General features: G+C 65.0%; 71 protein-coding genes and 1 pseudogene. 46 read left to right on the top strand and 26 right to left on the bottom strand.

Annotation, left to right across the window (positions count from 1 at the left end; translation table 11 throughout):
- Positions 1–106 precede the first annotated feature (106 nt).
- From ACNFCI_RS17965 to ACNFCI_RS17990, 6 genes are all read right to left on the bottom strand, one after another.
- Positions 107–1,678, bottom strand: a complete 1,572-nt coding sequence (locus ACNFCI_RS17965; RefSeq protein ID WP_324813411.1) for a FadD3 family acyl-CoA ligase — start codon at positions 1,676–1,678, stop codon at positions 107–109.
- Between the two features lie 66 nt (positions 1,679–1,744).
- On the bottom strand, positions 1,745–2,491 hold the full coding sequence (locus ACNFCI_RS17970; protein WP_084857932.1) for an SDR family NAD(P)-dependent oxidoreductase: 747 nt from the start codon (positions 2,489–2,491) through the stop codon (positions 1,745–1,747).
- 198 nt (positions 2,492–2,689) lie between these two features.
- A complete protein-coding gene (locus ACNFCI_RS17975; protein WP_368829752.1) occupies positions 2,690–3,775 on the bottom strand; it encodes a 2Fe-2S iron-sulfur cluster-binding protein in 1,086 nt (361 codons plus the stop codon).
- Between the two features lies 1 nt (position 3,776).
- Positions 3,777–4,532, bottom strand: coding sequence for a glucose 1-dehydrogenase (locus tag ACNFCI_RS17980; RefSeq protein ID WP_084857934.1), 756 nt, complete (start codon positions 4,530–4,532; stop codon positions 3,777–3,779).
- Positions 4,520–6,199 (bottom strand): FAD-binding protein, encoded by a 1,680-nt coding sequence (locus ACNFCI_RS17985; RefSeq protein WP_368829753.1) that lies wholly within the window; start codon positions 6,197–6,199, stop codon positions 4,520–4,522. Before ACNFCI_RS17985 ends, ACNFCI_RS17980 begins: the two co-directional genes overlap by 13 nt.
- Positions 6,200–6,208: 9 nt before the next feature.
- Positions 6,209–6,727: a flavin reductase family protein gene (locus ACNFCI_RS17990; RefSeq protein WP_224458923.1), complete on the bottom strand. Its 519-nt coding sequence runs from the start codon at positions 6,725–6,727 to the stop codon at positions 6,209–6,211.
- Between the two features lie 211 nt (positions 6,728–6,938).
- Here ACNFCI_RS17990 and ACNFCI_RS17995 point away from each other — a divergent pair, with 211 nt between their 5' ends.
- The 18 genes from ACNFCI_RS17995 (at position 6,939) to ACNFCI_RS18080 (ending at position 25,027) form a co-directional block, all read left to right on the top strand.
- Positions 6,939–8,120, top strand: coding sequence for a flavin-dependent monooxygenase (locus ACNFCI_RS17995; protein WP_368829754.1), 1,182 nt, complete (start codon positions 6,939–6,941; stop codon positions 8,118–8,120).
- A gap of 124 nt (positions 8,121–8,244) precedes the next feature.
- The gene (locus tag ACNFCI_RS18000; protein ID WP_084857938.1) at positions 8,245–9,369 is read left to right on the top strand and encodes an LLM class flavin-dependent oxidoreductase; all 1,125 of its coding nucleotides are present in this window, start codon (positions 8,245–8,247) and stop codon (positions 9,367–9,369) included.
- Positions 9,370–9,587: 218 nt separating this feature from the next.
- On the top strand, positions 9,588–10,484 hold the full coding sequence (locus ACNFCI_RS18005) for a VOC family protein (RefSeq protein ID WP_368829755.1): 897 nt from the start codon (positions 9,588–9,590) through the stop codon (positions 10,482–10,484).
- Between the two features lie 11 nt (positions 10,485–10,495).
- Positions 10,496–11,377 carry a CoA transferase subunit A gene (locus tag ACNFCI_RS18010; protein WP_224458926.1) on the top strand — a complete coding sequence of 294 codons (882 nt, stop codon included), beginning with the start codon at positions 10,496–10,498 and terminating at the stop codon, positions 11,375–11,377.
- A gap of 12 nt (positions 11,378–11,389) precedes the next feature.
- Positions 11,390–12,193 carry a CoA-transferase subunit beta gene (locus ACNFCI_RS18015; RefSeq protein ID WP_084857941.1) on the top strand — a complete coding sequence of 268 codons (804 nt, stop codon included), beginning with the start codon at positions 11,390–11,392 and terminating at the stop codon, positions 12,191–12,193.
- 38 nt (positions 12,194–12,231) lie between these two features.
- Positions 12,232–13,104 carry an enoyl-CoA hydratase gene (locus ACNFCI_RS18020; protein WP_084857942.1) on the top strand — a complete coding sequence of 291 codons (873 nt, stop codon included), beginning with the start codon at positions 12,232–12,234 and terminating at the stop codon, positions 13,102–13,104.
- 2 nt (positions 13,105–13,106) lie between these two features.
- Entirely contained in the window at positions 13,107–14,174 is a 1,068-nt protein-coding gene (locus ACNFCI_RS18025) for an NAD(P)H-dependent flavin oxidoreductase (protein ID WP_368829756.1), read from the top strand.
- Positions 14,175–14,186: 12 nt separating this feature from the next.
- Positions 14,187–14,942, top strand: a complete 756-nt coding sequence (locus ACNFCI_RS18030) for an enoyl-CoA hydratase family protein (RefSeq protein ID WP_084857943.1) — start codon at positions 14,187–14,189, stop codon at positions 14,940–14,942.
- 10 nt (positions 14,943–14,952) lie between these two features.
- Positions 14,953–16,119: an acyl-CoA dehydrogenase family protein gene (locus tag ACNFCI_RS18035; RefSeq protein ID WP_084857944.1), complete on the top strand. Its 1,167-nt coding sequence runs from the start codon at positions 14,953–14,955 to the stop codon at positions 16,117–16,119.
- 10 nt (positions 16,120–16,129) lie between these two features.
- Entirely contained in the window at positions 16,130–17,185 is a 1,056-nt protein-coding gene (locus ACNFCI_RS18040; protein WP_368829758.1) for an acyl-CoA dehydrogenase family protein, read from the top strand.
- 140 nt (positions 17,186–17,325) lie between these two features.
- On the top strand, positions 17,326–18,474 hold the full coding sequence (locus ACNFCI_RS18045) for an acetyl-CoA C-acetyltransferase (RefSeq protein WP_368829759.1): 1,149 nt from the start codon (positions 17,326–17,328) through the stop codon (positions 18,472–18,474).
- 17 nt (positions 18,475–18,491) lie between these two features.
- Complete coding sequence (locus tag ACNFCI_RS18050) at positions 18,492–19,367, top strand: SDR family oxidoreductase (protein ID WP_368829760.1); 876 nt, start codon at positions 18,492–18,494, stop codon at positions 19,365–19,367.
- A 431-nt stretch (positions 19,368–19,798) separates the two neighbouring features.
- Positions 19,799–20,971, top strand: coding sequence for an acyl-CoA dehydrogenase family protein (locus ACNFCI_RS18055; protein ID WP_416768091.1), 1,173 nt, complete (start codon positions 19,799–19,801; stop codon positions 20,969–20,971).
- Positions 20,968–22,158 carry an acyl-CoA dehydrogenase family protein gene (locus tag ACNFCI_RS18060; protein ID WP_368829761.1) on the top strand — a complete coding sequence of 397 codons (1,191 nt, stop codon included), beginning with the start codon at positions 20,968–20,970 and terminating at the stop codon, positions 22,156–22,158. The genes ACNFCI_RS18055 and ACNFCI_RS18060 overlap by 4 nt, the downstream gene beginning before the upstream one ends.
- Before the next feature lie 15 nt (positions 22,159–22,173).
- A complete protein-coding gene (locus ACNFCI_RS18065) occupies positions 22,174–22,956 on the top strand; it encodes an SDR family oxidoreductase (protein ID WP_084857950.1) in 783 nt (260 codons plus the stop codon).
- 2 nt (positions 22,957–22,958) lie between these two features.
- The gene (locus tag ACNFCI_RS18070; protein WP_084857951.1) at positions 22,959–23,417 is read left to right on the top strand and encodes a MaoC family dehydratase; all 459 of its coding nucleotides are present in this window, start codon (positions 22,959–22,961) and stop codon (positions 23,415–23,417) included.
- Between the two features lie 19 nt (positions 23,418–23,436).
- Positions 23,437–24,639 carry an acetyl-CoA C-acyltransferase gene (locus tag ACNFCI_RS18075; protein WP_368829762.1) on the top strand — a complete coding sequence of 401 codons (1,203 nt, stop codon included), beginning with the start codon at positions 23,437–23,439 and terminating at the stop codon, positions 24,637–24,639.
- A 7-nt stretch (positions 24,640–24,646) separates the two neighbouring features.
- Positions 24,647–25,027 (top strand): steroid Delta-isomerase, encoded by a 381-nt coding sequence (locus ACNFCI_RS18080; RefSeq protein ID WP_416768095.1) that lies wholly within the window; start codon positions 24,647–24,649, stop codon positions 25,025–25,027.
- A 76-nt stretch (positions 25,028–25,103) separates the two neighbouring features.
- Here ACNFCI_RS18080 and ACNFCI_RS18085 read toward each other — a convergent pair whose 3' ends face one another.
- Complete coding sequence (locus ACNFCI_RS18085; RefSeq protein WP_084857953.1) at positions 25,104–25,877, bottom strand: SDR family oxidoreductase; 774 nt, start codon at positions 25,875–25,877, stop codon at positions 25,104–25,106.
- A 166-nt stretch (positions 25,878–26,043) separates the two neighbouring features.
- Between ACNFCI_RS18085 and ACNFCI_RS18090 the strand changes: the two genes are divergently transcribed.
- The 6 genes from ACNFCI_RS18090 (at position 26,044) to ACNFCI_RS18115 (ending at position 31,057) form a co-directional block, all read left to right on the top strand.
- Positions 26,044–26,871, top strand: coding sequence for an alpha/beta fold hydrolase (locus ACNFCI_RS18090; RefSeq protein WP_368829763.1), 828 nt, complete (start codon positions 26,044–26,046; stop codon positions 26,869–26,871).
- Positions 26,868–27,659, top strand: a complete 792-nt coding sequence (locus ACNFCI_RS18095; RefSeq protein ID WP_368829764.1) for a fumarylacetoacetate hydrolase family protein — start codon at positions 26,868–26,870, stop codon at positions 27,657–27,659. The genes ACNFCI_RS18090 and ACNFCI_RS18095 overlap by 4 nt, the downstream gene beginning before the upstream one ends.
- A gap of 16 nt (positions 27,660–27,675) precedes the next feature.
- Complete coding sequence (locus ACNFCI_RS18100) at positions 27,676–28,584, top strand: acetaldehyde dehydrogenase (acetylating) (protein ID WP_084857956.1); 909 nt, start codon at positions 27,676–27,678, stop codon at positions 28,582–28,584.
- 11 nt (positions 28,585–28,595) lie between these two features.
- Entirely contained in the window at positions 28,596–29,630 is a 1,035-nt protein-coding gene (gene dmpG, locus ACNFCI_RS18105; RefSeq protein ID WP_368829765.1) for a 4-hydroxy-2-oxovalerate aldolase, read from the top strand.
- Between the two features lie 342 nt (positions 29,631–29,972).
- Positions 29,973–30,578, top strand: coding sequence for an SCO family protein (locus ACNFCI_RS18110; protein ID WP_084857958.1), 606 nt, complete (start codon positions 29,973–29,975; stop codon positions 30,576–30,578).
- A 5-nt stretch (positions 30,579–30,583) separates the two neighbouring features.
- Positions 30,584–31,057, top strand: a complete 474-nt coding sequence (locus tag ACNFCI_RS18115; protein WP_324813414.1) for a copper chaperone PCu(A)C — start codon at positions 30,584–30,586, stop codon at positions 31,055–31,057.
- Between the two features lie 129 nt (positions 31,058–31,186).
- On the opposite strand, the gene ACNFCI_RS18120 is transcribed toward ACNFCI_RS18115, so the two are convergent.
- Entirely contained in the window at positions 31,187–31,414 is a 228-nt protein-coding gene (locus tag ACNFCI_RS18120) for a hypothetical protein (RefSeq protein ID WP_043206911.1), read from the bottom strand.
- 626 nt (positions 31,415–32,040) lie between these two features.
- Between ACNFCI_RS18120 and ACNFCI_RS18125 the strand changes: the two genes are divergently transcribed.
- Positions 32,041–33,255: an MFS transporter gene (locus ACNFCI_RS18125; RefSeq protein ID WP_368829766.1), complete on the top strand. Its 1,215-nt coding sequence runs from the start codon at positions 32,041–32,043 to the stop codon at positions 33,253–33,255.
- Positions 33,256–33,313: 58 nt separating this feature from the next.
- Here the strand turns inward: ACNFCI_RS18125 and ACNFCI_RS18130 are convergent, their stop codons facing one another.
- The 7 genes from ACNFCI_RS18130 to ACNFCI_RS18160 form a co-directional block, all read right to left on the bottom strand.
- On the bottom strand, positions 33,314–34,147 hold the full coding sequence (locus tag ACNFCI_RS18130; protein ID WP_084857959.1) for an AraC family transcriptional regulator: 834 nt from the start codon (positions 34,145–34,147) through the stop codon (positions 33,314–33,316).
- Positions 34,144–34,458 carry an AzlD domain-containing protein gene (locus tag ACNFCI_RS18135; RefSeq protein ID WP_084857960.1) on the bottom strand — a complete coding sequence of 105 codons (315 nt, stop codon included), beginning with the start codon at positions 34,456–34,458 and terminating at the stop codon, positions 34,144–34,146. Before ACNFCI_RS18135 ends, ACNFCI_RS18130 begins: the two co-directional genes overlap by 4 nt.
- A complete protein-coding gene (locus tag ACNFCI_RS18140) occupies positions 34,455–35,156 on the bottom strand; it encodes an AzlC family ABC transporter permease (RefSeq protein ID WP_084857961.1) in 702 nt (233 codons plus the stop codon). The genes ACNFCI_RS18135 and ACNFCI_RS18140 overlap by 4 nt, the downstream gene beginning before the upstream one ends.
- A gap of 89 nt (positions 35,157–35,245) precedes the next feature.
- Entirely contained in the window at positions 35,246–35,941 is a 696-nt protein-coding gene (locus ACNFCI_RS18145) for a hypothetical protein (protein WP_084857962.1), read from the bottom strand.
- A 159-nt stretch (positions 35,942–36,100) separates the two neighbouring features.
- Complete coding sequence (locus ACNFCI_RS18150) at positions 36,101–37,195, bottom strand: hypothetical protein (protein ID WP_084857963.1); 1,095 nt, start codon at positions 37,193–37,195, stop codon at positions 36,101–36,103.
- Positions 37,196–37,235: 40 nt separating this feature from the next.
- A complete protein-coding gene (locus ACNFCI_RS18155; RefSeq protein ID WP_084857964.1) occupies positions 37,236–37,868 on the bottom strand; it encodes a LysE family translocator in 633 nt (210 codons plus the stop codon).
- 2 nt (positions 37,869–37,870) lie between these two features.
- Positions 37,871–38,647 carry a YqcI/YcgG family protein gene (locus ACNFCI_RS18160; protein WP_324813343.1) on the bottom strand — a complete coding sequence of 259 codons (777 nt, stop codon included), beginning with the start codon at positions 38,645–38,647 and terminating at the stop codon, positions 37,871–37,873.
- Positions 38,648–38,803: 156 nt separating this feature from the next.
- Between ACNFCI_RS18160 and ACNFCI_RS18165 the strand changes: the two genes are divergently transcribed.
- The 9 genes and pseudogenes from ACNFCI_RS18165 (at position 38,804) to ACNFCI_RS18205 (ending at position 57,266) form a co-directional block, all read left to right on the top strand.
- A complete protein-coding gene (locus tag ACNFCI_RS18165; RefSeq protein ID WP_084857966.1) occupies positions 38,804–39,724 on the top strand; it encodes a LysR substrate-binding domain-containing protein in 921 nt (306 codons plus the stop codon).
- Between the two features lie 101 nt (positions 39,725–39,825).
- The gene (locus ACNFCI_RS18170) at positions 39,826–42,186 is read left to right on the top strand and encodes a DNA polymerase II (protein ID WP_084857967.1); all 2,361 of its coding nucleotides are present in this window, start codon (positions 39,826–39,828) and stop codon (positions 42,184–42,186) included.
- A gap of 78 nt (positions 42,187–42,264) precedes the next feature.
- The gene (locus ACNFCI_RS18175; protein WP_368829767.1) at positions 42,265–46,809 is read left to right on the top strand and encodes an NEL-type E3 ubiquitin ligase domain-containing protein; all 4,545 of its coding nucleotides are present in this window, start codon (positions 42,265–42,267) and stop codon (positions 46,807–46,809) included.
- A gap of 85 nt (positions 46,810–46,894) precedes the next feature.
- Positions 46,895–51,484: an NEL-type E3 ubiquitin ligase domain-containing protein gene (locus ACNFCI_RS18180; protein WP_368829768.1), complete on the top strand. Its 4,590-nt coding sequence runs from the start codon at positions 46,895–46,897 to the stop codon at positions 51,482–51,484.
- A 285-nt stretch (positions 51,485–51,769) separates the two neighbouring features.
- Positions 51,770–52,321: a DUF4174 domain-containing protein gene (locus ACNFCI_RS18185; protein ID WP_084857970.1), complete on the top strand. Its 552-nt coding sequence runs from the start codon at positions 51,770–51,772 to the stop codon at positions 52,319–52,321.
- 166 nt (positions 52,322–52,487) lie between these two features.
- Positions 52,488–52,757, top strand: a pseudogene (locus ACNFCI_RS18190) (hypothetical protein); the annotation flags it as partial.
- Between the two features lie 147 nt (positions 52,758–52,904).
- Positions 52,905–53,738, top strand: coding sequence for a DUF692 domain-containing protein (locus tag ACNFCI_RS18195; protein WP_324816745.1), 834 nt, complete (start codon positions 52,905–52,907; stop codon positions 53,736–53,738).
- Positions 53,731–54,441: a DUF2063 domain-containing protein gene (locus ACNFCI_RS18200; protein ID WP_368829769.1), complete on the top strand. Its 711-nt coding sequence runs from the start codon at positions 53,731–53,733 to the stop codon at positions 54,439–54,441. Before ACNFCI_RS18195 ends, ACNFCI_RS18200 begins: the two co-directional genes overlap by 8 nt.
- A gap of 203 nt (positions 54,442–54,644) precedes the next feature.
- On the top strand, positions 54,645–57,266 hold the full coding sequence (locus tag ACNFCI_RS18205) for an EAL domain-containing protein (protein WP_368829770.1): 2,622 nt from the start codon (positions 54,645–54,647) through the stop codon (positions 57,264–57,266).
- Here the strand turns inward: ACNFCI_RS18205 and ACNFCI_RS18210 are convergent.
- A complete protein-coding gene (locus ACNFCI_RS18210; protein ID WP_084857974.1) occupies positions 57,246–58,061 on the bottom strand; it encodes a protein phosphatase 2C domain-containing protein in 816 nt (271 codons plus the stop codon). The two genes, ACNFCI_RS18205 and ACNFCI_RS18210, sit on opposite strands and share 21 nt — an antisense overlap.
- A 125-nt stretch (positions 58,062–58,186) precedes the next feature.
- Here ACNFCI_RS18210 and ACNFCI_RS18215 point away from each other — a divergent pair, with 125 nt between their 5' ends.
- From ACNFCI_RS18215 to ACNFCI_RS18225, 3 genes are all read left to right on the top strand, one after another.
- Complete coding sequence (locus ACNFCI_RS18215) at positions 58,187–58,672, top strand: VOC family protein (RefSeq protein ID WP_084857975.1); 486 nt, start codon at positions 58,187–58,189, stop codon at positions 58,670–58,672.
- 159 nt (positions 58,673–58,831) lie between these two features.
- Positions 58,832–59,254 carry a general stress protein gene (locus tag ACNFCI_RS18220; RefSeq protein ID WP_084857976.1) on the top strand — a complete coding sequence of 141 codons (423 nt, stop codon included), beginning with the start codon at positions 58,832–58,834 and terminating at the stop codon, positions 59,252–59,254.
- Between the two features lie 59 nt (positions 59,255–59,313).
- Positions 59,314–60,189 (top strand): manganese catalase family protein, encoded by an 876-nt coding sequence (locus tag ACNFCI_RS18225; protein WP_416768092.1) that lies wholly within the window; start codon positions 59,314–59,316, stop codon positions 60,187–60,189.
- 74 nt (positions 60,190–60,263) lie between these two features.
- Here the strand turns inward: ACNFCI_RS18225 and ACNFCI_RS18230 are convergent, their stop codons facing one another.
- On the bottom strand, positions 60,264–60,773 hold the full coding sequence (locus tag ACNFCI_RS18230; RefSeq protein WP_084857978.1) for a ferritin-like domain-containing protein: 510 nt from the start codon (positions 60,771–60,773) through the stop codon (positions 60,264–60,266).
- 186 nt (positions 60,774–60,959) lie between these two features.
- On the opposite strand from ACNFCI_RS18230, the gene ACNFCI_RS18235 reads away from it, so the two are divergent.
- Entirely contained in the window at positions 60,960–61,424 is a 465-nt protein-coding gene (locus tag ACNFCI_RS18235) for a hemerythrin domain-containing protein (protein WP_084857979.1), read from the top strand.
- 68 nt (positions 61,425–61,492) lie between these two features.
- Entirely contained in the window at positions 61,493–61,711 is a 219-nt protein-coding gene (locus tag ACNFCI_RS18240; protein WP_084857980.1) for a hypothetical protein, read from the top strand.
- A gap of 164 nt (positions 61,712–61,875) precedes the next feature.
- Here the strand turns inward: ACNFCI_RS18240 and ACNFCI_RS18245 are convergent, their stop codons facing one another.
- Positions 61,876–62,931 (bottom strand): peptidase M42, encoded by a 1,056-nt coding sequence (locus ACNFCI_RS18245; RefSeq protein WP_084857981.1) that lies wholly within the window; start codon positions 62,929–62,931, stop codon positions 61,876–61,878.
- 317 nt (positions 62,932–63,248) lie between these two features.
- Here ACNFCI_RS18245 and mqo point away from each other — a divergent pair, with 317 nt between their 5' ends.
- Positions 63,249–64,832, top strand: a complete 1,584-nt coding sequence (gene mqo / locus ACNFCI_RS18250; protein WP_368829772.1) for a malate dehydrogenase (quinone) — start codon at positions 63,249–63,251, stop codon at positions 64,830–64,832.
- 98 nt (positions 64,833–64,930) lie between these two features.
- Here the strand turns inward: mqo and ACNFCI_RS18255 are convergent, their stop codons facing one another.
- Entirely contained in the window at positions 64,931–65,842 is a 912-nt protein-coding gene (locus ACNFCI_RS18255) for a LysR family transcriptional regulator (RefSeq protein WP_084857983.1), read from the bottom strand.
- Positions 65,843–65,953: 111 nt separating this feature from the next.
- Here ACNFCI_RS18255 and ACNFCI_RS18260 point away from each other — a divergent pair, with 111 nt between their 5' ends.
- Together ACNFCI_RS18260 and ACNFCI_RS18265 are read left to right on the top strand one after the other, a co-directional pair.
- The gene (locus tag ACNFCI_RS18260; RefSeq protein WP_084857984.1) at positions 65,954–66,799 is read left to right on the top strand and encodes a type 1 glutamine amidotransferase domain-containing protein; all 846 of its coding nucleotides are present in this window, start codon (positions 65,954–65,956) and stop codon (positions 66,797–66,799) included.
- 148 nt (positions 66,800–66,947) lie between these two features.
- The gene (locus ACNFCI_RS18265; RefSeq protein WP_368829773.1) at positions 66,948–67,994 is read left to right on the top strand and encodes a class I SAM-dependent methyltransferase; all 1,047 of its coding nucleotides are present in this window, start codon (positions 66,948–66,950) and stop codon (positions 67,992–67,994) included.
- A gap of 123 nt (positions 67,995–68,117) precedes the next feature.
- Here ACNFCI_RS18265 and ACNFCI_RS18270 read toward each other — a convergent pair whose 3' ends face one another.
- Both ACNFCI_RS18270 and nspC read right to left on the bottom strand, forming a co-directional pair.
- Positions 68,118–69,362, bottom strand: coding sequence for a saccharopine dehydrogenase family protein (locus tag ACNFCI_RS18270; RefSeq protein ID WP_084857986.1), 1,245 nt, complete (start codon positions 69,360–69,362; stop codon positions 68,118–68,120).
- 33 nt (positions 69,363–69,395) lie between these two features.
- Complete coding sequence (gene nspC, locus ACNFCI_RS18275; RefSeq protein ID WP_368829774.1) at positions 69,396–70,493, bottom strand: carboxynorspermidine decarboxylase; 1,098 nt, start codon at positions 70,491–70,493, stop codon at positions 69,396–69,398.
- A 416-nt stretch (positions 70,494–70,909) separates the two neighbouring features.
- Here nspC and ACNFCI_RS18280 point away from each other — a divergent pair, with 416 nt between their 5' ends.
- A complete protein-coding gene (locus tag ACNFCI_RS18280; protein ID WP_084857988.1) occupies positions 70,910–71,080 on the top strand; it encodes a KGG domain-containing protein in 171 nt (56 codons plus the stop codon).
- A gap of 191 nt (positions 71,081–71,271) precedes the next feature.
- Here ACNFCI_RS18280 and ACNFCI_RS18285 read toward each other — a convergent pair whose 3' ends face one another.
- From ACNFCI_RS18285 to ACNFCI_RS18305, 5 genes are all read right to left on the bottom strand, one after another.
- Complete coding sequence (locus tag ACNFCI_RS18285; protein ID WP_368829775.1) at positions 71,272–72,975, bottom strand: amidase; 1,704 nt, start codon at positions 72,973–72,975, stop codon at positions 71,272–71,274.
- A gap of 179 nt (positions 72,976–73,154) precedes the next feature.
- Positions 73,155–73,991 (bottom strand): glutathione-dependent disulfide-bond oxidoreductase, encoded by an 837-nt coding sequence (yghU, locus tag ACNFCI_RS18290; RefSeq protein ID WP_368829776.1) that lies wholly within the window; start codon positions 73,989–73,991, stop codon positions 73,155–73,157.
- 270 nt (positions 73,992–74,261) lie between these two features.
- Complete coding sequence (locus tag ACNFCI_RS18295) at positions 74,262–75,464, bottom strand: NAD(P)/FAD-dependent oxidoreductase (protein WP_084857991.1); 1,203 nt, start codon at positions 75,462–75,464, stop codon at positions 74,262–74,264.
- A gap of 92 nt (positions 75,465–75,556) precedes the next feature.
- Positions 75,557–76,612, bottom strand: a complete 1,056-nt coding sequence (locus tag ACNFCI_RS18300; protein ID WP_416768093.1) for a GlxA family transcriptional regulator — start codon at positions 76,610–76,612, stop codon at positions 75,557–75,559.
- Positions 76,613–76,864: 252 nt separating this feature from the next.
- Positions 76,865–77,182 (bottom strand): DUF2388 domain-containing protein, encoded by a 318-nt coding sequence (locus tag ACNFCI_RS18305; RefSeq protein ID WP_084857992.1) that lies wholly within the window; start codon positions 77,180–77,182, stop codon positions 76,865–76,867.
- Between the two features lie 407 nt (positions 77,183–77,589).
- On the opposite strand from ACNFCI_RS18305, the gene ACNFCI_RS18310 reads away from it, so the two are divergent.
- The 3 genes from ACNFCI_RS18310 to ACNFCI_RS18320 all read left to right on the top strand — a co-directional run.
- The gene (locus ACNFCI_RS18310; RefSeq protein ID WP_368829777.1) at positions 77,590–81,966 is read left to right on the top strand and encodes a SpvB/TcaC N-terminal domain-containing protein; all 4,377 of its coding nucleotides are present in this window, start codon (positions 77,590–77,592) and stop codon (positions 81,964–81,966) included.
- A complete protein-coding gene (locus tag ACNFCI_RS18315; RefSeq protein WP_368829778.1) occupies positions 81,966–87,080 on the top strand; it encodes a SpvB/TcaC N-terminal domain-containing protein in 5,115 nt (1,704 codons plus the stop codon). The genes ACNFCI_RS18310 and ACNFCI_RS18315 overlap by 1 nt, the downstream gene beginning before the upstream one ends.
- A partial coding sequence (locus ACNFCI_RS18320) for a hypothetical protein (protein WP_416768094.1) occupies positions 87,077–87,597 on the top strand: 521 nt, incomplete at its 3' end. The genes ACNFCI_RS18315 and ACNFCI_RS18320, both read left to right, overlap by 4 nt.

Consider the following 87,597-nt stretch of genomic DNA (forward strand, 5'->3'; position numbering starts at 1 on the left):
GGCGGGGGGGGGGCGGGGCCCGCGGTGGCGCCCCCCCGGCCCCCCCATCCCGGTTCGCGGGGGGCGCGTGGGGGCGCGCCGTGCCCCCGCGAAGCGCCCCAGCCATTCACGCCAGTTCGCGCAACACCTGCTTGGCCACCTTCCCGGTGGCATTGAGCGGCATGCGGTCGAGCACTCGAACCCGCCGCGGTACCTTGTAGTTGGCCATCTGCTCACGGCACCAGGCCAGGAATACCGCCTCGTCGATACGCTGCCCCGGCACCGGCAACAGAAACGCCATGGCCACTTCGCCCAGGCGCTCGTCGGCAATCCCGATCACCGCCGCCTGGGCCACGCCCGGGTAGCGCACCAGCGTCTGCTCGATCTCCGCGGGGTACACGTTGAACCCACCGGTGATGAACATGTCCTTCAAGCGATCGGTGATGCGCAGGTAGCCGCCTTCATCGAGCACGCCCACGTCCCCGGTATGCAACCACCCCTGGGCGTCGATCGCCTCGGCGGTGGCCTTCGGGTCGTCCAGGTAGCCGCGCATCAGGTTGTAGCCGCGTACCAGCACTTCGCCCGGCTGGTTGGCCGGCACTGGCTGCCCCTGCGAGTCGACGCAGCGCACTTCCACGTCCGGCATGGCTCGCCCGCAGGTGGTGGCCACTCGCTCGGCGCTGTCGCCGGCACGGCAGATGGTGACGAAGCCACAGGCCTCGGTCAGGCCATAGGCGGTGACGATGGTGGCGAAGCCCAGCTCGCTGCCCATGCGCCGGATCATCTCCACCGGGATCGATGCCGCGCCGGTCACGGCGATACGCAGGGAGCCCAGGTCATAGTCGCCGCGCCGGGGGTGGGCCAGCAGCGACTGGTACAAGGTAGGCGGGCCGGGCAGCACGTTGATGCGTTCGCGCTGGATGCAGTCGAGCAGGGCCTGGGTGTCGAACACCTGCTGCGGCAGGAGGGTGCACCCGCGCATCAGCGCTGCCACCCAGCCGGCCTTGTAGCCAAAGGAATGGAAGAACGGGTTGACGATCAGGTAGCGGTCCCCGGCCTGCAGCCCGACGATCGCGCTCCAGTCGCGCACCACCTGCAGGTTCTGGCCATGGCTGCTCATCACGCCCTTGGGCTTGCCCGAGGTGCCGGAGGTGAACAGCAGGTCCGACAGGGTATCGCCGTTCACCTGCTGTTCACGCTCGGCCAGCTGGGCCTCGCTCACCAGCTCCGCGAGGGCGAGGAAGTCGTCCCAGGCCAGGCCGTCGGCCACCTCGCCCTGGGGGCGCAGGTGGATCACCTGACGCAGCGCTGGCAGCGCCTGGTCGGCGAGCGAGGCCGGGTAGTCGGTGTCGAGGAAGCGGCTGATGCAGAACAGTACGCACGTGCCGCTGTCACGCAGCACCTGGGCCGCCTCGGCGCCTTTCATGCGGGTATTGAGCGGCACCAGGGTAGCGCCGACACTGTGTAGGGCACCGGTGGCGACGATCCATTCCCAAAGGTTGGGCGCCCACACCGCCACCCGCGCCGCCACCGGCACGTCCAGGGCCAGCAGGGCGCGCGCCGCCTGGCGGCGCAGCTGGTCCAGGCGCTGGTAGCTGATGGGCGGGCCGGCGTCTTCGATGGCCGGGCGCTCGCCATAGGCCTGGGCGGCCAGGGCGAACAGTTGCGGGAAGGTCTGGGCGTTTTCCACGGACGGCATGTGGCCTCCTCAGGCAGAGGATCGATGAACGAAGGGGAGAGCCGGGCACCGGCCCGGCCGAGTGGATCAGGCGCTGGGCGGGGCGAAGCGGCGGCCGGCGGAGAAGCCGCCATCCACGGCGATCATCTGCCCGCTGACGAACGATGCTTCGTCCGAGGCCAGGAACAGTGCGACATTGGCCACTTCCTCAGGCTGGCCGGAGCGGCTGAGCATGTGCTGCGAGGCGAAGAAGTCATGGAATGCCTGCTGTTCGCGCACCATGCTGGTCATCGGCGTTTCGATCAGGCCGGGGCACAGGCCGTTGACGCGGATGTTGGCGTGGCCATAATCGATGGCCATGCTGCGGGTCAGCTGGTTGATGCCGCCCTTGGAGACGTTGTAGGCGACGTTGCCGTCGCAGCCCTGCAGGCCGAAGATCGAGCCGATATTGATGATCGAGCCGCTGCGTTGGGCCTGCATCTGCCCCAGCACATGCTTGCTGGTGAGCATGCTGCCGGTCAGGTTGATGTCCAGCACCCGCTGCCAGTCGGCGGTGCTGGCGCTGGTGACGCTGCCCTGGCTGGCGACGCCGGCGGCATTGACCAACACGTCGAGGCGGCCGAAGCGCTGGATGACTTCGCTCATCACCTGCTGTACCTGCTCTTCGTTACGGACATCCAGGGTCATGAACAGGCCGGGGAAGTCCGCTGGCGGCTGGCCGACATCCAGCCCGACCACCTGGGCGCCTTCGGCGCTGAAACGACGCACGCAGGCCAGGCCGATGCCCGACGCACCGCCGGTGACCACCGCGACCTTGTTTTGCAAACGAGCCATATTCGAGCCTCTGTCTTTTATTGTTGTGGAGCTGTTGCTGTGGCGAGTCTACCTGTAATGCAGGACAGGCAGGATCGTCTGTAGGGACTAGGCCCGGCCGCACTGGTCCAATCGTGGGACAAGCCCCACAGTTTCAACGCGCCCTCTGTAGGCGCGGGCTTGCCCCGCGATTGGGCTGCAAAGCAGCCCCGCTCGACCTCAAGCCGGAAACTTCAACCGCACCCGCGCCCCTTGCGGATGCCCCTGGCACGCCAAGGTCCACCCGGCCTCCAACTCCGCCTTGCTGAGCACATCGTTACGCGAAAGTTGCGTCCGGCCTTCCTCCACGGTGCACATGCAGGCGCCGCAGAACCCTTCCTCGCACGAGAATGGCACATCCAGCCCGGCCGCCTTGCAGCTTTGCAGCAGCGTGTCCCCTGGGCGTGGCACGATCTCGTGGGTCGCGCCATCGAGCTCCACCACCAGCAGCTCGCACCCTGCACCCTCGACCTGTACCGGCACGGCTTCCTGGCTGTCCGGGTCGGGCGGTGAGACGAAGCGCTCCACATGGATGGCGTCACGCGCTTCGCCCAAGGCCAGCAGGGTACCTTCCACGGTATCCATGAATGGCCCCGGCCCGCAGATGAAGTAGTCCGCGCCGCGCCAGTGGCGTACCAGCTGGCGCACCTGGGCGGCATCGACGAAGCCCTGCACCGAGTCCAGCACATGCACCACCTGCAACTGTTCCGGGTGCGCCTTGGCAAGCGCGCGCAGCTCGTCGCGGAAGATCACCGAGGCTTCGTCGCGGTTGGCATACACCAGCAGCACCGGGCGCTGCCCGCTGTGCAGCACGGCCTTGAGCAAGGAGAACACCGGCGTGATGCCGGAGCCTCCGCCGAACAGCACCAGAGGCCGGCTGGCGTCGGTGGCCTGACGCTGGTCGATGCAGAAGTGTCCGGCCGGCGGCAGCACTTCGAGCCAGTCGCCGACTTGCACGTGCTGGTTCATCCAGTTGGACACCCGGCCACCCTCGACCCGCTTGATGGTCACCTTGGGCCGGGTGTCGGTCCAGGGCGAGCTGGACATCGAGTAGCAGCGGGTCAGACGCTTGCCGTCCACCGTCACCCGAAAGCTCAGGAACTGCCCCGGTTTGTAGGCGAAGCGCCCACGCAGCGCCTCAGGTACGTCGAACACCAGCGAGCGTGCGTCGGCGGTCTCGTCGATCACCGCGCACACCTGCAGGCGCAAGTCGCTGGCAGGGGATGCGCTGGCCTGGGCCTGGTCTGCAGCAGCCTGGATGTTCATGTCAGATGCCACTGATCAGTTGCGCGTTGTCCACCCGCAGCTCCGCGCCGTTGACGAAACGGGACTCGTCGCTGGCCAGGAACAGCACCACATTGGCGATGTCGCGCGGGGCGCACATACGGTTCATCGGGTCTTGGTCGAGCAACGCCTGGGGAATCGGCTGGCCGCCGGCCAGGGCCTGGGTCATCGGCGTGTTGACGCCATCGGGGTGCACGCTGTTGCAGCGGATGCGGTAGCCCTGCTGCTTGCAGTGCAAGGCGATGGAGCGGGTCATGGCCGCTACCGCGCCCTTGGAGGCAGAGTAGGCGCAGAACATCGGCATGGCGCCCAGGGCGGCGACCGACGACATGTTGATGATCGAGCCGCCACCGGTCTTCTTCATGGCCTCGATGGCGTATTTGCACCCGAGGAAGTAGCCCTCGCCGTTGACCTTCTGCACCTTCTGCCACAGCTCCAGGCTGGTGTCTTCGATGGTGCCGGTGGCCAGGATGGCGGCGTTGTTGACCAACACATCGAGGCGGCCGAAATGCGCCAGGGTGGTGGCGATCACCTGCTGCCAATCGCTTTCGCTGGCGATGTCGTGGCGAATGAACAGCGCGTTCTCGCCGATCTCGGCAGCGGCCTGGCGACCGGCGTGCTCGTTCAGGTCGGTGAGCACCACCCGGGCGCCCTCGCTGGCCAGCAGCAGGGCATCTTCGCGACCGATGCCGCTGGCGGCGCCGGTGACCAGGCAGACTTTGCCTTCTACACGTTGCATGGTTGTTCTCCTTGTGAGGCTCGGTGGCCGGCGGCCAGGCCGGCCACGTGGGCCGCGGCGCGCCGGCCGGAAAAGACGCAATCGGCCAGGGACAGGCCGGAAACGTAGAGGTTGGAAGCCACGCCCACGGCGCAGCGGCCGGCCGCGTACAGGCCCTCGATGGCTTGGTCTTGCGGGTCGAGTACCTGGCCGCTCTGCTCGCACACCCGCAACCCGCCCAGGGTCAGGGTCGGGCAGGGGTACAGGCGGCTGTCGTAGGACAGGTCCAGGCAGTACCAGGGGCCTTGGCCCAGATCATGGAGCATGGCCGGTGACTTGCCGTGCGGGTCGGCGATTTCGCCGCGCGCGGCGCGGTTGTAGGCGTCAACGCTGCGGCGCAGGGCCTCGACCGGCAGCCGGCAGCGCTGGGCCAGCTGTTCGAGGGTATTGCCACGGCGGCAGTTGAACAGCAGGTTGAGCAGTACCGGCAGACGCTGGAACGACCACACCTTGCCTGGGCCGACCTGCTGCAGCGCCTGGTTGCGCAAGCTGCGGTCGAGGATCAGCAAGGCACGGCCGTCCTGTTCCTCGACCATGGCGTGGCCCAGGGTGGCGCCGTACAGCTCTTCGTTGCAGTAGCGCTCGCCCCGGGCATTGACGATCAGCCCGCGAGCCCAGGCCAGCGGCGGGTTGATGAAGCGCCAGGCACTGACCTTGTCCATGCGTCCCAGGCTGCCGCCGGCGCTGCGGCCCAGCTCGATGCCGCTGCCGTCGCAGCCACTGCTGCCCAGGGGCAGGCCGTCGAGGTAGCGCGGCGCATGCTCGCCGAGCAGTTGGCGGTTGAACACGAAGCCGCCGCTGGCCAGCAGCACGCCGTGGTCGGCACGCACCAGCAGGGGCAGGGCGTGTCGCTGTTCGATGCGGTGCATGCCTGCTCGCAACCGCGCGGACACCGCCGGGGCGTACATGTGTACCGCCGCGGCCCAGCGCGTCAGGCGGGCATGCAGGCGTGCGACGCGGCTGCCTGCTGGCAGTTGCCAGGCTTCGACGCCCAGCACCTGGCCTTTTCGGTCGACCACCAGGCGCCGCACCTGGCACTGGGTACGTACGCGTACGCCGCGGCGCCGCGCGCTGTCGGCCAAGGCACGGAACAGGGCCGAGCCGGACATGCCGGTGCCCTTGGTCCGATGGCCGCGGGGGGCCGGGGCGGCCTCTACGGCGTAGGCCGGTACTGCCTCGTTGCCTGAGTAGTACAGGTAGTAGCTGTCGCTGGGGTAGGAGGTCTTGTGCGGCGCCATGCTGCCTTCGAACACTGCGCCCTGGCGCTCCAGCCAGGCCAACTGCTCCAGGCTGCCATCGCAGAACGTACGCAGGGTCTGTTCGCTCACCGCATCGCCGACTTCCCTGAGCAGGTAGTCGAACATTGCCTCGCTGCTGTCCGGGTAACCGGCCTGCAGCTGTTGCGGTGTGCCACCGCCGGCATACACCACGCCGCCGCTCAGGGCAGTGGCGCCACCGCCGGCGAAGCGCTCCAGGGCCAGCACCGAAAGGCCACGGCTGGCGGCCTCGATGGCAGCGCTGGCCCCGGCCCCGCCGAAGCCCACCACCACCAGGTCGGCGCGTTGCTGCCATTGCAACTGCTCGGCGTTGTCGACGCGAAGCGGTGCCTGCACCGCCTGCTCGCTCATGCTTGCGCCTCAGCTGGCACTGGCCGCGAGGGGCACAGGCTTGGCGGTGGTGGTGTAGTGCCCGTCCAGGTACACCAGCGGGGTGATGGTCGGCGTGGTGTGGATGCGCAGGATGCGGCCGATGAAGACGGTGTGGGTGCCGTAGGCGAACTGGCCGTCCTGGCGGCAGAGGATCGACGACTGGGCGTCGGCCAGGTAAGGGATGCCTTCGTCACTGGTCAGCCACTGGCCTTGGCCGAAGCGGGCTTCACCCTTGATGCTGCCGCTGCACAGGTGCGCCAGGTGCTGCTGCTCCAGGCCCAGGATGTTCACGCAGAAGCTCGCGCCGGCGGCCAGCGCCGCGTGGGGCGATGCGCTCTGGTTGACGCAGATCAGCAGTGACGGCGGCTCGGTGCTCAGCGAGTCCACCGCGGTGGCGGCCATGGCGAAACGCTGGCTGCCGTCGCTGGTGCTGATGATGGTCACCGACTTGGCCAGGCGGCGCATGGCCTGGAGCATGTCGGCTTTCAAATTATTGTTGTCGTTCATCGCACGCCCTCGGTTTGGCTGTTTCAGTGCGATGGATTCTTGCAAGGGGGGCAAGCCCCAACATCGTCCAACGGGACTAGTCGATGCAGGCCGCGCATGGTCCGTTTGAGGGATGCCGCGCCCGATTCACCTTGTTGCAATGCCCACGGTGGAGGCACAGCGCCTCTCTCGCACGCCCCGGGGAACGGGGCGACCAGAGGAGAACAAGAAGATGAATCAAGACCTCATGCGTCAACAGTTGCGCCAGCGCGCCCGTGAGCTGGTGCCCGTGCTGCGCGAGCGCGCCGAACAGGCCGCGCAGATGGGCCGCTTGCCGGAGGAGACCATCGCCGACTTCCACGAGGCGGGCTTCTTCCGCATCCTCCAGCCGGCCCGTTGGCAGGGGTTGGAGCTCGAACCGAAGGACTTCTTCGAGGTGCAGATGATCCTCGCCGAAGGCTGCATGTCGTCGGCCTGGGTACTGGGCGTGGTGGCCATCCACAACTGGCAGCTGGCGCTGTTCGACGACCGCGCCGCGCAGGATGTCTGGGGGCAGGACACCAGCGTGTTGATCTCCTCTTCCTATATGCCGGTGGGCAAGGTCGAGCGGGTGGAGGGCGGTTTCCGCCTGAGTGGGCGCTGGGGGTTCTCCTCGGGCAGCAAGCATTGCCAATGGGCCTTCCTCGGCGCCATGGTGCCGCCGGCTGAGCCGGGCGGTGCGCCAGACTACCGCACCTTCCTGGTGCCGCGTGCCGACTACCAGATTATCGACAACTGGAACGTGATGGGCCTGGAGGCCACCGGCTCCCATGACGTGCTGGTCGAAGACGCCTTCGTGCCTGAGTACCGCACCCACCGCGCCGTCGATGGCTTCATGCAGGACAGCCCGGGCAATGCGGTCAACACCTCGCCGCTTTATCGCCTGCCGTTCGGGCAGATCTTCGTGCGCGCGGTGTCTTCGTCGGCCATCGGCGCCCTGCAGGGGGCGGTGGACCACTTCATCGCCCACAACAAGGCGCGGGTGGCGGTCAATGATGGCCGCAAGGTGCTCCAGGACCCGGCCGCGCAAAGCGCCCTGGCCAACGCCATGGTCTGTGTCGACGAATGCCGCACCGTGCTGCTGCGCAATTTCGAGCTGATGCTCGACAACGCCCGCAGCGGCACGCCGCTGGACATGCAACTGCGGGTGAAGATGCGCTACGACTCGGCCCTGGTGGCCGACCGCTGCGCCAAGGTAGTGGCTGAGCTGATGTTCAACAGTGGCGCCTCGACCATCTTCCGTAGCCACCCGATCAACCGGGCGTTCCGCGACATCCATACCGGTCGTGCCCACGTGGCCAACAGCCCGGCCAAGTATGCCTGGAACCTCGGTGGCGTGAGCATGGGCCAGGACACCACGGACTTCTTCCTCTAGGCCGCAGCCTGCTCACCGAAACCGGCTAGTCCGTTTTAGGGATTCGAGCCCACCTGCGATGCCTGAGGATGTGACCAAGGCCGGCGCGTGCCGGCCAACGTCCACAGAACAACAAGGAACGCACATGAAATTCTCGCTGATTTACGAAGCCCAGACGATCGATGCCAGCCGCGAGGGTGACCGCAAGATTTTCGATGACACCGTCGAGCAGGCGGTGCTGGCCGACAAGCTGGGCTTCGACACCTTCTGGTGCGTGGAGCACACCGCGTTGACCAATTACTCGCACATGTCTGCCCCGGAAACCATGCTGGCCTTCGTCGCCGGCAAGACCGAGCGCATCGGCATCGGCCATGGTGTGGTGTGCCTGCCACCGGCGATGAACCACCCGGTCAAGGTGGCCGAGCGCATCGCCACTCTCGACCTGCTGTCCAAGGGCCGCGTGCATTTCGGCGTGGGCAAGGGCGGCACCCAGCAGGAGGCCGGCACATTCGGCTACGACCTGGCGACCCTGCAGCCGCAGATCGACGAAGCCATGTACCTGATTCCGAAGATGTTCGTGCAGGACGAGATCGAGCACCACGGCGACTTCGTCAAGATCCCCAAGCGACCGATCCACCCCAAGCCGTACCAGGACCCGCACCCGCCGATGTACCTGGCCTGCACCAACACCGATTCGTTGAAGAACGCTGGCGGGCGTGGCATGGGCGCGCTGGTGTTGGGCTTCGGTGGCCCTGAAGAGATTGCCAAGAAGGTCGAGGTGTATCACCAGGCCTTCGACAACCGTGATGCCCGCAACCAGGTGGGCTTCCGCCCCAACCGCCACATCGCCGCGCTGTGCCCGGCCATCGTGCTGGACGACAACGAAACCGCGCGCCGCATCGGCATCCGTGGCCAGCGCTATTTCATGGAGTCGCTGGGCTACTGGTACGGCGGTGGTGAGCGCCCTGACCCGGAGAAGTGGAAGGACGACACCTACGTCGACGGCAACGGGCAGGCGGTGATCAAGTCGCGCTTCGCCTCCGAGGAAGTGCGCGTCGATTTCTCCGACCCGACCATGGCGATGATGAACCCCAACCACGCCTACGGCACCGTCGAGGATTGCATCGGTTACGTGCAGCGCCTGATCGATGCCGGCGCCGACGAGATCCTGTTCATCTGCCAGATGGGCACCGTGCCGCAGTGGGCCCAGCTGGAGACCCTGCGCAACATCGGCGAGAAGGTCATTCCGCATTTCCGCAACAAGCAATAACCCCCAGGGGCGCTTTGCGCCCCAATCGCGGGACAAGCCCGCTCCTACAGGGACCTGCGTCACCCCTGTGGGAGCGGGCTTGTCCCGCGATTGGGCTGCATGGCAACCCCTTGGCCGGTAGTCCTATTGGACGATGACGCTCCACCGCCAACTGGCTTGAATACGACCATCCAAGAGCCCCAGCGGCTCGTGACAAGAACAACATGAGGAGATCGTGCATGGATATCCGTGGCCTGGGTTACGTCACCGTACGTTCCACCGACCTCGCGCAGTGGCGCCACTACGCCAGCCAGGTGCTGGGCATGATGGTGGTCGAGGACGAAAGCGGCGAACGCCTGTTCCTGAAGATGGACGAGCGCCCGTACCGCATCCTGGTGCAGCACAGCGCCCAGGACGGTTTCGGCGCCTGCGGCTGGGAAGTGGCCGGTCAGGCCGCTTTCGACCAGGCCGTGGCCGAACTGCACGCTGCTGGTGTGGCCGTGGAGCAGGGCAGCGCCGAGCAGGCCGCGCTGCGCCAGGTGCAGGCGCTGGCCCTGTTCGCCGACCCCGATGGCAATCGCCACGAGCTGTACTGGGGCCCGCGCCAGGACTTCGCCCGCTTCGTGTCCCCGGTGGGTGTGCGCAGCTTCGTCAGCGATGCCCTGGGCATGGGCCATGTGGTGCTGCCGGCACCGACCTTCGACCGTTGCCGCGACTTCTACGAACAGGTGATGGGCTTCGGCCTGTCGGACCTGATGAAAGTGCGTTTCACCCCGGATCCTGCCGAGCCGGAAAAGCGCATCCACTTCATGCACTGCAATAACGGCCGCCACCATTCGCTGGCGATCTTCGAATGCCCGGTGCCCAGTGGCTGCGTGCACATGATGGTCGAGGTCGATGGCCTGGACGAAGTCGGCCGCGCCCTGGACCGCATGCACGCCAATGGCGTGAAGCTCTCGGCCACCCTGGGCCAGCACACCAATGACCAGATGATTTCCTTCTACATGAAGACCCCCTCCGGGTTCGACCTGGAGTACGGCTGCGACGGCCTGGTGGTGGACTGGAGCCGCCACACCCCGTTCGAGAGCACGGTGGTCAGCCAATGGGGCCACGACTTCAGTGTCGGCCGCCAGTGAGGACAGTACCCATGGATAAACAGATGACCACGGCCCAGATGGTCGCCCAGCTGCGCGACGGCATGACCATCGGTATCGGCGGCTGGGGCCCGCGCCGCAAGCCCATGGCGCTGGTGCGCGAGATCCTGCGCTCGGACCTCAAGGACCTCACCGTCGTCGCCTACGGTGGTGCCGATGTCGGCCTGCTGTGCGCTGCCGGCAAGGTGAAGAAACTGATCTTCGCCTTCGTCTCCCTCGACTTCATCCCCCTCGAGCCGTACTTCCGCAAGGCACGCCAGGACGGGGCCATCGAGGTCATGGAAATCGATGAAGGCATGCTGCTGCTGGGCCTGCGCGCCGCCGCCATGAACGTGCCGTTCATCCCCACCGCGGTGGGCCTGGGCACCGACGTGCTGCGCCATAACCCGGAGATCAAGCTGATCGCCTCGCCCTACGCCGATGGTCGTGACTGGGTCGCGATGCCTGCGCTCAAGCTCGACGCTGCCCTGGTGCACGTCGACCGCGCCGATGCACGTGGCATCTGCCAGATCGCCGGCCCTGACCACTACATGGACGACCTGTTCGTGCGGGCCGCGGCACACACTTTCGTCACCTGCGACGAGCTGGTCGACAGCGCGTGGTTCCACGCCGACCCGGCCCGTGCCCACCAGGTGTTCTGGGAGCGCAACCTGACCACCGCCGTGGCCAATGTGCCCGGCGGCGCGCACCCCTCTTCCTGCGCGCCGCTGTATGGCTTCGATGTGCCGCACTTCAAGGCCTACGTGGCCTCGGCGCAGAGCGAAGAGGGCTGGCAGGCCTATGTCGAGCAGTACGTGGCCTGTTCCCACACCCAGTACCTGGAGCGTTGCGGGGGCCTCGAGGCCATCCGTCGACTGCCCCTGCCGGTTTTCTAAGCGAGGAACGCCATGACCCCTGCAACCTCCTACAGCCTCGCCGAATTGATGATCTGCGCCGCCGCTCAGGCCTGGCGCGACGACGGCGAAGTCCTGGCCACCGGTATCGGCGTGATCCCACGCCTGGCCGCCTCCCTGAGCATGCTCGACAACAACCCGCAGCTGATGATGACCGACTCGGAAGCCTACATGGTCGCCGAGCCGGTGCCGGTCGGCCCGCGCAACGGCTATGAGCCCAAGCGCGACAGTTGGATGGGCTTCTCGCGCATCTTCGACAACGTCTGGAGCGGCAAGCGCCACGCCATGATCGGCCCGATCCAGGTCGACCGCTTCGGCCAGGCCAACATTTCCTGCATCGGCGGCGACTACCACAAGCCCAAGGCGCAGATGCTCGGCGTGCGTGGCCTGCCGGGCAACTCCATCAGCCATGCCAACTCGTTCTACGTACCCAGCCACAACCGCCGGGTATTCGTCGAGGGCGAGTGCGACGTGGTCGCCTCGGTGGGCTACAACCCCGCGCGCCTGGCCCGTGGCTGGTCGCTGGACGACATCGACATCCGCCTGATCGTCACCGACCTGTGCGTGCTCGACTTCCTCGGGCCGCAACACCAGGTGCGGGTGCGCTCCTTGCACCCGGGCGTGAGCCTGGACGAGGTGCGCGACAACACAGGCTTTGCCCTGCACGTGCCCGAGCATTGCCCGGTGACCCCGGCGCCCACCGAGGCGCAGTTGCAGCTGATCCAGCAGCTGGACCCGCACAACCTGCGCGCCAGCCAGCTCAAGGACAACCCACCGGGCCAGCGCCAGGCGCGCTGACAGCCCGTACCCGCCAACCGCCTTGCCGGAGTGCAGTAATGAGCGAGCAAAACAACAAAGAGGCCGATGAGGTGGTGCTGTACGAAGTGCGTGGCGCGGTGGCCCTGGTCACCATGAACCGCCCCGAGTACCACAACGCCCAGAACTCGCGGATGACCTACGCCCTGGACGCCGCCTTCGCCCGCGCCTGCGCCGATGACCAGGTCAAGGTCATCGTCCTGTGCGGCGCTGGCAAGCACTTTTCCGCCGGCCATGACATCGGTACGCCCGGGCGCGACGTGGACCAGAGCTTCGAGCGCGTGAGCCTGTGGTACGACCATGTCGGCAAGCCGGGCGGCGAGTTCCTCTACGCCCGCGAGCAGGAGGTGTACCTGGGCATGTGTCGGCGCTGGCGGGACATCCCCAAGCCGACCATCGCCATGGTCCAGGGCGCCTGCATCGCCGGGGGCCTGATGCTGGCGTGGGTGTGCGACCTGATCGTGGCCAGCGACGATGCCTACTTCCGCGACCCGGTGGTGCGCATGGGGATTCCGGGCGTGGAGTATTTCGCCCACGTGCATGAGCTCAACCCACGTATCGCCAAGGAATTCCTGTTCCTCGGCGCGCCGATGCCGGCGGCGCGTGCCTACCAGATGGGCATGCTCAACCGCGTGGTGCCGCGCGAGCAGTTGGAGGTGCAAACCCTGGAGCTGGCCGCGCAGATCGCCCAGATGCCGCGCCTGGGCCTGCAGTTGAGCAAGCAGGCGGTCAACAACGCCGAAGACCTGATGGGCAAGCGCGCCACCATGGACATGGTGTTCGGCCTGCACCACTTCGCCCATGCCCACAATGAACTGGTGTCGGGCGACCGCCTGGGCGGTTACGACGCCAAGGCCATGGCCAGCTCCCAGCGCGACCAGGGGAGGGCATGAGCATGGCCGTGTCGCTCGAGACCCGCCTGACCGCCTTGCTCGGGTGCCGCTACCCGATCGTCCAGACCGCCATGGGCTGGGTCGCCGACCCGCGCCTGGTGGCGGCCACCTGCAATGCCGGCGGCTTTGGCTTCCTCGCCGGGGCGACCATCGAACCGCAGCAGATGGAGGCCGCGATCCTCGAAACCAGGCGCCTGACCGACCGCCCGTTCGGGGTCAACTTCCACATGTACCAGGCCAACGCCGAACAGATCGTCGAGCTGGTGGTGCGCCACCAGGTGCGCGCGGTCAGCTACAGCCGCTCGCCGGGCAAGCAGATGATCGCTCGGCTCAAGGACGCCGGCGTGGTCTGCATGCCCACCGTGGGCGCCCTCAAGCACGCGCAGAAGGCCGTGGAGATGGGCGCCGACGTGGTGACCGTGCAGGGCGGCGAGGGCGGCGGCCATACCGGCGCCGTGCCCACCGCCATGCTGCTGGGCCAGGTGCTCGATGCCGTCGAGGTGCCGGTGGTGGCCGCCGGTGGTTTCAAGGATGGCCGCGGGCTGGTATCGGCCCTGGCCCAGGGTGCCGACGGCATCGCCATGGGCACGCGCTTTCTAATGACCGCCGACAGTCCGGTGCCCCAGGCCACCCTGGCGCGCTACCTGGCGGTCAAGGACCCGGCGGCGGTGATCGTCAGCCGGGCCATCGATGGCCTGCCGCAACGCATGATCCGCAACGAGCTGCTCGATGAGCTCGAGTCCGGCAGCGGCCTGCGCCGCTGGCTGCTGGCCGTGCGCAGCGGGCTGGCCTACCGCCGCCACACCGGCCTTGGCCTGGGCCAGTTGCTCGGCAGCGCCCTGAAGATGCGCCGCGACGGTGGGCTCAGCGCCGCCCAGAGCCTGATGGCCGCCAACGCGCCGATGGTCATCCAGAAGGCCATGGTCGAAGGCCGCCCGGCCGAGGGCGTGCTGCCGGCCGGCCAAGTGGCCGCGGGCATCGACAGCCTGCCGGGGTGCGCCGAACTGATCGCGCAGATCGTCCAGGACGCCGAGCAGCGCCTGGGCGCGCTGTGCTGCCGAATTTCGTAAGGGGGAAACCGAATGCAACCATTCAGTGTCAGCATTGACAACGGCATCGCCGAGATGGTCTTCGACCATCCCCCGGTCAATGCCTTCAACAGCCGGGGCTGGGCCGACATCGCCAGCACCCTCCAGGCGCTGGGCGAAGACGAGCAGGTGCGGGTCATCGTCATTCGCGCCGAAGGCCGTGGCTTCTGCGCTGGGGTCGACATCAAGGAACTGGCTGCCGACGGTAATCTGATCGTCGCGGTCAACAAGGGCAACTACGACACCTTCAAGGCCGTGCACCGCAACAAGGTGCCGGTGATCGTCGCCGTGCATGGCTTTGTCCTGGGGGGCGGCATCGGTATCTGCGGCGCCGCCGACATCGTCGTCGCCGCCGACTGTGCCCGCTTCGGCGTGCCCGAGGTGGACCGCGGCGCCATGGGCGGCGGTGCCCACCTGCAGCGCCTGTTCCCGGTGCAGAAGGTGCGCCATATGTACTTCACCGGCGAGATGATCGATGCCGCCGAGGCCTACCGCCTGGGCGCAGTCGAACGCGTGGTACCGCGCGAGCAATTGCGCGAGACCGCGCTGGGCATCGCCGCATCCATCGCCGCCAAGAGCCCGGCGATGATCCGCCTGGCCAAGGAAGCGCTCAACGGCATCGAGGACGGCAACCTGGAAGACAAGTACCGCTGGGAGCAAGGCTTCACCCTGGAAGCCTACCGTACCCAGGACTCCCAGGAAGCCCGCGACTCGTTCGTCGAGAAGCGCAACGCCAATTTCAACGGTTGAGGGAGCGAACATGGACCTAACCTACACACCGGCCCAGCAGGCCTTGCGCGCCGAGGTGCGGGCCTGGCTGCAGGCCAACGTGCCGGCCCAACCACTGCCCTCGTTCGACACCGAGGAGGGGTTCGCCGCTCACCGCGCCTGGGAAGCACGCCTGAACGAAGGGCGCTGGGGCATGGTCACCTGGCCGACCCGCCTGGGCGGGCGTGGTTGCGACCTGATCGAATGGCTGATCTTCGAAGAAGAGTACTACCGCGCCAACGCCCCGGCGCGGGTCAACCAGAACGGCATCTTCCTGCTCGGGCCCACCCTGATGGAATACGGTACCGAGGAGCAGAAAGCGCGCTTCCTGCCCCGCATGGCCACCGGCCAGGATATCTGGGCCCAGGGATGGTCCGAGCCCGGCGCCGGCTCCGACATGGCGGCGATCCGTTCGCGGGCCGAGCGTGACGGTGACCATTACGTGATCAATGGCCAGAAGACCTGGTCCACTCGCGCGGTCTGGGCCGACTGGGTGTTCGGCATCTTCCGCACCGACCCTGGCTCCCAGCGTCACCACGGCCTGACCTTCATCCTGGTGCCGCTGGACAGCCCTGGCATCACCGTGCGGCCGATCCCCCAGCTCAATGGCTTGCCGGGCTTCGCCGAAATCTTCTTCGACGATGTACGTGTGCCGGTGGAGAACGTGCTGGGCGGCGAGGGCATGGGCTGGCACGTGGCGATGTCCACGGCCGGCTTCGAACGTGGCCTGATGCTGCGCTCGCCGGCGCGCTTCCAGGAAACTGCCCGGCGCCTGGTGCAGCTGTACCAGGCCAACCGCGAGAGCGCCGACCGCGACCCGGCCATCGGCGAAGCGGTGATGCGTGCCTGGCTGGATGCCGAAGCCTACACCCAGCAGACCTACATGACCGCCTCGCAGCTGGTCAAGGGTGGGCGTATCGGGCCTGAGTCCTCGACCAACAAGATCTTCTGGTCCGAGCTTGACCTGCGCATGCACGAAACCGCCATGAGCATCCTTGGCCTACGCGGCGAGCTATTGCCCGAGGCCCCGGCCGCAGGCGACGTCGGCCATTGGCTGGACGGCTTCCTGTTCGCCCAGGCCGGGCCGATCTATGCCGGCACCAACGAGATCCAGCGCAACATCATCGCCGAACGCATGCTCGGCATGCCGCGTGCCTGAGGGAGAGACCATGGACTTCAGTTTCAACAGCGACCAGTTGCTCTTCCAGGACAATGTGCGCAGTTTCTTGATCAACGAAGTGACCCCTGAACGTATCCGCGAACTGTGGCTGACCGACAGCGGCCGCTGCGACCAGCTCTGGGCGCAGTTGGTGGAGCTGGGCCTGACCGGCCTGACCGTACCGGAACAGTATGGCGGCATGGGCCTGGGGGCCCTGGACTTCGTCTTGCTGGCCCAGGAATGCGGCTACGCTGGGCTGCCCGAGCCGCTGGTGGAGACCATGCTGGTGGCGGTGCCGCTGCTGGCCGAGCTGGGCGAGGCCCACGAGGGACTCAAGCACGACTGGCTGGGGCGTGTGGCCGAAGGGCAGGCACGCCTGGCGGTGTGCGAGCCGGGCAACCCGCTGGTCAGCGACGCCCACGTCGCCGACCTGCTGCTGCTCAGCCACGGCGATGAACTGCATGCAGTACCCCGCGAGGACGTCGACCTGGTACGCAACCCGTCGGTCGACCCCAGCCGCCAGCTGTTCCAGGTGGTCTGGACGCCGGGTGCGGCCACCTGCGTGGCCCGTGGCGAGGCGGCGGCGCGGCTGCTGGCGCGGGCTTTCGAGCGCGGTGCGCTGGGCTGTGCGGCGCAGCTGCTGGGCCTGGCCAAGCGCATGGTGGACCTGGCGGTGGACTACAGCTTCGAGCGCAAGCAGTTCGGCAAGCCGATCGGTTCGTTCCAGGCGGTCAAGCACTTGATGGCCAATGTCGCGGTGCGCATCGAGTTCGCCAAGGGCCCGCTTTACCGCGCAGCCCACGCCGTGGCCAACGACGAGCCGGGGCAGGCGCTGGCCGTTTCCCATGCACGCCTGGCGACCTCGGAGGCTGCGCTGCTCGCTGCGCGCAACGCCATCCAGACCCACGGTGCGATGGGCTACACCTGGGAGGTCGACCTGCAGCTGTTCATGAAGCGCGCCTGGGCGCTGGACAAGACCTGGGGCGACCACGCCCTGCACAAGGCGCGGATCCGCGAGGCGCTGTTCGATCGCGAACAGGCCATCGGTGCCGGCACCACCTTCTGACGCATGGCCTGTGTGGGAGCGGGCTTGTCCCGCGATCGAGGGCGAAGCCCTCGCGCAGGGCAGGCTTGGCCCTGTCGCGGGACAAGCCGCTCCCACAGGGTCTGCGTCGATTCAACACGATGTGTTTTGTGAGGTAGAAGATGCCTGAAGCTTATATCGTCGATGCCCTGCGCACACCTACCGGGCGGCGCAAGGGCGGCCTGGCGCACGTTCATGCAGCGGACCTGGGCGGCCATGTGCTGCGCGCCCTGGTCGAGCGCAACTCGATTCCTGACCACGACTACGATGACGTGATCTTCGGCTGCGTCGACACCATCGGCCCGTTGGCCGGGGACATCGCCCGCACCGCCTGGCTGGCGACCGGGCTCAGCCAGGCGGTGCCGGGCACCACCATCGACCGCCAGTGCGGTTCCTCCCAGCAAGCGGTGCATTTCGCCGCCCAGGCGGTGATGAGCGGCACTCAGGATGTGGTGGTCGCCGGTGGCGTGCAGACCATGACCCAGATTCCCATCTCGTCGGCTATGACCGCCGCCGAACCGCTGGGCTTCAGTGACCCGTTCACCGGCTCCGAGGGCTGGGTGCGTCGCTACGGCGCGACCCCGCCGACCCAGTTTCGCGCCGCGCAGATGATCGCCGAGCATTGGCAGCTCAGCCGCCAGGCGCTGGAGGCCTACTCGCTGGAGTCCCATCGCCGGGCCCTGCGTGCCATCGAACAAGGGTATTTCAAGCGCGAGATCGTGCCTCTGGCCGGCGTCGAGCATGACGAAACCCCACGCCACACCAACCTGGAGAAAATGGCCGAACTGGAAAGCCTGTTCGGCTGCGACCGGGTCACTGCTGGCGTATCGAGCCAGACCTGCGACGCCGCCAGTGCCGTGCTGATCGTCTCCGAGGCCGCGCTCAAGCGCTACAACCTCACGCCCCGGGCACGCATCCACCACATGAGCGTGCGTGCCGACGACCCGGTCTGGATGCTCACTGCGCCCATCCCGGCTACCGCCTACGCCCTCAAGCGTGCCGGCATGCGCCTGGACGACATCGACCGGGTGGAGATCAACGAGGCCTTCGCCTCGGTGGCCATGGCCTGGCTCCGCGAGACCGGCTACCCCCATGCCCAGACCAACGTCAACGGCGGCGCCATCGCCCTGGGCCACCCGTTGGGAGCCACCGGTACCCGGCTGATGTGCAGCTTGCTCCATGAGCTGGAGCGCAGTGGCGGCCGCTATGGCCTGCAGACCATGTGCGAAGGCGGCGGCCAGGCCAACGTGACCATCATCGAGCGCCTGTAAGCGCAGGAGAAATACCCATGAGCAGTTGCAACAACCGAGTCGTGGTCATCACTGGCTCCGGTGGCGGCCTGGGCCGTGCCTACGCCCTGGCTTTCGCCGCCGAGGGCGCCAAGGTGGTGGTCAACGACATCAACCGTGACGCCGCAGCAGCGGTGGTCGCGCAGATCCGCGAGCAGGGTGGCCAGGCCATCGCCAACAGCAACGACATCACCCACTACGAGGATGCCGGGCGCATCGTCGCGGCGGCGCTGGAGGCGTTCGGCGGCCTCGACGTGGTGGTGAACAACGCCGGGATCTGCCGTGACCGCATGTTCGCCAGCCTCACCGAAGCGGACTGGGACGCGGTGGTGGCGGTGCACCTCAAAGGTCACTTCTGCCTCTCCAGCCACGCCGTGCGCCATTGGCGCGAGCAGGCCAAGAACGGCATGCAAGTCGATGCGCGGATCATCAACACCAGCTCCGGCGCAGGCCTGCAGGGCTCGATCGGGCAGTCCAACTATGCCGCGGCCAAGGGCGGCATCGCGTCGCTGACCTTGGTCCAGGCCGCCGAGCTCGCCCGCTATGGCATCACCGTCAATGCGCTGGCCCCGGCCGCGCGCACCGGCATGACCGAGGGCGTGTTCGGCGAGGTGATGAAGAAGCCGGAGGAGGGCTTCGACTACTTTGCCCCGGAGAACGTCGCGCCGGTGGTGGTATGGCTGGGTTCCAGCGACTCGGCAGGCGTCACCGGGCAGATGTTCGAAGTCGAAGGGGGCAAGCTGTCCATCGCCGACGGTTGGCGCCGTGGGCCACAGGTCGACAACCAAGGCCGCTGGGCCGTCACCGAGGTGGGCGCGGCCGTCGGCGAGCTGTTGGCGCGCGCCGTGCCGGCGCAGAAAGTCTACGGCACCTGAATCGCTTTTTTCGCCAGCAGGGCGAGCCGCACCACATGCCAGGGTGGTGCGGTTTTTTTTCGCGCGGGATTTGATGAGGGTACGGTTTGAGCCTTGTGAGAGGGCGAAAATCGAGCGCCGCCCGCGCGGCGCATCGCGAGCTGTGCTCGCTCCTACGTTTGTTTCGGACCAATTATTCCTGGGGGATTTTCGCGCGGACGCTTTGGCGGCTGACGCAAGATCGTGTCGTACCGACCAGGCGGTCGCGCGCGCCTGTCACAGGCGTTACTGGCCGTAAACAAACGTAGGAGCGAGCGCAGCTCGCGATGCGCCGCGCGGGCGGCGCTGTCGTATTGCTTTCACAAATTTAGTAGTCCAATTGGCCGATTCCCGCCGCCGCGCATCTGGCCACACTCGCAGGTACCCCCGCCAGACGAGTAGAAGACGCCGCGATGGACTTTGCATTCAGCGACGAGCAGGAAATGATCCGCGCATCGGCCGAGGGCTTTCTCGCCGATGTTTCCGACTGTGCCGCCGTGCGCGCGGCGATGGTCAGCGAACGCGGTTACGACACCGACCTCTGGCAGCGCCTGTGCAGCGAGATGTACTGGCCTGCCATCCATATTCCCGAAGCCTATGGCGGCTTGGGCCTGGGATTCGTCGAGCTGGCCATCCTGCTCGAGCAGATGGGCCGGCGCTTGCTGTGCTCACCCTTCTTCGCCACCGCCTGCCTGGCCACGCCGGCGCTGCTGCTGGCCGGCAGCGAAGCGCAGAAACAGCGCTGGCTGCCCGCCATTGCCGAGGGCCGGGTGCGTGGCACCCTGGGCTTTGGTGACGGCGGTGCCTGGACCGTCCACGGCATCAGCGTCACGGCCACGCCCGAAGGTGACGGCTATGTCCTGGATGGCGAATATGCGCAAGTGATCGATGGCTACAGCGCTGACCTGCTGGTGGTCGCGGCGCGCCTGGCCGGCAGCTCGGGTGAGCAGGGCATCGGCCTGTTCCTGGTCGAAGCCGGGCAGGCGGGCCTGGCACGCCAGTGGCAGCCGACCATGGATCAGACCCGCCGCCTGGGCCGTATACGCTTCACGCGCCTGTACGTGGCTCCGGACGCGGTGCTAGGCGAGGCCGGCAACGCCTGGCCGCGGTTGCAGGACGTGTTGCGCCTGGCCTGCGTGGGCCTGGCCGTCGAGCAGGTGGGTGGGGCCCAGCAGGCGCTGGACCTGAGCGTGGCCTACCTGCAGGAGCGCCAGCAGTTCGGCCGCCCCCTGGCCAGTTTCCAGGCCCTCAAGCACCGCGCCGCCGACATGATGCTGCAGGTCGAGTGCGCGCGCTCGGCCTGCTACTACGCCGCCTGCGTCGCCCAGGAAGCGCTGGATCCTGCCGGTGATGCACATGTGGCGGCCGAGCTGCCACTGGCCGCGGCCCTGGCCAAGTCGCAGTGCTCCCAGGCGTACTTCCACTGCGCGGCGGAGTCGATCCAGCTGCACGGCGGTGTGGGCTTCACCTGGGAGTACGACCCGCATCTGTACTTCAAGCGTGCCCGGGCCAGCGAGAGCTACCTCGGTGCACCGGCCTGGCATCTGCAGCAGGTCGCCAATGTGATTATCGGGGAGCAGCCATGAAGATCCGTTTCAGTGAGCAGGACGAGCGTTTCCGCCAGGAGATCGCCGACTGGATGGCCGCCAACCTGCAGGGCGAGTTCGAGGCCCTGCGTTTTCGTGGCGGCCCGGGCGACGAACACATGTTCCCCGAAGAGCGCAAGGCCTGGGAGCGCAAGCTCGCCGAAGGTGGCTGGACGTGCGTGGGCTGGGCGCCGGAGCATGGTGGGCGTGGCCTGTCGATCAGCCAGCAGGTGATCTTCCACGAAGAGTACGCCCGCGCAGGCGGCCCGGGGCGCATGGGCCATATCGGCGAAGGCCTGGCCGGCCCGACCATCGCCGCCTTCGGCAGCCAGGAGCAGAAACGCCGCTTCCTGCCTGGCATCGTCCAGGGCACCACGTTCTGGTGCCAGGGCTATTCCGAGCCCGGCGCAGGCTCCGACCTGGCCGCGGTGAAGACTCGTGCGGCCCAGGACGTCAACGGCGACTGGCGGATCAACGGGCAGAAGGTCTGGACCTCCCTGGCCCATGAGTCGGACTGGTGCTTCGTGCTGGCCCGTACCGAGCCGGGCAGTGTCGGCCACCATGGCCTGTCGTTCCTGCTGGTGCCGATGGACCAGCCGGGTATCAGCGTGCGGCCGATCGAACAGATGACCGGTACCTCGGAGTTCAACGAAGTGTTCTTCGACGACGCGCGCACCGAGGCTGCCAATATCGTCGGCCAACCGGGCGAGGGCTGGAAGATCGCCATGGCCCTGCTGGGCTTCGAGCGCGGGGTGTCCACCCTCGGCCAGCAGATGCAGTTCCAGAACGAACTCGACGAAATCATCGCCATTGCCCGGCGCAACGGTGCCGACCGCGACCCGCACCTGCGCCAGCGCCTGGCCGAGGCGTGGTGCGGCTTGCGCATCCTGCGCTACAACTCGCTGCGCATGCTCTCCGGGCCCCAGGACGGCTCGCTGCGCCGCGAGGCGACCATCTACAAGCTGGGCTGGTCGAGCTGGCACGCCAACCTCGGCAAGCTGGCCATGGACGTGCTCGGCCCCCAGGCCGAGCTGCTCGAGGCCGCCCCCTACCAGCTGAGCCGCCTGCAGTCGCTGTACCTGTTCAGCCGCGCCGACACCCTGTACGGCGGCAGCAACGAGATCCAGCGCAACATCATTGCCGAGCGCGCCCTGGGTATGCCCCGGGAACCGCGGCCACGTCCCTGATCGAGGAGTTCTTGCATGTCCGTTCCACACTATGTTCCCGGCCACGGCCTGCTGCGTGGCAAATCGGTGCTGATCACCGCCGCCGCTGGCTCCGGTATCGGCTTCTCCGCGGCGCTGCGTGCGGCCGAGGAGGGCTGCCGGGCCCTGATGATCAGCGACATCCATGAAGGCCGGCTGGGCGAGGCGGTGGCACGCATCCGCGAAGCCACCGGGCTGCTGGCCGTGTACGGACAGTTGTGCAACGTCACCGACGAAACCCAGGTGCGTGAGCTGGTCGACGCCGCCGAGCGCGAGTTGGGCGGCGTCGACGTGCTGATCAACAATGCCGGCCTGGGCGGCTCGCGCGCCCTGGTGGACATGCCCGATGAAGAATGGCAGCGGGTCATCGACGTGACCCTCACCGGCACCATGCGCATGACCCGCGCCATGCTCCCACACATGATCGAGCGCCATGCCGGGATCATCGTCAACAACGCCTCGGTGCTCGGCTGGCGCGCGCAGAAGCAGCAGGCCCACTACGCTGCGGCCAAGGCCGGGGTCATGGCCCTGACCCGCTGCGCCGCGGTGGAGGCGGCCGAGCATGGCATCCGCATCAATGCGGTGAGCCCGAGCATCGCCATGCACGATTTCCTGGCCCGCTCCGCGCCCCAGGCGGTGCTCGATCAGCTGGCGGCCAACGAGGCCTTCGGCCGTGCAGCCGAAGTCTGGGAGGTAGCCAATGTGATGATGTTCCTGGCCAGTGACTACAGCTCGTACATGACCGGCGAAGTGCTGTCGGTTTCCAGCCAGAGGGCCTGAGCATGACCCGAGTATTCGAGGCGCCCCAGGCGCTGCACGAGGCGGTGGGGCAGGCGCTGGGCGAGAGTGACTGGCTGTTGGTGGACCAGGCGCGCATCGACCTGTTCGCCGAAGCCAGTGGTGATCACCAGTGGATCCACGTCGACCCGCAGCGCGCTGCCCAGGGGCCGTTCGGCGCCTGTATCGCCCACGGTTACCTGAGCCTGGCCCTGGTCAACCTGTTCCTGCCGCAGATCATCGAGGTGCGAGGCATCGCCATGGGAGTCAATTATGGCTGCGAGCGCGTGCGCTTCCCCTCGGTGGTGCGGGTGGGCTCGCGGGTACGTGGCAGCGCCGTGCTGCTGTCGACCGAGGCGGTCGGCGACGGCGTGCAGGCAGTGATTCGCGTCAGCGTCGAGATCGAAGGCCAGGAGCGTCCTGGCTGCGTGGTCGACACCATCAGCCGTTACTACCCGGCCTAGGCCGTCCAAGGAGTTGAGCATGAACGAAGCAGTGATCGTGTCCACGGCGCGTACGCCGATCGGCAAAGCCTTCCGTGGCGCCTTCAACGACACCGAGGCACCGACCCTTGGCGGCCATGTGGTAGCCGAGGCGGTGCGCCGCGCCGGCATCGCGCCGGAGGAAGTGGACGATGTGATCATCGGCGCCGCCGCCCAGCAGGGCACCCAGGCCTACAACCTCGGGCGCCTGTGCGCTACGGCGGCCGGCCTGCCGGCACAGGTGTCCGGCATGGCCGTGGAGCGCCAGTGCGCCTCGGGCCTGATGAGTATCGCCATCGCCGCCAAAGGCATCGTCTGCAACGAGCTCGACATCGCCGTGGCCGGCGGCCTGGAGTCGATCTCGCTGGTGCAGAACAAGCACAAGAACACCTACCGCAACCAGTCCGCCCTAGTGCTCGAGCGTGACCCGACGGCCTACATCCCGATGATCGAGACCGCCGAGATCGTCGCCCAGCGCTACGGCATCAGCCGTCAGGAGCAGGACGCCTACAGCCTGCAGAGCCAGCTGCGCACGGCGCGCGCTCAGCAGGCCGGGCTGTTCGACCTGGAGCTGGCGCCACTGGCCACCCAGAAGCTGCTGGTGGACAAGGCCACCGGCGAAAGCCACCATGAAGCCGTGACCCTGCGCCAGGACGAATGCAACCGCGCCGATACCAGCGCCGCCAGCCTGGCGGCCCTGGAGCCGGTGTGGGCGGGAGGACAGTGGACCGGGCCAGGGCGGTTCATCACCGCCGGCAACGCCTCGCAACTGTCCGATGGCGCCTCGGCCTCGGTGCTCATGAGCGCCCGCCTGGCCGAACAACGCGGCCTGCAACCGCTGGGTATCTATCGCGGCCTGGCGGTGGCGGGCTGCAACGCCGACGAAATGGGCATCGGGCCGGTGTATGCGATTCCCAAGCTGCTCAAGCGCCATGGGCTGAAGGTCGATGACATTGGTCTGTGGGAGCTCAACGAAGCGTTCGCCTGCCAGGTGCTGTACTGCCGTGACACCCTGGGCATCGACAACGACCGCCTCAACGTCAACGGTGGCGCGATCGCCATCGGTCACCCGTTCGGCATGTCCGGGGCGCGGATGGTCGGCCATGCGCTGATCGAGGGCAGGCGCCGGGCCGTGCGTTATGTGGTGGTGAGCATGTGCATCGGCGGTGGCATGGGCGCCGCTGCATTGTTCGAGGTGGCCTGAGATGGGCTTGCCGACAGCACAGCAGGTCCAGGCCATCATGCAGCGTTATGTCGAGCGGGTGGATGCCGGTGATATCGATGGCACCCTCCAGCTCTATGCCGAAAATGCCACCGTCGAGGACCCGGTGGGCCAGGCGCCGTTGCAGGGCATCGACCAGATCGCCGAGTTCTACCGCCAAGGGTTGGGTCAGATGAAGGTCAGCGCGACCCTCACCGGGCCGGTACGTGCCAGCCATAGCGGCTGTGGCGCCATGCCGTTTCGGGTCGACATGCAGTGGCAAGGGCAAGACTGCTCGTTGCATGTGATCGACGTGATGACGTTCGACGAACAAGGGCTTATCAGCAGCATGAAGGCCTATTGGAGCGAGGTGAACGTGGTGCCCCGCTGAGTCTTCGATCCCGGCCAGCCATGTGATATGCGGCGGCCGGGCGCAGACGAAGACATGCCCGGGGTTCTTTCGTCGGTTATTGCTCTTTTGCCGCATCGAGGAACGCTGGGCGCTCCCCGCCACCATGCACCGCCACATCCGCGCCACTGACATAGCGGGCCAGGGGCGAGGCCAGGTACAGGCAGGTGTCGCCGATGTCGTCCGGCTCGGCCAGGCGCCCCAGGGGCACCGTGGCGGCCACCTGGGCCTGCTGCTGGGCATCACCATAATGCAGTTCGGCCTGCTCGGTAAGGATCAAGCCGGCAGTGATGGCATTGACCCGCACCTTGGGCGCCCACTCCACCGCCAGCGAGCGGGTCAGGTTGAGCAGGCCTGCCTTGGCTGCGCCATAGGCGGCGGTGCCAGGTGAGGGGCGGGTGGCGCTGACGCTGCAGATGTTGATGATGCTGCCGCCCTCGGCCTGTTCCTGCATCACCCGGTTGGCCAGCTGGCTCAGGTTCAGCGGCGCCAGCAGGTTAAGCCGCACGATCGACTCGCTGAAGCGCGGCGAGGCGCTGGCGGCTTCGGCGAATGGTGCGCCACCGGCGTTGTTGACCAACACATCGAGACGGCCGAAGTACTTCAGGATGCCACCTACCAGGTGCTCCAGTTGCTCCAGGTCACGCACGTCGCATTGCATGAACACGGCCTGGCGGCCTCCACCGCTGGGCAGACGCTCTGGTGCCTGGCGGCCACAGATGACCACCTGCGCGCCGCATTCGAGAAAGCGTCGGGTAATCCCACGGCCCACGCCCTTGGCACCGCCGGTGACCAGGACGACCTTGCCGCGAAAATCCAATGGGTCTTGCATGGGGATGCCTTTCGTTTGTCAGAAGTGTCCCTCGATGCTAGGCGGCAGCTGCCCTCGGGCATACGTCCAAAGGGACTAGAAAAAGACCCTGTAGTCCTGTCGGACGATGCCGCCAGGCGTGGCGGCTCTGAAAATCCCGGTACAACAACAAGCCGGGAGGTTCCCCATGGGCGCAGCAGCGCAAGGGCACAAGGTCAGGTTGCCGGGTGGCCTGCAATTGCACTATCAAGATGTCGGCTCGGGCGAGGCGGTGGTGTTCATCCATGGCAGCGGCCCGGGTGCCAGCGGGCATAGCAACTTCAAGCACAACTACCCGGTATTCGCCGAGGCCGGCTACCGCGCCATCGTGCCTGACCTGCCAGGCTATGGTGCCTCGGACAAACCCGAAACCGCCTATACCCTGGATTTCTTCGTCGAGGCTTTGCTGGGCCTGCTCGATGCCCTGGATATCCAGCGCTGCACGCTGGTTGGCAACTCCCTGGGTGGGGCCATCGCCATCGCCATCGCCCTGCGTCAGCCGCAACGGGTGGCGCGCCTGGTGTTGATGGCCCCCGGTGGCCTGATGGACAAGGCGCAGTACTACCTGCAGATGGAAGGCATCCAGCGCATGGCCACGGCCTTCGCCAGCGGTGAGCTACGCGATGCCGCTGGCATGAAGCGCCTGCTGGGCCTGCAATTGTTCGACCCGTCGTTGATCGACGACGAGACGGTGGCCGAGCGGGTCGCAGTGGTGACGCAGCAGCCCCCTTGCGTGCTCTCCACCATGGAGGTGCCGAACATGGCCGAGCGTCTGCCGGAGCTGGCCTGCCCGATCCTGGGGTTCTGGGGCATGGACGACAAGTTCTGCCCCGTCTCCGGTGCCAACACCTTGATGCAGGCCTGCCGGCACATCCGCTTCGTGCTGCTCAGCGAATGCGGCCACTGGGTGATGGTCGAGCACCGTGACCTGTTCAACCGTGACTGCCTGGCATTTCTCGAGGAGGGCCGCCCATGAGCCTGCAACTGCGCCGCCAGCACGGCGACGAACTGTACCAGGCCCTGTGCGAAGGGCAGACGCTGGCACCGCTGACCGAGCGTTGGCCACAGATCACCATCGAGGATGCCTACCACATCTCGTTGCATTGCATCGAGCGACGGGTCGCCGCCGGTGACCGTATCGTCGGCAAGAAGATCGGCGTCACCTCGGTGGCCGTGCAGCGCATGCTTGACGTGCACCAGCCGGACTTCGGCTTCATCACCCGCGCCATGGCCTTCGATAACGGTGCCGAGATCTCGTTGGCCGAGAACCGCCTGATCCAGCCGCGCGCCGAGGGCGAGATCGCCTTCGTGCTCAAGCATGACCTGGTCGGCCCGGGCGTCACCGAGGCCGACGTGCTGGCGGCCACCGACTTCATCACGCCGTGCTTCGAGATCGTCGATTCGCGCATCGATGACTGGCGTATCCGTATCCAGGACACCGTCGCCGACAACGCCTCCTGTGGTGTGTTCGTGCTTGGCCAGGAACGGGTCGACCCACGCCAGCTGGACCTGCCGGCGCTGCACATGCGTGTGTTCAAGAACGATGAACCGCTGAGCGAAGGGTTGGGCGCGGCGGTGCAGGGCAACCCGTTGACCGCGGTCGCCTGGCTGGCCAACACCCTCGGCGCCTTCGGCATCCCCTTCAAGGCCGGCGAGGTGATCCTCTCCGGTTCGCTGGTGCCGCTGGAGCCCGTGCGGGCAGGCGACCGCTTTTCCCTGACCATCGATGGCCTGGGCAGTGCCCAGGTGTCCTTCCGAGCCTGATCGAGGAGCAAGGCCCATGAGCCAGAAACTGAAAGCGGCCATTATCGGCCCGGGGAACATCGGCACCGACTTGCTGATGAAAATGTGCCGCTCGGCGTGGATCGAGCCGGTCTGGATGGTAGGCGTGGACCCGGAGTCCGAGGGCCTGAAGCGGGCCCGGGCGATGGGTGTGAAGACCACTGCCGAAGGCCTAGACGGCCTGTTGCCCCATGTGCTGGACGACGATATCCGCATCGCCTTCGATGCTACCTCCGCCTATGTGCATGCGCATAACAGCCGTAAGCTCAACGAGCTTGGGGTGATCATGGTCGACCTGACGCCGGCGGCCATCGGCCCGTTCTGCGTGCCGCCGGTCAACCTCAAGGAGCATGCCGCCAAGCTTGCGATGAACGTCAACATGGTCACCTGCGGCGGGCAGGCCACCATCCCCATGGTCGCGGCGGTGTCGCGTGTGCAGCCTGTGGCCTATGGCGAGATCGTCGCCACCGTGTCGTCGAGCTCCGTGGGCCCCGGTACCCGGCAGAACATCGACGAGTTCACCCGCACCACCGCAGGTGCCGTGGAAAGCATCGGTGGTGCCCGCCGCGGCAAGGCGATCATCGTCATCAACCCGGCCGAGCCGCCGTTGATGATGCGCGACACCATCCACTGCCTGACCGACGACACCCCCGACCAGGACGCCATCCGCGCCTCGGTGCTGGCCATGGTCGAGGAAGTGCAGCGCTACGTGCCTGGCTACACGCTGGTCAACGGCCCGGTGTTCGATGGCAACAAGGTGTCGATCTTCGTCGAGGTGCAAGGCCTGGGCGACTTCCTGCCCAAGTCGGCCGGCAACCTGGACATCATGACCGCCGCCGGCCTGCGCACCGCCGAGATGTTCGCCGAAGAAGCCCACAAGGGCACCCTGCAACTGCCGGCCCGCTGAGGAGAGTGGCGATGAACCTTCAAGGTAAGAATGTGCTGCTGCACGACATGAGCCTGCGCGACGGCATGCACGCCAAGCGTCACCAGATCAGCCTGCAGCAGATGGTGGACGTGGCCACCGGGCTGGATGCCGCGGGCGTGCCGCTGATCGAGATCACCCATGGCGACGGCCTGGGTGGTGCCTCGTTGAACTACGGCTTCCCTGCCCACAGCGACGAACAGTACTTCAGTGCCGTGATTCCCAAGCTCAAGCACGCCAAGGTTTCGGCGCTGCTGCTGCCGGGCATCGGCACCCTCGACCATCTGAAGATGGCCCATGAGCACGGCGTCTCGACCATTCGCGTCGCGACTCACTGCACTGAGGCCGACGTATCCGGCCAGCATATCGGCATGGCTGCCAAGATGGGCCTGGATACCGTGGGCTTCCTGATGATGGCGCACATGGTCAGCGCCGAGAAGCTGCTGGAGCAGGCGCGCCTGATGCAGAGCTATGGCGCCAACTGCATCTACTGCACCGACTCGGCCGGCTACATGTTGCCCGACGAGGTGAGCGAGAAGATCGCCGTGCTGCGCGATGGCCTGGAGGCGGCTACCGAGGTTGGCTTCCACGGCCATCACAACCTGGGCATGGCGATCGCCAACTCCCTGGCCGCCATCGAAGCCGGCGCGGTGCGTATCGACGGCTCGGTGGCCGGGCTCGGTGCCGGTGCCGGCAATACGCCGTTGGAGGTGTTCGTCGCCGTGCTCAAGCGCATGGGCGTTGAGAGCGGGATAGACCTGTACCGCATCATGGACGTGGCCGAGGACCTGGTGGTGCCGATGATGGACCAGCCGATCCGCCTGGACCGTGATGCCCTGACCCTGGGCTACGCCGGGGTGTACAGCTCGTTCCTGCTGTTCGCCAAGCGTGCCGAGGCCAAGTACGGAATCCCGGCCCGCGACCTGCTGGTGGAGTTGGGCCGTCGCGGCACGGTCGGCGGGCAGGAGGACATGATCGAGGACCTGGCCCTGACCTTGTCCCGCGGTAACAAGGGTACTGCCGGGTAGTTGGGGGAGCTGGCGTAGCTGTGGGAGCGGGCTTGTCCCGCGATTGGGCCGGGCCTGCCATCGCAGTGGGATGACAAGGCCTTCGCCCTCGATCGCGGGGCAAGCCCGTGCCCACAGTGGCTGCTCCAATCACGCAAGCAGGATATGTGCCGTGCCATGCGGTAGAGCAATAAAGTGTTACGAGATCAACCCCTGCGACAACAAGACGCAGCCCGGAATTCAATGGCTTGCGTGGGGTTGGACCTCTGTCGGCTGGATGCCCAGGGGGTGTCATGCCAGAATGCCTCGGTTTTCAGCTGGCCCATCCCAGGGGCCGGCACCTTCCCTGTAAAGGATGGTTCCATGACTGATTTACTGACCCGGCGTGCTGTCGTCGCCGGGATGGGCGTGCTGGGGCTTGGCCTGCTGGCCGGTTGCAACCCGGCCCGGGGGCTCGAATTCAAGTACGGCAAGAACATGAGCAACGAAATCCTCGGCCGTAAGTTCCGGCTCAAGGATACCCAAGGCAACGAACGTACCCTGTCGAGCTTCTATGGCTCGATGCCAATGATCTTCTTCGGGTTCACCCAGTGCCCGGCCGTTTGCCCGACCACCCTGGCACGTGCGGTGCAGATCAAGAAGCTGATGGGCCGTGACGCCGGTTTCCTGCAAGTGGTGTTCATCACCCTCGACCCCGAGCGCGACACCCCCGAGGTGCTCGACGCCTACGTCAAGGCCTTCGACCCTTCGTTCACGGCGCTCACCGGCACCCCTGAGGAGATCGCCGAGGTGGCCAGGGAGTTCAAGGTGTTCTATGAAAAGGTCCCGGCCGGCGATACCTACACCATCTCCCATTCGTCCACCAGCTATGTCTACGATTCGCGCGGCACCCTGCGCCTGAGCCTGGGCCATTCCCTCAATGCCAAGGAATGCGCCGAAGACCTGCTCACCCTGATGGAGATCTGCTAATGGCAATTTCGATGCAACTCAAGCACGGCCTGGCCGCCTTGGCGCTGATGGGCCTGGCCCTGCCGGCCCTGGCCCAGACCACCGTGAGCGACGCCTGGGTACGCGCCAGTGTGCCGCACCAGCAATCGACCGGGGCCTTCATGACCCTGACCGCCGATACCGACAGCAAACTGGTGAGCGTGGCCTCGCCCGTGGCCAAGACCGTGCAGGTGCACGAAATGACCATGAACGGCGACGTGATGGGCATGCGTGAAGTGAAGGCCGTCGAGCTGCCGGCCGGCAAAGCCGTAAGCCTGGACCCGAACGGCTATCACGTGATGCTCATGGGCCTGGCCAAGCAGGTCAAGGAAGGCGAACAGGTACCGCTGACCCTGGTCGTCGAAGATGCCAAGGGCGCCAGGCAGACCCTCGAGGTGCAGGCCCCTGTACGCCCGCTGGCCGCCGAAGCGGGGCATGACCACGGGCACATGCAACACTGATCGTTCAAATTCCGCTGGGTTTCCCGGCATGACGCAAGGCCGCCCCTGCAAGCACCCGATGGATGCTGCATGGGCGGCCTTGTATCGTTACTGGGGCGCGTAATGGCCCCACGTCACCTCGACTGGCGCTCAGCTACGAAACCTGGGTAACGGCCGCTCGATGGTCAACGACGTCAAGGTCTTGCGCACCTGGGCATCTTCGGCTTCCAGGGCCTTGAGGCTTGCGCGGATCTTGCCAGCAGCGGGCACATCGCCCTGCCGGTCGATCCAGTCGGCAATCTCCTTGCAAGCACTGCTCAAACAGGCTTGGCGCTGGTTCATCAGCGTCAGGAGGGTGGTGAGCTCTCTATCGGACATGGCAGGATCCTCCGTTCAGCCCACTCAGTTTAGCAGGGGTAGGGGGGAATGCCTGTCAGTTAAGGCTCCATCGCCGGCAAGCAGCCCCAAATGCAGCCGATAAGGCTTAACTGACTGACGTCAGGGTAGGGGGGCTGCCTGCGAGCTGCGCCAAGTGGCGCCTCGGCTGGTTTGGCAGGCTCGGCGCTGCAGAACTGCACAATTATTCTCTAGGAACGCTTGTCCCGCGATTGGGCCTGCCCTGCCTGCGCGCTTGGAGGCAAGGGCGTTGCCCTTGATCGGGGGCAAGTCCGCTCGGAAGCCGAACTGGTCATAGGTTTCGACACAACAATATTGTTCAGTGGGGTGATCGATCGCTTATCGGTAGGTTGTTTAATAAAACGGCCCAAGGAGTCGTATGCTCCTGGTTTGTGGTGTTTAAGTTTTTTGTGGTGTGTAGGAAGTTTCTCGCAGTTGCTGTTTTGTGGTTTTTCTGAAATAAGCTTTGTTACAAGTGGTAGGTTGTTTTTTATCAGGCTTCACGTTTATCGTGAACTTTTCAATACGGCATAATCGTCGCTTCGGCACTTTTCGTAAGAAGCCTAGAAGATGAATTGATGTATTTGGCGGGATGGGGTAGAAAGGAAGTGCATGCATTGAACTTAAACGCGGGTGCTCGATCGCTGGTCATCAGTCATGCCATTTCCAAGTGTGGTGAGTTTGCCTTCGAGGCAGCCTTTGCCGTGGCTGTAGTATCGATGGCTGATATGGATTTATTGTTAATTGGCGTCGCATATTTCTTTCGGTATTTACCTAGCGCAACCTTTTCGCCAGTGGGCGGCTGGCTGGCAGACAATGGCAATCGGAAGCGGACTTTGATTCAGGTGGAGCTGGCCAAGAGTCTTGTGGCATTTGGTTTTTTTGTATTGTTCAACTCTTCCGAACCGGCATTGGCTGTGGTGACGGTAATGGCGATGTTCATGACGGCGCTGGACTGCTTGCATGCACCAACGTTTCGTGCGTATTTTCCAGATATCGTTGACCGTGGAGACTTGGCGTCGGTAAACAGTGGTGTGCAGGTTGTCGAAGACATATCATCGATCGTCGGGCCGCTGGTATTTTCTTTCATTACATTGATGTATGCCAGCGAAGCGAGCTTTCTATTCTTCGCGTTTTGCCTGCTACTTTCTGCGATAAGTCTCGTTACCCTTGTCCCAAGCAAAACGCGGGGCACCGAGACATTTGACGGCCTGGCGCTTGTGCGCGAGGCAGCGGGAAGCGTCAGGCAAATGCGTACGGGCAATGTCCCGCTGTTTGCTGTGATTTGTTGCACCACGCTGTGCGCGATGTTCGCCACTTCGGTAATTCGCTTCATCCTACCCGCGTCTGTGCTCGATCATTTTGCTTCGGAAGCAGCGGTAGGCTACGTGTTTTCACTTCTGGCAACGGGCACCGTCCTGGGTGGGATGCTCTATACCAAGCTTAACCCGCGCACTACGGCGCGTTTGGTATTGCGCTATTGGGCGCTGTATGGCGCACTGTTCTTTGCGGCCGCCGTGGCCTTAGAGTTCAGCAGCATATTGTTCCTATTGATTCTGTTCGGTGTTGGTTTCATTGGCGCCTTCGTGGATATTGCCATCGTGACAAACATTCAATGTCTATCGAGCGAGCAGCAGGTGGGGCGAAATTTTTCGTTGTATTACTTCACTGCTGTGATTGGCGATGCTTTTTCCGGGCTTGTTGCCAGCATTGTCTATCTATGGGTCGGCCCGGCCACGTTCATCTGGATGACGTTCATGCTGTTGGTTGCGCCCCTGCGCTGGAATATGAAAAGAGGCCTCGATGAACGTCGTACAGAGTGAGTTTATTGATGCGGACGGTATACAACTGGAAATGCCATGGTGAGCATGTTATTCCCGCCTACACAAAGCGACACGCCTGCCGATAAGCCCCCGGCGTCACGCCATAGGCCTGCTTGAACTGACGGCTCAGGTGGCTCTGGTCGGCAAAGCCCAAGGCAAAGGCCACTTCCGAGGCGGGCAGGCCGCTCTTGAGGCATTCGCGGGCGCGGGCCAGGCGACGTTGCTTGAGCCAGGCGTGGGGAGGCAGGCCGGTGGCCTGGCGGAATACCCGGGCGAAGTGGAAGGGCGAAAGGTTCACGGCTGCTGCCAGGGCCTCCAGCGAGGGTGGGTCGGCCAGCTGGCTTTCCAGCAGCTCACGGGCCCGTGCCACCGCCAGGGGTTCGTTGCCCGGCGTGGGAGGCTGGGCGCAGTGGCCGTGGCGCTGCACCAGGGCCAGTACGGCCTGGCGCCAGGCGGTCTGTTGCTCCAAGGCGCTGGCACCGTTTTCGGAGCGTTGGTGCAACTGGCTGAACAGGGTGGCCAGCGTTGGGTCCTGGATGACGCTGGCCTTGAAGTGCGGCATACCATGCCGACCCAGCTCCAGTTCCTCCAGCACACCGGTGACCCGTTCATGCTCGGGGTAGAAGCCGCGGTAGCGCCAGCCCGCCTCGTGGGCGGTGGCTCCGGTGTGCAGCTCGTCCGGGTTGATCAGCACCATGCTGCCCACCGGCGCCAGGTGCTCGCTGCCGCGATGCCAGAAGCGCTGGGCGCCGGACTCGATCACGGTGAACACGTAGCCTTCGTGTACATGCGGGGCGAAACGTTGCTGGAAATACCGCGCGTGCAGCATTTCCACATCGCCCAGCGCCGGGGCCTGCCAGAGGTGGGTCTGTTCGCGCAGGGGCGTGTTCATGCCAGCCAACTGCGCAGGAGGAAGAAGATCGCCATGCTGGCCAGCATGCTCAGCAATACGCTGCGGGTCAACAACACCAGAGCGATCGCCACCAGCGACCCCAGCAGGTACGGGTTGGCCAGGCTCAGGTCGAGCTGGTGGCCGGGCAGGAAGATGATCGGCCCACAGATGGCCGTCAGCATGCCTGGCACGGCGAAGCCCAGGAACTGCCGGGCATTGGAGCTCAGGCGCAAGGGCAGGCGCGGTTCGAGGAAGGCGTAGCGGTTGAGAAATACCACCAGGCCCATGGCGAAGATCAGCAACCAGGTCATGGGCGGCCTGCTCCGAGCTTCTGGCAGGCGAAGCCGGCGCTCATGCCCAGCAGGCCCGCGACCACCAGGGCAGTTTCCCAGTGCCAGTAGCTGAACAGCACCGAACAGAACAGTGACACGGCCACGCACACCACGGTGGGCAGGTTGCGTACCAGGGGCGCGATCAGTGCGACGAAGGTGGCGACGATGGAAAAATCCAGGCCCAGCTGATCCAGATGCGGGATGTTCTGGCCAAGCAGGATGCCGGCGAGCGTGAACAGGTTCCAGGCCACATAGAACGTCAGCCCGACCCCCAAGGCATACCAACGGTTGAACTGTTGTTGGTCATAGCGGCTGGTCAGGGCGAAGAACTCATCGGTCAACAAAAAGCCCAGCCCCAGGCGCCAGCGCAGCGGCTGGTTGGAAAGCACCGGGCGCATGGACAGGCCATAGAGCAGGTGTTGGGAGGTCAGCAGCAAGGTGGTGAGCAGGATCGAGAACAGGTTCGCACCGCCCTTGAGCATGCCGATCGCCACCAATTGCGCGGCGCCGGCGAAGACGATGGCAGACAGCCCTTGGCCCTCCCAGGCGCTGAGGTTGGCTTCGATGGCCATGGAGCCGGCCAGCAGGCCCCAGGGGGCGACGGCCAGGGACAGCGGTAGGATGGCAAGGGCGCCGTGGAGAAAGGCTTGACGGGCTACGGGTGGGTTGCAGGGCATGATGGTGACTATGAATCGACAGGGATAACCAGCATGCCAGAGGACGAGAGGGGAGGCTTGAACGTTCTTGCTACCCCTGGGCCATTCGATCAGCGATGGCTGGTCAGGCGCTGTTGGGCAGCCGCACAACCGTTGATCTCGACGGCCTTTTGCAACAACAGCTGCCGACGCTGCGGGTCAAGCTCGCCGAGCAGGCGGTACACCTCGGCCTGGTAGTCACGCTGACGCCCCCATTGCATCTCCAGGCCTTGCGGCTGGCTGCGGTTGCAAGCCAGGCGAACGGCAGGCTGCGGGTAGTAGGGCGCATACAGGGTGGCCATACCGGGGATCGCCTCCAGTGCCTGGCGGTACGCAGGGCTGGCATTGTACGGCGGGCACCAGGTGGCGATTGCCGGGGCTGGCGGGGCGAAGCCCTGTTGCAGGCTGGCCTCCAGCAGAGGACAGGCGGCGTCCGGGATCTGCGTGGCGGGCAGGTAAGTCATGTAGTACAAGGCCAGGCGGTACTGGGCTACCGGGTGGCCAAGTGCCACTGATTTTTTCAGCAAGGCGACAGCCGTGGGCAGGGTACGGGCCAGGGCCTGGCCTTGGCGGCTGAGCTCCGGGTCGCCGCCTATGGCAGTGCGCAGCGGGCTGGGGGCATCGTCCTGGCTGTCGGCCTGTTCGAGCAGGGGCAGGGCCTGGCGATAGAGCAGGTCGGCGTGTGGGTCGATCTGCACGTCCAGTGCCTGGGCACTTTGCGCAAGCGCGGCCAGGAGCAATGGCGACAAGAAGACAGCACGATTCACGGGCGGGTCTCGCAGGCAGGTCGGCCAAGGCTGGCGACCAGGTACAGCGGGGCAGCTTCGATGGTCATGGCGTTACACACGTGCCTCAAGCGAATCAGGAGCGACAACGTCGTATTCTAGCCACCCCGAAGGGCAGTCTGAAAGAGCATTCCTGCTTTGTCAGACGAGCTTGATGGTCGTCGCCTTGCGATTGGCCTGTTTTTCCTGGGCCAGCCCGAGTTTCGCGGTGATCACCTTGGCCAGGGCATTGTTGCCCAGATCGTTGAAATGCAGGCGATCGACGAACAGCGCTTCGCTGAACACCGGGGAACTACTCAGCATGCAGTTCATGTCGTAGCAGGGCACGGATTCGGCCTGGGCCTTGATCCGACGGAAGAAAGCCATGTGCAGTTCGCTGTCGAACACGTCGGCCAGCAGCCGGTCGAAATTGGTCGGCTGTCGTTGCAGGGTATCGAGCATGCCTTGCTCGGCGGCGGGCAGGCTGTCGCGGCACCAGGGTAATAAAGGCTGCAGAATGAAGGTGAGGGTTGCATGGCCATCAGCCAGCAGGCGATCCCATTGCCGTAGGGTGCGGCCGATGGTCTCGGCCGCACGGGCCAGGCGCTTGTCGGGGGCAGACAGCGTCCAATTGGGTGGGGAAGGGTGGCGGCGAGGGGCCAGGGCCTGGCCCAGGCGCTGCCAGAGCGATGAGCTGCGAGGCGCTTCGGTGTGCTGCACGCCTTCGTTGAAACTGTTGAGCAGGCCCAGGTAGGACAATGCCTGTTCCTGGCCCTGTTCGCAGGCGAAGACTTCGTCCAAAGCCTCATGGGCCAGGGTATTCAGGCCGCTGAGCACCACCACATGGCCGATTTCGCCAAACCGATGCTGGTGAGTAAGAAACATCAACAGCTCCTGGGTAGCATTCAGCCCGCAGCCGGCCAGGCTCAGCCAGACCTCGCCGGTGAGTGCCGACAGGTAGGAGGCCACCGTGTGTTCGTCGGAACTGGCGCCGATGCCCAGTGTGGTGGAACCGCCCACCAACAAGTTGACCCGCTTCGTGCCATGGTGCTCGGCCACCGAAAAGCGCTTTTCGCCGCAGTGGCTGTAGCGCATGCCCAGGCTGTCGGTATTGATGGTGCCGGAGCGATAGCCGCGTTCATGCATGTACAGCGTGTGGGGCGCGCGGCGGCTGCCCAGCAACAGGAAGCGCTGGTAGTCCTGTTGCAGGGGAAGAGGGCTGCCCTGGACGTTCGTGGCGTGGTCGATCGGTCTCATGGGCGCTCCTTTGGCACTCCAGGCTCGGCAACGGCGCGGCTCAGATGGCGGCCAGTTCCTTGATGTTGTAGGCAAGGCCGGCAATGGCGATCAGCAGCAACGCAACGCCGGAGGCCAGGGTGATCAGGCGGTTGCTGCGCTGCGAGGCGATCTTGCCGATGGCGAAGATGTACAGGCTGAGCACGGCGAAATCGATGAGGATCCACAGCAGCGACAACACCACCATGCTCTTGCCGAAGGACTCGGTGATCTGGATGAACTGCGGGAAGAAGGAAATGAAGAAGATGATGTCCTTGGGGTTGGAAATACCCACCATGAAGCCCTGCAGCAAACCACCTCGCCCCGGTTGTTCGGGCGTATCCGCCGCTGTTTGCGCAGCGGGCGCCTGCAGCGCTTCGCGCAAGGTGGCGACGGCGATGTAGCCGATGAACAGGCACCCCAGCAGGCTCAGGCCGCTGAGCCAGGCCTTGTCGACTGCGGCGCTGGTCATGATGATCCAGGCGGCGGCACCGATGAGTACCAGGGAGGCCCAGTTGGTGCCCAGCGCGGTGAACAGGGCCTTGCGCGGGCCGGAGGCGGCTGCGGTGTTGACGACCAGCGCCACGACCGGGCCGGGCGTGGCGATCAGCAGCAGGACGGTGAGGGCATAGGTGGCGGCGAGTGCGGTATTCACGTTCAGTTCTCGATCAGGGTATCGGCTGTTGCATGGGCATGGAACGGGCAGCGCGCAGGGTTCAGCGAGCCGGGTTCCTGAAGCTGGTATTGACGCCATTCGAAGTTGTCGCCCTGGCCGAAGAAGCCCAGGGTATCCGGGACGATGCCATCGTTGTAGTGGCGTACCCGGTCGCGGATCCGCGAGCGAATGCGCCGCCCGCTTTCGGTGGCGGCGCTGGCCACCTCGTCGAAGCTTTCCCGGGGGTTGATGACGAAGGCGATGTGGTCGCCCAGGTTGCGGCTTTTCATCTGCCGGTGCGCAGGGAAGTTCATGTTGATGAACAACGGCATGTCGGCGAAGCAGAACGACCAGTTGGGGTCATGGGGATCCTGGGGTACCCCGGCGGGCCAGGGCAGCGGGTCGAGACGGTGCACATCCTGCAGCACCTGCCACGCCAGGGACTGTTGCTCGGCCAAGGTGCTGCTGGCGTCAGTTTCGAGGAATGCCAGCAGTGGCATGCCGATGCGCTGTTTGAGCGGGATCGGCTCGAGCATACGGACATAGCCGGCCAGCCCTCGGGCGATGTCGGTGGCCCATTCGCCGGCCCGGGCGAAGACCACATGGCAAGTCGCGGTTGCTACCGCCTTGCGTCCGAACAGGCAAGGAAAATCGGGAGCGGCGAGGAAGGTACGAAATTGTTCGATGGCGGTATGCGTCCAATGTGGGTGATTCTGGATATGTTCGGCGGCCAGCTCTAGCGCATCCAGGCGATAGCAGTTTCCATAACCCGTAAACATGTATTCCCCAGGTATTTCAATGAAATTGACCGCGAGTTCTACGCGGTTTCCTATGAATATTTATTGTTTAAGAGCATTTTCGAAGAACCCACCAAGGTTGTAAAACGGGTGGTGCTATGACCTACTATTAGTCTCACTCATACTTTGGATGGCTCGATGTCGGAACGGATCCCCGCACTTCATGCCCTGCGCGCTTTCGAGGTCGCCTCACGCTACGGCTCCTTCACCCGGGCGGCCGAGGAGCTGTCCTTGACCCAGGGTGCTGTCAGTCATCACGTCAAGACCCTTGAAGCCCTGTTCGGTTGTGACCTGTTCGAACGTCGCGGCCCCAAGCTGCGCCTCACCGAGCACGGTCGATTGCTGGCCCAGGAGCTCAAGGTCGGCTTCAAGATCATCGAGAATGCCTGTTCATTGCTGCGCCAGGACCGCTACGGCCTGCGCCTGAAGGCACCTTCTACATTGACGGTTCGCTGGCTGCTCCGGGCGCTGGACGGTTTCAAGAAGGTCGACAACAGCTGTAGCGTGCAGTTGTCGAGCGTGTGGATGGACATCGACACGGTGGATTTCTATTCCGAGCCCTACGACTGTGCCATCCTGCTGGGCAATGGCCGTTTCCCGGCCGATGTCGAGGGGCTCAAGCTGTTCGATGAGTGGTTGATTCCGGTGTGCCACCCCGATTACCTGCAGGATCAAGTGTCGGATCTCTCTGTGCTCGAGCGCTGCGAACTGCTGCATCCCTCGCCGGACCGTCGCGACTGGCGCCGCTGGCTGGCACGGATGGACGCGCTGGAAATCAGCATCGACCAGGGCCAGGTGTTCGATACGCTCGACCAGGGCATTTCCGCAGCCCAGCAAGGCCTGGGCATCTCGGTGGTCGACCTGGTGCTGGCCAGTGCCGACCTGGCCGCCGGCCGCCTGGTGACACCCTTCAAGCATGCCGTGGCCACAGGCGACGGTTACTACATGACCTGGCTCAAGGCCAGCCCCAAGGCACGCCAGATGCAGCGTCTGCGTGATTTCCTGCTTGGCCAGGTACCGCCGTTGGCCTACAAGGACATCGACTACCTCTATGGGTGATGCCCGCCCCCGCAACGAGGCCCATGGGGTCGAACAGGCCATCCCCATACAGCGGTAGAATGCACCTTCACTCAACGAAAAAACGATTCGAGGTCGACGCGGTGGAGTTGCAGCAGGGCTTTGTCCTCACCCGACACTGGCACGATACGCCCGAGGGCACCTGCGTGGAGTTCTGGCTCGCCACCGACCAAGGGCCGCGCCAGCTGCGCTTGGCGCCGCAGGTCTCGGTGGCCTTCATCCCGGCAGAGCAGGCTGCGCGTGCACAGGCACTGGTGGGCGCCGAGCCGGGTGTCGAGTTGCGCCCGCTGGGCCTGCGCGATTTCGAGCAGCGCCCCGTGCTGGGCCTGTATTGCCGCCAGCACCGTCAGCTGATCCAGCTCGAACAGCGCTTGCGGGCTGCGGGCATCGACGTCTTCGAAGCGGACATCCGGCCCCCGGAGCGCTACCTGATGGAGCGGTTCATCACCGCCCCGGTGCAGTTCAGCGGCCAGGCCGATGCCCAGGGCGTGCTCTGCAATGCCCAGCTCAAACCCTTGCCGGACTACCGCCCCACGTTGCGTCTGGTGTCGCTGGACATCGAAACCAGCGAGCGCGGCGAGCTCTACAGCATCGCCCTTGAAGGCTGCGGCCAGCGCCAGGTCTACATGCTAGGGCCGGCCAATGGCGATGCCGGCGCAGTGGATTTCGACCTGCAGTACTGCGACGACCGCGCCCAGTTGCTCGAATGCCTCAACCGCTGGCTGGCCCGCTATGACCCCGATGCAATCATCGGCTGGAGCCTGGTGCAGTTCGACCTGCGCCTGCTGCACGAGCTCGCCACGCAACTGAAGGTGCCGCTGGCATTGGGGCGTAACGGCGCGCCACTGGCCCTGCGCGCCCACGGCAGCCGCAGCCATGTATTCGCCGATGCCCCGGGCCGCTTGCTGATCGACGGCATCGAGGCGCTGCGCTCGGCCACCTGGAGCTTCCCCTCGTTCAGCCTGGAAAGCGTCGCCCAAACGTTGCTGGGCGAGGGCAAGGCCATCGACACGCCCTACCAGCGCATGGACGAAATCAACCGCATGTTCGCCGAGGACAAGCCGGCCCTGGCCCGCTACAACCTCAAGGACTGCGAACTGGTGACGCGGATCTTCGCCCATACGAAGCTGCTGGAATTCCTCCTCGAGCGTTCGACTGTCACGGGCCTTGCAGTGGACCGCAGCGGGGGATCGGTAGCCGCGTTCTGCCACCTGTACATCCCGCCGATGCACCGCTTGGGGTACGTCGCGCCCAACCTGGGCAGCAGGCCCGACGAAGCCAGCCCCGGTGGCTTCGTCATGGACTCGCGCCCAGGCCTGTACGACTCGGTACTGGTGCTCGACTACAAGAGCCTGTATCCCTCGATCATCCGCACCTTCCTGATCGACCCGGTGGGGCTGGTGGAAGGGCTGGGCCAACCGGATGATGCCCATTCGGTCGAAGGTTTTCGCGGTGCCCGGTTCTCCCGTACCCGGCACGGCCTGCCGGCGATCGTCGAGCGGGTCTGGCAGGGGAGGGAGGCGGCCAAGCGCGCGGGCAACGTGCCCTTGGCCCAGGCCCTGAAAATCATCATGAACGCCTTCTACGGCGTGCTTGGCTCCAGTGGCTGCCGTTTCTTCGACCCGCGCCTGGCCTCGTCGATCACGATGCGTGGGCATCAGATCATGCGCCAGACCCGGCAGTTGATCGAAGCCCAGGGCTACGACGTGATCTATGGCGATACCGACTCCACCTTCGTCTGGCTCAAGGGGGCCCATGACGAGGCATCGGCGGCACGCATCGGCCACGCGCTGGTCGCCCAGGTCAACCAGTGGTGGCGCGAGCACCTGGAGGCCAGCCTGGGCCTGCACAGTGCGCTGGAATTGCAGTTCGAAACCCATTACCGACGCTTCTTGATGCCCACCATCCGCGGTACGGAAGAAGGCAGCAAGAAACGCTATGCCGGCCTGGTGCAGCGCGCCGATGGGCACGAAGACGTGGTCTACAAGGGCCTGGAGTCGGTGCGCACCGACTGGTCGCCCCTGGCCCGGGAATTCCAGCAGCAGCTGTATGGGCGGATCTTCCGTGGCCAGCCCTACCGCGACTACGTGCGCGACTATGTGCGGCGTACCCTGGCCGGGGAGCAGGATGCGCTGCTGGTGTACCGCAAGCGCCTACGCAGGCCTTTGCGCGACTACCAGCGCAATGTGCCGCCCCACGTACGTGCTGCGCGGCTGGCCGATGAATACAACCTGCGCCTGGGCCGGCCGTTGCAATACCAGAATGGTGGCTGGATCAGCTACGTGATGACCACCTCCGGCCCGGAGCCGTTGGAAAACCGGCAGTCGCCGATCGACCATGAGCACTACCTGTCACGTCAGTTGCAGCCCGTGGCCGATGCCATCCTGCCGTTCGTGGGCGATGAATTCAACGCCCTGACCGATCGCCAGTTGTTGCTCTTCTGAACCTGGTGGTAGCTATCTAGGGGCTACCTGTCTCCTTGAGCTCATAGCCTCATGGCTTTGCTCCCGGGAGACATGACTATGGACAGCAGCGACAACGTTGCCGACACCGATGCGAAGCTGACCCGACTCGAACAGGCCATTCAGGACAGTCTCATCGGGCAATGCTTGCCAGGCTGGATTCGCCAGGCCACGGCCGGACAATTGACCGCCCTCGGCCAGGCGTTGGGCGAAAGCCTGCGGCTGCGCCATCAGGTCGATAGGATGCTCAAACGGATCGAGCCGCTGGACCGGTTCGTCCTGTCGCGCCTGGAAACCGCATTGCACCAGCGCTACCGGGCGAAGTTCGACGTCAGGCAGTGGAGGTTCATCCGGGGTATCGCCCAACCGGTGATCAATACGCAGCCTGTGGGTGCTCACTTGACGACATGGGACTACAAGGACATGCCGTTGTTGGAGGCGGCGCTTCGCAACTTCACCCAGGACGAGGCCCTGCCAGGTACCCAGGCTCCAGGCAACCGCTTGGCCCACCCCCGCGCTGGCAAGCTGAAGCCTCCTTCGGCGATCGAGTTTGCCGGTTTGTGCCGTGAACTGGACCTCGGAGCTGAGTACCAACGGCATCTCGCGCAGGTGCTGGCAGCGCAGGCAGCCGATGCCGAGGGCGACGGCGCCTGGCTGCTGGCGCAATCGTCGCGCCAGGACATGCTGGTCGAAGCCTACCAGGCCAGGCTCCAGGGGCATGTGACGGAGCAGGAGCTGGAGTTAATCGTCGGGCTCTGCCGACATGGTAAGCCTGGGCTTTTGCAGGGGCATCGAGTGGTCGCCAAGCAACTGAGCCTGCTGGGGTGCCCGCTGGAGCGGATCCTGGTGCTGGATGTGATCGAGCAGGGCGTGATTCGCGACACCACCCGGCGCGTCCTGCTGAATGTCCCGGAAGACCCGAACGGCGCCTGGACTGCTTTTCCAAGCCTGCGTCATGCCGCCAACGAATTGGGCCGGCGCCTGCGCACGACGGACTACCAGGCGTTCTTCGCCCGTTTCGTGCGCCAGCGCCATAGCCAGGCCTTCTACGCAACCGTGACTCCCGGCTACCGAGACCTGCCGGTCTGGGCCAACCTGGACCTGCAGGAGCACATGAGCGCCTACCCGTTGCCGTTGTTCGACAACCTGGCACGCTTGGGCATCGAGAAGATCAAGGACGACGCAGCCGTGATCGCCACGCCGGTGGCGCAGCTGGACCTGGCCCTGCAGCGAGCGCACGACGAGCGATTGATCGTCGGCGGGTGGTTCCTGGTCGGGCTGGCTGGGCTGTTCGTGCCCGCGCTGGGGGCGCTGTTGCTGGCCAGCACGGCCTGGGAGTTGCTGGAGGACGTTGTCCTGGGGGTCGAAGCCTGGCGTGAAGGTGATGACGCCCTGGCGCTGGACCACATCATGAACGTGGCCAAGGACGTGGTGTTGATCGGCGCCACCACTGCAGCACTGGGCGCGGCCAGTCGGGCCTGGGCGCGGTCGAGCAGGGTCGACAGCCTGGTTCCGGCGTACTTGGAGAACGGTACCGTCAAGTTCTGGGACCATGACCTTGCACCGTTTCGCAGCCCACCGCCGCCGCCAGACGCTGCCCGTGACCCACAGGGGGTGTACCGCCTCGGGGAGTGGGCCTGGGTTGAGATGGATGGGTACTACTATTCGGTGCAGCGTACCGTCGAGGGTCAATGGTGCCTGCGCCCTCGCCAGGGCCATGCGCCCTTGTTGGCGCACAACGGCGCCGGGGCCTGGCGCCTGAGTTCGGAGCAGCCTGCCCTATGGTCGGATGCGCATGGCCTGTTCCGCCGTTTCGGCGGTCGGTTCCGTGAGCTGGACGACGAGCAGATCGACCAGCTGATGCTCATCCACGCGATCGATGGCGACTACCTGCGCGGCTTGCATGTCAGGGGGTTGGCCCCGGACGCCGAGTTGGCGGACAGTGTCCTGCGTGTGCGCCTGGACCTGCGTATTCGCGTGGTGATCGGCCAACTGCGCTCCGGTGAGCCGGTGTCGGACCAGGGCGTGTTGCAGCATGCCAGGCAGCTTCCTGGTGCGAACGGCTTGTCGGACCAGGCACTTGCTGAGCGGGCGTGGGACGATCGTAGGCTATTGCTTGAGCGCCTGTACGACAGTGCCCAAGACAGCGATACCGCCGATACCCGTGCGTTGCGCAAGGTATTCCCCAGCTTGCACCGACGCGCCGCACAGGCTGTGATCGAGCAAGCTTGTGCTGTGGATCGTGAGCGGCTGCTGAACAGTGGACGCGTCTCCTTGCGCCTGTCTGAAGCCGCACGGGCTCGCATGCTACGGGTGCGGGCGGTGCGGGTGTTCGAAGCCTTCCACCTCGATACGCCCCAGAATGCCGACCTGGCCCGAGTGGTGTTGGGCATGCTCGAACATTTGCCCGGCGCCGCCAAGGGGATACGCTGGCGGCTGTTCGAAAGCTATTCGAACGGGCCTTTGCTGTTCAGCGTGCCGCAGGGCGAGACTGCCTTCGACCTGGTTCATGTGCATGGCAGGTTCATCCTGCTCGATGCCCAAGGGCAGGTGCAAGGTGAAACCGGCGAGCTGTTCGAGGTGATGGCCCAGGCGTATCGGGTCGACCAACGCGATGCCATGGGCATCCATGATCCGTTCGATCACAACCTGCGGGTACTGTTGGCGCGCCAGGCCCTCCAACGGCGCGAACAAACCCTGCGCCTGCTGGGCGTGTCGCGCTCGAGCATCGAGATGCGTGCCCCCTTGCGTCAGGTTGATGGGCGCCTTGGCTACCCGTTGGGGGGAAGGCGGCCTCGCCATGTTGGCCAAGGGCTGGTGCCCTGGACCTTGCAGATGGAACTGCGGCGGGTCTACCCCGGTTACACCGAAGAGCAGATCACCACCTGGGCGCTGGACCTGCAACGGGCGGGAAGGGACCTGGTGGTCGAACTTGGGGCGCTGCGCGAGCAGTTGCGAACCTTGCAGCGATCCCTGGCGGAGTGGGTGGACACCGCCAGGGACCGCCGCACCCGGTCGGACCGGCGAGCCATCATGGCGCAGTTGCTGGCGTGCTGGCAGCGGATCGGCGATGGCCTGCCAATGGCCGTGCAGGCCACCGAGGCCAGGCTGGTACTGAACAACCGCCAACCCGGCCACCTGCCGGAGCTGCCCGAGCGCAGTTTCTCCCACGTGATCGAGCTGTCGATCATCGGCATGGGCCTGGAGCGTGTACCGGCGGGTTTCCTGCAGGCTTTCCCACGTCTGGGCATCCTGCAGATCGCCAACAACCAGCTCAACCGCCTGCCGCCGCGGCTGGGGCAGATGCCGCAACTGCGAGAGCTGGACCTGTACGGCAACCAGATCGCGCTCGATGCCGGGCAGGCCGCGGAGTTGTCACGGTGTACCTACCTTGAATGCATCAACCTGTCGTATAACCCGCTGGGCCGTACGTTCTCGTTGGTGGGCTTCGAGCGGCTGCACAGGCTGTTGATGCGCCATACCCAGATCACCCAGTTGCCGCCCGGGTTGCTCGAATGCCAGGCCCTGGAGCATGCCGACCTGAGCGATAACCGCATCGTCCAGTTGCCCCAGGCGCTCTACCAGGCGCCGCTCTGGCTACGCCATCGGCTGCGGCTGGCCGGCAACCCCCTGGCCCAGGCCGATGCCGTGGCCCTGAGGGAACAGGCCCAAGACCTCGAACAGCAAAACATCCATGCACGGCGCTGGCGCGATGCGGCCCCGCCGCGGCATCGGGACGAACTGCTCCAGACATGGTGCGTGATCGATGCAATGGAGGGGTCGCAAGGCGTCATGGAACTGCTGCGACGGCTGTTGGACACGCAGGCGTTTCGAACCCAGCCACAGCAGTTGGCCATACGGGTGTCCAACCTCTTGCGTGGCCTGCGGGACGACGCCGCATTGCGTGAAGAGCTGTTCGCCCACGCCGACGATGCCCTGACCTGCCAGGACAGCGTGCTCTGGCGCTTTATCAACCTGGAGGTGCGGGTGATGGCCGCGCGCACACGTGCACAGACGCCACCGGCCCGTCAACAGGACGCCCTGCTGCGCCTGGGGCGCCAGTTGTGGCGGATGGACCAGGTCACGACACGGGTCAATCATTACATACATGCTCTCGACGCGGCGCGTACGCCAGCCGATCCCATCGAGGTGGAGCTGGGCTATTACCTTGCCCTGCGGGGGCCTTTGGACCTGCCGGTGCACGACAGCGAAATGGAATACCCATGGAGCTCACGTATCGATCCCTCGCAGGTCGAGCGAATCCGCAGCGCGGTACTGGCAGGCGAAGAGCACCAGGTCCTGACCGATTGGATGGTGGACCAGACGTTCTGGCAGGAACACCTGGCGCAAGCGCACCAGGAGGCGTTCAGCACGCTCAACGCGCCTCATCATGAACGCCTGGAGCGCTTGATCGCCCGTCTGGAGGCGGCCCAGGCCCGCGAGGACGTGTCACCCACTGACCGGCAGGCCCTGGTGGAGCAGATCGAGGCGAAGATCCGTCGTGCGCACCAGCTCCAGAAGGCAGATGAGCGCTACCTGATGCGTCGCTTGACCAGCGAAGCGCTGGAGGCGGCTTGCGAGCACACTGCAATCGACGTTCGGTGATACATGTGAGGCATAGTTATCTAGTGCCCAGGGCGCGCTTGCGCTGCCTACGCTGGCGTCTCCATTTCACAGAGACGAATGCACCATGGACGCGCGTGAGCCAGATCGCCCCTCGACTGACAAGAACCATGACCAGGCGCATCAGGACGGGATCATCGCCAAGCGATTGCCCGCCTGGTTGCGCTTGGCCCCGGCCGATCAACTCGAGGTGCTCAAGGATGCGATGACACTGAACCTGTACCACCAGGAGCGTGCGCAGGCACGGCTTGGGCAGCTTCAACACATCGACGCCTTCGCCGTGAGCAAGCTGGAGACGGCCTTGAAGGTCAAGTTCAACGCCGATTACCCGGCCCGCCAGTGGCAGTTTCGCTTGGGCTATTGGGAGCCGGTGATCGGCAGCCAGCCCGTAGGCAGCCACCTGAGCGAGGCGCGTTATGAGCGGGTGTCCCTGGTCGAGGCAGCGCTACGCAACTTCACCGAGGCCGAGGCCAAACCCGTGGAGGCCCCTGCGCAAGGCGGTGTATTGGCCAGGCTCCAACAGGCCTTGGCGAATCTGTTCAGCAGCGATGGCAAGACCGATTTGCAGGCGCCGGGCAACGGCCTGGTCGACCCGGCAGGCAAGGCCCAGGCCACGCCGACGCCCCAGGCATTCGCAGCCCTGTGCCGTGACCTGGACCTGGGCGGCCAGTATCAGCGGCACCTCGATGAGGTATTGCAGCCAAGCAAGGAGGAGCCCGTGGCTGCCGCCACGCTGCTGGCTCGTGCGCAGCGCTACGCCATGCTGGTCGATGCCTGTGTGGCCCATATGCAAGGCGTGTTGTCCGATACCGAATACCAGTTTCTGGTCGCTCTGTGCCTGTTGCGCAGGCCCAGGCAGCTCGATGGCAAACCGTTCAAGGCCCGCCGCCTGCATCTGTTGGGCATTGACCTGGAACAGATCGTGGTGATCGAAGTGTTCGATCGAGGGGCTGTCTATAACACTGTCAACCGGGTGCTGGTGTATATCCCCGCAGACCCGCAGGGTGCCTGGGGCTCGTACAAAGACCTGCGCCATTTCGCCAATGCCCTGGGCAAACGCCTGCGCACGCCGACCTACCAGCGCGCCTTTGCCCGCTTCGTGCGCCGACGCGATAGCCATGATTTCTTCCACGCCGTCATCACGGGCTACCGCGGCGTGTCGGACCTGGCCAACATCGATCTGGGCGAACGTCTGCGGGACTACCCTGCGGAGCTGTTCGCCAGCCTCGGGCAGGGCCGGGTTGAGCAGCTCAAGGATGATGCCAGCCTGATCGCGGTGCCGACCGCGCAGCTCGATCGCGAGATCCAGCGCAAGCATGAGCTGCGGCTGAAGGCCGAAGGCTGGGCGCTGTTGACCCTCGCAGGCTTGTTCGTACCGGGCATCGGCATTGGATTGCTGGCCGCCAGTACCTGGGCACTGCTGGGGGAGGCCTATCATGGCATCGAAGCCTGGCGCCAAGGCGAAAGCAGCGATGCCCTCGACCATTTGCTGAATGTCGCCACCGACCTTGCTGTGCTCGGTGCCTCCGCGGCTGGTGTGGGCCTGGCACAGCGGGCCTGGTCGCGCTCGACCTTGGTAGACAGCATGCTGCCGGCGCTGCTCGAGGACGGCTCGGTGAAGCTGTGGAAAGAAGATGTTTCGTCGTTTAGCAGTGCCTCGCCACCGCCGACAGCGCTGGGTGACGCTGCCGGCATCCAGCGCCTGGAGGGGCAATCCTGGGTCCAGATGCAAGGCCAGTACTTTCCAGTCGTGCAGCGTGTCGACGACGGCCAGTGGCAGCTTCTGCCACAGGAAGGCCACGGCCCCTTGTTGCGCGATAACGGTGCGGGCGCCTGGCGGCTCTGGACGGAGCAGCCGGTTCAATGGGCGGGTAGCCATTACCTGTTCCGACGCCTGGGCGGGCGCTTCGCCGAACTGGACGATGAGCAGATCGACCAGGTCTTGAGTTTCCATGGCCTGGGGGAGGACGAGCTGCGTGCTTGGCATGTGTACGGCCAGGTACCGGAAGCGGAGGTCGTGGACAGCGTGGAGCGTATCCAGCTGGACCAGCGCATCCGTACCTTGATCGGGCAATTGCGTGCTGGCCAACCCGTGACGGATATGCCGTTGCTGCAGCAGGCCAGGCGACTGCCGGGAGCTGGCGATATCGACGATCTGGCATTGGCGCAACGGGTCGCCGACCAGCGCCGGGCGCTGCTGCAGCAGTTCCAGGATACGCTTCACGCGCCCGACAGCGTGCAGGTCGCGGCCTTGCGCCGAATGTTCCCCAGGCTGCACCCGCGCAGCGCACAGGCGTTACTGGATACGGCGAGCGCCGCTGACCGTCAGCGTCTGGAGGACAGCTCACGGGTGCCGTTGCACCTGGCCGAGGCAGCCAGGCGCCGCGTCCTGCGCATCCGTGTGGCACGGGCCTGTGAGGCTTTGTACCTAGATGTCCCACAGGATTCGGACCTGGCGCGCGTGGTTCTGGGCATGCTCGAACATCTTCCCGGTGGTACCGAGGGCATACGCTGGCGCTTGTTCGAACAGCGTGTGAATGGGCCCTTGCTGGCGCAAATGGAAGAGGGCGCCACAGCATTGGACCTGGTTCATGTCGATGGCCGGTTTTGCCGTTTCGACGCCGATGGCATGGCTGAGGGCGAGCCTGGCGAGTTGTTCGACGTGCTCGCCGCGGCCTATACACCGGCACAGCGCGCTGCCATGACAATCAATGAACCGATGGCCCATAACCTGCGGGTGATGATCGGCCGCCTGGCTGTATCCCGACGCGAAGAGCTGGCGCAACTGCTGGGCGACAATGGCCCTCGAGGCTGGTTCCAGCCTCCGCAGCGCCTGGCCGACGGTCGCATCGGCTACCCGCTCAGCGGGCGCGGGCCAAGGACGCAATCGTTGCGGGCCAGGCTGCGTAACCTGTACCCCAGCTACAACGATGCCCAGCTCACGCTCTGGCTGAACCAGCAGGCCGAACAGCCAGGTGGCATCGATACCGTCCTGACGCGGCTGGAGGCGGAATATCGCGTGCTGATTCGCGATTTGAACACATGGATTAGTAGTGCCCGAGATGACACAGAGGCGGAACAACGCCATTTCTTCGGCAAAGGGTTGCTCGATTGCTGGCAGCGCAGGTTGCCTGACCAACCGGACGAGCCGGAATTGATCGAGCATTATTGGTGGAGCCAGTCTGGTGCCGAGCCTCGCATATTGCCGGCATTGCCGGAGCAGGTGCGTTTGAGCCATGTCACCGCACTGTCCTTGCGAGGCATGTCCCTCGAAGCCGTGCCGGATGAGTTCCTGCAAGCTTTTCCCAACGTGAGATTGCTTGAGCTTTCGAGCAACAACCTGACCCGGCTACCCCTGCACCTGACCCAACTGCCGAATCTGAAATTCCTGGATCTCTACGGCAACCAGATCGCCTTGGACCCAGGGCAATCCACGATCCTGGCCAATTGTGAGTCGTTGGTTTACCTGAACCTTTCGCATAACCCGCTGGGGCGCACATTCTCGGTTCATGCGATGCCCGACCTGGTCGAGCTGCACCTGCGCAATACCAACCTGCGGGAGCTTCCGTACGGCGTTCTGGAGTGCCCGCAACTACGCACGCTCGATTTGTCCAACAACCAGATCACTACATTGCCGACCACTTTTTTCGACGCTCGCGTGTGGCGAGAAGGTGAGGTTCGCTTCAATGGCAACCCTTTCACCGAGGCGCAAACGCAGCGTTTCCGGGCCGCGTTGCAAGCCCCCAGGGCGCCTCAGGTGGCGCCGAATGATCCGGTCCCCGCACGCACGCGCTGGCTCGATGTCGTGGACAGTCAGGACCGCGATGAGCTGGCCAGCTTGTGGGCCTTGCTGGAAGCCGAGCCGCGGGCCGAGCCGTTTTTCCAGGTGCTCCAGGCGATGCTCGGGACTGCCGAGTTCCGCAGCCCGGTAGGCGCATCGAGCCTGGCGAGGCGGTTGCTCGACATGTTGGCCGGCATGTATGAGCATCCGGCCTTGCGTGATCTTCTGTTCAGTGCGGCTTCGGATTTCACCTGCGTGGACAGCGTTGCGTTGTGTTTCAGCGACCTTGAAGTGCGCCGGCTCGTCTGGCAGGCCGAACGCAGCGCGACCGGCCCTCAGCGGGGTATCGCCTTGCTCCGTCTCGGCAGGCAGTTATCGCGGCTGGATGCGCTCGACAGTTTTGCCAGGCAGGACCTAACGGAACGCCTGGCCGCAGGACAGGAACCGGACGAGATCGAGGTCGTGCTGGCCTACCGTCTGGCGTTGCGCATTGACCTGGACCTACCCATTCAGACCCATAGCATGCAGTTCGGCGAACTGGCCCAGGTAGGGCAGACGCAGATCGCTCGGGCGCGCGCCTGGGTGCTGGACGGGGAGCGTGAGCAAGACAGGCTTCGGGATTCGCTGGTTGCCCGCGATTTCTGGCGTACGTACCTGCGCAGCGCTCACGCCGAGGCATTCGCCGAGCTCGATGCCACCTACAGCCAGCGAATCGAACATTTGATGGCCGATCATCAAGTACCGGAGGCCGAGCGGTTGGCCAGGATCGCTGATCTCGGCGAGGCGCAACGCTTGGCCGAGAACGACAAGATCAAGGCGCTGACACGCCAAGCCCTGGAAACGGTGTTCGATGAGGCCTCCGTCCCTGTGCGATAGCGCTCTCGAGGCCGTTGTGGTGTCCGCTTTTCCCTTTGCACTGTGCAATGAGCCCAACAACGCCCGCTGGTACCGGGCGTTGTAGCACGCGTCATCGGGGTGGCTTTGGGCTATGCTCAGGTGGGAAGGGCCAGTTCCTCAGGTGCCATCGGCCCGTTCTGGAGGAAGCATGGAAACGACCAGTTACCTTTCGCCCGAGCCTGTATTCCATCAGCTGGTTTAGGCTCGCAGGTCGGATCTTTCTCCATGATCAGTAGTCTTTATCGAGAAAATAAGGAGATGCGCATGCTCGTCCGGTCACTCACCCTCGCCATCTTGCTCGCCATCGCTGGCCCGCTGTTCGCTGCCGACAGCGATGCGCCGCTGGCCAAGGAGCTGGGCAAGGCCAGGCCGTTGGTCATCATCGCGCCCAGTAGCGCCGACCCGACCCTGCGAGGGTTGACCGAGGCCCTCAAGGACCCGGCCACCCAAGCCGGGTTCAAGGAACGCAGCTTGGTCCTGTACAGCGTCGCCAACATGATGGGCAAACGCGAGGACAAGCACCTCGAGCAACAAACCACCATGGCCTTGATCCGCGAGCTCAAGCTCGGCGCCAGCAAAGGCACCAAGGTGATCCTGGTGGGCAAGGACGGTGAACGGCATGTGCTCAAGGACGACGACAGCGGTGAGAAACTGGACCCGCAAGTGATCTTCAAGGCCGTGGACGAGCTGCCAGCCAGTGAAAAGGCGGTGACTGCGCCGGAGCCTGTGGCGACCTCCAGCGAGGCCAAGCCCAAGGACAGCAAACCTGCCAAGCCCGCCAAGCCGGCGGCCCCACCGAAGCCGTTGGAGGATTGACGGCCGCCTGGCCTGGGTCCGCACGCCCAGGCCAGGTTTATGTATCGCACTGTATCAATCTCTCTGTTCGACCGATTCCCATACAAAACCCCGCCGTCACCGATACACCCTCGATACACCACCGCGATGAAATGGCTCCACTTCCCAACCACAGTGGAGCAACACCATGAAACAGTCGAAAAACACCCTTGGCCTGCTTGGCGCTGCCCTGATCGGTGGCATGGTCCTTGGCAACACCGCATTCGCAGCCGAACCCCTGACACAGGGCTACCAACTGGCCGCGGCCAAGGCAGCGGGCGAGGGCAAGTGTGGCGAAGGCAAATGCGGCGCCAGCGAAAAAGCCGGTAAGGGCGAAGGCAAGTGCGGTGAGGGCAAATGCGGCGGTGGCGCAAAAGCCACCAAGGCCGAAGGCAAGTGCGGCGAAGGCAAGTGTGGCGGCGATGGCAAGGTCCATGGTTGACCGACCAACGCTTGATTGAGTTGCAGCAAGGCTTGTGCGCATTGGCGAGAAGCCTTGCTGCCGGCCCACGGACAGGTCGAGACCTGTTCGTTCGGGCCGCACACGACCAGGAGCCTCGAACTTATGAGCGACACTTCTTTACAGGCCGGGCTGGGCCTGCGCCGTGGTCTGCTACCCCAATTACTGGCGATGGAGCAGGGGGCGGTCGATTTTCTCGAATGCGCGCCGGAAAACTGGATCGGCGTCGGCGGCGCCTATGGTCAGGGCCTGGACCGCCTGGCCGAACGCTTTGCCATCGCCTGTCATGGCCTGTCGTTGTCCCTGGGCGGCAGCCTGCCGCTGGACCAGGATTTTCTGGCGCGCACGAAGCAGTTTCTCGAGCGTTACCAGGTGCGCCTGTACAGCGAGCACCTGAGCTACTGCAGCGACGATGGGCATCTTTACGACCTGATGCCGATTCCGTTCACCGATGAGGCTGTGCACCATGTCTCGGCACGCATTCGCCAGGCCCAGGACGTTCTGCAGCGGCGTATCGCCGTGGAGAACATCAGCTATTACGCCGCTCCCTATCAGGCCATGAGCGAGCTGGAGTTCATCCGTGCGGTGCTCGAAGAGGCCGATTGCGACCTGCTGCTGGATGTCAACAATGTCTATGTGAATGCCTGCAACCATGGCTACGACGCCACGCAGTTCCTCGGTGGCCTGCCCCCCGAACGGGTGGTGGGCATGCACGTGGCCGGCCACTACGATGAAGCGCCGGACCTGAAGGTCGATACCCATGGCGCACCGGTGAAGGATGCCGTGTGGTTGTTGTTCGCCCTGGCCGTCCAGCGCTTCGGTGTGCAGCCGACGGTGCTCGAGCGCGATTTCAACTACCCGCCGCTGGCTGAGCTGCTCGCCGAAACGGCGCGCATCCGCGCCCTGCAAGACGCCGTCAGGAGCGTTCACCATGGATGAAACCTTGCGCGCCCAACAACTGACCTTCGCCCGCCATCTGCGCGACCCTCACGCCAACCCGCCGCCGGGCATCGAGCAACGGCGCCTGCAGGTCTACCGGGAGCTGTTCTACAACACCGTGGAGGGATTATTGGCCGGCAGTTTCCCGGTCATGCGTGAAACGTTGGGCGAGGCGCGTTGGCATGCCAGGGTGCGTGGCTTCTATGCCAACTACCGCAGCCACACGCCGCTGTTCACCGAGGTCGCTGAAACCTTCATCGACTACCTGCAGGGCATCGAAGCCGATACGCCCTGGCAGCTGGAGCTGGCGCACTATGAGTGGATCGAAGCGCAGCTGTACCTGAGTGACGCCCGGGATGCGCCGCACAACCCCGAGGGCGATCTGCTCGACGAGGTCCCGTTGCTGTCATGCGTGGCCCGCGTGTTGGCCTACCGCTGGCCCGTGGAACAGATAGGCCCTGATTACCAACCCGATGAGCCGCCACAGGTACCTACCTTGTTGCTGGTGTATCGGGATGCTGCGTTCAAGGTCCGGTTCGCGCGCTTGACGCCCATGGCCTACCAGCTATTGATGGGGCTTGCCGGAACCGGCCGCGAGCGCCTGCAAGCGCTGGGGGACGCAGAGCTCCAACGTCAAGGGCTGGCATTGCTGGAGCGGCTACGAAAGCAAGGCGTGATCGTGGGCACTTGCACAGCGGCATGAGCACCGGCTGGAAATGGGTGCGCAAGCGAGTCACGGAACATCCCTGGACAGCGTGGTGGCAGGGCTATTCTGTACAAAACAAGCAGTCGCTTCTACGGTCGATTGGACATGCCCCGCGATAGCCGGTCGTCAGTTGCATCGATTTGTTGCCTTGGCGCTCCGGTCAATCGTGGTAACCCCCCTCAGGTTGCGACGGTGAATGAATGGATGTGAACCCTGGCAAGGAAATGTCAACCCGCAGCCATGTGGTACGGCAACTGATCCTGGTGTTTTCCGGTGTCTTGCTGCTGGCTCTGGTGCTTGGCCTGGTCTCCCTTTATCGTCTCGCCGAGACCTTGGACCGGCGGGAGGTGGAACGAAGCCGGTTCTATGCAGTATCGGCCCTGACCCAGTTGCAAAAGAATGAGAGGAGCTTCCTGCTGACCCATGCCCACTGGCAGGCAGCCTACGACCATATGGCCGGGCCGGTCGACAGCCATTGGGCCTATGACGAGGACAACATCGGGGCCACGCTCTATACCGTCGATGGTTACGCCGGCGTCTATGTCCTGGATGACGACGGTACCCACTATGCCCTTGTCGATGGGCAACTGAGCGATGAAGACCTGGCGCGTCACAGCGACAATGCCGGGCGCGTTCTGCAGATGGCCCGCGCTGCCGACCAGACCGAGCAGGCCGCCTCGGGCTACCTGGTGTACCGTGGCCAGCCGGCGGTGTTCGCAGCCGCGGTGATCCGCCCGCCATCCCTGGCCCATTACCTGTCGCGCCCCACTGCGGTGCTGGTGTTCATCCGCGTGCTTTCGCCGGCTGTGCTCGAGTCGCTTGGTCGGTCGGTGGGGTTGTCCAGCTTTGCCCTCAGCGAGGTGGCCGACGAACGGCCTGGGCGCGGGTTTCTGCCGCTGGCGGGAAGCGGGCATGCATTGACCTGGGCAATTCCACAACCGGGTACCGAGCTGATCCATACAGTGATCCCACCTTTGGCCATTGCCTTGCTGCTGATCGCCCTGGCCGTGGCGCTGTTCGCCCGTCATGCGATCCGCGCCAGTGCCGGTATCGATCACAGTCACCGTCAGCTGGCCGCGTCCAAAGCGGCTCTTGAAACCAGCGAGGAGCGCTTCAAAGCGGTGGCTGAAGCGGCCTCGGACTGGATCTGGGAAACCGACGCACAACTACGCCTGACCTACCTTTCGGCCCGCTTCGCCGAACTCACCGGGCATGCCGTGCAGGCCTGGTTGCAGCGCCCGATCACCGAGCTGTTGTCCTGCGATACCAGCCATGTCGAGACGTGGCTGCATGGCCTGGCCGCCACCAGTGCGTCTGGCAGCTTGCGCTGCCAGTACAAGGATCACCTGGGCGAGCAGCGGATCTGCCGGATCGCCGCACGCGCCATCGTCGACCACGGCGTGTGCTCGGGTTTCAGGGGCACCTGCAGTGACATCACCGACGAAGTGGCCGCCCATGCGCAGATCCAGCACCTGTCGTTACACGATGCGCTCACCGGCCTGCCCAATCGCAACAAGCTGTTCCGCTTCCTCGAACAGGCCGGTCAGGGCCCGGAGACGCCCCAGGTGGCGCTGTTGATGCTCGACTTGGACAATTTCAAGCCGATCAACGACAGCCTTGGCCACCCAGCGGGCGATGCCGTGCTGATCGAGGTGGCCGCACGCCTCGGCCAGGTCACCCGCGACAGCGACCTGGTGGCGCGGCTGGGCGGCGATGAGTTCATTGTCGTGCTGGCCCGCCCGGGTGACCGTGACGACATGGACCGCTTCTGCCTGCGCGTGATCGAGGCGCTCAAACGGCCCATGCAAGTGGAAGGGCAGGCCGTGCAGATTGGGGTCAGCCTCGGCGTGGTGCTGTCGGCAGAATACCCCGGCACGCCGAGCGACCTGATCCGCTACGCCGACGTGGCCTTGTACAGCGCCAAGCAGGCCGGCAAGAATACCTGGCGCTACTTCTCGGCGCAGATGAACGCCGCGCTGATGGACAAGCGCATGCTCGAGGGCGAGTTGCGCGAGGGCATCCCGCGTGGGGAGCTGGTGCTGCATTTCCAGCCGCGCTTCAAGGTCGATGGCGCCACGGTGGCCTCGGTCGAGGCCTTGGTGCGCTGGCAGCACCCCCGGCTCGGGCTGTTGCGCCCGGACCGTTTCATTGCCCTGGCCGAGGAATCGGACCTGATCGTGCTGCTGGGCAACTGGGTATTGCGCGAAGCCTGTGCCAGGGCCCGGGATTGGCCGCAGCCGGTCATGGTCTCGGTGAACATGTCGCCGGCGCAGTTCAGCCGCAGCGACGTGGTTCGTGATGTCGGCGATGCGCTGCGGGCCACTGGTCTGCCGGCTCACCGGCTGGAGCTGGAGATCACCGAGAACGTCATGCTCAATGACGTCGAAGGTGCCCTGCACACCATGAACGCGCTCAAGGAACTGGGCGTGCGGCTGAACATGGATGATTTCGGTACCGGCTATTCGTCCCTCGGCTACCTGCGCACCTACCCATTCGACAGCATCAAGATCGACAAGCGTTTCGTACAGTCGCTGGGCAAGAGTGGCAGTGACCGGAGTGTGGTCCAGGCGATCATCAACCTGGGCAATGCCATGGGCATGACCGTGACCGCAGAAGGTGTCGAGACCGCCGAACAGTTGGCCCTGCTCAGCGATGACCAATGCCACGAGGTGCAGGGCTTTTTGCTCAGCAAACCGGTGGAAAACGAGGTGCTGGTGCGCATGATGGCCGAGCCCGCTCCCACAAGGCCCGCAGGTAGGCGCGGGCTTGCCGGCGATGGGGCACGACGTGGCCGTACAGGCTCAGCCCACTCGCAGCCATAGCGCCGAGGCATCGTCACTCATCTTGAAGCGCGGGTAGCGTAGGCAGGCAGCGTCGTCGTGCTCGATGCGCCTGAGTACCTGGGCGAGGGCGTCCAGGCCTTGGTCGAGCAACCGGGCCATGAACGTGTCGGGGGTACAGGCATCATAGGTGTCGAACAAGGCTGCGAAACCGTCGCTCATCAATACCAGGTCGTCGCCCCGGGCCACCGGGGCACGGGTATAGCGCGTGCCTGCCTTGGCCAGCAGCGCATCGACGCCGAGCACGGCCTTGGGCCGTTCACGGGCGATGCGCCGGTCCGCGATCACGGCCGGTGTGCGCACGCCATGGGCGCCGGTACCGGGCCCAAGGGCCCGAGCCTCGGCACGCTCGGCTTCACGATCCGGCTCGGGGGTCAGGAATGCGATGCCGCTGGCACTGCGGTGGAGCACCACGCAGTCGGCCAGGTGGGCACACACCAGCTCGTCGCCTTCCAGCGCCACGGCCGCGAAGGCGGCGCGGGGCAGCTCCCAGCCGGCGATCGGCTCGCGCTGACGGTCACGCGCATAGGCCCGGGCCAGGTCGTCGAACACCTGCTCGCACACCGACTGCAAGGGGCCCGTCGCCATGGCGAAGGCGCGCTGGGCCGATGCGGCGAGCCAGGCCGCGCCGCCGCGCTCGCCCAGCAGGCCTGGAGGACCAAGGTCGGTCGCTCCGTCGATGACCCAGGCGTGGCGGTCGGCGCAGCCGATACGATCATCGTTGGGCACGTCGGCTTTGCCGGCCAGGCTCAGGCTTTGAATCAGATCGAAATGCATGGTCCCTCGAACGTTTCGTGGTAGGGGAAAGTTTGTACGACCCGGACCACCGGCCCGAGGTTCGCTCGCCAGCCCAGGTCGAGGGGCTAGACTGCATCTGTCCAACATGATGGTGGAGAACGTCCATGAGCGCCAAGAACACGATCTGCCTCTGGTTCGATGACGATGCACTGGAGGCAGCGACTTTTTATGCAAGCACCTTTCCCGACAGCGCGGTCGGTGCTGTGCACCACGCGCCGGGGGACTACCCGTCAGGCAAGGCAGGCGATGTGATTACCGTGGAGTTCACGGTCGCCGGTGTCCCCTGTGTCGGGCTAAATGGAGGAAAGACCTTCACTCACAGCGAAGCCTTTTCCTTCCAGATCTGCACCGAGGACCAGGCCGAGACCGACCGCCTGTGGAGCGCAATCGTCGACAACGGTGGCCAGGAAAGTGTCTGCGGCTGGTGCAAGGACAAGTGGGGCATCTCCTGGCAGATCTCCCCACGCGTGCTGCTAGAAGCCATGGACAACCCCGACCGGGCGGCGGCCAGGCGGGCCTTCGAGGCCATGATGCAGATGGGCAAGATCGACGTGGCCCGGATCGAGGCGGCACTCAAGGGCACGGCATAGCCGACAGCGAACGGAGTATTGGCACGCAAGAAATCACCGGCTCCAGTGTTTAAGGCATTTCGTCAGCCAGTCGGTAAATCGACTGAGCGCAGCCAGGGGTACCTCGCGTCGTACATGAACACAGACTCAGCTGTGTGAAACTGACATGAGGTGAAAATCATGGCTAGCAATCAAGACGACCGTAAGAACCAAGGTGGCAGCGCACAGAACAACCCAGGCAATTTCGCCAATGATCGGGAGAAGGCGTCCGAAGCTGGCCGCAAGGGCGGCCAGGCTTCCGGTGGCAACTTCGCCAACGATCCGGAACGCGCAGCCGAAGCCGGCCACAAGGGGGGGCAGGTGTCTGGCGGTAACTTCAAGAACGATCCTGAGCGTGCCGCCGAGGCGGGCCACAAGGGTGGCCAGGTATCCGGTGGCAATTTCAAGAACGACCCCGAACGGGCCTCCGAGGCCGGTCGCAAAGGGGGGCAGGCTTCCGGTGGCAATTTCGCCAATGACCGTGAGCGTGCCTCCGAGGCCGGCCGTGTCGGTGGTCAGCACAGCCATGGCGGTGGTCGCAAGAGCGACGATGACAACCGCTGACCTGTGTTGAACCTTGCCAGGGCGCACCCGCGCCCTGGCTGCCTGACGAGGGATTGCCCATGTTCATGCACAACAAGCGACTGCAATATACGGTGCGCGTGGCGCAGCCCAACCCTGGCCTGGCTAACCTGCTGCTCGAGCAGTTTGGTGGCCCGCAGGGGGAACTGGCTGCTGCCATGCGTTATTTCACTCAGGCCGTCAGTGAGGATGACCCAGGGCGCAAGGACATGCTGTTCGACATCGCTACCGAGGAACTGAGCCACCTGGAGGTGATCGGTTCGATCGTGGTGATGCTCAACAAAGGGGCCAAGGGGCGCCTGGCCGAAGGCATCGAGCAGGAGGGTGAGCTGTACCGATCGCTGACCGGTGCCGGCAATGACTCCCATGTCACCAGCCTGTTGTATGGCGCCGGCGCGCCCCTGGTCAATTCCGGTGGCGTGCCCTGGAGCGCGGCCTACATCGACACCATTGGCGAGCCGACCGCGGACCTGCGTTCGAACATCGCCGCCGAGGCACGCGCCAAGATCGTCTACGAGCGGCTGATCAACCTGACCGACGACCCCGGTATCAAGGACGCGCTGGGCTTTCTGATGAGCCGTGAAATTGCTCACCAGCGCTCGTTCGAAAAGGCCTTGCACGCCATCCAACCCAACTTCCCGCAGGGCAAGTTGCCCGGTGATCCTGAGTTCAACAGAACCTTCTTCAATCTGTCCCAGGGGGGCGAAGTCCGGGGTGCCTGGAATGAAGGCCAGGACTGGATCTATGTCGATGAGCCGCAACCGGCGGTCGACGGTGGCGATGGCAGCGCCTCGGTGCAGCTCGACGAAGAATCGGCGCAGGCACTTGCGGCGCTCAAAGCCAGGACGGCTTGCGACCCTACGGCCCAGCCGCTGACTGCGGCGGAGCTTGGTCGGGTCAACGGCGATGACGACTAAGCGGCTTTCTTCAACCATGGACGCAACGCATCCGGGGCCGCATCGCGGCCCCGGATGCTGAGCGCTCGATCAATTCAACGCTTGGCCTCGGCATCCGGATCGGCCGAGCGTTCGAGAAACGCGCGGGTCACTTCCGGCAGGTGTTCCTTCAGCCATTCGGCCATGGCGATTTCTTCCTGGATGATCGACCGGCAGGCTTGCGCCGTGGCCGTGTCGCCCACCCTCTCAGCGGCCTCGATCAATACGGTGTACGAGGCGATCTCCAGGTTCTCGAACACATAGCCTGCCATCGCACCCTTGACCACCTCGTCGGTCATGGCCATGCCGCCTACCGCCTGGCCGAAGGCCATGAGCTTGCCGGCCAGGTCCTTCAGGGTGGAAGTGCTGCCTCCGAGGCGCTCGATACATTCCACCAGCAACCGCTGCTGGCCCTGGGTTTCCTCGATGTGCTTGACGATCCTGGCCTTGAGCGTGGGGTAGTGCTCCAGTCGCTCGGCCTGGGCCTTGAGCATGCTTTCGGCTTGCTGCTCCATGGCATGAGCGTCGCGTAGCCAATCGAGCAGGTTGTCTGTGGGCGTAGTCATACGGTACCTCCTTTTCCTGGGTTGGTAAGCGTGGGAGGACAGCGGCTCGAGCGAGGTCGATGCAACCGACAGGCGGGCCCGGATCGGCCGTTCGCACGGTCAATGGTCAAGCGGATTGAACCCCCCTTCATGGGCATGACTCCACCTAAGGCAAACCGTGTTTTCGAGCAACTGACGAGGTGCTGAATGAACGCAATCGAACTGTTGACCCATGACCATGAAACCGTGAAGAAGCTGCTCGCCGACCTGTCGACGACCACCGAGCGCGCGGTGAAGAAGCGCAGTGAGCTGCTGGCGCGGCTGGAGCAGGAGCTGCAGATCCATACCACCATCGAAGAAGAGATCTTCTATCCCGCCCTCAGGAAAGTCGGCGGCAAGGAAGACGAGAAAATGTACTACGAGGCCAAGGAAGAGCACCGCACCGTCGATTCGCTGGTGCTGCCCGACCTGCTGCAGACCCAGCCCGACACGGTGGAGTTCGCCGGCCGGGTCAAGGTCCTCAAGGAACTGCTCGAGCACCACATCGAGGAAGAAGAGAGCGAGATGTTCCCGCGGGCGCAGGAACTGTTCGACGAGGCCGCCCTCGATGAGCTTGGCCAGGCCATGCAGGCACAGAAAAAACTGCTCAAGGGCGAGCGCCGCGCCGCCTGACCCTGTATCCACGGTCGGCATCGCCCGGCCGTGGACTCCCTGCCGTGAACCTGCCGAGGTAACCGACCATGGCCCAGCACCTGTTTCTGATCAGCTACATCCTCGACAACCAGCCGGGCACCTGCGAAATGCGCAGCGATGACGAAACCGTCAGCGACGAGCAGGCGCGTAGCTACCTGCAAGGATTGCATCGGGCGGAGGCGTCGTCGTTCACCGACGTCCAGGTCCAGCGCATGGAGCACGACCATGAACCGGACACCTCGCCTGCGCATTACCAGCAACCCTGAACCCTTGCCGGGGCCGCTTTGCGGCCCATCGCGGGACAAGCCCGCTCCCACAGGGACCTCGCTCACCCATGGGCAACGGTAATCTTGTGGGAGCGGGCTTGCCCGCGATCAAGGGCGAAGCCCTTGCCATGCAATCACGTTTTCAACCATGGCACAGACGAAGATCACCTGTTCGGCTCCAGCAGGTATTCGACCAGGGTCGCCGCGCAAGCTTCGATACCTTCGTCGAGCACGATCTCGACGCCATGGGTGTTTTCCGTTGGGATCGCCAGGCAACCTGCCCGTGCCGCCACGCCCGAGCTCATCACCGCGCTGGCATCGGAGGCGAAGTCCACCAGCAGCGCAGCCTGGGCCTGGTAGCCGGCGCGCCGGGCGGCGCGCATCAGCGCACGGACCACCGACGGGGTGTAATAGCCTTTCTGGTCGCCCGTATTGACGATCGGATCCGCGCACAGGCGCGTGCCGTACTCCTCCAGCACCGGGCCGACTTCCAGGGCGATGGTGGTATCGCCCGGCAATCGCGACGCGGCGTACATGGCGCCGGCATTGGACTCTTCCTCGAAGGTGGTGCATACGAACCAGACATCCTGCGCCAGCGCGTCACGGCGGCTGCGCAGGATACGCGCAGCCGCGATGGCCGCAGCCAGCGGTGCTCGGTCGTCGAGAAAGTGCGCGGCCACGGCATCCGGCAAGCGATACGGCTGGCGCCAGTGGCGGCTGAACACGACCCGGGTGCCTGGGCGTACCCCGAGGCGGGCAAGCTCATCGACGGGTGTGCGCGTCACCACATGCACATCCTGCCACTGCACCGCACCCGAGGTCACATGCTGGCCGATGGCCGAGCCGCTGCTGGCATGCATCGAGCCATACGACAGCACGCCCGGCAGGAGCTGGTGGTCGCCGAGGATCTCCACCGGACACACACCGAAGCTGATCGGTTGTGCACCACCCAGTGCGGTGACTTCCAAGCTGCCGTCCTGCCTGACCCGCTTCACGATCATGGCGATCTCGTCCATGTGCGCCATGACCCGGATGCTGTCCTGCGCCTGGGCGGACGTTGCGGCGCGTAACAATCCCAGCACGTTGCCCGCCCGGTCGACCTGCACCTCATCGCAGCATTCGGCCAGGGCGGCTTGGCAGATCTGCCGGACTTCGTCTTCCTGTCCGCCGGGGCCGTAGGCCAGGAGCAGGGCATCGAGGAGCGTTCGGGTGGTCTGCATCGCGCTTCATCCTAAGGCGGGGGACGTTAAAAAAGCCCGTCCGAAGACGGGCCAAGACCTGATGTGGAGAGTCGAACCGACCCTACATGGCTTCTGAGTGGCAAACAGTGCGGATCCTCCGGTCTGTTTCGCAACCCGGCGACGAATGGTCGCCACGCCCTTGTTTCGAACGACAGCCGCAATCCAACTGGAGAGGCCGGGAAAGTTGCGCTAACTATCTAAAGGGCTGACTTCGCTTGCGAGGCCGATTCCAGGGCGCATGCCCCAGGGGAACACATGGAGTACAGATCGAGGCGAGAGGCCTCGCAGGAGAACACATGAAGATCACGGGAACCTTGAAATGGGCCTTGCTGGGCCTGACGTGCGGCGTGCTCAATGTCCAGGCCGCCGAAGCCAGGAAGGTCGATGTACTGCTGGTCGGTGGCGGCATCATGAGCTCGACCCTGGCGGTGTGGCTCAATGAGTTGGAGCCCGGCTGGTCCATGGAAATGGTCGAGCGCCTGGACAAGGTCGCCGAGGAGAGCTCCAACGGTTGGAACAACGCCGGTACCGGGCACTCGGCCCTGGCCGAGCTGAACTACACGCCGGAGAAGAACGGCAAGATCGACATCAGCAAGGCCATCGACATCAACGAGTCGTTCCAGATCACCCGGCAGTTTCTCGCCTGGCAGGTCAAGCAAGGGGTGTTGAACAACCCGCGCTCGTTCATCAACACCACACCGCACATGAGCTTCGTCTGGGGCGACGACAACATCCAGTTCCTGCGCAAACGCTACGAAGCGCTGCAGGCAAGCCCGCTGTTCAAGCCCATGCAGTATTCCGAAGACCCCGAGCAGATCCGCAAATGGGTGCCGCTGATGATGGAAGGGCGCGACCCCAACCAGAAGCTCGCGGTGACCTGGACGCCCATTGGCACCGACGTCAATTTCGGTGAGATCACCCGCCAATACGTCGGCTACCTGCAGGGCAGGCCGAACTTCGACCTGAAGCTGTCCACCGAAGTCGAGGACATCACCCGCAACGACGACGGCTCCTGGCACGTCGAGTACAAGAACCTTAAGGACGGCACCAAGGCCGCGACCGACGCCAAGTTCCTGTTCATCGGCGCCGGTGGTGCCGCGCTGCCGCTGCTGCAGAAGTCCGGCATCCCCGAGGCCAAGGACTACGCCGGCTTCCCGGTCGGTGGCTCGTTCCTGGTCACCGAGAACCCGGAGCTTGCCCAGCGCCACATGGCCAAGGCCTATGGTATTGCCGCCACCGGGGCACCACCGATGTCGGTGCCGCACCTGGATACCCGGGTACTCGACGGCAAGCGCATGATCCTGTTCGGTCCATTCGCCACCTTCTCCACGCGCTTTCTCAAGGAGGGTTCGCTGCTCGACCTGTTCGCCAGCATGTCGCTGCACAACACCTGGCCGATGGTGCGGGTGGGCGTGCGTGAATTCGACCTGGTGCAGTACCTGATCGGCCAGCTGATGCAGTCCGACGATGATCGCTTCGAAGCGTTGCAGACCTACTTCCCGCACGCCAAGAAGGAAGACTGGCGTCTTTGGCAGGCTGGCCAGCGCGTGCAGATCATCAAGCGGGACGACGAACTCGGTGGGGTGCTGAAGCTCGGTACCGAGGTGGTCATGGCCCAGGACGGCAGTATCGCCGGTCTACTGGGGGCCTCGCCGGGTGCTTCGACTGCGCCGCCGATCATGCTCGACCTGCTGCACAAGGTGTTCAAGGACAAGGCCGCCTCCGCGGCATGGCAAGAGAAGTTCCGGCAGATCATCCCGTCCTATGGCCTTCGCTTGAACGACCACCCCGACAAGCTCCAAGAGGAATGGGCCTATACCAACCGGATGCTGGAGTTGGCTCCACCGCAGCAGAGTGAAACCCAGGTGGCTGCGCCCTAGGGGCCAGCCATTGATTCAGCGCGCTCCCTGGGGCCCACGTCGAGGGCCCAGGGCAGGTCGCTGTTCGACACGGCGGCGGGTCGAGTGCGCCAGAACCTTCACAAGCCCTTTGCGACCGCCCGTAGCTGTTGTCGAAACCATTGGCGCAGCGGGTCGGCATGGGTGCGTTCATGCCAGATCTGCGTCACTTCGACACGGGGCATTGCCAGCGGTAACGGGTAGATCGTCAGCGTCGGATCCTGCTGGATGGCGTGTTCGGCGATCGAACGCAGGCACGTCAACAGAAGGTCGCTCCCGCTCACCAGGCGCGGCGGCGCCAGAAAACTGGAAAGCCCGGCGACCACCCGCCTGTTGTGGCCCAGGGTGCGCAAGGCGCGGTCCACCAGGCCATCGAGGTCGCCGGTAAGGGTGGTGAGCACATGCTCACAGGTCAGGAAGGCCTTCAGGTCCAGCCCTTCGACCAGATGTGGATTGCCCTTCGCTGCCAGTACCACGAAGTCATCGCTGAGCAATGCCTGCTGATGGAAGGTGTCGGGCAGGTCGGTGAAAAAACCGGCGATGGCCAGGTCGCAGGTGCCTTTTTCCAAGGCTTCTCGGGGCAGTTGGCCCCGGGTGTTGTGGGTCACCAGCGTGAGGTTCGGTGCCTGGCTGCGCAGCATCGGTAGCAGGCGTGGCAGCAGGGTCAATTCCATGTAGTCGGTGCTGTACAGGTGGATGCGGGCCGGTCGCAGGAGAAAGTCCATGCCATCGCTGCGCTCGTAGAACATTTCCAATTGCTCGACCAGCCGCTGCACGTGCGGCGCCAGCTCATGGGCACGAGGTGTGGGGGTGAGACCCCGGGGTGCCCGGACGAACAGCGGGTCGCCGAACTGATGGCGCAGCTTGTTCAGCTTGTGGCTCAGGGCCGGCTGGCTGAGGGCCATGCGTGCCGCAGCCAGGGACGCGTTGCGCTCCTGGTAGAGCACTTGGAAGACGAGCAAGAGGTTGAGGTCTTTGTTGGCGATATTCATATTTTGGATCGAAGAAATAAGTGCTTTCGAATTATCGAATCATAGCGCGGCGGGCTAGCATGGCCCCACTTTTCGATACCGTCCCCTTTTCGCCTGAGCAGGAGCTCGACCATGAACAAGACAACGACCGTAGCACTGGCCATTGCCGGTGCATTGCTGGCGGGAAACGCCACTGCCGCGAGCAAAGGCGAGGTGCTGGTACTGCTTTCGAGCGAAAACCAGCTACCACTCAAGGACGGCAAGCACTACCCGACCGGTTACTACCTCAACGAGTTCGGCGTACCTGCGGACCAGCTACTCAAAGCGGGCTACACGCTCGTGCTGGTAACGCCCAAGGGCAATGCGCCGAGTGTCGATGAACGCTCGATCGACCCGCAGTACTTCGGCGGCGAAGTCGCCGAGATGCAGCGCATCCATCAACTGGTGCAAGGCCTGCCGGGCATCGATGACACCTTGTCGGTGAAAGAGGTGCTCGACGGCGACCTGGACCGCTATGTCGGCCTGTTCATTCCCGGTGGCCATGCACCCTTGATCGACCTGGCCAACAACCCGGACGTAGGGGTCTTGCTACGGCATTTCCACCAGGCCGGCAAACCCACGGCCGCCATCTGCCATGGCCCGATCACACTTCTATCGGCTCAGCGTGACCCGGTCGGCTACCGCACCGCCCTGGCCCGTAGCGAGGCACCCGCCGCCCGTGACTGGGTTTATCAAGGCTATCGCATGACCATTTTCTCCGACCCGGAGGAGCAGGTATTCGAAGGGTCGCTGAAGGATCGACGCCTGCAGTTCTACCCGGCCAAGGCCATGGCGGCGGCAGGTGGCCAGATGGCGTACGCCGAGGCCTGGAAGCCCTACGTGGTGGTCGACCGTGAGCTTATCACCGGGCAGAACCCGTTCTCCGACAAGGCGTTGGCCAAGGCGTTGATCGAGCAACTGGAGCGCAAACAACACTAGGGTCTGCGAAGGCCTGAGAGAGGCCGGCAATGCTCGTCTACACTTAAAGCCCGGGCCTCGCCAAGGCCCTTATCATCCTATCCATCCGACCACCGCCCCCCGGACCGGACGTCGCCGACGGTGGCCTTCTTGCAGAGGAGGGCAGGTCATGGACGAGGCACGGCTTCATGAATTCATGGGCAAGCTGGTGGGCGACATGGGCGCCGCGGCGAGCCTGGCCAATGTCATCCTGGGGGACGAACTGGGCCTGTACCGGGCCATGGCCGACAGCCAGCCGGTCACACCCGATGTATTGGCGCAGCGCACCGGCTGTCATCCGCGGTTGTTGCGCGAATGGCTGAGCGCTCAGGTCGCGGCGGGCTACATGGTCCACCAGGACGGTGCGTTCAGCCTGCCCGAGGAGCAGGCCATGGCCTTGGCCATCGAGGAGTCCCCGGCCTACATGGCGGGCGGCGCAGCGGTGGTGGCGGCCCTGTTCCACGACAAGGACAAGCTGGTGGCGGCCATGCGCGGCGATGGCGGCCTGGCCTGGGGCGACCATCATCCATGCATGTTCAGCGGCACCGAGCGGTTCTTCCGCCCGGGTTACCGCACGTTTCTGGTGGCCGACTGGCTACCGGCGCTCGAGGGCGTCACCGCCAAGTTGGAGGCGGGGGCCAAGGTGGCGGATGTCGGTTGCGGCCATGGTGCCTCGACCATCGTCATGGCCCAGGCGTTTCCTGCCTCGCGCTTCGTCGGCTACGACTACCATGGACCTTCGATCGTCATTGCCGGTCAACGCGCTGAACAGGCCGGCGTGGCCAGCCAGGTGCGTTTCGTGCAGGCGTCGGCCAAGGACTATCCGGGGCATGACCATGACCTGGTGTGCTTCTTCGACTGCCTGCACGACATGGGCGATCCGGTGGGCGCGGCGCGACACGCCTACCAGGCGCTCAAGGACGACGGCACGGTGATGTTGGTCGAGCCCTATGCCGAGGACTCGCTGGAGGGCAACCTCAACCCGGTGGGCCGGTTGTTCTATGCGGCCTCGACGTTCATCTGCACGCCGAATTCGTTGTCCCAGGAGGTAGGGCTGGGCCTGGGGGCGCAGGCCGGGGAGTCGCGCTTGCGGGCGGTGTTCGAGGAGGCGGGGTTCAGCCGGTTCCGGCGCGCGACGCAAACGCCGTTCAACCTGATCCTGGAGGCGCGCAAGTAGCAGGATCCGTGGTGCTCATGATTGGCGAGCGCCGCCCTCTGTGGGAGCGGGATAACAGGATCTGCGAATAAACCGGACCTGAAAGCAGAAGGGGCGCCATCTGGCGCCCCTTCCGTTTGCTGCTTAGGCTTGCGCGTCCCAGGGACGGTCGCCTTTTTCGTCTTTCACGCGGGTCGGCAGGCCCATGACGTCCAGCGCCTTGAGGAACGGCTCGGCCGGCAGTTCCTCGACGTTGACCATGCGCTTGGCATCCCACTCGCCACGGGCGACCAGCAGGGCCGCGGCCACCGGCGGTACGCCGGCAGTGTAGGAAATGCCCTGGCTGTCGGTCTCGGCGAAGGCTTCTTCGTGGTCGGCCACGTTGTAGATGAACACTTCGCGCGGTTGGCCATCCTTGGTGCCTTTGACCAGGTCACCGATGCAGGTCTTGCCGGTGTAGCCCGGAGCCAGCGAGGACGGGTCGGGCAGGACGGCCTTGACGACCTTCAGTGGTACCACTTCCAGGCCTTCGGCGGTCTTGACCGGCTGCTCGGAGAGCAGGCCCAGGTTCTTCAGCACGGTGAACACATTGATGTAGTGCTCGCCGAAGCTCATCCAGAAGCGGATGTTCGGCACGTCGAGGTTCTTCGACAGCGAATGCACTTCGTCGTGGCCGGTCAGGTAGAGGTTCTGCGAGCCCACGACTGGCAGGTCGTCGGTGCGCTTGACCTCGAACATTTTGTTGCTGGTCCATTGGCTGTTCTGCCAGCTCCAGACTTGCCCGGTGAATTCGCGGAAGTTGATTTCCGGGTCGAAGTTGGTGGCGAAATACTTGCCATGGGAGCCGGCATTGACGTCGAGGATGTCGATCGAGTCAATGCGGTCGAAATACTGTTGTTGCGCAAGCTTGGCGTAGCTGTTCACCACACCCGGGTCGAAACCGACGCCGAGAATGGCGGTAATGTTCTTCTGTTGGCACTCTTCGAGGTGTTTCCACTCGTAGTTGCCGTACCAGGGCGGCGTTTCGCAGATCTTGCCTGGTTCTTCGTGGATCGCGGTGTCCAGATAGGCGGCACCGGTGTCGATGCAGGCACGCAGCACCGACATGTTGAGGAAGGCGGAGCCAACGTTGATCACGATCTGCGATTCGGTCTCGCGGATCAGTGCCTTGGTCGCCTCGACATCGAGGGCATTGAGCGCAAAGGCTTGGATGTCGGCGGGTACCTTCAGGCTACCCTTGGCCTTGACGCTGTCGATGATGGCCTGGCATTTGGAGATGTTCCGTGACGCAATGGCAATACGACCGAGCTCGTCGTTATGCTGCGCACACTTGTGGGCCACCACCTTGGCGACACCTCCTGCACCAATGATAAGAACGTTCTTCTTCAATTTACCTGTTGCTCCTTACTTAAAGGGCCTGCCTCAGGACAGGCTGGAAACGTAGTCTTCGAAACCGAATTCGCGCACCACCTCGACGCTGCCGTCGAGCTGCTTGACCACGATGGCCGGCATCTTCAGACCGTTGAACCAGTTTTTCTTGACCATGGTATAGCCTGCCGCATCGACGAACGACAGTCGGTCACCGATGGCCAGCGGCTTGTCGAACTGGTATTCGCCGAAGATATCGCCAGCCAGGCACGACTTGCCGCAGACCATGTAAGTGTGCTCGCCATCGTTGGGTGCCATCTTGGCGTTCAGGCGGTAGATCAGCAGGTCGAGCATGTGCGCTTCGATGGAACTGTCCACCACGGCCAGGTGCTTACCGTTGTACAGGGTGTCGAGTACGGTGACTTCCAGCGAGGCGCTCTGGGTGATCGCCGCTTCGCCTGGCTCCAGGTACACCTGCACGCCGTACTTTTCGGAGAAGGCCTTCAGGCGTGCGCAGAACGCATCCAGGGCATAGTCTTCGCCGGTGAAGTGGATGCCGCCACCCAGGCTGACCCACTCGACCTTGTGCAGCAGGTGGCCGAAGCGCTCCTCGATGTGCGAGAGCATCTTGTCGAACAGGCCGAAATCGCCGTTCTCGCAGTTGTTGTGGAACATGAAGCCGGAGATCTGTTCGATCACCTTCTCGATCTTCTCAGGGTCCCATTCGCCCAGACGGCTGAACGGGCGCGCAGGGTCGGCCAGCAGGTAGTCGGAGCTGCTCACCTGCGGGTTGACACGCAGGCCGCGGACCTTGCCTTCGGACTGCTCGGCGAAGCGCTGCAGCTGGCCGATGGAGTTGAAGATGATCTTGTCGCAGTTCTCGAGCATCTCCTCGATTTCATCGTCGGCCCAGGCCACGCTGTAGGCGTGGGTCTCGCCGGCGAACTTCTGGCGACCGAGCTTGAGCTCGTAGAGCGAGGACGACGTGGTGCCATCCATGTATTGCTGCATCAGGTCGAACACCGACCAGGTGGCGAAGCACTTGAGTGCCAGCAGGGCCTTGGCCCCGGACTGTTTGCGCACGTAGGCAATCTTCTGCATGTTGCCCAGCAGCTTCTGTTTGTCGATGAGGTAGTACGGCGTCTTGATCATTTAAAGGCCCCCGGCCAGGCCGGCCAAAAAAAGGACACGCATTGTGCCTTCACTTGGCCTATATCGAAAGGGTGGAAGGCGCATTTCGTCCGACTTGCCAACGCATTTATCCGCCCTGTGCCAGCCGTTCGGCGTGGGCACCCTTCGAGCAGCGCTCCTCGTCCGGCGCCAAGCCCATTTGAACAGCGCAATGTGACCATTGCGATATTCGCCAAACTGGCCAGGGCATCCGTGCCGACAGGTTCCTGGGTCTAATGGGTACTGTGCTTCTGACGGTTCAGGGGGCGCGCCTGGACGGTGCCTGGGCGGTGTGCTGAGAACTGCCTCTGTGCCCGCGACCGTCGGTCGAGGCAATGGACCCCACGGCATCGCGCGAGCTCGAACATGAGGCAATCCAATCGATCAGGAGAGTTTCCATGAGCAAGCACCGCGACGCTGGCCATGGCTTCGCCGACGATCCACAGAAAGTCAGCGAGGCTGGCCGCAAGGGCAGCACCAAGCAGGATGTGAAGACCGATCGAGCCGAGAAGGCCCGGGTCGGAGGCCAGCACAGCCACGGGGGTACCCCGCGGCGTGGCGAGGGCTGACAGACCGGAACACCGCCCCAGTACCGCACGGCTTGTGAGGGCAGCGCGGGCCTGGTGGGGATGCAATGTTCTTGAGTTGCTTGCTCCGGCTATCGCCGCTCCGCCGGCTCCCACAGGCTCTGAAAATAACGCAGCACAGGTGGGAGCCGGCTTGCCGGAGATGAAGCGTGCAGTGCGGCCCTGTGTTTCGATCAACCCAGCGGCGGTGTACGCGGCGGTACCCTGCGCCGCGAACCGGTGGACTCGAACGCAGCGCCGAAGCGCAGCAGGTCGTTGTCGCTGTAGGCGCGACCGGCGAAGGTCAGGCCGACCGGCATGCCGATATCCGCCATGATGCCCATGGGCACGGTCACGGTCGGCACGCCCAGGTGACGAATGGCCAGGTTGCCGTTGGCGACCCAGATACCGTTGCTCCAGGCGATGTCCGCCGAGGCGGGGTTGACATCGGCATCGGCCGGGCCCACGTCGGCGACGGTGGGGAACAGCACTGCATCGAGGCCAAGGTTGTCCATCCAGTCCTCGAGGTCGAGCTTGCGGGTCTTCTCCAGGCCGCGCAGCCCATCGGGCAGGGTTTCGATCTGGTCCCAGGTCTTCAGGCCGCGCTTGGCCATGTTGACGTACTCGTCCATGCCCGCCGCCAGGTCGTCTTCGCGGTTGGGCAGGGTGCCCGGGTCGTGGGGGAAGATCTGTGGGCCATCGACATCGGCCAGGCGGTTGAGCTTCGGGTCATCGTTGGCGCGCAGGAAGTCATCGAAGGCCCAGCCAGACAACTCCCACAGCTCATCATGCAGGAATTCCTTGGAAACGATACCGCGGTTGTACACGGTTGGGGCGCCAGGGCGGTCACCCTCGCAGTTGGACACCAGCGGGAAGTCCACCTCGACCACTTCGGCGCCCGCCGCCTCGAGGGCCCGGCGGGCCTGCTGCCACAGGTCGATGACGCTGGCCCGGGTGTGGATGCGCTGGCCGGTGGGGCCGCCGATACCGGGTTTTTCCGAGGTGCCGGCCTCGGGGTCGGCGTTGATGTACATCTTGGGTACGCCGAAACGCTTGCCTTTGAGTGCGTTGGCATCAACTGCCAGGTCCAGGTAGGAAGCAGGGCGTACGGTCGAGGCAGCCGGGATCGGTACCCAGGGTTGCAGGCGCCACAGGTCGCCACGCTTGTCGGCATCGTCGGTCACGACCACGTCGAGGATTTCCAGCAGGTCGGCCATTGTACGGGCATAGGGCACCACGACGTCCATGGTCGGAGTCAACGGCCAGTTGCCGCGCACCGAGATCACGCCGCGCGAAGGGGTATAAGCGCACAGGCCGTTGTTCGATGCCGGGCCGCGCCCGCTGGACCAGGTTTCCTCGGCCAGGCCGAAGGCCGCGTAGCTGGCCGCGGTGGCAGTGCCGGCACCGTTGGACGAGCCGGAGGCGAACGGTGCGGTCAGGTAGGCAGCGTTGTACGGGCTTTCGGCGCGGCCGTAGACGCCACGCTGCATGCCGCCGTTGGCCATTGGCGGCATGTTGGTCTTGCCCAGGCAGATGGCCCCGGCGGCGCGCAGGCGCTCGATGGTGAAGGCGTCACGCTGGGCGACCAGGTCCTTGAATGCCGGGCTGCCGGATGCGGCAGTCAGGCCTTTGACCAGGTAGCTGTCCTTGGCGGTGTAGGGGATGCCGTCCAGCGGGCCGAGGGTCTTGCCCTGTGCCCGGCGGGCGTCGGAGGCTTCGGCCTCCTTGAGTGCGTCAGGGTTGCGCACCACCACGGCGTTCAGGGCAGTGGCGGTGTCGGCTCCGTCATAGGCGTCGATGCGGGCCAGGTAGGCCTTGACCAGCTCGACCGCCGTCGTGCGGCCGGTCTCGAGCGCATCGCGCAGCTCGGCAATGGAAACCTCGGTTACCTCGATCATGCTGTCACCAGTTGTGCAGGTGGAAACTCGTGGCGCGAGTGTAGCAAGAAGCCCAGGCCCGGCGCAGGCATGCACCGTGGCAATGGTTATTTGCATGGCGGCAGTGTCGGCGCCGGAGAAGTGTGCGTTGGTGCATGTGGGGCGGGTAGTGTCGGGGCCGCAGAGCGGCCCTTGTGCACTCAGCCCAGGTCCGCTGCCGAATGCCGCTCCGGCACCTGACTGGCCTCGTCACCCCAGGTCCGATTGACCCGGGTGCCACGTTGTACCGCCGGTCGTTGGCCGATCGCCTCGGCCCAGCGCAGCACATGCCGGTACTCATGCACCGCCAGGAACTCTGCCGCGCCATACAGGTTGCCGAGCACCAGCTGGCCGTACCAGGGCCACACGGCGATATCGGCGATGCTGTATTCAGCCCCTCCCAGGTAGGTGCTTTCGGCCAGGCGACGGTCGAGCACATCGAGCTGGCGCTTGGCTTCCATGGTGAAGCGGTTGATGGCGTATTCGAACTTTTCCGGCGCGTACACATAGAAATGGCCAAAGCCGCCGCCCAGGTAGGGCGCCGAACCCATCTGCCAGAACAGCCAGTTCAGGCACTCGGTACGCGCAGCGCCGGCACTGGGCAGGAAGGCACCGAACTTCTCGGCCAGGTACAGCAGGATCGAGCCGGACTCGAACACCCTCACCGGCGGCTCGACGCTGCGGTCGAGCAGGGCGGGGATCTTGGAGTTGGGGTTGACCTGGACGAAGCCGCTGGAAAACTGGTCGCCCTCGCCGATGCGAATCAGCCAGGCGTCATACTCGGCCCCGGCGTGCCCGAGGGCCAGCAGCTCTTCGAGCAGGATGTTCACCTTGACGCCGTTGGGTGTGGCCAGGGAGTAAAGTTGCAACGGCTGCTTGCCCACCGGCAGCGCCTGGTCGTGGGTCGGGCCGGCGACCGGGCGGTTGATGCTGGCGAACTGGCCGCCGGATGGCGCTTCGTGGGTCCAGACCTTGGGTGGAACGTAGGGCTTGCTCATGCGCGGGATCTCCTGAAGGCTCGAAGCGGTCACGTAGAACGTGGACCTGCATCTATGCCATGGGTTCGGCGCGAAGGGCAAATGCTGTGTGTGGCGGAGCCTGCGATGGGCCGCAAAGCGGCCCCTTGAGTCTGGAGGGCTCCACCGTTTGAGGGCTTGGGGCTGCTTTGCAGCCCATCGCAGGCCGTCGCCAGTTCCTACCGATATTGCGCCGCTCTCAAGACTTGCGAAATCTCTGTGGGCGCCACACGGATCGGCTCGTCAAGGCGCTCAGGCAACCGGGATCAGCGGGTCCGCCGCTGCCAACGCACTGGCTCGATCCGCGGCCGGCGGGTAGATCCATACGGAGTTGATCTGCGCCTTGAGCTGCTTCGCCTCGGCCTTGTCTGTCGGTGGCGAGACCCTGCGCTCCCACCCCTCGGTGTACACCGCCCCCCAGGCGCCGAGGTCCAGGCAGGTGACGTACTTGGGCTGGCTATAGGTCATCGGCGCCACACCGATCAGCTCGGCGGCGGCGTTGTTGCCTGCGTAGCGCCCCAAGGGGATGGCGTGCTGGCAGGACATCACCGCATGGTTGCCGACTTCGTCGCAGGCGGCGAAGGCCACGTCGCCGGCTGCGTACACCGCATCGTTGCCCTTGACCTTGAGGTTGCCGTCCACATGCAGGCGGCCCTGATGGTCGCGCTCGCCATGGATCTGCGCGGTGAGCGGGTTGGCCTTGAAGCCCACGGTCCAGATCACGGTTTTGGCGGCGATGCGCTGGCCGTTGTCCAGCACCACACCCTCGCCATCCACCGACGCGACGGTAGCGCCGCAGATCCACTCCACGCCCAATGCCTGGGAGGCCTGTTCGATCGCAGGTCGGATGCCTTCGCCCAATGCTGCGCCGACCCTCGCGCCGCGGTCGACCACCACGATACGCAGGCCTGCCTGCGGCCCAAGGATCGCCCGCAGGCGTCCGGGCAGTTCGGTGGCCGTCTCGATGCCGGTGAAGCCGCCACCGGCCACCACCACGGTGTTGCGTGCGGGGCTCTCGGGCAGGGCGGCCAGCGACTTGAGGTGTTCCTCCAGGCGCACAGCCGACTCGATCTTGTCCACGTCGAAGGCATGCTCGAAGCCTGCGAGGTCAGGGCGGTTGAGCTGGCTGCCACAGGCCATGATCAGGCGGTCGTAGCCAAGGTGTGCCTCGCGCCCGGATGGTTCGCGGTAGGCCACGCTGCGCGAGGCCTCGTCGATCCGGTAGGCGGTCCCCTTGACGAAGCGCACATCGACCGCATCGAACAAGGCTTGCAGTGGCGCGGCCATGTTATGGACATCGGGCTCGTAGAAGCGCGGGCGGATATGCAGCTCGGCCTGGGGCGCGAGTACGGTGATCTGGACGTCGTCGCGGTCGTGCAGGTCTAGCTGGCGCGCCGCGCCCAGGGCGCTCCACAGGCCGGCGAAGCCTGCGCCTATGATCAGGATCTGTTTCATCGTTGTGCTCCTGGCGATTGCAAGGGAAGGCCTGGCGCCCATCGTCTTGGCGCCTTGGAAACAACGATGCTAAGCGCAGCGGGTGGCCGGCCCTAGGCCAAAGATCCCTGGATTTCGGCCAAGGGCACGCTACGGGCGAAGCGCGCACGGTAGTCGCGCGGCGTCACCGCCAGGTGGCGCTGGAAGGCCAGGCGCATGCGCTCCTCCGAGCCGAAGCCGCACTGGCGGGCGATCTGCTCGACCTGCTGGGCGGTGTTCTCCAGCAGGCGGCGCGCTGCCTCCAGGCGAAACACTTCGATGGCCTTGGCCGGGGTGCGGCCGGTCTTGTGCTTGTACACCCGGGTGAAGTTGCGCAGGCTCATGCGTGCCTGTTCGGCCAGGCGTTCGACGGTCAGCTGCGGGTCGCCCAGATGGTCGTTGAGCCACAGGTGCAAGGCTTCGAAGGCGCCATTGTCCTCGCCTTGGGCCTTGAGCAGTTCGCTGAACTGGGCCTGACCGCCGGGGCGCTTGAGAAAGACCACCAGTTCCCGCGCCACCTGCATGGCCACCTCGCGGCCACAGTCGAGTTCCACCAGGGCCAGGGCCAGGTCGATGCCGGCGCTGACGCCTGCCGAGGTCCAGACCTGGCCCTGTTGCACGAAGATCGACTCAGCGTCCACCTCGACCTCGGGGAAGCGCCGGCGCAGGGCCTCGCACATGGCCCAGTGGGTGGCTGCGCGGCGGCCGTCGAGCAACCCCGCGGCGGCCAGCAGAAAGGTGCCGCTGCACACCGAAGCGGTGCGTTGGGCGCGCGCGGCAGCCAGGCGCAGCCAGCCGACCAGCTCGGCATGTTCAGGCAGGGTACGGACGATTTCCGGCGCTCCGGGCACCACCAGGGTGTCGATCGTGCTGTGCAACAAAGGCTCCAGCAGCTCGGTGCCCACCGCCAGGCCTTCGGCGGTGGCGACCAGGCTGCCATCGAGGCTGGCGGTATGCATTTCATAACCGGGCAGGCCTCGCTCGGCACGTGCCTTGCCTGCGGCCCAGAACACGGTTTGCGCACCCGTGAGGTCAAGCAGGCCCATTTGCGGGTAGGCGAGAAATACCACCCGGTGAGGGCGGTCCACCGAGGGCGGCAAGGCGTCGGGCACAGTGGCGGGATGGGTCATGGTGCACATCGCAAGGGGGACGAATGTGCCCATGTTACACAGCATGAAGCGGCGAAGGCAGCTCCTCTGGAAAAACGCACAACGCTTTGATTTTGCGGGGTCTTTGCAGGAGCGGGCTTGTCCCGCGATCAAGGGCGAAGCCCTTGCCATACAACCGCGGTGGCAGGGCCGGCCAATCGCGACGCAAGGCCGTACACACAGAGGTCGGAGTGGCCCTGCGTCGCGATGGGCTGCGAAGCAGCCCCACCAGGGTCAGTTATCGGTCAGCGGCTGGTCCTGGGAAAGCAGGGCCTTGGCGAGTTCCTCGTCGCTGACCTGCAGGCCTGGGTTGGCCTTGCGGGCCTGTTCCAGTGCCGACTCTACATAGGCACCCCGGATGGCGCCACCGCTGGCGATGAAGGCAGACAGTTCATCCCGTGCGGGAATGATCCGTTTGTCGTCCTTGAAGGTTGAGTACAGCGAGGCGGAGATCCCCGCCGACGTGGCGACATCGCCCGCATCCACACGGGCCAGGGCTGCGCCTGCAGGCAGCAGGAGCAACAGCGAAGGGACGAGCAGTAAGTGGCGCATGGCGAGACCTCCAGATGAAGCCCAAGGGATTTACCGCATGTTGTTAAGAGCGGCGAAGGTGTCTGGGAGTTCCGTGGGCCGACTGCAGCCGCCCCCGCCGCATCATGGGTGAACCTGTTGTTTTCATCATTGGCGCACCGCCGGTGGCCGCGCCAATACAACGGCCGGGACGGATCAGGAAAGGGGTTGTCCAGGTTGTCCAGGCCTGTGCGGCTTGTCTAGCTCGCAGCCCTGCGAGTTCATCGCCCGGGCGTACCTGCATAAGATTTTTCGTATCGATAACCCTCACCAATGCGGCATCACCCTGCACCTAGGTGGCGCTGATCACCCTGGGTGCCAACGCCCGATGCTTCTTCCATTTCCTCACCTTCCCAGGGCAACCGGGAGGGCCGACACGGAGTCAGATCATGTCCGATACACCTGCCGCTCCCTTAGGGACGAGCCGTGAACCCCTGTTCACCCCACCCGCGCTGCCCAAGGGGGGCGGTACCGTTTCCGCAGGTGGCGGGATGTTGTCCGTCGGCAACGCCGATGGTGCGGCGGGTTGGTCCCTGCCGTTGCCACTGCCTATCGGGCGTGAACTGTCACCGCAGCTGACGCTGGGCTACAGCTCCAGCGGGGGCAACGATGCCTTTGGTGCCGGCTGGAGTTGCTCGCCACCCGCCGTGTTCCGCATGAGCCGTTTCGGTATCCCTCGTTACAACGAAGACGACCGCCTGGCGGGGCCGGACGGCGAAGAAATCCTGCGCGCCAAGGGCGCGCCGCGGGTTGAGGCGACCCTGCCGTTTTCTGCTAAAACGGCGCCACACATCGTGACCAACTGGGTATCGCGCAGTGGTGGGCGGGATGAGCGCCTGGAGCATTGGCGCGCGCAGGCGGCTCCCGAGTCCCCCGGCTTCTGGCTCAACTACCACGCCGATGGCAGCATCACGCTGTTCGGCTGGTCGGCCAGCGCCCGCTTGAGCGACCCGCACGATCCGGCGCGGGTGGCCGGCTGGTACGCCGAGGAAACCGTGAGCGCCAAAGGCGAGCATGTGGTGTACACCTACCGCGGTGAAGATGCCGTCGGCTGCAACGAAGACGAGCGAATTGCCCACCCGAAGGTCGCGAGTCAGTACCTCACGGGCGTCTATGCCATGAACGCCACGCCTGCGTCCGCGCTGCTGGTGCCGGAGCAGGCCTTTCGTGCCGACGATTTCATGCGCGTGATGCTACTGGACTATGGCGAACGCGGCACCGACCTGGACACGCCGCCGCCATTCGCAAGCACGGCGCAATGGCCGGTGCGTGAGGATTGCCTTTCGTTCTGGCGTTGGGGGTTCAATAACCGGATCCGCCGTCTGTGCCACGACGTACTGCTGTGGCATCGCACACGGATGATGGCTGGGGAAAGCGACCCGACCCCCACGTTGGTTTCCCGACTGCACCTGAGCTATGAACCGTCCGCCATAGCGACCCTGCTGGTGGCGGCCCGGCAGGTCGCCTACGAGCCCGACGGCACGCCGCTGGCGCTGCCACCGGTGGAGTTCGAACTGAGCCGCCCAGGGCGCGAGGCGCCGCAATGGGAGGCACTGCCGGAGCTCGATGGCTTCAGCCCGCCCCATTGGCAGATGGCCGACTTGTACGGGGAAGGGGTGCCCGGGCTGTTGTATCAGGACGGCGGCGCCTGGCGATACCGGGCACCGGAGCGCAAGGGGGAACCCACTACCGATACGGTGACCTGGGGAGAGCCGCAGGTATTGCCCTTGACCCCTTCGTTGGCCGGCGGATCGCTGACCGACCTGAACGGCGATGGCCGCCCCGAATGGCTGGTCACCCAGCCTGGGCTGCAAGGCAGCTTCACCCTGTCGCCCGACGGCCACTGGGGCAGCTTCATCGCGCTGCAGGCCATGCCCACGGAGCTGCTGCACCCCTCTGCGCAACTGGCCGACCTGACCGGGGGCGGCTTGCAGGATGTGGTCATGATCGGGCCGCGGAGTGTGCGCCTGTGGGCCAGCGCCGCGAGTGCGGGCTGGCGCGCAGGGAGCGAAACAGGCTATGACGGGGATACGCCGTTGCCCATGCAAGGCGGCGAGCACCGCCTGGTGGCATTCGCCGACCCGGCAGGCAGTGGCCAGCAGCATCTGCTGGAGATCACCGGCCAGGGCGTGACCTATTGGCCATCCCTCGGCCACGGCCGGTTCGGTGAGCCGGTGCGTGTGCCAGGCTTCGCAGTGAACGATTTCGTCGCGTCGCGGGTATTCCTGGGGGACACCGACGGTAGCGGCACCACTGACATCCTCTATGTAACACCAGACCGTATCCGTGTATTCATCAGTGAGTCGGGCAATCGCTTCGTGGAAGGGCCGTCCGTGCCGGCACCGGCAGGCGTCATCCTCGACGACACCTGCCTGCTGCAGGTGACCGACCTGCGTGGCCAGGGTACGGCCGAGCTGGTGCTGACCGTGCCGCATATGGCACCGCGCACCTGGACGTATCGGTTCAACGACAGCCGGCCGTGGCTGCTTGCCGAAGTGTGCACCAATACCGGGAGCCGCACCCTGTTCCACTACCGCAGTTCGGCCCAGGGCTGGCTGGATGAGAAGGCGGCGCTCAAGGCCCAGGGCAAACCTGCGGTCTGCCGCCTGCCGTTCCCTGTGCACATCCTCAGCCGGGTCACGGCGATCGATGACATTAGCGGTTTGCGTACCGTCAGCGGCATGCGATACCTGCAGGGTATCTGGGATGGTGTCGAGCGCGAGTTCCGTGGTTTTGCCCGGTTGATCCAGACCGACACCCTGAGCGATGCCCAAGGTACCGGCGTGCAGCGCTCGCCGGCCGCACAGGTGCATAGCTGGTTCTTGAGCGGCATCGAAGCGTATGACGGCGTCCAGGAAGGCGCTTTTGCAGGGCAAGGCTCGGTGGAGGGCGACTTTACGCTCAACCCATTGCGTATCACCCGTCTGGATGCCGGTGGCCAGGATGAGCCTGTCGAGCTTGAAGGCGAGGTACGTCGTTGGTTGCTGCGAGCCCTGAAGGGCAGGCCGGTGCGCACCGAAACCTATGGCCTCGATGGCAGCGCATTGGCCTCGCAGCCTTACAGTATCACCCGCCAGCGCTGGCAGGTGCGTATGTACGAGACCGCGGATGCCGGCAGGCCTGCGGCGCTGGTCACGCCGGTGGAAACCCTGACCTTCGCTACCGAGCGCATCGTGCAGGACCCGGTGGTCTCCCAGTCGGTCGTGCTCGAACAGGACCGCTACGGCAATGTGGTGCGTGCCGTGGAGGTGCGTTACCCGCGCAGGCCTGCGCCCACGCCGTCGCCCTATCCGGATACCCTCCCTGAAGGCCTGGAACTGGCTGCGCGCGCCCCTCAGCAGCAGCCCGCCTGGCTGACCTTGACGCGCAACCGGCTGCACAACCTCGACGCCGGCCATAGCCATGTGGTCGGCCTGGTGGAATCGACCCGCACGGATGTCCTGCAACTGACGCCAAGCCAGGTACCGCAGGGCGGTTTCAGCATCGAAAGCCTGTCGTCGGCAGGGGGGCCTCTCGATGACCTGGGCAACGCCACGCTGGCGAGCCATGTCCGTACCCAGTGGTGTGACGAGGCGGGCAACCCCAGCGTTGTACCGATACGCCAGGCCCTGGCTGCCTATACCGAAACCGCCATGCTGGACGAAGCCTGTGTGGAGGTGTTCAAGAGCCTGATGTCGGACGAGGCGTTGGTGCGGATGTTGGAACAAGCCGGTTATCACGCCGTTGCGCTGCCTGAGGATGGCCTGCGTGTGCACACCGGCCGCCATGGCCTGGCCCGTTATCTCGGCGCCGCCGGTTTCTATCGGCTGGCTGGCGTACGGGAAAGCGAGCTGGTGGGAGAAACGCTGATCGAGTGGACCCCCCACGCCTTGCAGGTGGCGAAGGTGACCGACGCAGCCGGCCTGCAGACCGCCTTGCGCTACGACTGGCGCTTCTTGACACCGACATCGCTGACCGACCCGAACGACAACGTACGGGAAGTGGTCGTCGATGCCCTGGGCCGGGTATCGCAGACGCGTTTCCATGGCACCGAGCAAGGCATCATGACCGGCTATTGCAGTGGGCGCGCTTTTGTGGTGCCGGAAACGGTCGAAGGCATGCTTGCGCTCAAGGGCGGCGATGTGCCCGTGGCGACTGCCCATCGCGTGGTGGCCGATAGCTGGATGCCGCTGGCGCGCGACCGGCAGGGCCATCCCTTGGCCTCCCGCATCGGGGAGCTTGCGCTGCGACGCTTGGCAAGGGCGTACAAGCTCGGGCAGGTGGACCTGGCCAAGGGGCGCGTGCCCCCGCACATCTGCAGCCTGCAGACCGATCGCTACGACGGAGATCCGCAGCAGCAGGTGCGCCTGAACGTCACCTACAGCGACGGCAGCGGCAACCTGTTGCAGACCGCCGTCCTGCACCCGCCAGGTGATGCCCTGGTGCGCACGCCCGAGGGCGGGCTCGAGGCGGGCACCGACGGCAAGGCTGTGACCAGGCACGCTTTGGTGCGCTGGGCCGTGACTGGCAAGACCGAATACGACAACAAAGGGCAACCCGTTCGCACCTGGCTGCCGTTCTACCTCGATGACTGGCGCCCGGTCTACGACGACAGCGCCCACGAGGGCGTTTATGCCGACACCCACCTGTATGACGCCCTGGGGCGTGTGTACAGGGTGATCACCGCGGCGGGTTGGGAGCGGCGCACGCAGTTCTATCCGTGGTTCACGGTGGCCGAGGATGAAAACGACACCGCCCATGATGTACTGCGAGAGCGAGAAGCATGATGAATGAGAACCAAGAAACCCCTTTTTTCACACCACCATCCCTGCCCAAGGGCGGTGGCACCCTTGGCGGCAGCTCTGGGGCGTTGTCGGTGGGCGGGCCGGACGGTGGTGCCAGTTGGCACATTCCACTGCCCGTGTCGGCAGCGCCGGCCCGTGGCCTGGCGCCCGAACTGGCGCTGGCCTACAGCAACGGTGGCGGCAATGGTGTGTACGGGATGGGCTGGCAGCTTTCGCTACCGGCCATCCGGCTGCGTACGCAACACGGTGTTCCCCGTTACGATGGCACCGACCGCCTGAACGGGCCCCGTGGCGATGAACTGCTGCGTGCCCAGGAGGCCGTGCGTACCGAAACGCGCCTTCCCTTTGCCGATACCGACAGTGGTACCTACACCGTTACTCGTTATCTGGACCGCTTCTCGGGCTTGAATTCGCGTATCGAATGTTGGCAGGAGGTTGGTACGGACGGCGCGGTGAGCCGCACGTTCTGGATCGACTTCACGCCCGACGGCGGCCTGGCCCTGTACGGTTGGTCGGCCGATGCCAGGCTGGCCGACCCACAGGACCCCTCGCGTGTGGCCGAGTGGCATATCGAGGAGACAGTAACGGCACGAGGCGAGCACATTCTTTGGCGTTGGCGTCAGGAAGACAACGAGCAATGCTCGGCACAGGAGCTTGCCGACCATCCGCACGTGGCCGGCCTGTACCCCGATACCCTGTACTGGATGAACCGCACGCCGGCGCTGCATTTCCTGCGGCCTGGCATGGGCCCGGGCGATGCTTGGGAAAACGAATGGCTGGCGTTGCTGGTGTTCGACTATGGCGAGCGCGGTACATCGACTGACCAGCCGCCGCCGCTGGTCACCACGTCGGCCTGGCCCGCCCGGGAAGATGCGCTGTCGCTGCGCCGCTACGGCTTCGAGGTCCGCACCCGCCGGCTGTGTCACGACATCCTGCTTTGGCACCGCACGGCGATGATGGCCGATGACGCCTCCCAGGATGCGACGGCGCAGCTGGTATCGCGCCTTCACCTTAGCTATGCATCGTCCACGTTGCTCACCCAACTGTGCGCCGCCCAGATACTGGCATACGAGGCCGATGGCACGGTGGTATCCATGCCGCCGGTGGAGTTCGCTTTGTCCGAGCCTCCTGAGGAATTACCCGATGCGACGCACTGGCAACACGTGCCTGCGCTGGACGGCTTCAACCACTCGTCCTGGCAAATGGCCGACCTCTACGGCGAGGGTATCCCAGGGTTGCTTTACCAGGATGATGGTGCCTGGTGGTACCGGGCGCCGGTTCGGGATGGCGAAGGCGCTGCGTCCAAGATGGCGCCCGGCTATGCCGGGCTTTTCGACGCTCCCCTCGACGACCGGGTGACCTGGGCTGCGGCGACCCCCTTGCATCGGCTGCCCTTTGGCGGCAGGGCACAATTGACCGACCTAGAGGGCAATGGCCAACCCGAGCTGATAATAGCGGTGCACGGGATGCGGGGCAGTTTCACCTTGCAACCGAACGGGCGCTGGGGTGGTTTCAAGCCTTTCGCACGTTTTCCGGCAGAGTTCGATCACCCGGCAGCGCTGCAGGCCGACCTGACCGGCACGGGCTTGACCGACCTGGTGATGATCGGCCCTGCCAGTGTGCGCCTGTGGCCCTCCGCCGGGCCGAAGGGGTGGGAACCTGACAGGACCGTAGCCCACCCAGGCCGTTCATTGCCTCACCCGAGTGGCGATGGTACCCGTATGGTCGCGATCAGTGACATCACCGGGGGAGGGCTTTCGGACCTGGTGGAAATCACCGCCGACGGCGTCACCGCCTGGCCATCGCTTGGGCATGGCCGTTTCGGCAACCCGCTGTCGTTGCCAGGCTTTTCGTTGCAGTTGCTCAGGGCCAAGGACGGCAGTGCCCTGGCCTTCGACCCTGAACGGATCTACCTCGCCGATACGGATGGCACAGGCGTTGCGGACCTGCTGGTGATCGGCCAAAAAGGTATCCATGTGTTCGCCAACCAGAGCGGTAATGCGCTTCGCTACAAAGGCGTGATCCCACCGCCTGCCGGTGTCACGCCGGATGCCACCTGGCGCTTGCAGGTGGCAGACGTGCAAGGCCTGGGGATGGGCAGCCTGGTGTTGACGGTCCCGCACATGAAGCCGCGCAGCTGGGTGCTGAATTTCAGTGCCACGCGTCCCTGGCTGCTGACCACAGTCGTCGACAATATCGGTGGCCGTACCGAACTGGCGTATCGTAGCTCGGCCCAGGGCTGGCTGGATGAAAAGGCGGCTTTGCAGGCGAGCGGGCAAGCCGCCGTCAGTTGTCTCCCGTTTCCGGTGCACACGGTTCGCACGGTCACCCAGATCAATGAAATCACTGGGCTGACGCTGGGCAGCGAAACCCGTTACCTGGGGGGCGTATGGGATGGCAGCGAGCGTGAATTCGCGGGCTTTCGCTGTGTCGTGCAGACCGATCGCAACAGCCGTAGCGAGGCCAATGCCGCGGCCCGTGCTGTTGTGGAGTCCCCTCCCGTGCGCACCTGCACCTGGTTCTATACCGGCAACGAGGCGGTCGACAGCAAGCCTTTGGAGCACGCTCGGGAAGACATCGACAAGGCCTTCAACAAAGGCCAGATCCGCTTCACCGCCTGGCAAGAGGGTTCGGACAAGCCCGAGGAGCCCGGGGCGAATGCCGAGCGGCGACGGAAACTGTATCGGGCCGTGCGTGGCCAGGTGATGCGCACCGAGGTGTACGGCGAGGACGATCACCCGGCAGCGGCGACCCCCTACAGCATCTCCAGGCAGCGCCTGCAGGTCCGCGCCTGCGACAGCCTCGGCCGGGATGGCAAGCCCGACCGCAACAATCCGGTTACCCAGGTGACTGTGCTGGAAACCTTGTCGCTGGCCTGCGAGCGCATCGCGGTCGATCCTCTGGTGACCCAGAACATAGTATTGCAGCTGGATGCCTATGGGGTGCCGCTCGATAGCGTGAGCATCAGCTACCCACGGCAATTGACGCCCGCCCAGGTCGAGGCCGAAGAACGCGCACGTGACATCTATCCCAAGACCCTGCCTGGCGGCGTGATCAAGGAAACCGCTGACACTCAGCAATACGATTGCTGGGTCACGCTGACCCGCAACCGTGTACACCACCTGACGGCAGGCCACGACTTTGTCGTGGGGCTCGGGCAGGACGCTCGCTCCGATCTGGTCTGGTGGGGCACCACCCACCCGGACGGTAATCCCGAGGCGCGCAAGAACCGCCCACTCCCTGAGGGAGGTTTCACTGCCGACAATCTGGCGATGGCTGATCTGTTGGCAGAGCCTGGTTCCCTGGTGTTTTCCGGCTATACGAAAACCCAATGGCGCGGGATCGCTGGCAACGAACAACTGGACATACCCACGCGCCAGGGCCTGGTCGCCTGGACCGAAACCGCCTTGTTGGATGAGATATCCCTGCAGGTACTACGGCCGAACTTCGACCAGACCTTGGCAGATCTGGTCGATGCCTGCCTGAACGATACCGGCGGCGTGATCGACCCGGCGGTATTGCGCCGCTTGCGTGAACGTGTTCAGGCGCACATGACGCCGGACGTGTTCTTTGAGCTCTTCATGGCATTCGCCGTGCATCAGGAGCAGGTATCGGCAGGGGGCGGCAGCCTGTACCAGGCGGCCCTGCAAGCCATGCAAGAGGCACTGAAGGGCCAAAGCAGTGGGCGGCGATCCATCGAGACCGACGCCCTGTGGGCAGCCTTGGGTACCCACGGCGCTAGCGGCGGCGTCCCACGAACTCAACTGTGTTCGGCGGTGCAGGCCTATGCTGACCAACACCCTGGTGATGATGAGGCCCTTGCAGCGCTGAAACAGGCGCTCATCGACCCCGCCATCACGCCAGATCTACTGTATTGGCAGGTAGTGTCCGCCGCACTGGCCGAGGGCCAGGAGCATCACCAAGCCTTGGCCACCCTAAGGGACACCCTTGGCCAACCTGTGCAGTCAGAAAGCCTGGCAGCCCTGCTTCAACGCGGTGGCTACAAGCCTCTGGCCGTACCGTTCGAACCGCAGGTCAAGGACGTCTGGGGCGGTTTGCAGAACATCACCGCGTACCACGACCAGTCGATGTTCTGGGTCGCCAAGGGCGTACGTGAAAATGAACAGGTTCCCCAGATTGCCTTGACGTATTCACCGCACCTTCTGTCGGTCGTTGGCGCGACCGATGGCTCGAGCTTCACGTCCCAGGTGACGGCCCTGGATTGGCGCTTCCTGAGCCCTGTGCAGGTCACGGACGCCAACGGTAATACCAGCGAAGCCACCCTGGATGCACTGGGGCGCGTACAGCACACCCGTTTTCATGGCAGCGAAACCCCGGCCGGGGCGAGCGAAGCGGTCAGCGTTGGCTATTCGACGTCCCGTGACAAACCGTTCACGCCGCCCGCCACCGTGGAGCAGGCCCTGGCGTTGAATACTGCCAAGGGAGTACCGGTTCATGAAGCCTTCACCACCGTCATCGACAGCTGGATGCCCCTGGCGGTCACGGCCGACGGCCAGCTCACAGGGCAACGCTGCGGCAGCCTGGCCCGGGCCCGGCAGGATGCGTGCCTGAGACGGGATGCGATCACCGCACCGGACGTCATGGCCGCACGGACGCCTCCCCATGTCATTCGAGTCCAGACCGATCGTTACGACGACGATCCCCAGCAACAAGTACGTGTGCAAGTGATCATGCACGGTGGTGGGCAGGTACTGCAGACAGCCATGCTGAACGCGCCGGGCGAAGCGTTCGTGCGCACTGCCGAGGGCGCCTTGGAAACCGGTGCCGATGGTAAGCCCATCGTCAAGCACGCGGCGATCCGCTGGGCCGTGACCGGCCGGGCCGAGTACGACAACAAGGGCAACACGGTACGGGCGTGGCACGCCTATTATCTCGATGACTGGCGTCTGGTCAGCGGGGACGGTATCTATGCCGATACGCACTTCTACGATGCGTTGGGGCGCGAGTTCAAGGTGATGACGGCGGCTGGGTACGAGCGTCGGGCGCAGGCCTTCCCGTGGTTCACGGTAGCGGAAGATGAAAACGATACCGCGGCAGAGGTGTTGGCGCGTCAGGCAACAGGAGAGGTGCCATGAACCAGGCGAATGGAACCGTCGCCATGCATGCAGCCACTCCGGCGGTGGCTGCGCCCTTTCGGGCCTTGGCCTTTTTACGCACCCCCTCGGCCCCCGAGGCACCGGCGCGCCTGTTGGTCAGCCGCACGGTAGTCCACCCGTTCAGCCGCACCACGCGGCTGTTCGGTGCCCGCGCCTTGAACAATACCGCCACCGGCAATGCCGATGCGGTCACCGTTTCAGGGTTGGCTGGCCAACCGCTGTGCCTGCATACCGCTGATGGCGACGCGGCCTTCACGCTGCCCGACGTGGCAGGCCGGCCTTTGTGGGCGCGCAATGCCCAGGGCACCGTGTCCACGGCTGCCTACGAGGCGGCCAATGCCGGCGGCCGGCCATTGTCGTTGACCGAAACAGCGCTTGGCGCGCCGGCTGGGCGCGTGCGTGAGCAGTACACGTATGCGCCGTTGGCCGAGGCGAAATGGCAGGCGCGGAACCTGGCCGGGAGCCAGGTGGAACTGCGCAACAATGCCGGTATCAG

Origin of the sequence: Pseudomonas sp. NY15356 (assembly GCF_048068175.1) — a bacterium.
GTDB classification, from domain to species: Bacteria; Pseudomonadota; Gammaproteobacteria; order Pseudomonadales; family Pseudomonadaceae; genus Aquipseudomonas; species Aquipseudomonas putida_K.

Excerpts from the sequence above, each read along its gene's own strand:
- ACNFCI_RS17970 (WP_084857932.1), bottom strand. The coding sequence starts at position 2,491 with ATGGCTCGTTTGCAAAACAAGGTCGCGGTGGTCACCGGCGGTGCGTCG.
- ACNFCI_RS17995 (WP_368829754.1), top strand. The coding sequence starts at position 6,939 with ATGAATCAAGACCTCATGCGTCAACAGTTGCGCCAGCGCGCCCGTGAG.
- nspC (WP_368829774.1), bottom strand. The coding sequence starts at position 70,493 with ATGATCAAGACGCCGTACTACCTCATCGACAAACAGAAGCTGCTGGGC.
- ACNFCI_RS18135 (WP_084857960.1), bottom strand. The coding sequence starts at position 34,458 with ATGACCTGGTTGCTGATCTTCGCCATGGGCCTGGTGGTATTTCTCAAC.
- ACNFCI_RS18130 (WP_084857959.1), bottom strand. The coding sequence starts at position 34,147 with ATGAACACGCCCCTGCGCGAACAGACCCACCTCTGGCAGGCCCCGGCG.
- ACNFCI_RS18160 (WP_324813343.1), bottom strand. The coding sequence starts at position 38,647 with ATGTTTACGGGTTATGGAAACTGCTATCGCCTGGATGCGCTAGAGCTG.
- ACNFCI_RS18150 (WP_084857963.1), bottom strand. The coding sequence starts at position 37,195 with ATGAGACCGATCGACCACGCCACGAACGTCCAGGGCAGCCCTCTTCCC.
- ACNFCI_RS18040 (WP_368829758.1), top strand. The coding sequence starts at position 16,130 with ATGGACTTCAGTTTCAACAGCGACCAGTTGCTCTTCCAGGACAATGTG.
- ACNFCI_RS18230 (WP_084857978.1), bottom strand. The coding sequence starts at position 60,773 with ATGACTACGCCCACAGACAACCTGCTCGATTGGCTACGCGACGCTCAT.
- ACNFCI_RS18205 (WP_368829770.1), top strand. The coding sequence starts at position 54,645 with ATGGATGTGAACCCTGGCAAGGAAATGTCAACCCGCAGCCATGTGGTA.
- ACNFCI_RS18085 (WP_084857953.1), bottom strand. The coding sequence starts at position 25,877 with ATGCAAGACCCATTGGATTTTCGCGGCAAGGTCGTCCTGGTCACCGGC.
- ACNFCI_RS18055 (WP_416768091.1), top strand. The coding sequence starts at position 19,799 with ATGGACTTTGCATTCAGCGACGAGCAGGAAATGATCCGCGCATCGGCC.
- ACNFCI_RS18280 (WP_084857988.1), top strand. The coding sequence starts at position 70,910 with ATGAGCAAGCACCGCGACGCTGGCCATGGCTTCGCCGACGATCCACAG.
- ACNFCI_RS18210 (WP_084857974.1), bottom strand. The coding sequence starts at position 58,061 with ATGCATTTCGATCTGATTCAAAGCCTGAGCCTGGCCGGCAAAGCCGAC.
- ACNFCI_RS18095 (WP_368829764.1), top strand. The coding sequence starts at position 26,868 with ATGAGCCTGCAACTGCGCCGCCAGCACGGCGACGAACTGTACCAGGCC.
- ACNFCI_RS18265 (WP_368829773.1), top strand. The coding sequence starts at position 66,948 with ATGGACGAGGCACGGCTTCATGAATTCATGGGCAAGCTGGTGGGCGAC.
- ACNFCI_RS18260 (WP_084857984.1), top strand. The coding sequence starts at position 65,954 with ATGAACAAGACAACGACCGTAGCACTGGCCATTGCCGGTGCATTGCTG.
- mqo (WP_368829772.1), top strand. The coding sequence starts at position 63,249 with ATGAAGATCACGGGAACCTTGAAATGGGCCTTGCTGGGCCTGACGTGC.
- ACNFCI_RS18180 (WP_368829768.1), top strand. The coding sequence starts at position 46,895 with ATGGACGCGCGTGAGCCAGATCGCCCCTCGACTGACAAGAACCATGAC.
- ACNFCI_RS18195 (WP_324816745.1), top strand. The coding sequence starts at position 52,905 with ATGAGCGACACTTCTTTACAGGCCGGGCTGGGCCTGCGCCGTGGTCTG.
- ACNFCI_RS17990 (WP_224458923.1), bottom strand. The coding sequence starts at position 6,727 with ATGAACGACAACAATAATTTGAAAGCCGACATGCTCCAGGCCATGCGC.
- ACNFCI_RS18165 (WP_084857966.1), top strand. The coding sequence starts at position 38,804 with ATGTCGGAACGGATCCCCGCACTTCATGCCCTGCGCGCTTTCGAGGTC.
- ACNFCI_RS18220 (WP_084857976.1), top strand. The coding sequence starts at position 58,832 with ATGGCTAGCAATCAAGACGACCGTAAGAACCAAGGTGGCAGCGCACAG.
- ACNFCI_RS18045 (WP_368829759.1), top strand. The coding sequence starts at position 17,326 with ATGCCTGAAGCTTATATCGTCGATGCCCTGCGCACACCTACCGGGCGG.
- ACNFCI_RS18060 (WP_368829761.1), top strand. The coding sequence starts at position 20,968 with ATGAAGATCCGTTTCAGTGAGCAGGACGAGCGTTTCCGCCAGGAGATC.
- ACNFCI_RS18285 (WP_368829775.1), bottom strand. The coding sequence starts at position 72,975 with ATGATCGAGGTAACCGAGGTTTCCATTGCCGAGCTGCGCGATGCGCTC.
- ACNFCI_RS18015 (WP_084857941.1), top strand. The coding sequence starts at position 11,390 with ATGACCCCTGCAACCTCCTACAGCCTCGCCGAATTGATGATCTGCGCC.
- ACNFCI_RS18025 (WP_368829756.1), top strand. The coding sequence starts at position 13,107 with ATGGCCGTGTCGCTCGAGACCCGCCTGACCGCCTTGCTCGGGTGCCGC.
- ACNFCI_RS18120 (WP_043206911.1), bottom strand. The coding sequence starts at position 31,414 with ATGTCCGATAGAGAGCTCACCACCCTCCTGACGCTGATGAACCAGCGC.
- ACNFCI_RS18185 (WP_084857970.1), top strand. The coding sequence starts at position 51,770 with ATGCTCGTCCGGTCACTCACCCTCGCCATCTTGCTCGCCATCGCTGGC.
- ACNFCI_RS18140 (WP_084857961.1), bottom strand. The coding sequence starts at position 35,156 with ATGCCCTGCAACCCACCCGTAGCCCGTCAAGCCTTTCTCCACGGCGCC.
- ACNFCI_RS18310 (WP_368829777.1), top strand. The coding sequence starts at position 77,590 with ATGTCCGATACACCTGCCGCTCCCTTAGGGACGAGCCGTGAACCCCTG.
- ACNFCI_RS18295 (WP_084857991.1), bottom strand. The coding sequence starts at position 75,464 with ATGAAACAGATCCTGATCATAGGCGCAGGCTTCGCCGGCCTGTGGAGC.
- ACNFCI_RS18225 (WP_416768092.1), top strand. The coding sequence starts at position 59,314 with ATGTTCATGCACAACAAGCGACTGCAATATACGGTGCGCGTGGCGCAG.
- ACNFCI_RS18065 (WP_084857950.1), top strand. The coding sequence starts at position 22,174 with ATGTCCGTTCCACACTATGTTCCCGGCCACGGCCTGCTGCGTGGCAAA.
- ACNFCI_RS18005 (WP_368829755.1), top strand. The coding sequence starts at position 9,588 with ATGGATATCCGTGGCCTGGGTTACGTCACCGTACGTTCCACCGACCTC.
- ACNFCI_RS18070 (WP_084857951.1), top strand. The coding sequence starts at position 22,959 with ATGACCCGAGTATTCGAGGCGCCCCAGGCGCTGCACGAGGCGGTGGGG.
- ACNFCI_RS18300 (WP_416768093.1), bottom strand. The coding sequence starts at position 76,612 with ATGACCCATCCCGCCACTGTGCCCGACGCCTTGCCGCCCTCGGTGGAC.
- ACNFCI_RS18020 (WP_084857942.1), top strand. The coding sequence starts at position 12,232 with ATGAGCGAGCAAAACAACAAAGAGGCCGATGAGGTGGTGCTGTACGAA.
- ACNFCI_RS18175 (WP_368829767.1), top strand. The coding sequence starts at position 42,265 with ATGGACAGCAGCGACAACGTTGCCGACACCGATGCGAAGCTGACCCGA.
- ACNFCI_RS18240 (WP_084857980.1), top strand. The coding sequence starts at position 61,493 with ATGGCCCAGCACCTGTTTCTGATCAGCTACATCCTCGACAACCAGCCG.
- ACNFCI_RS18035 (WP_084857944.1), top strand. The coding sequence starts at position 14,953 with ATGGACCTAACCTACACACCGGCCCAGCAGGCCTTGCGCGCCGAGGTG.
- ACNFCI_RS18255 (WP_084857983.1), bottom strand. The coding sequence starts at position 65,842 with ATGAATATCGCCAACAAAGACCTCAACCTCTTGCTCGTCTTCCAAGTG.
- ACNFCI_RS18075 (WP_368829762.1), top strand. The coding sequence starts at position 23,437 with ATGAACGAAGCAGTGATCGTGTCCACGGCGCGTACGCCGATCGGCAAA.
- ACNFCI_RS18090 (WP_368829763.1), top strand. The coding sequence starts at position 26,044 with ATGGGCGCAGCAGCGCAAGGGCACAAGGTCAGGTTGCCGGGTGGCCTG.
- ACNFCI_RS18315 (WP_368829778.1), top strand. The coding sequence starts at position 81,966 with ATGAATGAGAACCAAGAAACCCCTTTTTTCACACCACCATCCCTGCCC.
- ACNFCI_RS18305 (WP_084857992.1), bottom strand. The coding sequence starts at position 77,182 with ATGCGCCACTTACTGCTCGTCCCTTCGCTGTTGCTCCTGCTGCCTGCA.
- ACNFCI_RS18000 (WP_084857938.1), top strand. The coding sequence starts at position 8,245 with ATGAAATTCTCGCTGATTTACGAAGCCCAGACGATCGATGCCAGCCGC.
- ACNFCI_RS18245 (WP_084857981.1), bottom strand. The coding sequence starts at position 62,931 with ATGCAGACCACCCGAACGCTCCTCGATGCCCTGCTCCTGGCCTACGGC.
- ACNFCI_RS17980 (WP_084857934.1), bottom strand. The coding sequence starts at position 4,532 with ATGCAACGTGTAGAAGGCAAAGTCTGCCTGGTCACCGGCGCCGCCAGC.
- ACNFCI_RS17985 (WP_368829753.1), bottom strand. The coding sequence starts at position 6,199 with ATGAGCGAGCAGGCGGTGCAGGCACCGCTTCGCGTCGACAACGCCGAG.
- ACNFCI_RS18030 (WP_084857943.1), top strand. The coding sequence starts at position 14,187 with ATGCAACCATTCAGTGTCAGCATTGACAACGGCATCGCCGAGATGGTC.
- ACNFCI_RS18100 (WP_084857956.1), top strand. The coding sequence starts at position 27,676 with ATGAGCCAGAAACTGAAAGCGGCCATTATCGGCCCGGGGAACATCGGC.
- ACNFCI_RS17975 (WP_368829752.1), bottom strand. The coding sequence starts at position 3,775 with ATGAACATCCAGGCTGCTGCAGACCAGGCCCAGGCCAGCGCATCCCCT.
- ACNFCI_RS18010 (WP_224458926.1), top strand. The coding sequence starts at position 10,496 with ATGGATAAACAGATGACCACGGCCCAGATGGTCGCCCAGCTGCGCGAC.
- dmpG (WP_368829765.1), top strand. The coding sequence starts at position 28,596 with ATGAACCTTCAAGGTAAGAATGTGCTGCTGCACGACATGAGCCTGCGC.
- yghU (WP_368829776.1), bottom strand. The coding sequence starts at position 73,991 with ATGAGCAAGCCCTACGTTCCACCCAAGGTCTGGACCCACGAAGCGCCA.
- ACNFCI_RS18215 (WP_084857975.1), top strand. The coding sequence starts at position 58,187 with ATGAGCGCCAAGAACACGATCTGCCTCTGGTTCGATGACGATGCACTG.
- ACNFCI_RS17965 (WP_324813411.1), bottom strand. The coding sequence starts at position 1,678 with ATGCCGTCCGTGGAAAACGCCCAGACCTTCCCGCAACTGTTCGCCCTG.
- ACNFCI_RS18050 (WP_368829760.1), top strand. The coding sequence starts at position 18,492 with ATGAGCAGTTGCAACAACCGAGTCGTGGTCATCACTGGCTCCGGTGGC.
- ACNFCI_RS18235 (WP_084857979.1), top strand. The coding sequence starts at position 60,960 with ATGAACGCAATCGAACTGTTGACCCATGACCATGAAACCGTGAAGAAG.
- ACNFCI_RS18200 (WP_368829769.1), top strand. The coding sequence starts at position 53,731 with ATGGATGAAACCTTGCGCGCCCAACAACTGACCTTCGCCCGCCATCTG.
- ACNFCI_RS18110 (WP_084857958.1), top strand. The coding sequence starts at position 29,973 with ATGACTGATTTACTGACCCGGCGTGCTGTCGTCGCCGGGATGGGCGTG.